This window comes from Pantoea endophytica (assembly GCF_002858935.1).
GTDB classification, from domain to species: domain Bacteria; phylum Pseudomonadota; class Gammaproteobacteria; order Enterobacterales; family Enterobacteriaceae; genus Pantoea; species Pantoea leporis.
The window spans coordinates 403,383-518,725 of sequence record NZ_PJRT01000033.1 but is presented as its reverse complement, the minus strand read 5'-3'; the positions used below and the strand labels follow the sequence as shown (position 1 = coordinate 518,725).

Below are 115,343 nucleotides of genomic sequence, written 5' to 3'. Positions count from 1 at the left end.
CGATGGTGAGCGCCTCGCTGCGGCTGTACCAGTGATAGCCGTCGAGCATCAGGGCGATGTCCGGGCCGACCGCTTCGCGCACCGCGGCGCAGGCTTTGATGTCCATTTGGGTGCTGGGCGCGAACGACACCGGCGGCATCCAGGTGTGCAGTTTGATGGCCTGATAACCGCGCGCGACCAGTTTTTCGGCAAACTGCGCGTATTCATCGGGCGTGGATAAACCGCCTTCCAGCTCATCGCCGCACATGGTGCTGCCGTAAGCGGGAATTTTCTCGCGATAACCACCAAGCAGTTTGTGGACCGGTTGTTTGAGCTTGCGACCAATCAAATCCCACAGCGCCTGTTCCACCGCCGATAACGCACGTTCGGTGAGCTGATGGGCGCTACCGCGCTGCCAGTGCACCAGATCCTGCCACAGACGCTCGCGATCAAAGGCATTTTGCCCAATCAGCACTTTGCGGAAGAAGGCGTTCACCACATGCGGCCGAATCACTTCGGCGGGGGCAAACGCGTAGCCGCAATCGCCATCTTCGCTGGCGATCGTTAGCAGCGCCATTTGGGCATCGGTCTCTGCGCCGGGATGCGAATGTCCGGCGCTGTCAGAGACGCGTCGCGTGGGGTAGCTAAACAGGGTGACATCAATGGCACTGATCTTCACGGTAACTCCTCCTTCAACTCAGTGGCTTGCCCAAATCAGGCATTAACATAAAAAATAAAACATCGTTTCATTTTGTAATTTAGCGTTCGCATTTTGTTTACGCATTAGCCAAAGCGCGGGATAGCGCGGCGATTAATTGGGCATTTGCCCGGTAAGCTGTGAGGTTTTTCACGAATGAAGGGCATTTTGTGAGCGATTGCACAGTGGGAAAAAGCGCGGGGAATGTAAAAAAATGTGTATCCAGGGCTTTTCATTTCCTGTCTGCCAGGTAATAGTGACGCCGCGAAATTTAAATAATAATCATTATCATTCTAGGTGTATTAAATGAAATCATGGCTGATAGCACTGGGATTACTGGCGGTGACGGGTCACGCTGCGGCGAAAACCATTACCGATGTGGCTGGACGACAGGTCGAGGTCAAGGAGGAGTCTAAACGCATCATTCTCGGCGAAGGGCGTCAGATGTATTTGCTGGCGGCGTTTGACACCGCTGCGCCGTTCCAGCGCGTGGTGGGCTGGCGTGACGATTTCCATAAAGCCGATTACGACGGCTATCTGGCGTATGAAAAGAAATATCCGCAGATCAAAAAGCTGCCGACCTTTGGTGGCGCGAAAGATGGCACCTTTAACGTCGAACAGGCGCTGACGCTGAAGCCCGATTTGGTGCTGATGAACCTCGAATCCAAAGCCGCGACAGACGAAGGCAAGCTGATCGAGAAGTTACAAGCGGTGGGCGTGCCGGTGGTGTTTATCGACTTCCGCGAGAAGCCGATGGAACATGCTGAGCAAAGCATCCGCATCATGGGCGAGCTGGTTAACAATCCACAGCGCGCCGAAGAGATCGTGGCGTTCCGCCGTGCGCAAATCGAAAAGGTGACCGATCGCCTGAAAAACTTTAACGGCACGCGCCCGAAAGTGATGATTGATCGTGCTGGCGGCTACAGCGACGAGTGCTGCATGTCGTTTGGTAACGAGAACTTTGGTCAGATGGTAGAACTGGCGGGCGGCAGCAATATCGCCAAAGCGTTGATTCCAGGCACGTTCGGCACACTCAATCCCGAGCAGATCATCGCCAGCCGTCCCGATGTGGTGGTGGTGACAGGCGCGAACTGGAAAAACTACAACACCGTGGGTAAATGGGTTGGCGTGGGGCCCGGTGCGGATGTGAAAGAAGCGACGGCGCGTTTACGCCTGCTAATGATGCGTGATGCCTTCAAAACACTGCCGGTGGCGCACAACGGTAACGCGCATGCCATCTGGCATCAGTTCTACGACAGCCCGTATCAGTTTGTCGCGATCCAGGCGCTGGCGAAGTGGCTGCATCCTGAACTGTTTGCCGATCTCGATCCGGACGCCACGTTCCGTGAGTTTCACGAAAAGTTCTTGCCCTTGCCGTATAAACCGGGTTATTGGGTAAGCCTGCCGGCAGATAAGTCTTAAGTTAGAGTGTGTTAGATAAGTGTTAAACGTTACTGTTTATCTTTACTAATATTTCACAGGTGGCTGCACGTTGTTTTATAAAAGCGAAACGCGTGCACCATCTGACAATAATACGGTAAGGGAGAGAGTAATGTTTCATACCTCAGGAAGATCGGTGTTCGGTGTGACGTTGTATACGCTGCTGGAACCGTTGCCGCTGGGCTTTTTTGTCGCCGCCTGGTTTTTCGATATCCTCTATTTGCAAACCTTCGTCATCATGTGGACCAAATCCGCCAGTTGGCTGATCACTATCGGTCTGGTGCTGGCCATCCTGCCACGTTTAATCAGTTTGGTTTATTTATTCCGCGGCGCGCGGCCGACCGAGAAAACCCATTTCTGGCTGTCGCTGCTGGCGATCGTGCTGGCGGTGGTGAATGCCTTTATTCACAGTCGCGATGCTTACGCGGTGGTGCCACTGGGCATCACGCTGTCGACGCTGGTGGTGGCGCTGCTGCTGATCGCTAACGTGCAGCTGGTGTTGCGCGAACGTCGCACGCAAGGAGGTCGCGTATGAAACACTTACTCAGTGCGGTAGCCATCGCGATGCTGCTCAGCGCCTGTGACGACGGGGCGCTGATCGATCCTCAAAAGCAAATCGGTGCGAATCCTGAACTGCCGCAGGCGCAGAACTTCTTTATGCCGCCGATGCAGGTGCCGGAAGGCACGCCGTGGAAAGCAGGTGAAATGCCGAAAGTGGCAGACGGGTTAAAGATCGAAAAGATCGCCGACAATCTGCAGCATCCGCGTCAGGTGCTGGTGCTGCCGAACAATGATGTGCTGGTGGCGGAATCCAATGGCACACCGAAACCGACCACCGCACCGAAGCAGCTGATTATGGGCATTGTGCAGAAAGCGTCTGGCAAGGGCGGCGAGGGCGGTAATCGCATTACCTTGCTGCGTAATGTTAACGGCAAATGGGAGCAACATCGCTTTATCGACAACCTGACGGCGCCGTTTGGTATGCAGCTGGTGGGCAACACGCTGTATGTGGCGAACGCCGATAGCCTGGTGAAATTCCCGTATGAAACCGGGCAAACCGAGATCCGCACCCCGCCGGTGGAAGTGACCGAGCTGCCGGGCGGGCCGATTAATCATCACTGGACCAAATCGCTGCTCGCCAGCCCCGACGGCAGCAAGCTGTACGTTGGCGTAGGTTCGAACAGTAACGTGACGGAAAACGGCATTGGCGAGGAGTATCGCCGTGCGGCGGTGCTGGAAGTGGATGCGGCCAGCGGTGCCAGCCGGATTTATGCCAGCGGCCTGCGCAATCCAACCGGATTGCAGTGGGAGCCGCAGAGCGGCAAGCTGTGGGCGATTGTGAATGAACGCGACGAGATCGGTTCTGATTTAGTGCCGGATTACATGACGTCGGTGCAGGACAAAGGCTTTTACGGCTGGCCGTACAGCTATTATGGCCAGCACGTGGATGAGCGCGCGCAGCCGCAGAGGCCGGATCTGGTGGAGAAGGCGATTAAACCGGATTACGCCCTGAGTTCGCACGTCGCACCACTCGGTCTGTTGTTCTACGGCGCGGATAATATGCCGCAGTATCGCGGCGGGGCGTTTATCAGCGAACACGGCAGCTGGAACCGTACGCCGCTCAACGGCTATCAGGTGGTGTGGGTGAAATTCGAGAATGGGAAACCGGTGGGACAACCACAGCCGGTGGTGACTGGTTTCCTCACCGACGATCAGAAGCAGGTGCGCGGCTTGCCGGTTGGTTTAGCCACCGATCGGCAGGGCGGCGTATTAATTGCCGATGATGCGGGAAATACCATTTGGCGTATCAGTTCCGCCAGATAATTAATCGCAGGTAATAAAAAAGGATTTGGCATTAAGCCAAATCCTTTTTTTTATGTTCGCTAAACGGCTGGTAACCGCGCCGCGAACGGGGTGCTCAGCACTCCTCACAACAGCGATAATAAAATGTGCGGCGAGATATTTCAAGTTTTGCCATAATACTGTATGGTTATACAGGTGTTGAGTGACGAGCGAAGCCTCATTGTTTTTCTGATGACTCCAGGGGCGCGGATAGTTAAATCCCGGCAGGTTTCAGGTGGTGCTGGCCTGTGGCTTTTACAATGAGAGCCGCTCAGCACTCCTCACAATTGTGCTTAGGCGGTCGGCGGGTGGAGTCAAAGCCCCGGCAGCTGAAAGGCGCGCTCCTCTCAGAGGAGAAGGAAAGTGATGGAAATTGTTCGATTGCTGCTGGACATCGTCCGCATCATTCTTCAAATCATCGTTGCCCTTTTGCAACTGACCGGTCAGGCACACTGACTGGAACTTGAGACAAGGCGGAGCTCACCCCTCCGCCTTTTTTCGCGTGGATCAAAATCCGTTGCGCTAAAAACGCGACTATCCTCATCTCATTCTGTAATGCGAGGAAGTGCATCATGGCAATCACGTTCGGGCCGATTACCGCGCCGATGACGTTCAGCGACGTTGAACCGGTTTTTCTCACCGATGATACGCTTGTGCAGCGCAAGAACGCGCTGCTGGCGGGCATGCAGCGCGAGGGTTTTGACTGGCTGGTGATCTATGCCGACAAGGAACACGGCGGCAATTTCGAATATTTGACCGGATTTATCCCGCGTTTCGAAGAGGGATTGCTGCTGCTGAATCACTCCGGAGCTTGCACGCTGGTGCTGGGCAACGAAAACCTGAAAATGGCGCGCTTTTCACGCACAGCGGCCGCGCTGCTGCACACGCCGTACTTCTCGCTTCCCAATCAGCCCATGGACAATGAAGTGCCGCTGGAAAGCCTCTTCAAAGATGCGGGCTTAGCGAACGGCCATAAAGTCGGACTGGTGGGCTGGAAGATGTTTACGCCCGCCGCCGGCAATGGGCGTGCGATGTTTGATCTGCCGTACTTTATTGTCGATGCCATTCAGCGCACGCTCAGCGATGACGGCATGTTAGAAAATGCCATCCACTTGTTTATTGGCGATAACGGCGCGCGCACCACCTGCAATGCCAATGAAATCGCCCATTACGAATATGGCGCAAACCTCGCGTCAAAGTGCATGCTGGAGGCGCTGAATGCCATCGAGGTGGGCGTGCGTGAAACAGAATTGGGCGCGTTACTGCACGCCGAAGGGCAATGCAACACGGTGGTGACTATCGCCGCCACCGGCAACCGTTTCGACAAAGCGAACCTCTATCCCACCGACAAAAAAGTGCAGCGCGGCGATCCGCTCTCGCTAACCACCGCCTTCAAAGGCGGACTCTCCAGCCGCAGCGGCTTCGTCATTGCCGATCAAAGTGAGCTGCCGCCAGGCCAGCAAGATTATCTGGAGCGCATCGCCAAACCCTATTTCTCAGCCGTGGTGGCCTGGCTGGAAAACATTCGCTGCGGCATGAGCGGTGGCGAGCTGTATCAGCTTATCGAGCAGGTTTTGCCGAAGGCCCGTTTTGGCTGGCACCTCAATCCGGGACATCTGGTGGCGGACGAAGAGTGGATGTCGTCGCCGATTTATCATCAGTCCACCGAATTGCTTAAGAGCGGCATGATGCTGCAAATTGACATCATCCCGTCGGTGCCGGGCTACAACGGTGCCAGCGCCGAAGAGTGCGTGGTGCTGGCCGATGCGGCGCTGCAAAGCGACATCCGTACTGATTATCCGGAGCTGTGGCAGCGCATCGAAACCCGCCGCCGTTATCTGCGGGAAACCATCGGCATTCAGCTCAGCGATGAAATTTTGCCGCTGTCGAATAGCGTGGCGTATTTAAGGCCGTTCTTTTTAGCAAAGGATCAGGCGTTAAGCGTGGTGAGTTGATGTCGTGAGGTCGCCCTGAATGGCGTAATGCCGATCAGTCAAGCGCCGTACCGAATCAGCGCACCTTCCGTAGCGGCGCGATTTAGCGCGCAATGATTTGCGCCGCTTCAATGTGTGCTCTGGGTAATTAGCCTTACAAGGTAAGTCGTTAACGCACACTAGTTTGGCGGATTATGGGTGGCGTACAGCGGCCATGACTCAAACAGATAACCATCGAAATCGATATCATCAACGTCTGAGAACTCCAGCAGCCGTTGTTTCACGTTTTCCAGATGTTGCCACATCGCCAGCTTGGCGGCGCGCGCGTCTTTTTTGATCAGCGTCGCGAGGATTTTTTTGTGATCGTCGAGCCACTGTTTGCGGTAATCGTTATTGACCAGATGGCGATGCAGTTGGCTCCACATCACGTTATCTTCGCGCCACTGCCAGGATTGCTTAAACAGCTCAACCAGCATGCTGTTATGGGTGGCTTCGGCAATCGCCAGATGGAAATTGCGATCGCCGTTTTCACTTTGGTTGACCGCACCCGACGCCAGCTCTTTCTCTTCCAGCTCCAGCGCCTGGCGCATCTTCATGATGTCTTCACGCGTCGCCTGCAGCGCGGCGAACTCGGCAATATTGCTCTCCAGCAGCTGACGCGCCTGCAACATCTCGAACGGTCCGGCATCGTTGCTGGCTTTGTGAAGCGAAACAGGTTGCTGCGGCGAATCGTGAATCACATAGATGCCCGCACCGCGACGTACCTCAATTAATCCTTCCAGCTCCAGCATAATCAGCGCTTCACGCACCAGCGTACGCGTCACATTCAATAGCGCGGCGAGTTCGCGCTCCGGCGGCAGCCGTTCGCCCACCGCATACTGCTTCTTCGTGATCATCTGGCGGAGCATTTCCCCGACTTCCTGATAAGGGCGCTGTGCTGAAGTTTGAGTTTTCATCGTGCTCTTTTCTGTGTGTTAAAGGATTCACAATCTCTGATACAGCCTCACTCAGAGACGCGCACTATAGCATAGCGAATAAGAATCGGCCTGGTCACGGCGCGCAGTGACCAGGCCACCATCACTGGGCTTTCAGCGCGAAATAGCGTTCGGCATTGTTAAAGCAGATGTCGCGCAGCATGTTGCCGAGCATCGGCTCATCGTGCGGCACAATGCCGTCTTTTACCCACTGCGCCAGCAGATTGCACAGAATACGGCGGAAGTATTCGTGGCGCGTGTAGGAGAGGAAGCTGCGTGAATCGGTCAGCATACCGACAAACTGGCTGAGCAAGCCGATTTGCGACAGTTGCTCCAGTTGACGCAGCATGCCGTCGCGCTGATCGTTGAACCACCAGCCAGAACCGAACTGCACCTTGCCGGCAACGCCCGCGCCCTGGAAGTTGCCCGCCATAGTAGCCAGCACTTCGTTATCGCGCGGATTGAGGCAATAGAGAATGGTTTTCGGCAGCTGATCGTTGAGGTCCATCGCATCCAGCAGGCGCGCCAGCGGCCAGGCAATATTGTTATCGCCAATCGAATCAAACCCGCTGTCTGGCCCGAGCTGGCGGAACATGCGCGTGCTGTTGTTACGGATCGCGCCGATGTGTAGTTGCATTACCCAGCCGCGCCGCGCATATTCGCTGCCGAGCCACACCAACACCGCGCTGCTGAACTGGGCGATTTCCAATTCATCCAGCACATCGCCACGGCGACGTTTGGCCAAAATCGTATCGAGCACGCGGTCGTCCGGCACCGGCGCAAAGCGCAGGGTTTCAATACCGTGGTCTGAGGCGCGACAACCGTGGGCGGAGAAGTGGTCAAGGCGTCGTAACAGCGCGCGGCGTAGCGCATCGAAGCTGTCGATGGCGACATCGGCGGCGGCTTCCAGGCGAGCAAGATAGTCGACAAAACCCTCCAGCTCGATTTTGAAGACCTTGTCCGGACGCCAGCTCGGCGCAACGTCAATATCAAAGCTGCGGTCATCGGCGATTTGGCGGTGATAGTGCAGTGAATCAACCGGATCGTCGGTGGTGCCGACCATGCGCACCTTCATCTGGCGCATGATGCCGCGCGCGGAAAATTCCGGCGTCGCCAGCTGTTCGGCGCAGCGCTGCCAGATCGCAGGCGCGGTGTCCGGGCCAAACAGCGTATCGGTGATGCCAAACGGGCGCCGCAGTTCAAGGTGCGTCCAGTGATAGAGCGGGTTACCGAGGGTTTTTGGCACCGTTTGCGCCCAGGCGAGATACTTATCGTAGTCGCTGGTGCTCTTGCCGGTAATCAACGACTCATCGACGCCCGCGGCGCGCAGCGCGCGCCATTTGTAGTGATCGCCTTCCAGCCAGATTTGGCCGAGGTTGGCGAAGCGACGATCTTCAGCAATCTCCTGCGGATTGAGGTGACAGTGATAATCGTAGATTGGCATATCCGCAGCGAAGTCGTGGTACAAGCGCCGCGCGATGTCGCTCTGCAGCAGAAAATCTTCATCCATAAAGCGCATTAGTGGGCTTCCTGAGCAAAATAGGCGCGGTGGATCGCCAGTTCGACGCCGCGAATTTCCGCCAATCCTTTCAGGCGACCAATCGCCGAGTAGCCGGGATTGGTTTTCTTCTTCAGGTCATCCAGCATCTGGTGGCCGTGGTCGGGACGCATTGGAATCAAATCTTCCTCCCCCGCGGCTTTACGTCGCTGCTCCTCTTCGGCAATCGCCTTGATCACCGCAAACATATCGACATCGCCACCCAAATGCGCGGCTTCGTGGAAGCTGTTGGGGTTCTCTTCCCGCTTGGTGGAGCGCAGATGCGCGAAGTAGATGCGTGGGCCGAAGCGCTTGACCATGCCGGCTAAATCATTCTGTGCCAGCACGCCGTACGAGCCGGTACACATGGTGAAACCGTTGGCGGGGCTGCTGACGGTATCGATCATCCATTGCAGATCGTCGGCGTTGGAAACGATGCGCGGTAAGCCGAGAATTGGGCGTGGCGGATCGTCCGGATGTACCGCCATGCGTACGCCCACCTCTTCCGCAACCGCGACAATGGCGCGCAGGAAGGTGGCAAAATTCTCACGCAGCTCGGCTTTACCGATACCTTCATAACGCGCCAGCTGGGCGCGGAATTGGTCCAGCGTGTAGCCTTCCTCCGCACCCGGCAAACCGGCGATGATGTTGCGCATCAGGCGGTTACGGTGCTCTTCACTCATCGTTGCAAAGCGTTTATCAGCCTCGGCGATCTCTTGCGCACTGTAATCCTGCTCCGCGCCGGGACGCTGCAGAATGTGCAGTTCAAACACCGCGAACTCAATTTGATCAAAACGCAGGGCTTTCGCGCCATCCGGCAGCAGATATTCGAGATCGGTGCGCGTCCAGTCGAGGATCGGCATGAAGTTGTAGCACACGGTTTTAATGCCGCACTGCGCCAGGTTGCGCAGCGACTGCTGATAATTGCTGATCCAGTGCTGGCAGCGGCCGCTGCCGGTTTTAATCTCTTCATGAATCGGCACGCTCTCCACCACCGACCACACCAAACCAGCGGCTTCCACCAGCGCCTTGCGCTGCATAATTTCGTCGACTGACCACACTTCGCCATTAGGGATGTGGTGCAGTGCGGTGACGATGCCGGTTGCGCCCGCCTGGCGCGCATCGGACAGAGAGACAGGATCGTTGGGGCCGTACCATCGCCAGGTCTGCTTCATGTTGTTACCTCACTCACTATTGGTTGACCAATATTCTTTATTAGCGCGCTACATCAGATAATAACTACGCGATTCCGGATTAAAACTCTGCTCTTTACGGGGTTAAGTCAACCTGGTAAGTGATTTTGGTTAACCAGATCACATTTGCGACATCAATCTGGCGACCACTTTTCGCAACTGTGGTTCACTCCTGGCGGATGGTTAGAAATGACTCACTAACGGAGAATCAGATGAACCGCAGTTTAAACCCAGGGATAACCGCCGTAGGCACCAAACGCACCTTGCGCAATCTGCGCTGGTGGGTATTGGTGCTGTTCTTAGCAGGCGTCACGGTCAACTACATCACCCGTAACTCGTTGGGCTTGCTGGCACCGGAGCTCAAAACCAGCCTCAACATCACCACCGAACAATATTCCTGGATCGTCGGCGCATTCCAGCTGGCGTATACCTTCTTTCAACCCATTTGCGGCTGGCTGATCGACGTTATTGGCCTGAAAGTCGGCTTCCTGATCTGCGCCACCATTTGGGCCGTCGCCTGTTTGTTCCACGCTGGCGCGGCAAGTTGGGTGCATCTGGCTATCCTGCGTTTTGTCATGGGCGGCGCTGAAGCAGCAGCCACGCCCGCTAACGCCAAAGTGATTGGCGAATGGTTCCCGAAAAAAGAGCGTCCTATCGCCGCCGGATGGGCGGGCGTGGGCTTCTCGCTTGGCGCGATGCTGGCACCGCCGATTATCTACTTTGCGCACGCTTCCTTTGGCTGGCAGGGCGCGTTCCTGTTCACCGGCTGCCTGGCGTTGGGTTGGGTGGTGCTGTGGTGGTTGTTCTATCGCGATCCGGAGCAGCATCCCAATCTGCAGGCCTCGGAACTGGAATTTATTCGTCAGGATAACGAACCGCCAGCAGTGAAACTGCCGTTCTTTACCGCGCTGAAAACCGTGTCGAAAAACAAACGTTTTTACGGCATCGCCATTCCCGCCTTTATGGCTGAACCTGCCTGGGGCGTGCTGAGCTTCTGGGTGCCGCTCTATCTGGCGAAAGAGCTGGGTATGGATCTGAAGCAGATTGCTATGTTCGCCTGGCTGCCGTTCCTCGCCGCCGATTTAGGCAGCGCGGCCAGCGGCTATCTGACGCGGCTCTACACCAAAATCTTTGGTTTTACTCAGGTTAATTCCGTGGTGGCGAGTTCGGTGACCGGCGCTTTCCTGATGCTGTCGCTGGCGCTGGTGGCGGTCACTAAAGATCCTTACGTAGCGATTGCGCTGATCTCGATTGGTGGTTTCGGCCATCAGATCATCTCCTGCATGCTGAGCGCGCTGGTGGTGGAGAAGTTTGATAAAGGCCAGATGGCCACCGTCAACGGCATGCGCGGCTCGTTCGCCTGGATCTCCAGCTTCCTGTTCTCACTGCTGATCGGCGTTACCGCCGACACCATTGGCTTTAATCCGCTGTTTGTCGCCATGGGCTTCTTCGACCTGATTGGCGCCGTATTCCTGATTGCTTTTATTGCTGAACGTCGCGCCCAGCGCGCATGAAAAAGTAGGTAACGATGAAAACGTTAAAAAATTGGTCATTAGCCGGTTCCGATGCACACCACGTGGCGTTAAACGTCGACGGCAAACACACGCTGTGTCTGTATGTGCTGGAAACGGGCATGTTCCGCGTGGCGATTAAACGTCATGGCGCATACAGCCTCGATCGCACCTGGAGCATCGCGCCACAAAGTGATGTGCCGTGGGAAGGGCGTCAGCGTGACAGCCTGGCCGGATTCACCTTGCCATCGTTCACGCTGGAAGAAGAGGGCGACACGCTGGTGGTGGCCACCGATAAGCTGCGGGTGATCGTCCATCAACCGCTGGCGCTGGAGTGGCAATATTGCGACAGCCACGGCGCATGGCAGCTGCTGACCTGCGACCGCCCAACCAGCGCTTATCAAATCAACGCGCACGGCGATGGCGTGGCGCACTATCAGTGCCGCATGAATGACGATCGCTATTATGGTCTGGGCGAGAAAACCGGCGATTTGCAGCGTAATGGCCAGCGCTATGAGATGCGTAACCTTGATGCGATGGGCTACAACGCGGCCTCCACCGATCCGCTGTACAAGCATGTGCCTTTTACCATCACCCGTCGTACCGATGTTAGCTTTGGTCTCTATTACGATAACCTCAGCAGCAGCTGGTTTGATCTGGGTAATGAACTCGATAACTATCACCAACCGTATCGCCGCTGGCAGGCGGAAAGCGGTGATATCGACTATTACCTGTTTGTCGGTGACAAGGTGCTGGATGTCACCAAAGCCTTCGTGCGTCTCACAGGTAAAACGCTGTTCGGCCCGAAATGGAGCCTCGGCTACAGCGGTTCAACCATGCATTACACCGATGCGCCGGATGCACAACATCAGCTGATGAACTTCATTCGTCTCTGCGAAGAGCACGATATTCCGTGCGATTCATTCCAGCTCTCGTCCGGCTACACCTCGATTAACAACAAGCGCTACGTGTTCAACTGGAACTACGACAAAGTGCCGCAGCCGGAGGTGATGAGCCAGGCGTTTCACGACGCCGGCTTGCGCCTCGCCGCCAATATCAAACCGTGTCTGTTGCAGGATCATCCGCGTTATAACGAAGTGGCGGAACAAGGGCTGTTTATTCGTGACTCCGAAGAAGATGCGCCTGAACGTTCGGTGTTTTGGGATGACGAAGGTTCACATCTCGATTTTACCCATCCGCAAGCCGTCGCCTGGTGGCAGGAAAACGTCACCAAACAGCTGCTGGAAAAGGGCATCGATTCCACCTGGAACGATAATAACGAATATGAAGTGTGGGACGGCGAAGCGCGTTGCCACGGTTTCGGCACGCCAATTGCCATCAAACACATTCGCCCGGTGATGCCGCTGCTGATGATGCGCGCCTCGATGGAAGCGCAACAGCGCTTCGCGCCGGAAAAACGTCCTTTCCTGATTTCCCGTTCGGGTTGCGCCGGGATGCAGCGCTATGTGCAAACCTGGAGCGGCGATAACCGCACCAACTGGACCACGTTGCGTTACAACATCCGCATGGGATTGGGTATGAGCCTGTCCGGTTTGTACAACGTGGGACACGACGTCGGTGGCTTCTCCGGCGATAAACCAGATGCAGAACTGTTTGTGCGCTGGGTACAAAACGGCGTGATGCATCCGCGTTTCACCATTCACTCGTGGAATGACGATCACACCGTCAATGAACCCTGGATGTATCCGGCGGCTACGCCTGCGATCCGCGCCGCGATTGAACTGCGTTATCGTCTGCTGCCTTACCTCTATACGTTACTGTGGCAGGCGCATGCTGACGATGAACCGATGCTGCGTCCGACTTTCCTCGATCATGAACAGGATGCGCAGACGTTCGCCGAGTGCGATGAGTTTATGCTGGGCCGCGATCTGCTGGTGGCCAGCGTGGTCGAACCCGGCCAGCGCGAGCGTCGTCTGTGGCTGCCCGACAACCAAACTGGCTGGTATGACTTCGCTACCCAGCAATGGTTCAGCGGCGGTCAATGGATCACGCTGGCGGCTCCGCTGGAAACCCAGCCGATGCTGGTGCGTGCCGGAGCGGGCTTACCGCTCAGCGAGCGCCTGCGTCATGTTGACACTAAAACTGACGATCGCCGCACCTTGCAGCTGTTCCCGCTGAAAGGCAAAGGGGTTAGCCACGGTATGCTGTTTGAGGATGATGGCGAAAGCTGGGGTTATCAGCAGGGCAATGCGCTGTGGCTCAACTGGAAAATGCGGAGCGATGCTGAGGCGATTCACCTCAACTTCCAGCGTAAAGGCAGCTTCCAGCCAGCCTGGCAGACGCTGAAGATTATGCTGCCGCCGGGTGAACAGCGTCAGCTGTTTATTGATGGCGTAGCGGTGGATAAGGCGCAGGCAGAAGCGGTGTTAGCGGATATTGCTGCGGAGTAATCGGTCGCCCTGAATGGCGGCACTACATCGATGTTGTATTCGTAGGGTGCGCATTCATGCGCACCTGGAATAAAGCAGAGAGATCAGTCGATTAACCCTTTCGCCCGCGCCAACAGAAACGCGGTAACCGTTGTCGCGTCGCTGATCTTTCCTGCCAGAATCAGTTCAAGAAATGCGTCGATTTTAATTTTCTTCGCGGTTAGTCCCACCTCTTCCGCATCCAGATTTTGCCCCTGATTCGCCATTCACATTTTCTGAATTAACGTGCCATCGCCTGTTTTAGGGCGTTTAGAAAAACCGTGACGCGCGTTGGCAGATGCCGTGCGGTGGGAAACAGCGCCCAGACGCCGAGCAGCTGCGGTTGAGCATCTCGCAAGGTAATCTCAGTCAGTTCACCTGCCGCCAACTCTTGCTGCACATCCCACGCAGAGAGCTGGGCGATGCCGCTGCCCGCTACGCATAAGGTACGCACGCCTTCCACATTGCTGCCGCTAAAACGGCCCTCAACGCTGACACTGGAAATATGGTCGTCGACTATAAAACTCCATTGCGGCACGCCGGATAAGCGCAGGCAGTTATGCTGATGCAAATCTGCCAGCAGTTTTGGCGTGCCGAAGCGCGCCAGATAGTCTGGAGAAGCACAGAGCACGCGCGGATTATCCGCCAGCCGCTGCGCGACTAAGCGCGAATCCCGCAGCGGGGCGATGCGAATGGCGACATCGTAGCCCAGCCCAACAATATCGGTGACGTTATCGCTGAGCTGGAAATCGATCTTCAGTTCGGGATTCTCCGCCATCAGCGCGGGCAGCAACGGAATAATGGTGCGGCGGCCAAAACCAGAAGGTGCGGTGATGCGCAGCTGGCCGGTGGCGCCCTGTTTATTCGGCGAGAACAGATTGCGCGCGCTCTGTTCGGTTTCCGTCAGGGTTTTGGCGTAGGGCAGAAACTCTTCACCTTCATCTGTTAACGCAATGGCGCGGGTGGTGCGATGCAGCAGGCGCACGCCGAGATCTTCTTCCAGCGAGGCGAGTCGGCGTGAGACCGTCATTGGCGTGGTGTTCAGTCGCCGCGCAGCCTGCGTCAGGCTGCGCGTCTGGGTGACCATCAGAAATACCTCAACATCTTTTGAGTTCATTGTAACGATTTCCGTTATACAGACGTATCATCATCGGCCATTTTTGTCCCTGTGGCGACCGAATATACTGCGCTCTGTAGATAATCCGCATCCAGAGAGCAATATGAGTGATAAAAATCTTTTTCAGAGCGGCACACTGAATCGGCTGGCGCTGAAGAATCGCATTATGGTGGCGCCCATGACGCGCATCTCCGCCAGCGTTGACGGCATACCAGGCGAACGTATGCAGCACTACTATCAGCGCTTCGTGCGCGGCGGCTTTAGCGCCATCATCACCGAAGGCATCTATATCGATGAAGCCTGGTCGCAAACCTATGCGTTTCAGGCGGGGCTGATTAACGCTAAACAGAGCGCCGGCTGGCGCGCGATCACCGATCGGGTGCATCAGCATGGCGGCAAAATCATTGCGCAGTTGATGCATGCCGGGGCGATATCGCAGGGCAACATCTATCGACCGGACACGCTCGCGCCCTCAGCGGTGCAGCCGCGCGGGGAACAACTCGGTTTCTATCACGGTCATGGCGCCTATCCGCTGCCACGCGAAATGAATGAAGAGCAGATCCAGCAGGTGATCGACAGCTTTGCGCACACTGCGGCGCGGGCAGTCGGCGAAGCGGGTTTTGATGGCATCGAAATTCATGGCGCTAACGGCTATCTGCTTGACCAGTTCTTTACCGATTACACCAATCAGCGCAGCGATCGCTGGGGCGGCGATATCGTGGCACGTTTGTCTCTGACGCTGGCGGTGATCGCCGCGGTGCGCCAGCGCGTAGGCAAGGATGTTACGCTGGGAATTCGCCTCTCACAGGGCAAAGTGAATGATTTTCATCACAAATGGCGGGAAGGCGAAGTGGGCGCGCGCCTGGTATTCGCCGCGATTGCTGAGGCCGGCGTGGATTATCTGCATCTGACTGAATATGACGCGCTGCAACCGGCGTTTGCCGATTCGCCGCTGTCACTGGTGCAAATTGCGCGTCAGGCGGCACCGAAATTGCCGATTATCGCCAATGGCGCGTTAAGTGATGCCAGCACGGCGGCGCAGGCGCTGGAGCAGGGCGCGGATTATGTGTCGATAGGCAAAAGCGCGCTAGCCAATCCCGACTGGCCGATGCGTATTCGTGATGGCGTGGCACTGCGCGAATTTGATAAAAATCTGCTGGCGCCATCGGCGGATGTGAAAAACTGCGAATTGGTTTAACGCTGAAAGGGCGCTGATGGGTGAATGGGTCGCCATGAATGGCGTAATGCCGATCAGTTAAGCGCCGTATCAAATCACCGCACCTTCCGTAGCGGCGCGATTTATCGCGCAATAAATTGCGCCGCTACAATGTGTGCTCTCGATAATTAAGGGTTTTCATGTCTCAACTGACGAGCATTACGCCATGAATGGCGACCACACGATTATTGCGCAAAAGCCCACGTCAGTTTGCCATTGTCAGAGACCAGCTTCTCCAGCTTCTTCTCGTTCACTTTCTTGCGTGCGCCTAACCGATCCGCCGTCAGCGGGCCGCTATCGCTGTGCGCAATCACCGTGTCTTTCGGCACGCTGGTCATCTTCTCAGCGATGGTTTCCAGCGCTTTGGCGTAACCGTTGCGGTTATTGAGGTCAAAGTTCTTCAGCGGCAGCTGCGTTTCCAGCCATTTGCCCCAGTAGAACTCGAGGAACGGCGGCGGATTCTGCTCCTTCTCAAAGCCAATATCGCGCACGAAATAGACCAGCGAGCGATATTCATCATTCTGCATATGCTGGCGGCCCAACTCTTTCGGCAGCGCGTCCGGTTTAATTTTGCCAGCTGGCGTATCCAGCCACACCAGATGTGCCGTTTCCATTTTTTGCCAGAAGGCGGACATGGTTTTCAGGCTGCGGAAGTCATCGGTGATGCGCACTTGCACCGGCGTGTTAAGACCGGCGATATCGGCGAAATTGCTGAAAGTATGATGACCATCGGTAAGGTACAGCACGTTATCCGGCGCAATCACCGCCGTTTTCATCGGCCCCGGTTCGCTGCCGACCGGCGCTTTACAGCTGAAGCTGCTGGGCTGCGAGAGACGTGATTTATTGTCAATTTTATCAACGCCTTTCTGCCCCATACTTTCGCAATAATCATCGAACAGCTTTTTCGGTTCGGCTTCATAACGATGCTGTTTGTAATCCAGCTGACGATAGCCAATCGCAGCCTGCGTTGGATGGAGTTGCGCTAACTGCACTTGCACAATATCACCGGCCTTGATGTCGGCGGGCAGCGCGGCGGATGCCTGTCCGGCTGACCATAACAGCGCCAGTATTGACCACGGTGTTCTCATTCCTTTTCCTCGAATCGCCTGAAACAGATACGCACAATAGCATTAGTGTCATTTTGCCGCTGTAGTGTTGTCGCTCGCGGTTGCCCAGTCGCAACCGGTCATCCAGACATCTGACCACACGGAGCTTTGATTATGGCACTTGCTGCTGTGCAACCGACAAAACTGCAACACACTGTTATCGATCCCAGCGTGCGCATGCGCGAAACCCAGATTGGCGCGCAATGTGAAGTGCTGGCCGAAACCTATATCGAATACAGCGAACTGGGCGACTTCTCCTATCTCGGAGAACATTGCTGCGTCGCCGATGCGCAAATCGGACGCTTTACCGCCATTGCCAATCATGTACGGATTGGCGCACCCAATCATCCGATGGATCGCGCCTCGCAGCACCGTTTCACCTACTGTCCGGAATACTACGATGCGCAGGCGGAACGCGATAATGGCTTCTTTGCTGACCGTCGCGCCGATCGCGTGATCATTGGCAATGATGTGTGGATTGGGCATGGCGTGATCGTACTGCCGGGCGTGGCGGTGGGTGACGGCGCGGTGCTGGCGGCCGGTGCGGTGGTGACGAAAGAGGTGCCGCCATACACCATTGTCGGTGGCGTGCCAGCCAAAGTGATCCGTGCACGTTTCGCGGTGGATATTGCCGCGCAGCTGCAGGCGATTGCCTGGTGGAACTGGCCGCTGGAGAAGCTGATGGCGAATCTGGCCGATTTCCAATCCTCCGATCTCCGTGCATTTTGCCAGCGGCACGGCAGCTAACCGCGCTGCAAGCGCCATTTGTCGTCGCAGCGAATCTCAAGTAAACTCAAAATACCCTGTTTTTGAGATTGCTTGAGATGAAGCTGCGCCGCCCACCCGCTCAACTTATTGATTCGCTGAGTATCAGTGAGATTAATTCGCTCCTCGCCAGTCATGCCGAGTGGGATGAGCGCTATCTGCATTTCGATGAGTTATATCGTCGTGTCAGTGATAGTCAGACGCGTGAGAAAGTGTGGAGCGCACTGAAATTCAAGCGCCGCAGCAGCGCGCAGCACTTTGTGATCGCCGATCAAACCGTGACCTGTAATCTCACGGCCAAAATCACGGCAGCGATGTCGACAGTCGATCGTATGACCTTTGCGCGCAATGGCGAACCAACGGATGAGGACGCGGCTTCTTACCTGATGTCACAGCTGATCATGGAAGAGGCGATTTCATCCAGCCAGCTGGAAGGCGCGGCGACCACCTCGCGCGTGGCGATGGAGTTGCTTGCGGTGGGGCGTGCACCGCGCAACGAAGATGAAAGCATGATCATGGGCAACTGGCGCTTGATGCAGCACATTGCCACGCTGGGTGACGCGCCGCTGACGCGCGCCGATATTCTGGAAATTCATCACATCGCCTGCGCCGGTATTAATGATGAAAAATATCGGCCCGGCGCCGTGCGCGACAATAACGATGTGTTTGTTGCCGGGCGCGAAGGCGAAATCATTCATCAGCCGCCGGATTATCAGCGGCTCAATAGCCTGCTGGACGCGTTATGCGCCGAAGTTGCGTGGCTGGAGCAGCAGGGCACGCATCCGTTGCTGGTGGCCTGCGTGATGCACTTTGCTATCGGCTACATTCACCCGTTCAATGATGGCAACGGGCGCACCGCGCGCGGGCTGTTCTACCATCATCTGATTCGTCACGGTTACAGCGCGTTCCGCTACATCTCCATCAGCAAGCTGTTGAAAGCCGCGGCGGTAAAGTACGGCATTTCCTATCTTTACAGCGAAACTGATGAGATGGATCTGACCTATTTCGTGCAGTTTCAATGCGAAGTGGTGATGCGCGCGGTGACTGCCTTCACCGAGCAAATCGCCACGCTGCATAAAGAGCGGGAACGTTTAGTGACGTGGGTGGAAGAGCACATGACCTTAGCCAAAGGTGAGCTGGATATCATGGCCATCGCGCTGAATGCACCGGGTTCGTTACTCAGCTCTGCCGGGATTAAATCGCGGCTCGGCATCGCGGATAACACCGCGCGTGCGCGCCTGAAAAACCTCACTGAACAGGGATTGTTGCGTCCACTAAAGGAGGGGAAAGGAACGGTGTATCAGGCGCCTGTTTCACTGCGCAAGCTGCAGGAGTGGCTGAAAAAGCGCGAAGGGTAACAGCGTTATCGCAAGCAATCTCAAAATGCCCTATTTTTGCGATTACTTGCGATGTGGATTAGATCGGCGGATGCATTACCATCGCCGATAGCACCGCTTCCTGCGGCAACCCGACATGCAGCAAAATCTGCTGGCGATAATGATCGTCGGCGTCGCGCGCATCGTCGCTGAGTAACACGCCCACTTCATTGACGTTCTTGCCAGCCACCTGCACCTTGTCACGCGCGGCACTGCGCATCCATTCGTACTCGATATCAATGTGGCCGGTATCAATGCAGCGAATGCCATGCTGGCTGAGATCGTAAGCCAGCACCGTGGCGGTGGGGCCGAGCGACATCAGCACCATATCGTAATCGCGTGCGTGCGCCAGCACCGAGCTGTAGAGCTCGTTGTAGACCGAGAAGGCGTTGCGATTGAGCGTGGTGATGCGTTTAATCTCCCGCGCGCCATCAAGCAGATCGTTACCGATGCCGAGACGCGTGCCGCTGCCTTCCACAATTAATATCTTTTTATCGCTGAACAGCTGCTTGAACTTATTAAACACGCGAACCGCCTGCTGCTTGTCCTTATAATCGTGATAGGGACGCGTAACGGAGGTGTTGCCGTAACGGTAATCTTTCTTTAATAAGCTTTCATAATGGCGAAAATAAAATGCTTTATGAAAAAACCAGAATAGGGCCGAACCAAAACGCATATTCGCGGTGCCGCGAAAGGCATCGGGCATACATAATAAACACGGATTCTTCGGCTGACTTCCGCGCCGTAATATCTCTTTAAGGCGAATAGAGAGTCGTTCATCAAAAGATTGAAAGCCGATATTCTTGAACAAAGTCATTTCCAGTTCGCCGTCGCCATAGCGGCTTACGGAGAGCTTGTGGTTGCTAAGCAGCAGGTCAATGGTCTGTTCAGGCGACATCACCTGATATTGCCGGGCTCGCGCATTGGCAACCGGAAACTTAAAAGCAGCGTGTGTGAGTTTAAAAGGAAAACGTAATTTACGATAAAAGAAATCTGCGCTGATCATCATAACCTTCTTTTTATTAGCGGCCTTGCCGCAGAGCAGTTACGTGATTTATATCACGCTTAATCCGGGATAACAGGCTGAGGAAACTCTCAAAAAGTCATTGCGGCGCAATGGCTAATCAATTTAAAAAGATTAAATGAAGAGGGAATAAATAAAACTGTAATAAAACCGCACTTATTCGCGCTGCTATGATAATTGTTGCCAGGAATAATCGCAGCAGCGCATTAATGATTAATTAAGTTATTTCAATTGATGACGAACGGTTAAAGCAATTTTCCGGCTTTACTAAGCCTAAACGATCGCGCAGCGTGCCCGGTTGATAGTCGCTGCGGAAGACGCCCGCAGCCTGCAGGCGCGGGACAACTTGTTCGAGGAAGCGATCTTCGTTCTCGTCAATGTAGGTGGGCAGAATGACAAAACCGTCGCAGGCCTGATGCTGATACCAGTCAATCATCTGCTGCGCAATGCTATCCGCTGTGCCGGTCGGTGCCGGGAACGACAAGCTCTCGGCGTAGCGTTTCGCCATCTCGCCCAGCGTCAGGTTCTGCTCAATGGCGCTGGCGATCACATATTGAAAACGGCCTTTGCTGCCGGTGATCTTTTCACGCAGGTCAGGCACCGGCCCGTCAATGGGGTACTGCGACAGATCGATATTCATGCTGGCCGAAACAAAGCTGAGGCCCGATTCCACGGTAATCAATGATTTCAGGTACGCCGCACGCTCCTCGGCATCGCGCTGCGAGTTGCCGACAATCGGCACCATGCCGGGCAGAATGCGCAGTTGATCGGGCTGACGCTGATACTGCAGCGCACGCTGTTTCAGGGTTTGATAAAACTGCTGCGCGCGTTCCCGATTGGGTTGCACCACAAACAGCACTTCCGCCTGTTGCGCGGCCAGATCGATAAAGGCTTCCGATACGCCAGCCTGGATCACCACCGGATGACCTTGCGGCGGACGCGGCAGATTAAGCGGTCCCTGCACGTTGAAAGATTCACCCTGATGATCAAGCCTATGGAAGCGTGCCGGGTCGGCAAAGTGCGCCTGCGCTTTATCCAGAATCAGCGCGTCCTCTTCAAAGCTGTCCCACAGCGCTTTCATGACATCAATAAATTCGGCCGCGCGGCGATAGCGAGCTTCATGGCTGAAGTGCTCGCTGCGACCAAAGTTGCGCGCTTCGGCGTGGCTCAACGAGGTAACCACGTTCCACGCTGCGCGCCCGCCGCTAATATGGTCGATGTTTGCCAGCTGACGCGCGGTGGTGTAAGGCACCGAATAGGAGGAGGAAACCGTGCCGCCGAGGCCGATGTGGTCAGTCACCGCCGCCAGCGCGGCTAATAATGTTAAGGGTTCAGACCAGCCAACCTGACGATGCTGCACGGTGTGCGCCAGATGCCCGCCGTAAACATCATCAATCGCCAGCTTGTCCGCGACAAAAATCATGTCCAGCTTCGCGTCTTCGGCGCGCTGGGCGATTTTGCGGTACAGCGGCCAGTTACTGCCGCCGGTCGCAGCTGAATTGGGATGGCGCCAGCCGCCCTGATGAATGCCGGAGTCGAGGTAGAGCGCCAGATTCATCATGGTTTGGCGGCTCCGTTGACGTTGAAGAAGGAGGCATCCACCAGTTTGTCGGCTTTTAAGCCGGGTTTGATCAGGCCGCCACGGGTGAAGGTATCAATCGCCAGTTGCTGGCGTTTCTCTACCAACGCGTAATCTTCTACCGGCGCGTTGTTTTCACGCTGTACTTTACTCAGCGCCACCGCATCTGGCAGACGCAGCAGTTTGGCGATCTCGCTGGCGTAGGCTTGTGGATGCGCCACGCCCCACGCACGTGCGCGAATCAGGCGCTCGCGGAAGTCCATGAGCTGTTCACGCTTGCTGGCGATGGCGCTATCGGTCGCCACCAGATAGTTTGAAACTGGCGAATTTTTGCCGTCGATGGCGATGCGATCGCCGGACTGCGCCACGGCAAAGGACACATAAGGTTCCCAGGTTGCCACCGCATCCACCGCGCCATTATCCAGCGCCAGCGTCGCTTCCGACGGCGTGGTGAAGACAAAATTGACGCTGTCGTCGGGCAAACCCGCTTCGTGCAGCGCATTCAGCACCATGTTTTGCCCGGCCGATCCTTTTACCGTCGCCACTTTCTTGCCTTTTAAGTCGGCGATGCTGTGCAGGGCGCTGTCCTTTTTCACCAGGATGGCATTGCCGAGATATTGCGATGCCTGAATGGCGCGGATCTGCGCGCCTGCGGCCACGGCAAACGACAGCGGACCATCGCCGACTAAGCCGGCATCCAGATGCTGGGAGTTGAGCGACTCCAGCAGCGGCGCAGCGTTGGGGAACTCATACCATTTGATTTCATACGGCACATTGTTGAGCTCGCCAGCGGCGGACATCACCGCGCGAGCATTGCCTTTTTGATCGCCGACGATCAGTGGGTTGGTGGCAGCGTGAGAAGTCACCGCGAGGAGCAACAATGAGCTGGCTAATAAAGTGATTTTCATAACGTTTCCCGGGTAAAAAGAAAACAGCGTAAGTTTTCTACTACAGCGGGCGTAGTAACAAATCTGCGCAAGGTTATGTCTCAGGCGCAAATTCCCCCAAATCGCGCATCCTCGCCATTTTTCGTTATCAAAAAATGCGAATTTTCCTCACCAATGATTAATTCTCTCAACGAAAATGAAACGTGATTTCAGTCACACATTGAACCAGGCGGTAGCTGGCAGCCATTAGCCAAACTACATTCATTAGCGGAGCTAACGACATACCTCGCAACGGGTTTTTACTAAACGGTAACGTACGTTAAAATTCTGTTGATTTTATGTGGGGTTATTTTTGAGGTTTTTCGATGAATATGGTTGAGGGATTAGCATGGTTAACAAATTAACCAGTATCGTGCTCGCGATTCTGGCGATTGCCTTGCTGTACATGGGCGGCAAGCTGTTGATGCTGGGCGGCAGCGCCTTCTATGCGCTGATGGCGGTGGGATTACTTATCACCGCAATATTACTGTTCCGCAACCAGCGCAGCGCGCTGGCGCTGTATGCGGTGCTGATGTGGATTACGCTCGCCTGGATTATCTGGGAAGTGGGCTTTGATAAATGGCAGTGGATCCCACGCGGTGACCTGTTCGGCGTGATCGGCCTGTGGCTGGCGATGCCGTGGGTGGTGAAACCGCTGTATCGCGGCGAACGCCGTTTCCACGGCTTCCTCGGCGGCACTGTGATTATCATGATCGTGGTGGTGATTGGTCTATGCTTCTACGATCCGGTTCCGCAGCAAGGCACCATCAGCAATGCCCGCGAGCAAAACAGCGAGCAGGGCGCCGCTAACGACTGGACCGCGTACGGTGGTTCGTCTGACGGCCTGCGTTTCTCGGCGCTGAATCAGATCAGCAAAGAGAACGTCAAAAACCTCGAAGTTGCATGGACCTACCACACCGGCGATCTGCGCCAGGATGCGGATGCCACCGAATACACCTTCGAAGCTACGCCGCTGAAAGCCAACGGTATGCTGTATTTCTGTACGCCGCATAACGAAGTGCATGCGCTTGATCCGGAAACCGGCGCGGTGAAGTGGAAATTTACGCCAAATAAAGACCGCTCTTACCTGCAGCAGCATCAGACCTGTCGCGGCGTAAGCTACTACGAAGAAACCCCGGTTGCCGCACAGGATAGCGCCGCAAATCCGGCCATCTGCCGTAAGCGTATCTTTAACGCCACCACCGATGCGCAGCTGATTGCGCTGGATGCCGATACCGGTAAACCGTGCGCAGATTTCGGTCAGAACGGTGTGGTTGATCTGCACGCCAACATGGGTGAAGTGCGTCCACATGCGCTGATGCAAACCGCAGCACCGCTGGTGGCGGGCAAGCTGGTGATCGTTGGCGGTTCCGTGATGGATAACGGCTTCAACAGCGGCAACCCGTCAGGCGTGATCCGTGCCTATGACGTGCAAAGCGGTCGTCTGGTGTGGAACTTTGATCCGGCCAACCCGGATAACACCGCGCCAATTGCTGCCGGTCAAAACTACCCGCAGGACACGCCAGTGGCGTGGGGCACGCTGAGTGCTGACCTGAAAAACGGCGTAGTCTATGTGCCATTTGGTAACGCTTCACCGGATGAAGTGGGCATTGAACGCGATCCGAACAGTAACACCGAGAAGTTCCGTGATGCGCTGGTGGCGCTGGATCTACAAACCGGTGCGTTCAAATGGCGCTATCAGAGCTCCAACCACGACCTGTGGGACCGCGATAATCCGTCACAGCCTTCGCTGGTGGACATCGATTATCAAGGCCAGAAGCAGCCTGTGGTAATCCTGCCGACCAAAACCGGCAACCTGTTTGTGCTGAACCGTCTTACCGGCCAGCCGGTGTATCCGGTGAACCAGGTGAAGGTTTCGACTGAAGGTGGCGTAGCGGGTGAGAAATTTGCGGCGACTCAGCCGGTTTCCAGCCTGAACTTCATCCCGCAGCCGTTGACCGAGAAGTCAATGTGGGGCATCACGCCGTTTGACCAGATGTCATGCCGCATGGATTTCCGTAGCCTGCGCTATGACGGTAATCCGTGGACGCCAGCAACAGAAGGCGGTTCACTGATCTTCCCTGGCAACATTGGTGTGTTCAACTGGGGTTCGGTTGCGGTTGATCCGCAGCGTCAAATGCTGATTGCCGCGCCAGTGCGTCTGGCCTACAAGTACAACCTGATCAAACGCACCGAGCAGACCGCCACCGAGCGCCTGTTCACCAAAGATGGCACGCCATACTGGAACGAAAACTTCCACGGTGACTACGCGATCCATATCCAGCAGATGGCGTCAGGCCTCGGCATTCCCTGTGTTGCGCCGCCTTGGGGCCGCATGGTGGGCGTGGATCTGAAGACCGGTAAAACCGAATGGCTGCGTCGCGTGGGCGTCACCAAAAACCTGAAGACCAGCTTCCTGCCGGGCCGCTTCCCCATCGGCTTCCCGATGGGCATGGTGGCGCACGGTGGTCCATTGCTGACCGCAGGGGATTTGGTGTTCCACGGTGCAACTGCGGATAACTTCTTCCGCGCCTACGACAGCACCACCGGCGAGCTGCTGTGGCAGACCGAGCTGAGTGCCGGTGCGCAAGCCACGCCGTCTACCTTTATGGGTAAAGACGGTAAGCAGTACGTGGTGATTGCCGCAGGCGGTCACGGTTCGCTTGGCACCCAGGCGGGTGACAGCGTTGTGGCATTCCGTTTGAAGTAATTGCAGTGAAATAGAATAAGGCGCCCGCTGTGGCGCCTTTTTTTGTTTTTGTCAGGTTATATTGAGCATCCCTAAGAGACGCCACTGATCAGGAATTCTATGACTATCGCCTGCCTGCATACCGCCGCCAGTAATATCGCTATTTTCGATGACGCCGCGCACTCATTGGGCATGAGCAACGGCGCACTGAGTCATATCGTGATGCCGCATTTGCTGGCGGAAGCGGAGCTGACCGGTGCCATGACCGCTTCGCAGCAGCAAAAGCTGGAACAGCTGTTACGCAGCCTGACGCCGTGGTTCGACGCGATTCTGATTACCTGCTCGACGCTGGGTCCGGTTGCCGATGGTTTTTGTGTTGAAGGGCATGATTGCCCGGTGTATCGCACCGATCGCATGCTGGCCGATGAAGTGCACCGTTTGCCGGGTAAATCTCTGGTGCTGTGTGCGGCGGAATCCACACTGGCGGCGACGCGAGCGCTGTTTTGCCCAGCGACGCTGCCGGTTGAACAGCATCCTGTTGTGCAGCTGATTCCTGGCGCATGGGCGGCGTTCAAAGCGGGTCATCAGGATGCGTATCTGCAAATGATTGCGCAAGCGGTGGCAGACGGGAAACAGCAGGGCGCAGATCATGTGGCGCTGGCCCAGGTTTCCATGGCGGCGGCGTCCAGGCTGTGTAGCGCCGATAGTCAGCCGTTAACCAGCCCGCAGCTGGCGTTAAAGGTGGTACATAAATTTTCGTAGGGTGCGCATGCAAGACCGCGCATCGGGTTAACGTTTACTCTCATGTAAATAATAATCATTTGCATTAATGGTTATAACTCATTATCGTTAGCAACACTTTGTAACCTATCGCGATTTAACCTTTAAAAATCCTCAATCAAAGAGGACGCTATTCTGCTGTCGCTTTTCAGGAGCGCTCTTTTCATTTTCCTGACATACGCCCACATCCGCGATTTGGTAGACTCTCGATTGAGAATGAACGTTCACTACAGGATTATTCATGAAGAATTTTCAGCGCACGGCCATCGCCGGGCTGGTGTTATTGCTCGCCGCCTGTGACCAAAATAGCGCCCCGCCAGCGGGCGACATGACCACCGAAGTCGGCGTGAAAACGCTGCAAACTGAGTCGGTGACGCTCGATAGTCAACTCACCGGACGCGTGGTGGGCAGCATGGTGTCGGAAGTGCGTCCGCAGGTGGACGGTATCATCCAGAAGCGCCTGTTTACCGAAGGCGACGAAGTCAAAGCCGGTCAGGTGCTGTATCAAATCGATGCAGCCAGCTATCAGGCCAGCTACGATCAGGCCGTTGCGCAGTTGAAAAATGCGCAGGCGTTAGTGAAAAGCAGCCAGTTAAAATCCGCGCGCTATAGCGCGCTGGTGAAAGAGAACGGCGTATCGCGTCAGGATGCCGACGATGCGCTGGCAACCTATCAACAGAACGTGGCGTCGGTTGATCAATATCGTGCCGCCGTCGAAAGCGCCCGCATCAACCTCAACTACACGCAAATCAAAGCACCGATTTCTGGCCGCATCGGCATCTCGTCAGTGACGCCGGGCGCGCTGGTGACCTCGGCGCAAACCACGGCGCTGGCGACCATTCGCGCGCTCGATCCGATCTATGTCGATCTCACGCAATCCAGCGTGCAACTGCTGAAACTGAAGCGTCAGCAGGCTTCCCTCCAGCAGAGCAGCGATGTGGTGCCAGTAACGGTAAAACTGGAAGACGGTAGCAATTACGATCATCCCGGCAGGCTGGAACTGACCGAAGTGGCGGTTGATGAAGCCACCGGAACCGTTACGCTGCGCGCCATCTTCCCCAATCCGCAGCATGAATTGTTGCCGGGCATGTATGTGCGCGCCAGCGTCACCAACGGTGTTAAAAACGATGCGATTCTGGCACCGCAGCAGGGCATCACGCGTGATGCTAAGGGCAACGCCACGGCGCTGGTGGTGGATAACGAGAACAAAGTGCAAAGCCGGGAAGTGGTGACCGATCGGGTTATCGGCAACACCTGGCTGGTGACCAGCGGGTTAAACAGCGGCGACAAGCTGATTGTCGAAGGCACCGCCAAAGTGCAGGCCGGGATGACGGTGAAAGCAGTTGAAGTGACGCCAAACAGCGCCCGCAGCGGAGGCCAGTAACTATGTTGGCTCAGTTCTTTATTCGCCGCCCGGTATTCGCCTGGGTGATCGCCATCTGCATCATGATGTTTGGCGTGCTCAGCATTAAAAGCCTGCCGATTGCGCAATATCCCGACGTCGCACCGCCGCAGATCAGTATTCAGGCCACTTACACCGGCGCGTCGGCGGAAACGCTGGAAAGCAGCGTCACGCAGGTGATCGAGCAGCAGCTCACCGGCCTCGACGGCTTGCTTTATTTCGATTCCACCAGCACCGCCTCAACCGGCCAGGTAAAAATCAGCGTCACTTTCCAGCAGGGCACCGATCCGGATATTGCGCAGGTGCAGGTGCAGAACAAAGTGCAGCAGGCCGAAAGCCGCTTGCCGACGTCCGTTACCACGCAAGGCGTGACGGTGGAGAAGGCGCAAAGCGACTTCCTGTTGATTCTGGCGCTGTACGATAAAACCAACCAAAGCACCTCGGCCGATGTGGCGGACTACATGGTCAGCAACATGGAAGATACGCTGGCGCGCGTGCCGGGCGTCGGTAGCGTGCAGGTGTTTGGTGCCGAATACGCCATGCGCATCTGGCTCGATCCCGCCAAACTCGCCTCCTTTTCGCTGATGCCGTCCGATGTGACCAGCGCGCTGGAGAGCCAGAATACCCAGGTTTCCTCCGGTCAGCTGGGCGCGCAACCGGCCAGCAAAGAGCAGCAGCTGGTGGCGACCGTGCGTTCGCGTTCACGTCTGCAAACGCCGGAACAGTTCCGCAATATCGTGTTGAAAAGCCAAAGCGACGGCTCGGTGGTGCATCTGAGTGATGTGGCTCGCGTAGAAATGGGTGATGAGGATTACAGCGCCAACGTGCTGGCGAACGGTCATCCGGCTTCAGGGATCGCGGTGCAGCTGGCGTCCGGCGCCAATGCGCTGTCAACCGCCGAACAGGTGAAAGCCACCATCGACGAGTTCCGCAGCAGCATGCCGCCGGGCTATGAAGTGGCGTATCCGCTCGACAGTACCGACTTTGTGAAAATCTCGATTGAAGAGGTGGTGAAAACCCTAATCGAGGCGGTGATTCTGGTGGTGATCGTGATGTTCGTGTTTCTGCAGAACATCCGCACCACGCTGATTCCGGCGATTGCCGTGCCGGTGGTGTTGCTGGGAACCTTTGGCGTGCTGTCACTGTTCGGGTACTCGATCAACACCTTAACCATGTTCGGCATGGTGCTCGCCATCGGGCTGTTAGTGGATGACGCGATCGTGGTGGTGGAGAACGTCGAGCGTGTGATGCGCGAAGAGGGCTTGCCGCCGCGTGAGGCCACTGAAAAATCGATGAAAGAGATCACCGGGGCGCTGATTGGTATCGCGCTGGTGCTGTCGGCGGTGTTTCTGCCGATGACCTTCTTTAGCGGCTCAACCGGTGTTATCTATCGTCAGTTCTCCATCACCATTGTGTCATCGATGGTGCTGTCGGTGATTGTGGCGTTAACGTTGACGCCGGCGTTGTGCGCCACGCTGCTCAAACCGCACAACGAAGAAGGCGGTCAAAAGGGCTTTTTCGGCTGGTTTAATCGCAGCTACGAGCGCGTGCAGACGCGTTATCACAACGGCGTGGGTCATGTGCTGCACAGTTCGGTGCGCTATCTGCTGCTCTACGCGGTGCTGCTGATCGGTTGCGCGGTGCTGTATATGCGTTTGCCGACCGGCTTCCTGCCGACTGAGGATCAGGGCTATATCATGGTGCAATACCAGCTGGCACCGGGCGCGACGGAAAACCGCACCAGCGCGGTTCGTCGTCAGGTGCAGGAATACTTCGCCACCAAAGAAAAAGACAACGTCAACGTCAGCATGCTGGTGAATGGCTTCAGTTTTGCCGGCAGCGGCCAGAACGCCGGGATTGGCTTTATCTCGCTGAAGAACTGGAGCGAGCGTAAAGGTGCTGAAAACAGTGCCGATGCCATTGCCGCGCGTGCAATGGCCAATCTTGCCAGCATTCGTGATGCGCAGATCTTCGTGCTGTCGCCGCCGTCGGTGTCCGGTTTGGGGCAGTCAGACGGATTCACCTTTGAGCTGCAGGCGCGTGGTGCCACCGGGCGCGATCAGCTACTGCAAATGCGCAATCAGCTGATTGCTGAAGCCAATCAGGATCCGCTGCTCAGCGCGGTGCGTGCCAACACCTTGCCGGATTTGCCGCAGCTGCAGGTCAATATCGACGATGAAAAAGCGCAGTCGCTGGGTCTCACCATCAGCGACATCAACGACACGCTCAGTGCGGCGATTGGCGGCAGCTACATCAACGACTTCACCGATCGTGGCCGCGTGAAGAAGGTTTACATGCAGGGCGATCAGCAGTTCCGCAGCAAGCCGGAAGATATTGATCGCTGGTACGTGCGCGGCAGCGATAGCAACAGCAATACCACCATGGTGCCGTTTGCGTCGTTTGCCTCCTCAGAGTGGGCGTACGGCCCGGATGTGCTGTCTCGTTATAACGGCCTCGCGTCCTACGAAATCGAAGGTTCGGCGGCGGCCGGCAAGAGTTCCGGGGATGCGATCAGCGCGATGGAAAAACTGGCTGCGAAGCTGCCGGCGGGCACCACTTTTGCGTGGAGCGGCTTGTCGTATCAGGAAAAACTCTCCGGCAACCAGGCGATGTCGCTGTATGGCATCTCGCTGATTGTGGTGTTTCTGTGCCTGGCGGCGTTGTATGAAAGCTGGTCGGTGCCGTTCTCGGTGATGATGGTCGTACCGCTGGGGGTGATCGGCTCGCTGCTGGCGATCAGCCTGCGCGGGCTGGAAAACGACGTCTACTTCCAGGTGGCGCTGTTAACCATCATTGGCTTGTCGGCGAAGAACGCGATTCTGATCGTTGAGTTCGCTGAAGACAATTACCGCAAAGGGGAAAGCCTGGTGAAGGCGGCGACGCACGCGGCATCGATGCGCCTACGGCCCATCATTATGACTTCGCTGGCATTTACCGCTGGCGTATTGCCGCTGGCGATTTCCACCGGCGCGGGCGCCAACAGCCGTATTGCGATCGGTACCGGTATTATTGGCGGCACGCTGACTGCTACCTTGCTGGCGATCTTCTTTGTACCGCTGTTCTTTGTTCTGGTGCGTCGCGTGTTCCCGGCGATACCGCATGACGATAATCATGCATCTGTGCCCAAGGCGGGGGAATAACATGTCGGCAAAACTCTTAATGGTATTGGTTCCCGCGCTGCTGTCGGGTTGTGTGTCGCTCGATCCGCACTATGAGCGCCCGCAAGGCGCGGTCAGCAGCCAGATGCCGAGCGGTGAAGCCTATCGTTCATTGCAAGGCACGCCAGCCAGCAACTACCGCGACCTGAGCTGGCAGGATTATGTGCTCGACGCCAAACTGCGGCAGGTGGTGGCGATGGCGCTGGATAGCAGCCGCGACTTGCGTGAAGCGGTGGCCAGCGTTAAATCCGCGCATGCGCAATACGGTGAAGAGCGCGCCAATCTGTTCCCGGCTATTAGCGCCGGCGTGAGCGGCACGCGTTCGCGCGCGTTAACAGGCGAAGGCAATCAAACCGCCATCAGCAACAGTTATTCAGCAGAAGGTAGCGTCAGTTCGTTTGAACTCGATCTGTTTGGCAAAAACCAGAGCCTGACGCGCGAGCAGTATGAAACCTATCTCGGCACGCTGCAGGGCGCACGCAGCACGCGCCTGACGGTGTTGTACAACACCGTGGATTACTGGCTGCAGCTCGCCGCCGATCGCAGCAATCTGGCGATTGCTAAAGAGACCGCCGAGAGCGCGCGACAATCATGGCAGGTGACGCGCAAGCAGATGGAAAATGGTATCGCCTCAATGGTGGATGTCTCGTCTGCGGAAACCACCTATCAATCCGCGCAGGCCGATGTCGCCAGCTACAGCACGCTGGTGGCGCAGGATAAAAACGCGCTGGATTTGGTGGTGGGCCGCAGCGTGCCGGATAACCTGCTGCCTGACAGCATTGAGTCGATCGGTAACGCACTGCGCGAGGTACCTGCGGGCGTCTCATCAGATGCGTTGCTGAATCGTCCTGATGTGTTGCAAGCCGAGCATAATCTCAAGTCTGCCAACGCCAGTATCGGCGCGGCGCGTGCCAACTTCTTCCCGAGCATTACGCTGACGGGCAGCGGCGGCGTCGGCAGTAGCGATCTGTCGACGCTGTTTAAAAACGGGGCGGGTATTTGGTCATTTGCGCCGAGCATTTCGCTGCCGATTTTCCAGGGCGGCTACAACGTCTCTTACCTGAAATACACCAAAGCACAGAAGGAATATTACGTAGCGGCGTATGAGAAAGCGGTGCAAACCGCCTTCCAGGAAGTGGCGGATGCGCTGGCGCGTCGTGGCACCATCAACGATCAGCTCAGCAGTCAGCAGCGTAATGTAGCGGCATCGCAAACCTATTATCATCTGGCGGATCTGCGCTACCGCAACGGTGTTGATAGCTACCTCAATGCGTTAACCGCGCAGCGCACGCTGTACAGTGCCCGAACCAATCTGGTGAGTATGCAGCAAGCCTATTACCTGAATTTGATCACCTTCTATAAAGTGATGGGTGGCGGCACGGCGTTGAAAGAATCTGAAATAATGAGCGCGCAATAATTGCACTTTTCGTAGCGGCGCGATTTATCGCGCAATAAATTGCGCCGCTACAATGCCTGCGTGCGGGGAAGCAAGAATTGGAAACATTGTCTGGGTTTCTCACCGGAAACGCATCACGTATGATGACGGGAATAAACGCTAAATTCTTTTTCGGAGCCAATGTGAGTCACTCTGAACATGACGATTTTCTCTTACAGCGTCAGCAGCAGGTGATTTCTGCGGCGAAAGTCTGTTTTAGTCGCTCCGGATTTCATGGCGCCAGCATGGCGGATATTAGCCGCGAATCAGCGTTAGGGGCAGGGCAAATATATCGTTACTTTAGCAGTAAAGAGCTTATTGTAATGGAAACCATAAAAAGCATCGCGCAGAACTGGCGCCTGTTTTTAATACAATATTTACCCGCACAACAATCGACTCAGGATATTATCAACGCTGATTCGCCATTCTGGCAGCATTGGCCGAGTCAGGACCGGAAATTATTACTGGAAATGTATTCTGAGGCGTCGCGTAATGAATCGGTGCGTACCATTCTGGCCCAGCAGGAGCAATTATTACTTGCTGAGTTAGCGGCTATTTTTCGCGCGCAACAACCTGATATCGATCCAACACAGCGCGCCAATCGCATTCAATTTTTATTGTTGCTGGTCGATGGCGTCGCCTGTCGCGCCTTCGGCGATAGCGACCTGAACCAACGTGAAATGCAGCGGGTGAACGGCGTTCTCAGCCAGCATCTGTTCGGCTGAATTTACATCGCACCGTGCGGATAGACATCATTCACCACCGCATTGAAAAACGGCATAAAGCCCGGCGCCATATCGCGCTGCTTCATGCAGCGGCGAATAATAATGCCGTCAATAATCAGCGACATCACATATAAGCGGGTGTGAATGGAATTGGCATCCTGCTCGGGGTGCAGCGCCTGCTCCTGAGCAATAAAATTATTTTTAAGCTCATGCCAGGCATCGAGCATAATTTGTCGGATGCGATTATTACGCGTGGCTTCAGATGACACTTCCATCAGCAGAATAATACTGTTTTCCACTGCCGCCGGCACAATATCTTCCGCTTCGTGATAATGTCCTTTCATATGCGCGATACGTTCAAAGTCGGCATTGAGTAGCGTGATCATCCGCTGCACTACATTGGTGACTAATGCCTCAATGATCGCCTCTTTGTTTTTATAGTATTTATAAATTAAACCAATGCTGACGTCGGCCTGGCTGGCAATATTCTGAATCGATGTCTGGTGAAAGCCTTTCAGCCGCATGCATTGCTCGGCGGCGGCCAGGATCTGTTCGCTTCGGTTCATGATTATTACACTCGCAGAATAAAGCGGCTATTTTACGCAATTAAAGCTGTACTGGCGATGAATAAAAACATTAACCCGACCTGATTATTTCGGCGCTTTAGCGTTGTTCAGTTTTTTTGATTTAAGCGAGCAGTTTTGCCTGCTGTTCATGATTTTTCAGACCTCTATGATGGTGGACAGAAAAAATCATCAAGGAATAACATCATGAACATCCTGCGCGCCCAACGCGATCAGCTGTTTGAATATGGTCCTTTTACCATTCGCCGTCAGCGTCCCGGTGAAGCGTTTGGACCGCTGGCGATTGTCGACCAAATGACGCTGCAACTGGATGCCACTATCCCGCTGCATTCTAATCAGGATAGCGAGATTTTCAGCTACGTTTGGCGCGGTTCGCTGCTGCACAGCACCGAGCAGGGTGAAACGCACTCCCTTAACGCCAAACGCGCGCTGCTGCTGAGTGCCGGTAGCGGCATGCGCTTTGCCGAGTCTGCGCCTTTTATCGAAACCGACATGTTGCAGGCCACCATCATTCCAGCGCAAACCGGCGGTGAGCCGCAGGTCAATACCTTTACCCGTGCGGACGGTGCGGCAGTAAACGCATGGACGTTACTGGCAGGGCCGCACGGCAGCGAGGCGCCGCTGGCGCTGAATCAGGCGGTATACATTTATGACCTGAAACTGGAGCGCGGCAAACAGGTGAATGTGCCACGGCGTGAAGGTTTTTCAAGCTGGGTCAACGTGCTGGACGGCATTGTGCGTATGGATAATGAACGGTTGCACAAAGGCGATTCCGTCAGCGATAACAAGGCTTTGCCGGCGTTGATGGGCGAGCGGGATGCAACGCTGATTGCGTTTCTGGTGCAGAAAAGCCTGTAAAGCCCCATTCATGGGCACCTAACCCATCCTCCTTATAACATCGTGTTATCATCTGCGGATAAAACACCGGAGGAGGGTAATTCAATGAAAAAGAAAGAGTTCGTTACCCAGGATTTGCTGAGCAAGATCTATCAGGAAGATACCTCCGCGCCACGCAAATTACCGCCTGAACGCCAGCTGGCCGAAGAATATGGCGTATCGCGTTTCACTATCCGCCAGGCACTGGAGAAACTGGTGAGTATCGGCGCGGTACGTATCGTGCAGGGATCAGGTATCTGGATTAATGAAACGGTACGTAATAACCCGCTGGTTTATAATTCGATCACCGAAAAGCGCTTTGATCAGATGCATTACCGCTCACTTAGCCTGCGTAAAAGACGCCCCGATAGTGATGAGCAACAGATATTTGCCATTAACGATAACGCCTTTATCTGGGAGTTTTCCCGCCTGCGCTATGTCGATAATGTGGCAGTACAAATTGAAATATCGCGTATGCCCGCAACCTTATTTACCGATCTCAACGGTGAGATTATTGAGCGCTCGATACAGCAATATGTGTTGTCCAAAGGCTACCAAATCTCACATTTACTCACCAGCTATCGTGCGATTAGCGTTAACCGCGAACAGGCGACGCTACTGGGTTGTAAAAAAGGCAGTCCGGCGATGCACATTATTAATCGTGGTATTTTGCAGGGCGGGCAGGTGTATGAAATCAGCGACATCGTAGATATTAATTACACCTGCACCTATCTGATTCCGCATAACCCGGATAATCTGCGTTTCCGCCAGCAACAGCGCTAACTTATGGCGTGTGCATGGTGCCGTCTGGCAGGCGACTCTGCGTCCATTCATGCGGACGATAAACTACCGGATATTTTTCCGCTAACGCCTGATCAAAGCCGACGCCAATACCTGATGCTTGCGGCGGATAGAGATAGCCATTTTTAATTTCCGGCGCGCCAGGGAAAATGGCATCCGTCAGCGTTGAGCGTGGAATAAATTCCTGAATCGCAGCATTGTGCAGATGAATATTCAGATGTGTATTAACCGCCACGCCAATCGGCGTCATATCGCCCGGTCCGTGCCATGCCAGTCGCACACCAAATGCCTGACACAGTGCAGCCAGTTTCAATGCCGGCGTAATACCACCAATCTGCGAGACGTGACAACGAATAAAGTCGATGCGACGATTGACAATTAATTCGTGCCATTCTGCGGGATTATTAAATAATTCGCCTAACGCTAACGGCACCGCGCTTTGCTGACGCAACTGCGCTAGCCAGCCAGTTTGCGCGGGTGGGAGCACATCCTCAAGGAAGTAGGGCATATACCGCTCAAGCTGTTTTACCAGCTGAATGGCCTGCTGCGGGAATAAGCGCTCATGCACGTCATGCAGTATTTCAAAACAGTGACCGTATTTCTCCCGCAACGCGCGGAACATCTCGACCGTATTCGTCATGTACTCTTGCTGCGAGTAATAAGCGCCGGAGGTGCTATTTTCCGGTGCGTGGAGTTCTTTCGGCGTTCCGCCGTAAAAGCCCAGCTGACAGCGGATATGGCGATAGCCTTTCTCTAAGGCGTTATCAACGGAGGTATAAAGTTCCTCCAGCGTTTCACCGCTGGCATGGGTGTAAGCTGCAATCGCATCGCGCGCTTTGCCGCCCCACAGCTGATATAAAGGCATATCGGCTAACTGCGATTTAATATCCCACAGCGCCATATCCACGCCCGAAATGGCATTGTTGGTCACCGGACCGTTACGCCAATAGGCATTAACGTTCATCATCTGCCACAGGTCTTCAATATTGTTGGCATCGCGTCCAACTAATAGCGGCACCAGATACTCATCCACCATGGTTTTTACCGCCAAAGGACGCTGTTGAAAGGTGGCGCAGCCGTGACCGGTAATCCCTTTATTGGTGGTAACACGTACGGTAATAAGGTTATGGCGATCGGGGCGGGTAATAAAACACTCAATACTTTCAATAAGGGTTGGGGTCACGTGAAATACTCCTGTGGCGCAGTCACTGCGCTCAATTTCAAGGCCTGTTGATAAGCTATTTTGGCGTATCATTACCGGGTTTTTATTGAGACGCAAACCCTTTTTCAGCCAAGAAACATTGGTCAGTAAAAAAGAGTGTTTATCGCGATAAAACAGACCAATTTGCTATTTTAAAACTTAATAGTCCTGTTGCAGCGGGTTATGTGATCGCAGTCAAGATTTATTGGTTTGTTTTGTTGAGCGTCATTTATTACCATCCAGTGCAGATTTCATCAGGCTGTTTTTCTTCCCTCAGGAGCACGTATGGGAACGCAGGAAGTAATAAAAAATATAATCCACTTAGTGGGTGGGAAGAATAATATCAATAAAGTCTGGCATTGCATGACGCGTCTGCGCTTTGACCTTATTGATGACAATAAAGTTAACCAGAGCGAAATTAAAACCTTGCCCGGCGTATTGGGCGCGCAAATGCAGAGTGAACAATTCCAGATTATTATCGGGCCCAAGGTCAATAGCTGGTATGAGCAAATCGTTCCGGTATTAAATAACGACGGCGTTCAGCCCGCGCAAAACGAGAAAGCGCGCAAAAGCCTGGTATCGCGGTTTATGGATACCGTTTCGGGCGTATTTGGCCCGATTGTTCCCGCCATTGCTGGTGCCGGGATGATCAAAGGTTTGCTGGCCGGATTAGTGGCGTTACAGCTGGTTTCGGCCAAAAGCGATACGGTAATGGTGATTGATTTAATCGCCAGCGGCGTATTCTATTTCCTGCCGTTCTTTTTAGCGGTCTCCGCCGCCAAAATCTTTAAAACCAACGAGTATTTAGCCGCAGCCGTGGCGGCGTGTTTAATGTATCCCTCTTTAATTGATGCGGCAAAATCGCTGGCGGCGCATCAGGAGGGCGCAGTAAGCGCATTTTGGCTGATGGGCGTGCTGCCGGTTTCGGTATTTAATTATGCTTCCAGCGTTATCCCGGTCATCTTCTCTATTCTGGCTCTCAGCTATATCCATCGCTGGGTGGATCGTATTATGCCGGAAGTATTGAAAACCGTATTTACCCCAACCTTAACGCTGTTCCTGGCGGCATTAACCGCGCTGGTGGTAATTGGCCCGATGGGTATTTGGCTTGGCAAAGGTTTGGCGCTGTTTATTGAAGGCTTATTCAGTATCTCAGCGAGCTTTGCTGGCTTAATTGTCGGTGCCATTCGCCCCGTTGCGGTGCTAACCGGCATGCATCACGCGATGACACCGATTGCGTTACAGAATTTCAGCGATCGCGGTTATGACATGTTGATGCCGATGATGTTTATGGCAAATATGTCGATTGCCGGAGCCACATTTGCTATCTGGAAATTGACTAAAAATCGTCAGGACAAAGTGGTCACACTTTCAGCCGCCATTTCAGCATTATTAGGCATTACAGAACCGGCGTTGTTTGGCGTGCTAACGCGCTACAAAAAAGCCTTTATTGCGGCAACGGTTTCCAGCGCGCTGGCTTCGGCCTTTATCGGTTTCTTTGGCGTGCGTTTATACGGCTATATTCTTTCCAGTATATTCAGTTTGCCGGCCTATATTGGCCCGTACTTTATCTGGGCCATTTCCGGCGTCGCCATTGCGCTTATTATGTCGTTTAGTCTGACATTGATGTTGGTAGGCAAAGAACCGGATTTAGTCGCACAGCCCGAGAATAAGTAATGTTTGGTCGCCATTCATGGCGACCGATTTACGCTTAGCTCACACTCGCCACCAGCCAGCTTTCCAGCTCGCTCAGCTCATTCATCTGCTGAGGATATTCTGCTTTCAACTGCGCTAATTGCGCCAGTATGGTTTCAGGTCGATACACCGCGCCCTGCAGACGCAACGCCAGCGCTTCTAATGGCGAAGGGTTCAGGCTGTCGGTGAAAATCTGGCAGCGAGAAATCACGCCGCGTTCGACATCAAAGTGGATCTCAACGCCGCCCCAGACAAAACGCTCATTCAGCAGATGCGAGAAATCCGGTGCGTTACCAAAATTCCATTCCCAACTGCTTAGACGCGCAAACTGCTCTTCAAAACCAGGCAAATCAGGCAGTGCGGCGGGGGAGATATGCTCCGGCTCGCACTCTTCCTGATAGTAATCGTAATAGGCGGCAATCACCTCACGGCAGATCGCCTCAAAGCTGATGCCTGGCACCAAATCAGCAATGTTGGCCACGCGCGATCGCACCGAGGTAATGCCTTTCGCCTGTAACTTTTTGCTGTCTGGATTGAGGTAATCGGCGAGACGCGACAAATCAGCATTCATCAAAAAGGTGCCGTGATGAAAACCGCGATCCGGCGTTTCACGGTAAGCAGATCCGGAAATCTTGCGCACCTCGCCATCCACGTTCACCACGATATCGTTGCGACCGGAGGCTGTTGCCGGAATGCCGAGCTGTTCCAGCGCGCGCAGGATAATCGCCGTGGAGACTGACTTATCGTATTCCGGTTTACCGGCCATAAAGGTGAAGCAGCAGTTGCCCAAATCGTGAAACACCGCGCCGCCGCCGCTGCTGCGTCGTGCCAGCTTGATGCCGTCTTCCGCCATGCGTCGCGTGTTGCACTCTTTCCACGGATTCTGGGCGCGTCCGATAACCACGGTTTCGGCGTTCTGCCAGAGAAACAGCACGCGCTGCGTTGTCGGCATCTGGCGGAAAATACACTCTTCTACTGCGAGGTTGAACCAGGGATCGTGTGAGTCAGAAATGAGTAATCGTAGTGTGGACATGATTTTTTCGGTTCCGTGAGAAAGGGCAAACCGGGACAGAGTACGCTGAAGCGGATCGAAAGGTAAGAAACAGCAGCGCATTCCATTTCAATAATAAAATGAATTAACCTCTAGACGACTGGTCTATTAGCTGTTACTTTGAATTCAAGCGCTAGACGACTGGTCTAGTTTAGACGTTTAATCCAGCAAGCAGGAGATTGATGATGAAGATTCTTATGGTTCTAACCTCACACGACCAATTGGGTAACACCGGCCGCAAAACCGGTTTCTGGCTGGAAGAGCTGGCCGCGCCTTACTACGCCTTCAAAGATGCTGGCGCAGAAATCACGCTGGCGTCACCGAAAGGCGGCAATCCGCCGTTAGATCCTAAAAGCAATGAACCCGATTTCCAGACGGAGCAAACGCATCGTTTTGAAGCGGATGCCGCAGCAACCGCGCAACTCGCCGCCACCGTGCGTCTGGACAGCGTATCACCAGCCGATTTCGACGCGGTGTTTTACCCAGGCGGTCACGGTCCGCTGTGGGATTTAGCAGAAGATCAGCACTCAATCGCGCTGATCGAAGGCTTCCTTGCCGCCAACAAGCACGTTGCACTGGTGTGTCATGCGCCAGGCGTGCTGCGCCACGTCAAAACACCGCAAGGAAAACCGCTGGTAGCAGGCCGTAAAGTCACCGGTTTTACCAACAGCGAAGAGGAAGCGGTCGGCCTGACACAGGTGGTGCCTTTCCTGGTGGAAGACGAGCTGGTTGCGAAGGGCGGTCTGTATTCGAAAGGCGCGGACTGGAGTTCCTATGTCGTCAGCGATGGTTTGCTGATTACCGGACAAAACCCAACGTCTTCAGCAGAGACGGCGCAACAGTTGATCAAGCAACTGGCGCAATAAACGCATCGGGAGGCGAACCGCTGTCCGCCTCCCTTATTGCAGCAGTAAACGCATGTTCAGCGCCTAGACGACTGGTCTAGTATTTGGTAATCTAACGCTATGACGACTACATCCCAATTGCATAGCAATGAAATCCGCAATCACATCCTTGCCACTGGCCAACGCATTATGGCCGGCAAGGGTTTTTCGGCTGTCGGATTAAATGAAATCCTCACCGATGCCGGTGTGCCAAAAGGTTCGTTCTATCACTACTTCAGCTCGAAAGAGGCTTTTGGGGTGGATATGCTGGCGCGCTATTTCGATGATTATCTGGCTGAGCTAGACGCGACATTGAGCCAGCCGGGCTTGACGATGGCGCAGCGGCTGATGAACTACTGGCAGCTGTGGCGTGAATCGCAATCGTTCTCCGATTGTCAGGGCAAGTGTCTGGCGGTGAAGCTGGGCGCGGAAGTTGCCGATCTGTCGGATAGCATGCGCGTCACGCTACAGACCGGTACGGCCGGCATTATCGCGCGACTGGCGGATGCGTTAGAAGCGGGTATTGAGGAAGGTTCGCTGTCTATCGATGACAAACCGAGCCGCGTGGCGGAAAGCCTGTATCAGCTGTGGGTGGGCGCCAGCGTGATGGTGAAAATCGTGCGCAATACCGGCCCATTTGATTCCGCCATGAGCATGACGCAAAAAATCATTCGTATTACCGCGTAGTAAAAAGGGCGACTCAACAGAGCCGCCTTTTATTTTGTCGGGGCACCATTTAGCGATCGCCTATCACAACACCGATCTCGCCGTGTTAACCACGTTCTCAACCGTAAAACCAAACTCTTTGAACAGCTGATCCGCAGGCGCCGACTCACCGAAGGTGGTCATGCCGACGATCGCGCCGTTCAGGCCGGTGTATTTGAACCAGTAATCCGCGATACCCGCTTCAATCGCCACGCGTGCGGCAACGGCTTTTGGCAGCACGGATTCACGGTACGCCGCGTCCTGCTTGTCGAAGGCGTCGGTGGATGGCATAGACACCACGCGCACCTTGCGGCCTTCCGCCGTCAGCTGCTCATAAGCGCTCACTGCCAGCTCCACTTCAGAACCGGTAGCGATCAGGATCAGCTCTGGCGTACCTTCGCTGTCCTTCAGCACGTAACCGCCGCGCGCCACGTTGGCCAGCTGCTCAGCGCTACGATCCTGCTGCGCCAGGTTCTGACGCGAGAAGATCAGCGCCGACGGGCCGTCCACGCGTTCAATCGCGTACTTCCACGCCACCGCTGACTCAACCTGGTCGCACGGGCGCCACAGGCTCATGTTTGGCGTCACGCGCAGGCTGGCCATCTGCTCAACCGGCTGGTGCGTCGGGCCATCTTCGCCCAGACCAATCGAGTCGTGGGTGTACACCATGATCTGACGGATTTTCATCAGCGCGGCCATGCGTGCGGCATTACGCGCGTACTCGACGAACATCAGGAAGGTGGCGGTGTACGGCAGGAAGCCGCCATGCAGCGCGATACCGTTGGCGATCGCGGTCATACCGAACTCGCGCACGCCGTAATGGATGTAGTTGCCCGCCGCATCTTCGTTGATTGGCTTCGAGCCGGACCACATGGTGAGGTTGCTCGGCGCGAGGTCAGCGGAGCCGCCCAGATATTCCGGCAGGATTTTACCGAAGGCTTCAATAGCGTTCTGCGAGGCTTTACGGCTGGCGATTTTCGCCGGACTGGCCTGCAGCTGCTCGATGAACTTCTGCGACTCGCTGGCCCAGTTCGCCGGCAGCTCATTGTTCACGCGACGTTTGAACTCGGCAGCCAGCTCCGGATGCGCGGCGGCGTAGGCGGCAAACTTCTGGTCCCATGCGGACTCTTTCGCCTGGCCGGCTTCTTTGGCATCCCACTGCGCGTAGATGTCTGAAGGGATTTCAAACGGACCGTGGTTCCAACCGAGCTGCTTGCGGGTCAGCGCGATTTCGTCGGCACCCAGCGGCGCGCCGTGCGAGTCGTGCGTACCGGCTTTGTTCGGCGAACCAAAACCGATAACGGTTTTGCACATCAGCAGCGAAGGCTTGTCGGAAACCGCTTTGGCTTCTTCCACCGCTTTCTTAATCGCGTCGGCATCGTGACCGTCCACGCCGCGCACCACGTGCCAGCCGTAGGCTTCAAAACGTTTGGCGGTGTCGTCGGTGAACCAGCCGTCAACGTGACCGTCGATGGAGATGCCGTTGTCATCGTAGAAGGCAACCAGTTTGCCCAGCTTCAGGGTGCCGGCGATGGAGCAGACTTCGTGTGAGATGCCTTCCATCATGCAGCCGTCGCCCATAAACACGTAGGTGTTATGGTCTACGATGTCATGACCCGGACGGTTGAACTGCGCTGCCAGCGTGCGCTCGGCAATGGCAAAACCCACTGCGTTAGCGATGCCCTGACCCAGCGGGCCGGTGGTGGTTTCAACGCCGGGCGTGTAGCCGTATTCAGGATGCCCCGGCGTTTTGGAGTGCAGCTGACGAAAATTTTTTAATTCACTGAGCGGCAAATCGTAACCGCTCAGGTGCAACAGGCTGTAAATCAGCATTGAGCCGTGACCGTTCGATAAAACGAAGCGGTCGCGGTTAGCCCAGTGAGGATTGCGTGGATTGTGCTGCAAAAAGTCGAGCCACAACACTTCAGCGATATCCGCCATGCCCAGCGGGGCGCCCGGATGTCCCGAATTGGCTTGTTGTACGCCATCCATACTCAAAGCGCGGATGGCGTTGGCTCTTTCCCGGCGTGTAGACATAAGGTTCTCCAGAGGTGCGACGTCGGCGCTTATTTAGCGTGGGATACTTGTTCGTAGTAACCGATCTTGTCTACTTTGGCGGTTGAGCCGCCACCTTCAAATTCCGATGCCAGCCAGGCATTAACAATGTTCTTCGCCAGCTCAGGCCCGATGACGCGCGCGCCCATGGTCATGATCTGCGCGTTGTTGCTCTTGCGAGCACGTTCGGCAGAGAAGGTGTCGTGGCATTGCGCCGCGCGCACGCCTTCTACCTTGTTGGCGACAATCGCCACACCGATGCCGGTGCCGCACAGCAGAATGCCGCGCTCAAATTCGTTCTTCTGGATGGCGGTGGCGAGCGCAAATGCCACATCCGGGTACATCGGACGGTCGTTTTGCGCGTCATTGGTATAATCCGTCACCACATACTCTTTCTCTTCCAGCAGCTTTTTAATCACATTTTTCAATTCGATAGCCGCATCATCGGCGCCAATTGCGATAGTTTTCATCGTCGTTCTCCAGCAGGGTGTGCAATGACGCCTGCACGTTTGTTCAGCAGGCGAGAAGATGTTCATAGTTAGCCTGCCACAAAATCAATCATATGTTCAATGGTTGTTCATATGAATTGCCTTCAGGATCGCGCCTGAATGCCTCAGAAAACCCTGTTAAACCGCCTGTGTCGAGCCGTATGGGCGCAGTAATCCGATAAATTGACCAAAATCAGATCTCATGAAGCCGCTCACACTTTCGCGTGTTGCAGTTGAGAGATGCACAATTATCCGTGTAGTGTTCATATGTTCGCATGACTATACCAATGTACAAGAAGACCCATCGAGGACTCGAACATGTGTCATTTACACCGTACCTCTCAGTACTCCTGCAGCCAGCGCCTGTTTGGCGATTGGTCAACACCACATAAAGAAATGATCACTCACGCACGTCGTGGAGGTGCGTTATGAACCAACCATCAATGACAGCGGTGGAACAATCCACCATCAGAAAAATCTCCTGGCGCTTAGTGCCGTTCGTGGCGCTGATGTTCTTTATCAACTTCCTCGATCGCACCGCGATTTCGTTTGCCGGCCCCAACGGCATGACGCAAGACCTCGGCCTCACCGCACTGCAGTTTGGCCTGGCATCGGGCATCTTCTTTATTGGCTACATTCTGCTGGAAGTGCCAAGCAACCTGGCGCTGCATAAGTTCGGCGCGCGTCGCTGGCTGGCGCGCATCATGATCAGCTGGGGCATTGTCTCGCTGCTGTTCACCTGGGTGAGCAGTGTGGAAGGTTTGTATACGCTGCGTCTGCTGCTGGGTATCGCTGAAGCCGGCTTCTTCCCAGGCGCGATTCTCTACCTCAGCATGTGGGTGCCGGGACGTCATCGCAGCAAAATCCTGTCGCTGTTCTATCTTGCCCAGCCGCTAACGGTGGTGTTCGGTGCGCCATTAGCCGCGTCCCTGATTCAGCAGCACGGCCTGTTCGGCATGGAAGGCTGGCGCGTGATGTTTATGGGCGTGTCGATTCCCGCGATTTTGATTGGTATCGTCGCGCTGTTCTGGTTGGTGGATTCGCCACGTCAGGCCAAGTGGCTGACCGCCGAAGAGAAAACCTGGCTGACCACCGAACTGGAAGCCGAGCATCAACAGAAGCAGGGCCATCAAAAACACAGCCTGCGCTCGGTGATGGGCAACGGCCGCGTCTGGATGCTGTGCCTGATTTACTTCGGCTTTATTTATGGCCTGTATGCGCTGGCGTTCTTCCTGCCAACCATTATCGCGGGCTTCCAGCAGCAGTTCGGTACCACTTTTAACGTGATGCAGAAAGGGCTGATTACCGGCGTGCCGTATCTGATTGCGGCGGTGGTGATGTTCTTCTGGTCGAAAGATGCCACGCGTCGCGGTTGTAAAACCTGGCATATCGCCATTCCAGCGCTGGCAGGCGGCATCAGCGTGCCGCTGGCGCTGTATATGGATTCGCCGTTCACCACCATTATGGTGATTGCGATCACCGCCAGCTCCATCTTCGCTGCACTGCCGAATTTCTGGACCTTACCAACGCAGTTCCTGACCGGCGCGTCTGCCGCCGCAGCCATTGCCTTGATCAATACCTTAGGAAACGTAGCGGGCTTCTCCGCGGGCTACATCACCGGCGCGCTGCATGACGCCACCAACAGCTACGCCTTGCCGATGTTTGTGGTGGGTGGATTCATGCTGCTGTCCGCGTTCCTCATGCTGTTACTTAATCGCCGTCGCTCGCCGTCTCAGCCGACCTCTTTAGCTCAGGAGCATTAATATGACGTACCTGTTTAACCAACCTTCAGCCTTTGCCGCTGAGCTTATCGAAGGCTTTGTCGCCGCCAACGCAGATAAAGTCCGTCAGGTCGCCGGAGGCGTGGTGCGCAGCACCCGCAGCCAGCCGAACACGGTGGCGGTGATTGTGGGCGGCGGGTCCGGTCACTATCCGGCATTCGCCGGGTTGGTTGGACAAGGTCTGGCACACGGCGCGGCGATGGGTAACTTATTCGCTTCGCCGTCGGCACAACAGATCTACAACGTAGCGCGTGCGGCCCATAACGGCGCGGGCGTGTTGCTGATGTTCGGTAACTACGCCGGGGATGTGCTGCACTTCGGCCAGGCGTACGAGCGTCTGCGGGCGGAAGGCATTGCCTGCGAAGTGCTGGCGGTGACCGACGATATCTCCAGCGCGGGTAAAGATGAGCTGGAGAAGCGTCGCGGTGTGGCTGGCGATCTGTGTGTGTTCAAAGCCGCCTGCGCCGCGGCTGAAGCGGGTCACGATTTATCACAGGTCCTGCAGCTGGCACAGCACGCGAATCAACGCACGCGTACCTTTGGCGTGGCGTTTTCCGGTTGCAGCCTGCCGGGCGCTTCGCATCCGCTGTTCGAAGTGGAAAAAGGGCGCATGGCCTTGGGACTTGGCATTCACGGCGAGCCGGGGATTAAAGAGACCGACATGCCAAGCGCGGATGAGCTGGCTGAGATCTTCGTGGAGCGCCTGCTTAATGAACTGCCAGCCGATATCCCGCAGGCTGAAGGTCAGCGCGTGGCGGTAATCCTTAACGGTCTGGGCTCGGTGAAATATGAAGAGCTGTTTGTCGTCTATCGTCGCGTCGCGCAACTGCTGGAGGCCGCCAAACTGCAGGTGGTTGAGCCGGACGTCGGCGAGTTTGTCACCAGCTTCAATATGGCCGGTGCGTCACTGACGCTGATGTGGCTGGACGATCAGCTGGAAACTTTATGGCGCGCGCCGACCAATACGCCAGCGTACCGCAAAGGCAGCGTATTGGTGGCGGAACCGCTGAGCGCCGCAGAGCGGGTTGAAAGCACGGAAGAAGCCTTGCCAGCAGCAACAGCGGAATCGCAAGAGAGCGCGAAGCGCGTACTTCAGTTACTCGAATCCGTGGCGGAAACATTACAGCGTAACGCTGAGCGCCTTGGCGATATCGATGCGGTGGCCGGTGACGGCGACCACGGTATCGGCATGGAGCGCGGCGTGCTGGGCGCGGTTGAGAAAGCGCGTGAAGTCGCTGCGCGCGGTGCCGGGGCGGGCAGCTTGCTGTGCCGCGCGGCGGATGCCTGGGCGGATAAAGCGGGTGGCACGTCCGGCGCGTTGTGGGGCGTGGCGCTCACTGCATTGGGTACCGCGCTTGGCGATCGTCAGACACCAGATGCACAGCGTGTGGCCACCGGCGTACGTGAAGCAAAAGAAGGCATTATGCACTTTGGTAAAGCGCGCGTTGGCGATAAAACCATGGTGGATGTGCTGGTGCCGTTCAGCGACAGCCTGAATGAGGCGGTTGCCGCCGGTGCGTCGTTAACGGACGCCTGGCTGAAGGCGGCGCAGGTGGCTGATAAAGCTGCGCAGGACACCGCGCAGCTGGTGCCAAAAATGGGGCGTGCGCGTCCGCTGGCAGAAAAAAGCGTAGGCACGCCGGATGCCGGAGCCATTTCGCTGGCATTGATCGTCAATACCGTCGGCGATCTGCTAAAAGAACACAGTGCCTCTGAACAAGGAGCTTGAAGCATGTCTCAGCCAAAAATCTGGCTCGGCGTCAGTTTAAAAATGTATTTCGGCTATCAGCAAACCTTGCAATGGTGTCGTGATGTAGCGGCATTAGCCGACCATGCTGCGGTGAAAAACGGCGACGTGGGCTTGTTTGTGTTACCGGCTTATCCGGCGATTCCGGCGGTTGCAGCCATCTTCGCTGACACGCCGGTGCGCTTCGGCGCTCAGGATGTTTGCCAGGCTGAGAACGGAGCCTGGACCGGCGAAGTCAGCGCCAGTATGTTGCAGGAGTTAGGCTGCTCGCTGGCCGAAATTGGTCACGCCGAGCGCCGTCGTCATTTCCACGAAGACAAAGTGCAAATTGCCGCCAAAGTGGCGATGTCGCTGCGTCACGGCATCACGCCGGTGCTGTGCATCGGTGAAGAAGTGCAGGCAGAACCGCAGCAGGCAATCGCGCTGTGTCAGCAGCAGCTGGCCGAAGCGCTGGCCGAGTCGGCGCAGCAGGGCTTAAAGGGCGAAGTGTTCTTTGCCTATGAACCGCAGTGGGCAATTGGTGCGCCGCAACCGGCACCGGACAGCTACATCCGCGCCGTGTGCGCCGGATTGCAGCAGCTCGCCACGCCGCCCGGCATCACCCTGAAAATCATTTACGGCGGCAGTGCCGGTCCGGGGCTGATTCAGCGCCTTGGCGCGGACGTAAATGGCCTGTTTCTGGGTCGCTTTGCCCACGATCCCAAAGCGTTGGCACAAATTATTGATGAAGCCAGTGAGCTGGCTCAGGAGCGCCGTTAATGAGCCGTATCGGACTCAGTACCTACGCCTTTTTCTGGCGCATGTCGTCGAAAGTCCCTCATCCGCTGACGCTGGAGCAGATGCTGCAACAGACCGCCGAACTGGATGTGTCGGTGTTTCAAATCTGCGATTACCCGGCGATTGAAAGCTGGACTGACGCACAGCTGCTGACGCTGCGTCAGCAGGCTGATGCGCTCGGCATCACGCTGGAACTCGGCACGCGCGGCCTCGGCACTGCGCATCTGCGTCGTTATCTGCATATGGCGGAAATCCTTGATGCGCGCGTCATTCGTTCGATGTTCTACACCGCCGATCACCGTCCCACGCTCGACGAAGCCGCCGAGCTGATTGGCGCGGTGTTGCCGGATTTTGCCCGCCAGCAGGTGCGTCTCTGTCTGGAGACATACGAGCAGGTGAACAGCGGCGCGATGATGTCAGTGATCAACAAGTTCCTGTCGCCGTGGCTCGGCGTGTGTCTCGACCCCGCCAACTGTGTCGCCGGACTCGAACTGCCAGAGCAGGTGATTGCCAACACCGCCGCGCGCGTCGGCAATCTGCATATCAAAGACTTTGCCTTCACGCGCCGTGATGGCTGGGTCGGCTTTACCTTTGCTGGCTGCCCGATGGGCGAAGGCTTGCTGGATTACGACCGGATGATCGCCAGCGTGCGCCCGGCGGATAAAGGCATTAACCAAATCGTCGAACATTGGTTGCCGTGGCAAGACGATGCCGCTGTAACCTGCGAGCGAGAAGCCGAATGGACTCGCCGCACCGTTGAATTCTTACGTAGTAAACAAGATCAGGAGTAACAACATGAGCGTGCAACTGAAAACCATCACCGTGATTGGCGCGGGCGGCAAAATGGGTATGCGTATTTCTGCCAACTTCCAGAAAAGCGATTACCAGGTGTTTTACTGTGAGAACTCACCCAAGGCGCAAGAGCAGGTGAGCGCGCAGGGGCGCGAACTCTCTGATGCGGCCTCCGTGGTGCCATTGAGCGACGTGGTGATTCTGGCGGTGCCGGATATCGTGCTGGGCAAAGTGTCTGAAGGCGTGGTGCCACAGATGAAACCGGGCGCGATTCTGCTGACGCTGGATCCGGCGGCGGCCTACGCCAATCTGATCGCCCATCGTGATGGCATTGAATACGCGGTGGCGCATCCTTGCCATCCGTCGGTATTCCTTGAGCGTTACACCAAAGAAGAACATGCCGATGCCTTCGGCGGTATCGCGGCGATTCAGCACGTGGCGGCTTCCTATGAAACCGGTTCTGATGAGCAGAAAGCCGAGCTGAGCAAGGTGATCAGCGTGATGTACGGCCCGGTGGAGCAGGTGCATTGGGTCACCGTGACGCAGCTGGCGTATCTGGAACCGACGCTGGTGGAAACCGTAGCCTGCATGGTGGGTGCGTTTATGAAAGAGGCGCTGGATGAAACCGTGAAGCACAGCGGCGTGCCGGAAGAAGCGGCTAAAGCGATGTTGTACGGCCATATTCAGATCGCGCTCGCCGTGGCGTTCCGCGCGACCAACCCGTTCTCGGATGCCTGCATGATCGCCATGGAGTACGGTCGTGAGAAGATTGTGAAACCTGACTGGAAACAGATCTTCGATCAGAAAGAGCTGGATATCGTGATTGCCCGTATGCTGAAAATCGACGCCATCAAGCGCTAAGCGTGACGCTCGATCGACTCGCGGCGCTGTGGTCTGGCGAAGCGAGTCGTATCAATGATATAACTCCCTGCCAAAGTCAGATCTCGCCCCATTTTGTAGGGTCGCCATTTATGTTGACCTGGTGCGCATCAATTCGCACCCTACATGGCGCGGTCGCAACATCTTCATATAACGCCCAAAAAGACAGGTTACGGATGGAAAAAAACACGCTTTCTCAGGACTCCGAGCTGCTGACGGAAATAGCTGTTGCCTATTATCAGGACGAAATCACCCAGGAGGAGATTGCGCGTAAGTTTGGTATTTCCCGCATTAAAGTTGGCCGGCTGCTCAAACGCGCACGCGAAGAGGGCATCGTCGAAATCAACGTGCGCTACCATCCCGTCTTCAGCACCCGCCTCGAACAACAGCTGCAAAATCGCTTCCCACAACTGCAACGTGCGCTGATAGCGCTCGATCAGCCCGATCAGGAAGAGCAGCGACGTCAGGTCGCCGCGCTGGTGTCGTCACATTTAGCGCAGTCGCTGAAAGACGACGCCATTGTTGCCGTTGGGCAAGGACGCAACGTGGCCGCTGTCGCCGATTATCCCGGCCAGGTGCCGACGCGTAATTGTCTGTTTATCAGCGGTATTGGCGGCACGCATCGTCCCGGTGATGCCATTAACGCTGACCATATCAGCCGTCGTCTGGCGAAGAAGTTCGGCGGCATCAGCGAAACGCTTTACGCGCCCGCTTATGTTGAGAACCGGGCGTTGCGCGATGCGTTTATGCAAAACGGCACCATCAAAGAGACGCTGGACCGCGCGCGTAAAGCCGACGTGGCGCTGGTGGGCATCGGCGACATGAACGAAAACAGCTATATGGTGAAACTCGGCTGGTTCACACCGCACGAAATCATCGACGCCAGCGTGAATCAGGGCGTGACGGGCGATGTCGCTGGCTACGACTTCTTTAATTCGCAGGGCCAGCACGTGGATACCGTGATGAACGATCGCGTCATTGGGCTGAGCATTGATGAACTCCGCAAGATTCCCTGCGTGATCGCCATTGCCGCGGAAAATACCAAAGCGATGGCGATCCTCGGCGCACTGCGCACTGGCGCGATTGATATTATCGCCACCACCGCGCAGAACATCCGCACCATTCTGAGTTTGTCGCAGGAGAAAGTTTAGTTAAACGGCCAACCATTGCTTCGCGTCGTGTTTGATCTTCTGCTCCAGTTCACTGCCGCGCGTGGCAAATACCCGCTGTAACGGAAAGCCGCTCTTTTCCAGCAAATACGCCAGCGTGGCGTATTCACGCGGATATTTCGCCACCACCGCCGGATCTATCTCCACCAGACCCAGCGGGAAGGTAAAGGTCCCCATATCGTAAATACTTTGGCGACGTACCAGTCGCCAGACGCCAGACGCCGTCGCGTTTTTCAGCCATGTCATAAAAGCGGTTGTGGCATTCACAGCCGATATTCAGTTTTACATTCTCGGCGATGATCATCGCATTGGTTTCAAGAATCGGTTTGCTGCCACTTGCACTGAAGGTAATCGCCGGAGCGGCAATCAAATGTTTGGTGCGCAGATCGGATTTACCCATGCGCATTGAAACTGCGACAAAGTCACTCGCCAGCCCTTCAAATCTGGTAATTTCTATCGTGCCATCGGGGTGGAACAGATCGCGTAATTGCTCCCATTCACCCAGATCGAGGTGCATCCTCCTTTGGCACTGTAATGTTCCACTTATTATCAAGTCGGCCAGCTTTGGCAAGTTCACGTTTTCCGCTGCCAAAATCATATGCCTCCGGATGCAGGTGTTTAAGCCAGGCATGATTATGTCTTTCCGCCAGCCACATAAATAATCGCTTTGCTTTAATACTGGAGCAGGCTCGCAAAAGTGCGTCTATTTTACGCGGTGACAGCGTTGAGAGTCCTTGCATAAGTTGATCGGCATGTTCAAAGCTGATCGTTTTGGGTACGTCGTTTAACACTTCCAGCATGGCTTTTTCGGATCCGGAATAGTGCAAGGCTGGCAAAGAGTCATGCCACACCTCTTCGCGGAGGAATTTCTTCTCATGCATGAGTGATTCTGGCCAGATTTTACGCGTACTGTGGTAATCAAAATGCGTATTGATGCCGAGTTTGTTTAACCAGGTCGGCATCGGCGCCGCCGAGTAGAGCTGAACACTAACTAACTTGCCACGCGACTGATAGTGCGCCAAACCGTCTAACTCCAGAGCGGTTAATCCGCCGACATGAACCGGATGTTCCTGCATTCTTTGCAACGAAGTGACCACGCCTTTCCACAGTAGAGGTGCAGGTTCACGCATATAAACACCGGGTTTAAGCGATATCAACGTGCCGCTCTTCACTGCATTATCAATGAAGTGCGGGTTTAAATCGTTCTCCTGCAGCCATGTTTTCGTCGCGATTAAGCCAGCAGGAATCAAGCTTCTCAGCCGCTTTCTACTTTCAGCATTCAGCATAAGCCACCCGTTTGCGAATCATGTAATTGGCGGCGATTATTGCCGTCGATATGAAATAATATAAACCAATGATACAAAAAAGTTTATCATTTTACGATTCAACGGCAATCATCGCCGTTAATACGGCGTATTTTAAACCCGGCGTACAGCCTTATTCCGCCACGCGCAGTGCCATAACTTAACGGTCTTGTTCGTGCTATGTTCAGGATATATCCTGTATTTTTCCTTGTTGAGAATCCCTGCCTGATGACTAACGCGCGCTTGCTCTCGGTTGAAAATCTCTCGCTGCACACTCACGATCAGCGCTTGCTGGTGGATAACATCTCTTTTCATCTCGATCGCAAGGAAATCCTGGCGTTAGTTGGCGAATCGGGATCTGGCAAAACCTTGACCTCGCTGGCGCTGATGAGTTTGTTGCCGGCGGGCGTGCAGCAGAGTGGCGGCCGCGTGGTGTTCAATGGCGAGCCGCTGGATGCGCGCACAACCCAGCAATTGCGTGGTTGCCGCATCGCCACGGTGTTTCAGGAGCCGATGACCAGCATGAATCCCACGCTGCGTATTGGTGAACAGATTGCCGAAGTGCTGGTGCGTCATCGTCAGTTTGGCTGGAAACAGGCGCAGCAGGAAGCGATAGCGCTGCTGGATCGCGTCGGCATCGTCAATCCAGCGCAGCGCGCGCGGCAGTATATTCATCAGCTGTCGGGTGGCATGCGGCAACGGGTGATGATCGCCAGCGCCATCAGCGGTCAGCCGGAGTTATTGATTGCCGACGAGCCGACCACCGCGCTGGACGTTACTATTCAGGCGCAGATTCTGGCACTGTTGCAGGAGTTGCAGCAGGAGATGGGCATGGGGATCTTGTTGATCACCCACGATCTCTCGGTGGTAGCGCGCTACGCCGACCGCGTCTGCGTGATGCAGCAAGGGCAGCTGGTTGAGCAGGGCGCGGTGCTGAGTACGCTCGGCGCGCCAACGCATCCTTACACGTGCAAATTGATTGCTGCTTCGGCAGCGCAAATCCCCGAGGCGACTGCGCCGGTTGCACAGCCGCCGCTGCTGGTGCTGCGCGACATCAGTAAAAGCTATCCGCTGCCGCGCCGCATGCCGCTGTGGCCGGCCAAACGGCAAACCGTGTTGCATCCGGCGAATCTGTCGATTGCGCAGGGCGAAATTGTCGGACTGATTGGCGAATCCGGCTCCGGTAAAACCACATTGGGCAGTGCGGCGATTGGCCTGATTACGGCGGATGGCGGCGAAGTGCATTTTCAGGGGCAGCATTTGCAAGGACGTCAGCTGCATAGCTTACGTCGCCACACGCAGATTATTTTCCAGGATCCTTATGCCAGCCTGAATCCGAAAATCCCGGTCGGTGAGCAGATCGCCGAACCGCTGCGCGTCTGGCAACTGCGCAAAGGCGCGGCGGTGGATGCGCGAGTCAAAGAGCTGCTGGCGTTGGTGGGATTGAAAGCCGAACATGCCACCCGTCTGCCGGGCGCGTTCTCGGGCGGCCAGCGTCAGCGTATTGCCATTGCGCGCGCGCTGGCGATGGAGCCGAAGCTGCTGGTGGCGGATGAAGCGGTAGCGGCGCTGGATTTATCGGTGCGCGGGCAGATTCTGGCGCTGTTTAATACGCTGCGCCACAAGCTGGGATTATCGGTGCTGTTTATCAGCCACGATCTCGGCGCGGTGCGTCAGTTGTGCGATCGCGTGGTGGTGATGTATCACGGCAGGATTGTGGAATCGGGCGCGACCGCCAGCGTGATTAACCATCCACAGGACAATTACACCCGCCAACTGCTCGCCGCTGCGCCGGACGTGCAGCAGGCGCTGGCGCTGCGATCAGCTGCCGTGTAACAGCGGCAGTTCGTGATGTTCAGCCCATTCGTGCCAGGAACCGACATACACCGAAACATGGGGATAGCCCGCCAGTTTTAACGCCGCCAACACCGTGGCGGCGCGGGCACCACGATGGCAATAAACCTGCAACTTCGCGTTTTTACTCAGTCCTGCCGCCTCGGCGCGTGCGGCAATCTGCGGCGCTGATAAGAAATGGCCGTTGGCGATGACATCTTCCCATAACAGTAGCTGAGAATGTGGAATCCGTCCCGCGCGCTGACAGCAGGCATGCGCAAAGCTGCCGTCAAACTCGCTGGGGCGACGGGCATCCACGTTGATCACCGCCACGCCATCCGCTGCTAACACCTGTTCCCGGCTGCACACCAGCTCGCGATTCCACGCGGGTGCGTTGGCTGCCGGTGGATGCGCCACGGTGCGGCTTAATCCCAATCCCGGCGCGAGTTCATAGCCTGCCGCAATCCACGCATCCACGCCGCCATCCAGAATCAGCGCATCATCACGCTTGAGCAGCCATGCGAACCAGGCGCCGCGCGGTGAACGCATGCCAACCTGCTGCTCGAAAAACACCGGCGTGGCGTTGGGATACGCGGTAAACATCGGCTGCAGCGCGGTGGCGGCTTCGGCTGCCATCACCGCTAAACCTGTCTCGCTGCAATCCTCAATAAAATAGTCGTAGACGTTACAGTGCTGCGCGCCAGGCAAGGTGGCGCGTTGCCAGTCGGCAAATTCGCGGACATCGATCAGCAGAAACGCTTCGCCGTGCGCCTGGCGCTGATGCAGTGAAAGCACATCAATGATCATGCAGGACTCCTGAAAACAGCGACTGCAACGAACCGAGCTCGTCGTGCTCGGCGGCATGCAACACGCGGGCGGCGAGGGCGATATCAAACACGTTGAGGCCAAACGAGGAGAAATAGACGCTGTTATCGGGCTGTGGACGCCAGTGATCCAGCAGCAGCGCGGCGAGATCGGCCGCCACATCCTGCTCAGCAAACTCCCCGGCGCGGAACATCTGGAACAGGCTTTTGGCGCTGCGCTGGGCAAAATCGCCCCACGCATCCACCACCACCTTGCTGCTGGCTTTGATGGCGGCAAAACTCACTTCGTGATAACCGACCTGCACAATGATCCTACCGGGACGTACCGCTGCGGCGTCGACAATCGGCTGGTCGGCGCTGGTACAGGTCAGCACGGCGTCATAAGGCTGCGCCAGAGCGAGCGGCAGATCGGTTTCGATTTGCACTTCGCGCAACGCACTGAGTTTAAAAGGAGAGCGATTCCACACGCCAATCTGTTCCAGCTGCGGAAACAACTGCTGCAGCATGCGCAGATGTGCCTGAGCATGTAAACCGGCGCCGAGCAGCAGCACGCGCTTTACCGGACGCGGTGCGGCCAGCTGTAACGCCAGTGCGCTCACCGCCGCGGTGCGCGCCGCAGTGAGTGCTCCGCTGGCCAGCAAGCCGCGCGGAATGCCGCTCTGCGCATCGTTAATCAGGGTCAAGGCTAGGGCGGCGGGCAACGCATCCGGTCGCTGTGGACGATGTGCCGTCCACTTCACGCCTGCGGCATTGTAGCTGCCGCCAACGCGCGCCGGTAAGGCATACGCTTTACCGAGCGGCGTACCGAGGTCGATGTGATTTTCGGCGGGCATCTGCGCCTCGCCGAGACGCATCAGCTGAATCACCGCTTTGACGTCTTCCAGCGCCAAAGCGACATCCCCGCCGCCTAATTGCGCGACGGTGGCTTCATCCAGTACACGCAATAAGGCTTCCATTACGCCTCCAGCAGGCGATCGGCGAAGGGATAAAGCGCCGGAGAACCGCCACAATGCACGAAGGTCACGCGCGATCCCTGCGGAATGCGCCCCTGTTCGACCAGCGAGAACAGGCCGTGCATCGCTTTACCGGTGTAGACCGGATCCAGCAGCACGCCTTCCAGTTGGGCGAGTTGATAGATGGCAGCGATGCCGCCGTCCGATGGCACGCCGTACGCCTGACCGACATAACCATCCTCAATCCAGATATCCTCCGGCTGCCACTGCTGCGGCCATTGCAGCAGATCGGCACAATCCTGCGCCATGCCGGCAATGCGTGGCTGGAACCAGTCGGCTTTGGCGCTGACGCTCACGCCAATCACCCGGGTATTGGGCCAATAGCGACGCGTACCCACATGCAATCCCGCCAGTGTGCCGCCGGAACCGGTGGGCGCGACGATGAAATCGGGTGCGGGCGTCTGGCTGGGTGCCAGCTGCGCCGCTATCTCTTCCACTGCGCGTACATAACCCAATGCGCCGAGTGGCGTTGCGCCACCCAGCGGAATAATCATGGGGGTTTCACCTTGCGCGAGAGCCGCATCCGCGTGCGCCTGCATCGCACCTTCAATCTGGCTGAAATAGCCGTCGGGATCGAGGAACTGCACCTCGGCCCCGAACAGCTTATCCAGCAGCAGATTCCCCTGCCAGCTTGCGGGCGGATTGCCCCGCAGCACCAGCACCGGACGCATACCAAACTTGCGTGCGGCGGCAGCCACCATGCGGGCGTGGTTCGACTGATGCCCGCCGGTGGTGATCACCACATTCACGCCTGTTTTGCAGGCCTCCGCCATCAGATACTCCAGCTTGCGGACTTTGTTGCCGCCGCCGCCGAAGCCACTGTAGTCATCACGTTTGATCGTCAGCGTAATCCCAAGTGCCTCACTGAGCCGCGGCAGCGGCTCGTGAGGAGTGGGGAAGAAGCCGAGCGGAACGCGTTCAAACTCTTCTACTGATTTCATTATTTACTACCTTTATTTTTGTGTACTGCGGTGTTTCCCTGGTGTGACGCGACCCGGCCAATGGCCGAATCATTGAATGCGTTGAGCCATAAGCTCATGGATTGCTGGAAGCGTTCGAGCCCCGCCAGCGTGACAAACTCATTGACGGCGTGCGCGTTGCCGCCGTGGCCTAATCCGCCAATCAGAAAGGCGGGCGCAACGGCCGCGAAAGCGTAGGCGGGCGCACAGCCCGGCGCCCACGGCCAGATTTGCGGTGCCGCGCCCAGCGTTTGATAGCTGGCGATTAGGGCATCGACGCCGCTGGCGCTGCGACTAAAGCGCACGCCGGGATAGCGATCAAACAGGTGCAGCTCGCTGCCGGCTAAATCGGCTTGTGCCAGCCGCTGCTGCACGTCGGCAATCATCGCGTCCTGATCGAAACCCGGCGGGATGCGAAACGCCAGTTCCGCGCTGGCACGGAACGGGATGACGCCGCGTCCGCCCGGCGGATCGCTGTGCAGTTCTGCCAGCGTTAACACCGCGCTGCCGAGCAGCGTTTGCAGGCAGCTCAGCGTATCGCCGGCGATCATCAGGCGCTGACTGCGACGGAACTTCAGTTCGTCATCGATGCTGAATTCGGCGGCTAAGGTCGCCAATAATTGATTCGCCTCATCGTCCGTGGCGTGACACGCCAATACGCCGCTGTGTTCTGCTGGCGCGATGGCATCTAATGCCTGTACTAAACGCCACGCCGGATTGGCGATCCAACCGGCATTGCTGGCATGAATCGCGGAGGACGGTCCGCCCCATGCGCCGCCGGTGACGCTGAGGCGTCCGCTGGCCAGTCCGGTAAAGCCGAGATAGACGCGCGGTGCGCCGCCACCGTATTCACACAGTGACGGAAACAGCACGGCTTCAGCGGGAGCAATCGGGCAAGGCTGTTGCGCCAGATAACGCCGCAGCGCGCCGCTGCCCACTTCCTCTTCACCTTCAAGCAGGATTTCGATATTAAAATCGAGCTGCTGGCTCTGCTGCAGTTCACGTAGCAGAATCAGCAGGGCGGCGACCGGGCCTTTATTGTTCTCTGCACCGCGTCCGACAAATACCGCGCCGAGATCGTCCCAGTGACACACGCCACCGACAAACGGCGGCACATCCCAGCCGGCCTCATCCGCAGGCATTACGTCATACATGTTGTACAGCACCACGGTTTTGCTGCTGCCGTTATCGATGCGTACATGGACCAGCGGCGGGACATCATCGGTTTGAGACGCCACCGGATAGACGATCGCGGCATTCAGCTGCGCCACCATCCACTGTTCCAGCCAGGCGGCCAACCCGCGCTGCGAGGTTAACTGACCGGCCACGCTTGGCCAGCGCGTCAGTTCACTCAGCAGTTCAAGCGTGGCGTCAAGGCGACTCATAAACGAATCCTCGGGTTCAGCACCAGATAGAGCAGGTCGATCAGCAAATTTATCGCCACAAACACCACGGCGGCGAGCAACACAATCGCCTGCACCAGCGGGAAATCGCGGTTTTGAATCGCCTGAATCGCCAGACGACCAATGCCGGGCCAGGCAAAAATAATCTCAGTCACCAGTGCGCCGCCAAGCAACGAGGCGAAATACATGCCCTGTACGGTGATCACCGGAATCAGTGCGTTACGCAAACCGTGGCGTACCACGATGCGCCAGGCGCTGAGCCCTTTGGCGCGCGCGGTGCGGATATAATCCTGTTGCAGCACATCCAGCAGGCTGGCGCGCGTCAGGCGTGCCACGGCGCTCATGTAAAACGCACCCAGACTGAGCGCCGGCATTACCAGCGCGGCGAAAGTGCCGTAACCGCTGGAGGGCAGCCACTGTAACTTCAGGCTGAACAGCAGAATCAGCAGCAGCCCGAGCCAGAACACCGGAATCGCCTGGCCGGAGAAGGCCAGCAGGCGACATAACAAATCCCACAGGCTGTGCGGCCGCAGGGCGCTGATAATGCCGAGCAGCAGACCGAGCAGCGAACTCCATGCCAGCGCACTCACCGCCAGCAGCGCCGTCGCCGGCAGACGTTCGGCAATCAACGCCAATACCGGCTGGCTGTAGCGCAGCGATTCACCAAAATCCCCGTGCAGCACGCCGCCAAGATAGTGGCTGTATTGCCACAGCAGCGGACGATCAAAGCCCATGCTATGACGAAAAGTAGCGATCTCCTGCTGGCTGGAGCCGGGCGGCATCATCAGCGCCGCCGGATCGCCCGTCATGTGCAGGCTAAAGAAAATCAGCAGCGACACGCCGAGCAGCACTAATACCGATTGGCCAAGGCGATTGAGCAGAATGTTCAGCATCTTAATCCAGCCTCGTATGCGTGCGACGTAGCAGCGCATCGCCGAGCAGGTTGCAGCCAATCACCAGCGCTGCAATCACCAAACCGGGATAGAGCACCAACCATTGCGACAGCAGCATGTAAGAGCGACCTTCGCCAATCAGATTGCCCAGCGTTGGCGTGGGTGGCTGAATTCCCATACCGAGAAAACCCACTGAGGCTTCGAGCACGATCAGGCGTGGGATATCCAGCGTTAGCAACACCACCAGCGGCGTCAGCAGATTGGGCAGGATATGCCGTAGCAGTATGCGCAGCGGCGAAAAGCCCATGGCGCGCACCGCCTGAATATATTCCAGTTCCCGAATCTCTAAGGTTTTGGCGCGCGCCACGCGGGCATAAATCGCCCAGCTGGTGCAGCCCATAATCACAATGATGTTGGTCAGTGATGCGCCCATCAGCGCAATCACTAGCAGAATCAACAGAATAAACGGCACCGCCAGCTGGATGTCGATCAGTCGCATGATCAGCGCATCAACCCAACCGCCGGCGTAACCGGCGATCATACCGAGCGCGACGCCAATCACCGCGCCAATCGCCGCCGCGACCAACACCACCAGCAGCGACAAGCGCGTGCCGGAGAGAATGCGCGCCAGCAGATCGCGGCCCAGTTGATCGGTGCCGAGCCAATGCGTGGCTTGCGCACCGGGCGAACCCGGCGGCAGGAACATCTCATTGAGATTGTTACTTAAGGCATCGGGCAACGGCAGCCACGGAGAGAGCAGCGCCGCGGCAATCACCACGATCAGCAAAAGGCTGCCGATCACCGCATCGCCGTAAATCAGGCGGCGCGGACGGCGCTGCAGCACGGTGCCCGGTGAAATCATTTCAGCCTCAGATCAAACAGCGGGATGCGGGCATCGACGCGGCCTTTGAAGTTGAGCGACGTGCTGTGCGCATACAAGGTATCTTCACGGTACAGCGGCAGCAGCGGCTGTTGTTCCGCGACGCGTTGCTGAATCTGCTCTAACACTTTTTTGCGCGCAACGGGATCGACAATCTGACGGCTTTGATCGAGCAGCTTATCCAGCTCTGCATCATGCACGGTGGAATAGGGCTCGCCGCTGCGCAGGATGGGGAACAGCGCGGCATCAGCATCCAGCGTCTGCGTGGATCCCCACGCCAGCATATACATCGGAGCCTGTTTCTGGGACGCGACCTGCTGGGTGTAAACCGACCATTCCGGTACCTCCAGCTCGGCTTTCACGCCAATGGCGGCTAAATCCTGCACGATGGCTTGGGCTACATCGGCGCTGGCAATATAGCGGCGCGGCGCCTGGAAGCGCAGGCTAAAGCCGTTTGCGTAACCGGCTGCAGCCAGCAGCGACTTGGCTTTCGCCACATCCTGCGCGGTGGCCGGAACCGCCAGATAACCAAAGTCATTAGCACCGGCCATGGTGCCGGTTGGCGTACCGAAACCGTGCAGCAGCTGTTGGGTATAAGCCTGACGGTTTAACGCCAGCGAAAGCGCCTGACGGACGCGCACATCACTCAGCGGTTTCTCATCATCTTTAAGGCCGAGGTAAATCGTCAGCCCGCCGCCTTTTACCTGTTCCAGTTCGACGTTGGGGCGATTTTTCAGCGCTGGCACTAAATCGGCTGGCACGCTTTCAATCAGCTGCACTTCGCCGGTCAGCAGCGCGGTGAGGCGTGCGGTGGCTTCGGGAATCGGACGCCAGGTAACGCGATCAATCGCCGGTTTGCCGCGCCAGTAGGTTTCATTGGCGACCATCACCACTTTTTCATCCGGGATAAAGCTATCCAGCTTGTAAGCGCCGCTGCCTACCGGTTTGCGTGCGAACTCGCTGGCGCCGACTTTCTTCACGTACGCTGGCGGCACAATGTAAGCCGGGTAGCGGCTCATGCGCGTGGGCAGCAGAGGATCCGGGCCGTTGGTGTGGATCTGCACCTGATAGTCGTTGATCACGTCCACCGATTTGATGGTGCGGATATAGGAAATCGTCGGTGCGTGATTGGCGGGGTCTAAAATACGATCGATGGAGAACTTCACCGCTTCGGCGTTCACCGGCTCGCCATCGGTAAATTTCACGCCCTGGCGCAGGGTAAATTGCCAGGTGGTGTCGTTAATCGCTTTCCACTCAGTGGCTAAGCCCGGCTGTAATGACATGTCATCGGCGCGGCGCACTAAGGTATCGAAGAGGTTGTCGACTAAGGTGGCAGATTCTTTGAGAAAGCCGGGATCCATCGCCGTGGCAGACGTGGGTTGGCCAATGGTCAGTTCCGCTGCCTGTACGGCTGGCATCAGAGCAAATAGCAACGCGGTGGTGGCAAACTTCACTGCAGGTAATCTCATAACGTTTCCCAAAATTGCCAACGGCAAGGTAGTGAAAAGAGTGGATACTGCCAGAATCAAGACTGTGCTTATTTGTAATACATGATATATCCTATAATCTGGCAAGTTGGCAATAAAACATTAAAAATAACTTACCATTTGCGAAATTCAGTAGAAGGCCCTCAACGTATGATCGAAATGGATAAAGCGCAGCGCATGAGTTTGACCGCGCAGGTGGAATCGTCACTGCGCAGCGCGCTGATTGTTGGCAAGTTAAAACCTGGCGCACGGCTGGTGACGCGCGATTTGGCGGCTCAATTGGGTACCAGCATCACGCCGGTGCGTGAAGCCTTGTTGCGACTGGTTTCTGCCGGAGCATTAGACGCCACGCCAGCTGCGGCGTTTCTGGTCCCGGAAATGACGCGCCAGCGCTTTGATGAGATTACGCTGATTCGTAAGCAGCTTGAAGGTTTAGCGGTGAGGGCGGCGACGCCATTTTTGGGAAAAAAACAGATTTCCGAGCTGAAAAAACTCTGCGCGCGCTTTATGCAAGCCAAACAAAGCGGTGATGCCGAGGCGGCGTTAGAAGCTAATCGCGCGTTCCGTTTTACGCTCTATGGCTATGCGCAAATGCCAACGCTGGAGGCGCTGATCGAACAGCTTTGGGTGCAGATCGGTCCGTGCTTTAACTATCTCTATCCGCAGCCGGCCGAGGTGGTGAATGGGCATCATAACTATGATCACCTGCTGGAAGCGTTACAGGCCGGCGATGCGGTCACCAGTGAAAAGATATTGATGAAAGCGATTGATGATGGGGCTGCGATTTTGCATCAGCACTATTTCAATCAGTAAAAAGCAAAAGAGCGCGTGAACCTTGCCGCTACTAAGCGTGCAATTATTTGTAGCGGCGTAATGCATTGCGCATCTGATTAACCGCGCGGTCACCGCAATGACATAAAACCTTCATTTCCTTCCGCTAGCTTACCGCCATTCTGATTTCTGGATTGCGGATGCATGAGCCACCTTTCGCTTCACCACATCACTAAAGCCTGGGGCGAGAAAATCGCCCTGGACGACATCAGCTTCGACGCGGCAGAAGGCGCGTTTGTCGCGCTGCTCGGTCCTTCGGGCTGCGGTAAATCGACGCTGCTGCGCACCATCGCCGGACTGGAAACTGCCGATCGCGGGGCGATCCACTTTAATCATGCCGATATCACCCATCTGCCGCCGTCGCAACGCAAGCTATCGATGGTGTTTCAGTCCTATGCGCTGTTTCCCCACCTTAACGTGCGCGAAAACCTGCTGTTTGGTTTGAAAGCGCGCGGCGAGGAGAAACAGTCGTTTGCTGCCCGCCTGGATAATGTCAGCAAGCTAATGGAGCTGGATAAGCTGCTGGATCGTTTGCCATCACAGCTCTCCGGCGGACAACAGCAGCGCGTGGCGCTGGGCCGTGCGGTGATCGCCAATAACACGCTGTGTTTAATGGATGAGCCGCTGTCGAACCTCGACGCCAGGCTACGGCAAAGCATGCGCCGTGAAATCCGCGCGCTGCAGAAGAAACTCGGCTTGACCATGCTGTACGTCACACACGATCAGACCGAAGCGATGAGCATGGCCGACAGCATTATCCTGCTCAACGATGGCCACATCGAACAGCACGGCACGCCAGACGATCTCTACAACAATCCCGCCAGCGTGTTCGCCGCGCAGTTCATTGGCGCACCGCCGATGAACATCCTGCCGCTGCAGCGCAATGGCGCGCATCACTATCTGCTGCATCTCACCGCGCCGGTGGTGGAATACCGCGACGCGCCGCTGAGCCTTGGATTGCGTGCCGAAGATATCCAGCCGATCGCTGCAGAACAGGCGGCGCTGACCGCGCGGGTGATCAGTTCTGAATATATGGGCGCTGATACCTTGCTGGTGTGCCTGCTTGCTGGCATCAGCGAACCGCTGACCATCAAAGTGCCGGGCATGCAGCGCTTCACCGATGGCAGTGAAGTGGGATTGCAGTGGTCCGCCGCGCGGCAATATCTGTTTCATCGCGAGAGCGGTAAGCGCTGCGTGCCAGCCGAACAACAGATGTTTGCTTCACAGAAAAAATACGCTGTTTAACCGTTGTCATTTGCCCAAGGGAAAATCATGTCTGCGATTCGTTATTCACGTCTTTCTGCATTAGTCCTCGCCATCACCACCTCAGCTTTTGCGGCTGAACCGGTCAAGCTGCAAATGTATTATCCGATCGCGGTGGGCGGCAAAGTGAGCCACACCGTGGATTCGCTGGTGGCGGATTTCCAGAAAGTGCATCCGGACGTGAGCATTCAGCCGGTGTATACCGGTGATTACGCCACCACCGTGACCAAAGCGCTGACCGCATTTCGTGGTGGTAACGCGCCGCAGCTGGCGGTGATAGGCGATATCGAAGCGTATTCGCTGATTGATGCCGGTGCGATTGTGGCGGCCAGCGATTTAGCGCAGGGCGAGGAAGGCAAAAAATGGATCGACGGTTTCTATCCGGCGTTTCTGCGTCACATTGACGGTAAAGTGTGGGGCGTACCGTTCCAGCGTTCAACCGTAGTGATGTACTGGAACAAACAGGCGTTTGAAAAAGCCGGTTTGAATGCCGATACGCCACCGGCCAACTGGCAGCAAGTGGTCGAGTTCAGTAAGAAACTCACGATCAAAGATGCCAACGGCGTCAGCCAATGGGGCATCGAGATTCCTTCCACGCCAAACGGCTACTGGAACTTCCAGGGCTTGTCCGCCACCAACGGCGGTCGCCTGGATAACGGCAAAGGCACCGCGGTGCACTTCAATACGCCGGGCAACGTGGAAACGCTGCAGTGGCTGACCGATCTCGGCCAGAAAGAGGACGTGTCGCCAAAGGGTGCCATTGCGTGGGGCACCACGCCGCAGGACTTCATCAGCGGCAAAACTGCCATGATGGTGACCACCACCGGCAACCTGACCAACGTGCGTGATAACGCGAAATTCCCGTTCGGTGTGGCGATGCTGCCGGAGAAAACCCAGCGCGGCAGCCCAACCGGCGGCGGTAACCTGTATGTCTTTAAAAATGCCTCACCAGAACAGCAGAAAGCGGCGATGGAGTTTATCCGTTGGGTAACCTCACCCGAGCAGGCGGCGCGCTGGAGTATCGCCACCGGTTATGTAGCGACCTCTCCGGCGGCATGGGATACCACGGTGATGAAGGATTACGTTAAAGAGGTTCCTCAGGCATTGGTGGCGCGTGAACAGCTGAAGTATGCGCAGCCAGAACTCTCGACTTACAACAGCGTGCAGATTCAGGATGCGCTCAATCACGCGGTAGAAGCGGCGGTGACGCAGGCGAAAACGCCAGCCGAAGCGCTGGAAGGCGCGCAGAAGCAAGCCGATCGTCTGCTGAAGTCTTATCAATAATGACGAGCACGATTCTCACCGTCGCGCCGGTTCGTCGTCCCCGGTTATGGTCGATGCAGCTGTATGGCTACCTGCTGATTTTACCGGCACTGAGTTTTTTACTGCTGTTTACGCACTATCCGGCGGTTGCGACCGTATGGGAAAGCCTGTTCAGCGCAGCACGTAACGGTCGTCCAGCCCATTTTGTTGGGCTGGATAACTATCTCGCGCTGCTGGATGACGACATCTTCATCCAGTCGCTGTGGAATAATCTGCTGTATGCGTTGATCACCATTCCGCTGGCGGTCACGCTGGCGCTGCTGATGGCGCTGGCGGTCAATCGTCATATGCGTGCCAATGCGCTGGTGCGCACCGCGTTCTTTATTCCTTCGCTGCTGCCGATGATCGCCATCGCCAATCTGTGGCTGTTCTTCTACACGCCGCAGCTGGGTTTGCTGAATAAGCTGCTGGCGCTGTTTTCGCTGCCAGCGATGAACTGGCTCGGCGAACCGGGTAGCGCCTTGTACTGTTTGATGGCGGTATCGGTATGGCGCGAAGCGGGCTTCTTTATGATCTTTTATCTCGCCGCTTTGCAGCAGATCGATCCGCGCCTGAGCGAAGCCGCGAAGATAGAAGGGGCGTCACGCCGCTATTTCTTCCGGCGCGTGCAGTGGCCGCTGCTGATGCCTACCACGCTGTTTGTGCTGATCAATGCCTCGATGAATGCCTTTCGCATTGTCGATCAGGTGATCGCGATGACCAACGGCGGGCCGAATAACAGCAGTAGCTTGCTGCTGTTCTACATCTACCGCACTGCCTTCAGCTTCTGGGATATGCCCGCCGCAGCGGCAATGACGGTGGTGCTGCTGGTGATCCTCGCCGCGATTGCGCTGCTTAAATTCAACCTGCTGGACAAGCGAGCCCATTACCAATGAAGCCGACAATCACGTTTGGTCGCCTGTGCCTGAATACGGGCATTGGGCTTGCCGCGTTGCTGTGGTTTTTACCGATTCTGGTGGCGATCTGGGTGGCGATTCATCCGGCATCCGATCAGGCGAGCTTTTCGCTTTTTTCGCCGCTGACCTTGCAGAACTTCGTTAATGCCTGGCACGCCGCGCCCTTTGGTCGCTACTTCCTCAATACCAGCTTGCTGGTGCTGATGATTGTGGTGGTGCAGCTGATTCTGGCGACCATGGCCGCTTACGCATTAGTGCGCTTCCGCCTGAAATTTTCCGGCGCGATCTTCGCGCTGATCCTGCTGCAGCTGATGATCAGCCCCGACGTGCTGATTCTGAATAACTACAAAACCATCGGCGCGCTGGGTTTCCGCGATACGCTGACCGGCATCGCGCTGCCGTATTTCTCCTCGGCCTTCGCCATCTTTCTGCTACGCCAGACCTTTAAAAGTATTCCGCTGGTATTGGAAGAGGCGGCGATTGTGGAAGGTGCCAGCCGCTTTTACATTCTGCGCAAGATTTACATCCCGCTGGCGAAGCCGATCTATGTGGCGTTTGCGCTGGTGTCGATCAGTTTCCACTGGAATGATTTCCTCTGGCCGCTGGTGATCACCGATTCGGTCAACGTGCGGCCGCTCACCGTGGGCCTGCAACTGTTCTCGGCGCCGGAGCAGGGCGTGCAATGGGCATTGATTGGCGCTGCTACGTTAATGACCACCTTGCCGCTGTTGGTGCTGTTCCTGATTTTCCAGCGTCAGTTTATTCAATCTTTTATGCGTGCTGGTATTCGCTAAGGAGTGCTTTTCGTGTCTTATCCGCATCCGCTGACTGAACTGCAGCGTGAACTGCTGGGCGATGTCGCCGAGCTCTATGCCTTGCCCGATGTGCGTTCCGCGCCGCTGAGCAGCACGCTGCGTTTTGGTTTGATTGCCGATCCGCAATATGCCGACATCGACGCCGATATGGCGAAAAATCTCTACTATCGTCACGCGCTGCATAAGCTGCCGCAGGCGATTGCGGTGTTGAATCAGCAGCCGCTGGATTTTGTCGTTACGCTGGGGGATTTAGTCGATCGCGACTGGAACAGCTACGCGGCGATATTGCCGATTTACGATCGCCTCGAACATCCACATGCGGTGGTGCTGGGTAATCACGATGCGCAGACCATCGCGCAGCATCTCAACGAAGCCGCTGCGCTACCCAAAAGCTATTACGCCTTTGGGCTGCAGGGCTGGCGTTTTATTGTTTATGACGGCAACGACATCAGCCTCTATTGCAACATGCAGAACGGTGACGATCGCAAGCAGGCGGAGGCAATGCTGGTGGACCTGACCGCGCGCCAGCAGCCGCAGGCGAAACCCTGGAACGGTGCGGTAGGAACGCAGCAACTGGCGTGGATTGAGCAGCAGCTGCAGCAAGCCCAGCAGCAAGGGGAGAAAGTGGTGGTGTTTGGCCACTATCCGCTGGCGCCGCACAACAGCCACAACTTACTCAACGGCAGCGTGCTGGCAGAGCTGCTTTCTAGTTACAACATACTATGCTGTTTCTCTGGACACGATCATCGCGGCGGCTTTGCGCGCATCGGTCAAACAGGCTTCTATACACTCAAAGGGATGCTGGATGGGGCAGAAGAGGTGCCGTTTGCGGTGGTTGAAATTGAGGGCGATGAAGTCATTGTGAAAGAATACGGTGTAGCGTCGCCATTTATGGCGTAATGCCGATCAGTTAAGCATCACATCACGGCACATTTCGTAGCGGCGCGATTTATCGCGCAATGAATTGCGCCGCTACGATTTGTGCGCGCAATAATATGTGTTTTTATCTCTCAACTGACAAACATTACGCCATTTATGGCGACCACTCATGATGATGCCGGCATCTGCCCGCGCTGACGATGTGTCGCAATCTCTTCGGCGCGTTGCAGCAACTGCTGCAAATCATCCTCATCGATATCCAGCACTTCACCGCTCTCCAGCGCCTGATGCAGGTCTTCACGCGTAATCGCTACGTCGATCACCACAGGCGGCGCTTTGGTTTCCGTTGCCGCCAGCGGATGCGGATAACGACGTCCGGCGAGATTGTTAAACAGCAACGCCAGCAGCGCGAGGCAAACCGAGTTCAACAGCACCGGCGTCAGAATAAAGTGGTAACCCAGCTGCTGGACGCCGTTACCGCCCAAAATTGCGGTCAGCGCCACCGCGCCGCTCGGTGGATGCAAACAGCGCAGTTGAAACATCAACGCGATCGTCACACAGGCCGCGATACCACACGCCAGCGCGGGATGGGGAACCCACAGCGCGGTGGTGACGCCAACAACGCCCGCCACCAAATTGCCGCCGACAATTGACCACGGCTGCGCCAGCGGACTGTTCGGCAGACCAAACAGTAATACCGCTGAAGCGCCCATCGGCGCGACAAACCACAGATTCACTCCACCCAGCAGCCAGTGGCTGGTCAGGCTGGTCATCATTAAACCCAATCCCGCGCCAATGCTGGCGATGACCATCTGCTTTCTGCCTCCCGGTAACGGATGGGGCCAAAGGCGGGCCAGAAAGGTGCGCACGGAGGTTATCCACGTCACCGATGGCTGATTTGTCATTACGGAATCACTCTGTCATAAGAAAAAACGATGGGTGCGAATTGTCGCTGATCGATCCGTTGACAACAACCACATTGTTAGTGTGCTGTTATATCGTGGTAAGAGAAATGCTGATGATTGTCGCGAGGCTTAACCAACGCCTAAGGTTGCTGTATAGTCCGTTTTTTTTCGGAGGAACCATGCTGCCTAACTCATCCACACGCCTGAACAAATACATCAGCGAGAGCGGAATCTGCTCACGCCGTGATGCCGATCGTTACATCGAGCAAGGCAACGTTTTCATAAACGGTAAACGCGCTGCCGTCGGTGCGCAGGTGTTTGCAGGGGATGAAGTCAAAGTGAACGGGCAGCTGATTGAGCCGCGTGACGAAGAAGACTTAGTGCTGATTGCGCTGAACAAACCGGTTGGCATCATCACCACCATGGAAGAGGGTGAGCGTGACAACATTGGTGATTTCGTTAATCACAGCAAGCGCGTGTTCCCGATTGGTCGCCTGGATAAAGATTCGCAGGGACTGATTTTCCTCACCAACCACGGCGATCTGGTGAATAAAATCCTGCGTGCCGGAAATAACCACGAAAAAGAGTATGTGGTCACCGTTGATAAACCGATCACCGATGAATTTATTGCCGGAATGGGCGCGGGCGTACCGATGCTCGGCACCGTCACCAAAAAGTGCAAAGTTAAAAAAGAGTCGACCTTTGTCTTCCGCATCATTCTGGTTCAGGGGCTGAATCGTCAGATTCGTCGAATGACCAAGCACTTCGGCTTTGAAGTGACCAAGCTTGAACGTACGCGCATCATGAACGTCAGCCTGAAAGGCATTCCGCTCGGCGAGTGGCGCGATTTGACCGATGACGAGCTGATTGATCTGTTCAAACTGATTGAAGACTCATCATCCGAAGATCAAAAAACGCAGAAGACGCAGGCGAAAAAGAAACCCGCCAGCGCGGCGAAAAAGCCCGCGACGGTTGGCGCTAAACCGGGTGAGAAAGCGGGAGCAAAACCGGCTAATCGCCAGCGTTTCGCCCAGCCAGGTCGTAAGAAGAAAGGGCGTTAATTTTCTTTCCCCGCGCACAGCGCGCGGGGAAAAGCCGTCACTTGTCGTTGCCAAACCCTTGCTTCTTCAGCGCGTCCAGCACGTGCGGGAAGTAAATCTTGTGATAATAACCGCTAACGCTTTCACTCCAGCTCTCGCCATCCTCACGTCCGGTATTTTTCCAGTGCTGCACCATCTCCTGATTATAGGCAGCGATGTGTTGCTCCAGTCCATCACGTTGATAGCGCTCTTCATGACGGAAGGTAGCCAGCGGCAGACGCGGCTTCTGATGCGCAGGCTGATCGACATGGCCAATCACCACGCCCGCTACCGGGAATGTATATTCCGGCAAATCCAGCAAGCGGATTAACGCCTGCGCATCGCGACGAATACCGCCAATCGGCACAATGCCCAAACCTTCTGCACGCGCTGCCGCCATGATAGAACCCAACGCAATACCCACATCGGTTGAGCCCGACACAATGCTTTCGATGCTCTGCTGCGCGATCTGCTCGCGGTCGATAGCGTTCATCGCCAGACGCGATTTATGCATATCCAGCACCAGGGTAATAAACACCGGCGCTTTGGCAATCCACGGCTGACCGCCAGCAATCTGGGAGATTTGTGCGCGTCTTTCAGCATCGCGCGTCACCACCAAAGAGACCTGCTGCGAGTTCACCGAGGTTGGCGCGCGATACGCGGCCGAAATGATGCGATCCAGCACCGCATCCGCAACGGGAAGGTCGGTAAAACTGCGATCGCTTTTATGACTGGTGAAAATATCGATTAATGAACTCATGGATCCTCCTGATTGGGAGGCGAGAGCGTAGCAGAAGAGAGAGTGATGTGACTTAACCGTTGTTGCCGTGGCTAACTACTTCTTTTGAATAAGCAAAGTGCGGAATGGGATAAGCGATGAGACCGGTGCATAAAGCACCGGCTAAGCGACTCTGGCTTCAGCGACAGCCGGATGAACGCTGCGATCGGGTCCGCTCAGCATCACCGGTTTACCGGAGCGTAATCCGCGCTGGAACTGGGTCATGCGTTCATGGCTGATCCCGGCACCGCACCACAACAGGTGATGATCGTGGCGGCTTTCTGAACTGTACAGCATCGGTTGTGAGGTTTGATCCACCTCGACGCAGAACCCTTGTCCGGTAAGGCGAATGGCTTCCAGCCACACTTCCGTTTCATCGCCGGTGCTGACCACTTCCAGTAACAGTGGCATCTGCTGCTGACGGGCTGAAGCGCGTTTTACACAGTCGCTGTGATGAACGATCGCTTCATGAAAGCGCGTTAACCGACGCGATGCGCCGCGACGCGTATCATCACGCAGCCAGCGGTTGAGCGGTTTCATCAGCACATTGACGAAATCGTCGCTGCTGTAATCGCCCGCCAGATTGCGCACAGTACGCGCCAGTTCTCGATCAGAGCCTAACTCCAGTTGCCGTAACAGATCGCCGCGGCGTGCCACCCAACCAGACCAAGAGTAATCGAGCCCGCAGTGTCGGCCTTGATAGATTTGCCACAGCGTGGCGCCACCCGAGGTCAATGCCATCATGGCGAGCACTTCATCAACCTGATGTCGGCTCCAATCCTTATTGACGTGATTCTCAGAAATTAATCCACCGCGCAACCAGCGACGTAAATTGGCGCGGTTGGCACCGGTAATGGCGCAAACGGTTTCAGTTGAATAAAAGTTCATTACGAGCCCTCAGATAGAGGGTGAATGGCCGTGGGTGCTAATCCAGGATGAGTGACCATCCTGAACCTTATCTGTATGGATTACCAGTATCTTTACGTAACTGTGCATAAAAAACCGACAAAGCGCAGCGGGAAAAAACGCACCGAACTAGTGCGTATTGGCTATTACCAATCGCCAGCTAGCCTAAGGAGAAAATAGCATTATGGATAAAAAATGGCTGTGATAATTTTTATTTCACACGCCAGATAACAGGCGTCACACAACATTATTTTATTGTTTCCAGGGATATTAAGAATGAAAAAGCACCGCCTGGCAGGTCTGTTATTGGCTTCTCTATCACTATTATCAGGAATGGCGCACGCCGAGGATCAACCGATTCCGTCGCTGGCGGGTAAACGCATTGGCATTACCGTCGCGGGTACCGATCACTACTGGGATTTGAAAGCTTATCAGGGACAAATCGATGAGGTGAAGCGCCTTGGCGGAACGCCGATTGCGCTGGATGGCGGGCGTAAAGAGTCGCAGCAAATTGCGCAGATTCAGACGCTTATTGCGCAAAAACCGGATGCCATTATTGAAACCCTTGGCACAGCGTCGGTGCTGGAACCCTGGCTGAAAAAAATCCGCGAAGCGGGCATTCCTTTATTTACCGTTGATACCGCCAGCCCATCCAGTATTAACGTCACCACATCGGATAATTTTTATATTGGCGAACAGTTAGCATTAAAACTGGTAAACGACCTGCGCGGCGAAGGCAATATTTTGGTATTTAACGGTTTCTATGGCGTGCCGGTAGTCGCAATGCGCTACGACCAGTTAAAAGCCGTGCTGAAGTGGTATCCGAAAATTAAAATTATCCAACCTGAATTGCGCGATGTCATCCCGAATACCGTGCAGGATGCGTATGCGCAAATCAGTCAATTACTAAATAAATATCCGAAAGGTTCGGTGCAGGCGATTTGGGCGGCGTGGGATGTGCCGCAAATCGGCGCCACGCAGGCGGTAGACGCTGCCGGACGCAACGAAATCAAAACGTACGCGGTGGATGGCAGCCCGGATGTGGTGTCGCTGGTTAAAGATCCCAAATCCAGCGCGGCAGCGGTGGTGGCGCAGCAGCCGTATGTGATTGGCCAAACGGCGGTGCAGAACGTAGCGAAATACCTCGCTGGCGATCGTTCGTTGCCGCCCGCAACCTATGTGCCGTCGATTCTGGTGACTAAAGAGAACGCTGCCGAAGCGCAGAAAACCCTGGGTCAAACGGATGGTAAATAACGCGCCGCTGTTGCAACTGCACGCCATCAGCAAAGCTTTTGATGGCGTGCCTGCGCTGCAATCGGTGTCGCTCAGCGTGCATGCCGGTGAAGTACACGGCTTGATTGGCCATAACGGTGCGGGTAAACGACGCTGATCAAAGTGTTAGGCGGCATTCACGCCGCCGATCGCGGCAGCATCGAGCTGGATGGCCAGCCGCTTACGCTCGCTACGCCCGCGCAGGCGCAACGCCAGGGCATCGCCATCGTGCATCAGGAGCGATTGTTGCCCGGCTCGCTAACGGTGGCGGAAGCGCTGTGGCTTGGCAACGAACCGCGCTTAGCCGGTACGCCGTTTATCCTGCGACGTCGTATGCGCCAGCAAACAGAGCAGCAGCTGCAGCAGCACTTTGGTTTGCAACTCGATCCTGATGCGTTGATCGCCACGCTGAGCGTGGCGGAGCAGCAACTGGTGCAAATCTGTCGCGTGCTGCAAAACGCGCCGCGCGTGGTGGTGCTGGATGAACCGACCGCCGCGCTGGCGCGCCATGAAGTGCATGCGCTGTTCCGGGTAATTGAACGCATGCGCCAGCAGGGCATCGCGCTGCTTTATGTTTCGCACTATCTCGATGAAATTCAGGAGCTGTGCCAACGCGTCACGGTGCTACGTGACGGCAAAGACGTGGCGCAGTTCAACGCAGATCAACTATCACCGGCGGCACTGATCGCGGCGATGGTAGGCGACGCGCGTCATGAACTGGCACCGCGTCAGTCGCGCCGCGCCGGTGCGCAAGTACTGCAGGTTACTGCGCTCAGCGCGCCCGGCAGTTTTCACAGTGTGTCGTTCACCGGCCGACAAGGCGAAATCATCGGCATCACCGGCTTGTTAGGTTCCGGCGGTAAAGCGCTGATTCGCGCGCTGTTCGGGCTGGAAAACGGCGTCAGCGGCAAGGTTACGCTGGGCGAAGTGAGCGGCGTGCCGGCTTCTCCACATGCCGCAGTGAAGCGCGGTATCGCCTTTGTACCGGAGGATCGCCGCGCCAACGGCGTCGCGTTAAATTTGTCATTGCGTGACAATGTCACCTTAACCACGGTGCAACGCTTGCTGCGCTGGGGCGGCGTTTCGCGTCAGGCGGAGAGCGAACTGGTGGCGAAGAACATTCAGCAACTGGATATCCGCACGCCGGGGCAGCTGGCGGCGCTGCGTCAGCTTTCGGGCGGCAACCAACAGAAAGCGGTGCTGGCCAAATGGTTAAACACCGGTGCGCGTCTGTATTTGCTGGATGAGCCCACGGTGGGCGTTGATATTGCGGCTAAGGCGGCGATTTATCACACATTGCAGCAGTTGGCTGATGACGGCGCCCTGATTCTGGTGTTCTCCACCGATTTACTCGAACTGCAAACGCTGGCCGATCGCATTATGGTGCTGGCGCGCGGCGAACATGTCGCCACGCTGGAGGCACAGCACACCAGCCATCAGGAAATTCTCTCCTGGGCTTCGGGCACCGGCGCGTTAACGGAGCGTGCTTCATGAGTGATGTTACCCAATCTGCACCGCTTGTAGCACCGCGCAGCGTGCGTGGTCAGCAGTGGCTGCAACACGTTTCGCTGCTGATTATTGTGCTGGTTTTAGCCGTCTTTGCCTGGCTGTCGCCGTTTTTTCTTACGGTGATGAATCTTGGCAACGTGCTACAGCAGACCGCGGTGGTTGGCACGCTGGCGCTTGGCTTAACGCTGGTTTTAAGCGGCGGCGGCTTGCAGGGTATTACCGGCGGCATTGATCTGTCGATTGCCGCCAACCTTGGCCTAAGTGCGGCGGTGTTTGCCAGCCAGCTCAACGCCGGTCAGCCCATCGCGATTGCCTTGCTGCTGACGCTGTTTACCGGTGCGGCTGTGGGTTTGTTTAACGCGCTGGCGATTGTCTGGCTGGGGATTTTGCCGCTGCTGGCAACGCTCACCAGCATGAATATCGCTATCGGCCTGGAAATGGTGCTGACCAGCAACGCCTCGGTGTCGGCCAGCAGCGATCTGCAAAATCTGTTGTTAAGCAACGGCCCTTTAGCGGTGTCGTGGCTGGGCTGGTCGTTTCTGCTGCTGGCGTTTGGCATGATCGCCTTGAGCCGCCTGACGTCCTTTGGCCTGCGCTTGCAGGCGGTGGGCAGCCATCCGCAGGCGGCGAATGCGGCGGGCATCGGCGTTAAACGCTATCAGGGTTTGAGCTACGTGTTGTGTGGCGTCAGCGCGGCTATCGCGGCAATTGCGTCGGTGTCGCTACTAAGCGGCAGTTCGCCTGGCGCCAACGACAATCTGTTGATGGTGATCGCGGCGGCGCTATTGGGCGTGGTGTTTTCCCGTCGTCTGGTGCCGACACTTGGCGGCGCACTGATTAGCGCGCTATTTCTCAGCCTGATTGCCAACGGCTTTCAGCTGATCAATGTCTCAAGTTACTGGATAAACGGCGTCGAAGGCGTGTTGATCCTATTAGTGGTGGCGTTAACCGCGCTGTTACGTCGTCGCCAGTCAAGGAGAACGCAAGGTGTCTGATTCTTTGTTATCACCTGTCGCGCCACGCCCGCGCCAGACCGGCTGGCTGCGCGCCATCATCGTGCTGACCTTTGTAGCGCTGCTCGTGTTCTTTATTGTCGCGGTGCCCGCTTTTGCCACTGTCTCAAATATTCGCAGTGTGTTGCTCAATAACGTCGCGCCGCTGGCGATCGTCGCCCTGGCGATGACGTTGGTGACACGCATTGGCGCGATTGATCTCTCGGTGGGCACGGCGATCGATATTGCCTGTCTGGTTTTGGTGACACTGGTGCTGCATCAGGTCAGTTTGCCAGTGGCGCTGTTCGCGGCATTAATTGCCGCGCTGCTGGTTGGCGTGTTTAACGCCTTTTTGGTGACACAGTTGGGCGTGGAGCCGTTTCTCGCCACGCTTGGCACGCTGTTTATCGGACAAAGCGTGCAGCAGCTGTCGTCAAATGGCGGACAACCGGTTTATCTGCTGAGCCAGAAACTGCCCGATGGGTTTTCGGCGATAGGTCACGGCGCGCTGCTCGGCATTCCGCTGCCGTTGTGGCTATTGTTGCTGGTAGCGCTGGCGCTCTATCAGTTGCTGCATCGCAGCGCCACCGGCCGTTCATTGCGGGTGATGGGCGAGCAGTACAGCGTTGCGCAGCATTCGGGCGTGCCAGTGAAACGACTCACTGCGCTGGCGTTTATTCTCGCAGCGTTGATTGCCGGTATCGTCGGTTTGATTCTGGCGGCCAACGTCAAAGCCTGGGTGCCGCTGTCGGGCAATGCCTATCTGCTGAATGCGATTGGTGCCAGTTTTATTGGCGCCACCTTCGCGCCATCACGTCGGCCCAATGTGTTAGGCACGCTGCTTGGCGTGGTGCTGCTGAGCTTTATCGCCAACGGCTTGCTGCTGGTCGGCTGGAATTTTTACTGGCAACAGGTCGCCACTGGCGGATTAATTTTCATTGTGCTGGCCGTCGGGGCTCTGCGCGCGCGTCGTCACAGCTGAGAGAGGTCAAAGATGAGCCGGGCACCGTTTTTACTGTTTGGTTTTATGATGAATGTGCCGGGCCACATCTCCGCAGGATTGTGGCGGCATCCGCAGGATCAGGCTCATCGCTATACCGAACTACATTACTGGACCGATATTGCCCAACAGCTGGATCGCGCCGGGTTTGATGCGCTGTTCATCGCCGATGCGTTGGGCCAGCTAGACGTGTGGCAAAACAAGCCGGACGCGGCGCTGCGTCTGGCGACACAAATGCCGGTTAACGATCCACTGTTGCTGGTTTCTGCAATGGCAGCGGTGACGCAACATTTGGGCTTTGGTATTACCGTTTCCACCACCTACGAACAGCCGTATCTGCTGGCACGCAAATTCACCACGCTTGATCACCTGAGCAACGGGCGTATCGCCTGGAATGTGGTGACGTCAATGCTGGATTCAGCGGCACGTAATCTGGGGCTGACGCAGCAAATTCCGCACGATGAACGCTACGATCGCGCGCAGGAGTTTCTCGATATCACCGGCAAGTTGTGGGAAGGATCGTGGGAAGAGGACGCGGTGCGGCGCGATAAGCAAAACAGCGTGTATAGCGATCCGGCCAAAGTGCACGCTATCAAACATGCCGGGCGCTGGTATCAGGTACCGGATGCGCACCTAAGCGAGCCCAGTCCGCAGCGCACGCCGGTGCTGTTTCAGGCGGGAACCTCCAGTCGCGGGGCGCAATTCGCTGCACGCAACGCGGAAGTAATTTTTCTCGGCGGCGTTACGCCGCAGGCCATTGCTGCGGATATCCAACGTATTCGCCAGTTAGCCGCAGCAGAAGGGCGCAATGCGGCTTCGCTGCGTTTCGTCACGGCTATCACGGTGATCACCGCAGAGAGTGATGAAGCCGCGCAGGCTAAATATCGCGATTATCAGCAGTACATCAGCGAAGAGGCCGCGCTGGCGCTGTTCTCTGCGTGGACCGGTATCGACTGTTCACAGGAGGATTTGGATACGCCGCTAGCGTTTCGTGAAACCGATGCCTGTCGCTCAGCCTTAGCCAGCCTGACGCGCATTGACGATCAAAAACGCTGGACGCTGCGTGATGCGGCGCGCTACATCGGCATTGGCGGATTGCATCCGCTGCTGATCGGCGGCCCAGAGAGCATTGCCGATCAGCTGGAACAGTTTGCCGCGGAGTCGGGTGTTGATGGTTTCAATCTGGCGTGGGCGATTAGTCCCGGCAGCTTTGAGGATTTTATCCAGCATGTGATGCCGGTGCTGCGTAGCCGAGGGCTTATCCGTGAAACGCCCGCGCAAGCCGTGACGTTGCGCGAACGGTTGTTTGGTCAGCCGCGACTCACGGCTGACCATCCAGCGGCACGTTTTCGCCACCGTTAATTCCAGGCATGGCGCGGCGGCGGGGTGCCATTGAGGTAATAATTGCCAACGTGGTAATACTTCCAGCGCACCGGATCGTGCAAGGTGTGGGTGCGCGCATTGCGCCAATGGCGATCGAGGTTGAACTCCTGCAGCGTTGAGCGCGTACCCGCCAGTTCAAACAGCTTGTTGCCTGCCAGAATAGCGATTTCGGTGGTTAACACTTTGGCTTCAGCGGTAGCAACCGTTGCTGCTGCAACCGTGCTTTCATCGGGTTGCTGCAGCGCCAGATCAATCGCTTCGCCAGCGCGCCACAGTAAGGCTTCAGCGGCGTGCAGGCGAATTTTCAAATCCCCGACTGCCGCCAGCGTAAAGTGATCATCGGATGCGCGCTCCTGGCCGCTATCAATCCACGGACGTGACCGCTCGCGCACAAAATGCAGCGTGTCTTCAACAGTGCCGCGAGCAATGCCCACATCCACCGCCGCCTGAATAATCTGCGAAATCGGACCGGCGGCAGTCGGGCGTTCAAACGCCTGATAAGCCGGGATCACGCGGGATAGCGGGGCGCGCACGTTCTCCAGCAGCACGGTGCCCGATGCCGTGGTGCGCTGACCAAAGCTCGACCAATTGTTAATGATGGTCACGCCCGGCGTGTTGCGATCCAGCACAATCAGATGCGCGCGATCCTGATCGTCGAGCGCCACTGCGTGAATTCGATGCGCCAGCAGTGCGCCGGTGGCGTAGAATTTCTCGCCGTTGATCACCACGTCATCACCTTCACGCTGAAAACGCGTCTGGAAATCGGCGACGGTGCGCGAATTCTTCTCGGAGAAAGCGTTGCCCCAGCGCAAGCCAGCCAGCACTTCGCCCAGTAGTTCTTGTTTCTGCGCCTCGCTGCCATCCGCCACCAGATGCGCCACGCCGGCTAAATGGTTCTGCGGTAGCTGACCGAGCGCGGAATCTGCCGCCGAAATGATGGCGATGACTTTCGCCACCGTCACCCAGGATACGCCCGCGCCGCCATAGATTTTAGGGATCGCCATCGCCCACAAGCCACTTTGTGAGAACGCATCCAATTCGTTAAGCGGCAAGATGCCTTCGCGGTCGCGCAGTGCGGCGTCACGCGCAAACTCTGAGGCCAGAGGTTGAGCAATCTCAATGGCTTCGGCATCATCACGAATGATATGCGCCGGTTCAGCAGGTAAGGGAACGGGTGCTTCAGGCTGTTGGGAATTGACCTTCAGGATGTGGGTTTGGCTGAGCGACATGAGAACTCCCGATAATGACGATGTAGGGAAAATATCTTCTCATGCGCTCAGCGCGCGCCATATCTCAATTGCGGCTATGCAAAGTGAAAAATAGCGTTAACACAACGGCTTACTGCGCGACTTTCACCACGGTTTTACCGAAGTTTTTGCCTTTCAGCATATCGAAAAACGCCTGCGGGGCATTTTCCAGCCCGTCGATCATGTGCTCGCGGTAGTGGATTTTTTGCTGCTCCACCAGCGGCGTCATCGCTTTGAGGAATTCAGGATAACGATCGCCGTAATCCTGGAAGATGATAAAGCCCTGCATGCGAATACGACGTTTAAGAATGCCGCCCATGATTTGCGGGGTGCGATCCGGTCCCGGCGGTAATTCGCGGCTGCTGTAACCAGAAACCAGGCCACACACCGGCACGCGCGCCGCGGTGTTCAGCAACGGGAATACGGCATCAAACACTTTGCCGCCAACGTTTTCGAAGTAGATATCAATGCCGTCTGGGCAGGCAGCCGCCAGTTGTTCCGCAAAGTCGTCACGATGGTGATCGATACAGGCGGAGAAACCGAGCTTCTCAATCGCATAACGACACTTCTCTTCACCCCCCGCAACGCCGACGACATGGCAGCCTTGGAGTTTCCCAAGCTGACCCACCGTTGCACCGACCGGGCCGGTAGCCGCCGCGACCACCAGGGTTTCACCCTGTTTTGGCTGGCCGATATCCATCAAGCCCATATAGGCCGTAAAGCCCGGCATACCGAGAATGCCCAGCGCCCAGGAAGGATGGGGCAGATCGCCCAATTTCGCCACGCCGTTTCCGTCCGAAACCGCATAGCTTTGCCAGCCGCTTTGCGCGAGGACCACATCGCCTTGCTGGAAATCCGCGTGTTTAGATTCCACCACTTCGCTCACCGTGCCGCCAACCATCGGTTGGTCGAGTTCAGCAGGTGCAGCATAAGATTTGCTGTCATCCATGCGCCCGCGCATATAGGGGTCGAGCGACAAATAGAGCGTGCGCAGCAGGATTTGGCCGTCCTTCACGTCAGGAATGGGCTGCTCCACCAGGCGGAAATTCTCTTTTACCGGTTCGCCATGCGGGCGTGAGGCTAATAGCCAAGCTTGATTACGTTGAGTAGATTGCGACATTTTTACCTCTATTAGCGTTTCCACGTGAGGCAAGTGTAGACGAGGAAAAGGCATTAAGGCCGCCTGTGCAGAACTTAAGTGTTGCTATATGATAACATTTTGGTAAAAATATAGACATTGTTATCATATACCAACAATAGAGGTTTTATGTTGCCTGGTTTGCAAGCAATAGGCGCTAAATGTCAGGAAAGGCGCAAGGCTAACCGTTGGACTCAAGCCGACGCTGCGACGCGTGCAGGCATTCATCGCACGGTTATTTCACAGATTGAAAATGGCCATTACGCGGGATCGTTGAAAGCATTTACTCTTTATTTGACGTCACTGGGATTGAAACTTTCAGCCATTGATTTCTCATTTCCACAACTAGAAGACCTGGACACTTTATTTGATGAGGGTTGACCTCATCCTTGCATGAATTTTCAATATGTAACTTTTGAAGTTACTTGCTTTATCGGGAGGATTTGTCCTTCAGGTAAATTAATTATCTACATTATCTTAGTTTTCATAGCTGTAACTACCCGAATGTCTTCAAACAACAACTTATGAGAAAGCACTTTATGGAACCTGGGCCATTTGTGTACCAGGTCACCATAAATGGTGACCCTACGGGATTTATAGCGATGGTGAGTCAAATTAATGCATTGATGCAGCAGCGCGGGTGTTGAGGCGACATCCCAAACCGCTGAACGAATGAGGGATTCCAGGGCGAGCCGCATGGATGCGGCGAGAGGCGGCGCTGAGCAGGAGCGAATCGGCGCCGGTCCGTCAGGAATCGTGAATGAGTGAAGGTACCGCGCAGCGGCGGATTGGGCTGGCGCAAGGCCCGGGAGTGCAGAGGGCGCGGCCAGGCGCCCTTTGCTCGGTCGCCGCACGGCAAAACTGAAACAATCTGAGCCTATGGCGAACGAAAGTCGCTCAGTTTAATGTGAGGTATGCTCAGGCACGGGGCCCGTCGTGAGCCAGCGCACAAACCAAGCGTAAACTTTTCGACGCGAATTAATATAACACCATGAATTTTAACAATCATAGGGCATTTGCCTAAGCGGTCTCGGGCAATGCCACATACACCTGGCCACACTCTGCTGCGTATACCTATAGCGATGCTTTTCTCCCTACAGGTGACGCATGACACAACAACAATACGTATTATCGCCCGATCATGACGCGCATATCGCCTCGGCTATCGGCAAGTTCTTCCGCCGCATCATTCCGATGCTGGCGCTGATGTTAATTGTGAACCAAATTGACCGGGCAAACATCGGCTTCGTAAAAGCCGAACTGCAAACGGATGCGGGCATTAGTGCGGCCGCCTTCGGCTTAGGCGCGGGGCTGTTCTTTATCGGCTATGCGCTGTTTGAAGTGCCGAGCAACATGATGCTGAAGAAACTCGGCGCACGCGTGTGGCTGACGCGCATCATGATTACGTGGGGCATGGTGGTGGTGCTTACCGGTTTTGTGAGTACGCCGCTGCATTTCTATCTGCTGCGTTTCCTGCTCGGCGTGGCGGAAGCCGGCTTCTTCCCTGGCGTGCTGTTCTATTTTCGTCAATGGGTGCCGAATGCGTGGCGCGGACGCGCCACCGCGATGGTGTTAAGCGCTACCGCCAGCGCTTTTCTGTTCTCCGGTCCGCTCACCGGTGCCATTCTGATGATGCATGATGTTGGCGGCATCGCGGGCTGGAAATGGGTGATGTTTATGGAAGGCGGCGGATCAATGGTGATCGGCTTGCTGGCCGCCTTTGTGCTGGTATCCAAACCGCAAGGCGCGAAATGGTTGAGCGATGCCGAGAAACAGGCGCTGGCGCAGCAGCTAGCGCTGGAAGATGATGCGCGCGAAGAGCACGCGGTGAAACACGGCCGCTGGGGCTTGATCAGCGATCGCAGCCTTTTGTCTTACTGCCTGATCTTCTTCACCATGACCATGACCGGCTACACGTTAGTGTTCTGGCTGCCGCAAATCATTCAGCGTATTCAGGGGTTCAACAGCTTTGAAACCGGATTGCTGACCGCCGTGCCGTGGCTGTTTGCTATCGTCGCGCTGTTTCTGCTCGGCAAAGCCACCGACCGCTATCGCGATAAACTGGATAAAGGGCTCGGCATCGCCATGCTGATCGCCGCATGCGGCACCTTTATGGCCACGCTGGGAACGCCGTGGTTTGGCTTTGTGGCGATGATTGTGGCCTGCATCGGCTCCAAAGTGAGCGCGGCGTTCTTCTGGCCGATGCCGCAAAGTGAATTACCCGCCTCGATTGCCGCGCCCGGCATTGCGCTAATCAACTCGATTGGCAATCTCGGCGGCTTCTTTGCGCCCACGGTATTCGGCTACCTCGAAATGCACACCGGCAGCACCACCGGCGGACTTTACGCGCTAACCAGCGTGTCCGTGGTTACCGGACTCTATTTGCTGCTGCGTCGCAAACCTGTACCACCCGCTTTCGGTCACACGGAGAGAAACCATGTCAGACAGTCCAGTCATTAAATCGATGCGCATCGTGCCGGTTGCCGGTTACGACAGCATGTTATTGAACATTGGCGGCGCCCATAACTGCTACTTCACGCGCATCATCGTGATACTGACCGATTCCGCCGGACATACCGGCGTAGGCGAAACGCCGTGTCATGCATCCACCTTGCAGCTGCTGGAACAGTTTCGCCCGCTGATAGAAGGCAGTTCGCTGCTGCGTCTCAACGCGACACTCAGCCAGCTGTTCAGCAGCGAGGCACGTCAGCAACAAACCTCTCACACCAACGACATTCATATCCCGCAGATGAATCCGGAGAAGTTTTATAACGCCGCCGCCGCCATTGAAGCGGCGCTGCTGGACCTGCAAGGCAAGCTGTTTAACCTGCCGGTAGCGGACCTGCTTGCCAGCGGTAAACAGCGCGATCGCATTCCGGTGCTGGGCTATTTGTTCTACATCGCCGATCGCAAGCGCACCAATATGCACTATCGATCAGGGGAGCATGAGCAAGAAGGCTGGTTCCGTCTGCGTCATGAAGCGGCGATGGACAGCGATGCCGTGGTGCGACTGGCCGAAGCGGCAGTTGAGCAATATGGCTTCCGCGACTTCAAGCTCAAAGGCGGCGTGCAGGCAGGCGAAGTGGAAGTGGCAACGGTGGAAGCGCTACTGTCGCGCTTCCCTGAAGCACGCGTCACCGTCGATCCTAACGCCAGCTGGTCGCTGGATGAGGCGATTCGCTTTGGCAAGCAGCTGGCGGGAAAGGTGCCGTATCTGGAAGATCCTTGTGGCGCTGAACAAGGCTATTCCGGCCGGGAAACGCTGGCCGAGTTTCGCCGCGCCACCGGCGTGCCGGTCGCGACTAATATGATCGGCAACGACTGGCGCCAGCTGCACCATGCGCTGCAACTGAATGCCATTGATATTCCGCTCGCCGATCCGCACTTCTGGACGATGCGTAACGCCAACGTGGTGGCGCAGCTGTGCAACGAATGGGGGCTGACAACCGGCTGCCACTCCAATAACCATTTTGATATTTCGCTGGCGATGGTGGCGCACCTGGGGGCCGCCGCGCCTGGCGATCGTCAAACCGCCTTTGATACGCACTGGATTTGGCAGGATGGTCAGCAGCTTACATGTCAACCGCCGCAAATCCGCGATGGTTATCTGGAGTTACCGCCGGGGCCGGGATTGGGCATCGAGCTGGATATGGATCGCATCGAACAGGCGCATGCGCTATATAACGCGCTGCCGGATAAAAATCGCAACGATGCGCTGGGGATGCAGTTTTTGATCGATAACTGGCGCTATGACGCCAAACGTCCGTCATTGGTACGCTAAGGAAGCAGCATGAAGAACCTATTACGCGCGGCAACGCTATTAGCGTCGTTGGCCGCCAGCGCGCCGTTGCTGGCACAGACTTTTGTCTACGTTTCAGAAGCCGATGATGGCACCATCGCGCGCTACGCGCTGAATGAGCAAACCGGTGCATTGCAACTATTAGGACGCACTCAGGTCGGCGGCAAAGTGATGCCGATGGCGTTGAGCGCCGATCATAAACATCTGTACGCCGCGATTCGCAGTAAACCGCTGCAACTGGTGAGCTGGAACATCGACAGCAAAACGGGCGATCTCAGCCCGTTGAATAGCGTATCCGCTGCGGCCAGCTATCCCTACATCAGCACGGATCCGCAGGGTCGTTTTCTGCTAGGCGCTTCCTATGATGGCGATGTGGTGCACGTTTATCGACTCAATAGCGACGGCAAGCTGATTGCGCCGCCGGTCGGGAGTTACAAAACCGGACATGCCGCGCACTCGGTGATTGTTGATGCGAGCGGCGAGCAGGCTTATGTCGGCAATCTCGGCACCGATCGCGTGCTGCAATTGAAACTGAGCGCCGAGGGCGAGCTTTCGGGGTTAGGCAACGGCTATGTTAAAACGGCGACAGAAAACGGACCGCGCCATTCGGTGTTGTCGCCGGATAATCGCTATCTCTACAACATCGGTGAAATGGGCGGCATCATTACGCAGTTTCGTCGTGAAGCCAGCGGTGAGCTGGTGAAAGTGGCGGAGACGCCAAATGCGGTAGCGGAAAAATATCAACTGCAACACGGCAAAGAGCGACCGCCGGGCTACAGCGACACCACGCCGCGCATCTGGGCGGCCGATATTCGTCTGACGCCGGATGGCCGTTTTCTCTATGTCAGCGAGCGGACCAGCAGCACCATCAGCGGATATCGGATTAACAAAGCAAACGGCAAACTGACGCTGATTGATAGCTGGCAAGTCGAGAAACAGCCGCGCGGCATCGCGATCACCGCTGACGGACGTTGGTTGATTGCCAGCGGCGAAAAGAGTGCGGTGACCGGCAGCTATGCCATTGATCAAGAAAGCGGGGCGCTAAAGCGCGTTGGCGAAGCACCGGCCGGCGGTGACGCCAATTGGGTGACGGTGGTGAGTTACAAATAATCCCTAAGGATTGCCATTAATGGCGACCAGGTGCGCCTTACAGTTGCTTATATTTCTCGTTAGTTAAAGTGTAGCGGTGGGCTGGCTGAATGATAATGCGCTCAAAGTTGCAAGCACTTGTGAGCGCGATTCATTAATATGACATGCGTGACAATGTCACTGATTGGGGTAAACAGAGTGCGACAAGGTCCCTCGACGATCGACCTTTCTTGCGGCTAACCACAACAGTGCGGTGACAATCCAGCCAATAATCCACGACACATCATTACCGGCAAAAATCCAGGTTAACGAACCGTGATGCAGTGGATTATCAATGAACGGCAACTGTACCAGCACGCCGCAGAAGTAGACAATTATGCCCGCCCAGTTCCAGCGACCGTAACGTCCGTTGGGCTGGGAGAGTGCCGGTACATCGACTTTACCTTTGGTGATCAGGTAGAAATCGGTCAGGCTGATTGCGCTCCACGGCACAAAAAAGGCCAGTAAAAACAGCAGGAAATGGGTGAATGATTTCAGGAAAGCGGGTTCGCTAATCAGCGCAATCACACAAGAAATCGTCACCATCAACACCACAAACAGAATGCGGCCGCCACGACTTAATGCGGTTTTCTGACGGAAGCCAGAAACGATGGTGGTGAGTGACATAAAGCTGCCGTAAGCATTCAGCGTGGTGAAAGTGATTTTGCCGAAGCAGATCGCAAAATAGATCACCATCGCCATCGTGGCGCTGCTGCCTAAACTGACAATATAGCCAACCTCGTTGCCAGAGAAAGCCTTACCGGCAATCGCCGCGACAATTACACCCAACGTCATTGAAGCCTGCGTTCCTAAAACCGTGCCAAAGAAAACGCAGCTGAAAAGTTTTTTGGCTGAGACGTTAGCCGGTAAATAGCGCGAATAGTCAGAAACATACGGGCAAAATGCAATCTGCCATGACGACGACAACGAAACCGCAAGCAGGAAGTTAGCGACCGTGAAATGCTGGTTCTGCCACACCGCGGACAGATCATGGGTTGAGAGCAGCGTGATAAACAGGTAAACAAAGGCAAGCACGCCAATCACGCTGGCTACTTTACCGAGCTTGTGAATCACGCGATATCCCAGCACCGCAATGACGACGATAATCGCACTGAACAGGATCATGCCTGACGCATTGCTGGTATTAATCAGTTTGGCGAGCGCCTGTCCGGCCAACACCGTGCCGCTGGCAGAGAATCCGACATACATGATGCACACCAACACCAACGGAATCACCGCACCGTATACGCCAAACTGCATGCGGCTGGTAATCATTTGCGGCAATCCGAGACGCGGTCCCTGAATGGCATGCAGTGACATGATCGCCGCGCCCACAACTTGCCCAACCAGCAAGCCGATGATCGACCACACCACATCGCCGCCCAACACCACGGCCAGCGCGCCGGTTACGATGGCGGTGATCTGCAAATTGCCACCAAACCACAAGGTGAACTGGCTGAATGGATGTCCGTGGCGTTCGCTCGGAGGAATGTAATCAATGGATCGCGTTTCTGACAGGCGCTGTTTCTCTGCGCCGGCGTAATCTGCTGCAGGTGATTCGGCTGACATAGTTTCCTCGCTAAAACGGCTAAAGATGGGAAATTATTGTTAGTATGATGTGGTTTCTCTTGGTGGTACATGTATATACATGTAGCGATATTGTCATGCAGCATGGAAACTTACAATACGATCGGTCATTGGAAAATGTGATGACGCGGGCAAGGTTGGGAAGCTATGAAATGGAGAGAAAGGAGGAGTTGATATGACGTCGCTACGTGAATTCTGCAAAAAGAGCAGGGTGGAAGTTGCCGAGAATTCACGTAGCGCTGCCGGTTTTGTCGCCAGAAATTACTGATCTTTGCCTATAGTCCAGGGATTTGGCGCGGAATCATCTGCCTTATCCGCAGCAAAATCATCCAGTGAATCCAGATACAGTGCTTCAACCTCAGCGCGTGCCCAGGGTGTGCGGCGTAAAAACTTCAGGCTCGATTTAACGCTTGGATCGCTTTTGAAGCAGTTGATATTAATGAGCTTACCCAGTTCGGCCCAGCCATAATGGGCGACCAGCGCATTAATTTGCATCTCAAGCGTGACGCCGTGCAAGGGATCTTTGGAGCGATGATCGTTCATAGGAAATCCTTAAAATGTTGACGGCAAAGGTTACAAGAAAGCCACGCGAGCGGCAATGGTGCGATCGTCATTGCCGGTAAATGCTGTACACTTGTTGCCAGAAAATCACTATTGGACGGTACGCTATGAACGACAAGAAAATGATTTCCATCGATCAGTTCAATCTCAGTGAACGCGTTGCAGTAGAAGAAGCGTTTAAGGGATTGATGGAGAAGTATCGCCAGCGCACTGGCAAAGAGCCGGATGCAAAGAAAGAGAAAGAGTTCACTGCGGAAGCCCGGCAGCAGATTATGACGACGAAACTGGCCAAAGAGAAAGCGCTGGCTGAAAAGTCAAAGAAAACGCCAACGCGCAGGAAGAAACCTGAATCGTTGAAAGAGAGCGAAGTCAGTGATTTCAACTGGAAGGCGTCGGTGATTAAAGGGCGCAGATAACGGCAACGTGCGTTCAACAATCCGTCGCCGGGATGATCGCGGGTTACGGATTGTTGGTGACGGAGGTGAAAGAAGGCAGGTGATGAGCGGATAATGGTTGAAGTGCGCAATGAGTTACTTCATTTAACATAATATACATTATGCGCCCTTTGGTTTGTAACGGCTAAATTCGGATATTCGCCTCAACATCATCATTACGGATAAAATTCATGAGCCATTTCACCTGCGGATGCCTTTGCGGAAACGTTCGATTCGAAGCAACCTCAGGACGTTTTGAAAACTAAATAAAAGAGGAACCAATCAGTGGTTCCTCTCGAATCATCAATACGTTTACGGACGTGCCGCCGTGCCATCTGGCAGACGCGCGTTAGTCCAGTCTGGAATACCGCCCGATACCGGATATTTTGCCGCCTCTTTCAGATCGATATCCACGCCCAGCCCCGGCCGATCGCTGAGGTAGGCATAACCGCGATCAATCTCCGGACAACCTGGGAACACTTCCTGCAGCGCCTCATTCACCGGCGTGTACTCCTGAATGCCAAGATTGGTGATGCTCAGATCAATATGCAGGTTTGCCGCCACACCAATCGGTGATATATCGCCCGGACCGTGCCACGCAGTGCGCACGCCAAACAGTTCCGCAAAAGTCGCCAGCTTCTTCGCCGGTGTAATGCCGCCAATGGTACTGACATGGCAGCGAATATAATCGATCAGCTGGTTTTGAATTAATGGCTTCCACTCGTTGATTTGCGTAAACAGCTCGCCCATGGCAATTGGTGTGCTGCTTTGGCTGCGTAATTTTCTCAGCCAGTCGATATTTTCTGGCGCAACCGGATCCTCAAGGAAAAACAGCTGATACGGTTCGAGAGATTTTGCCAGCTGAATCGAAGCGATTGGCGTGATGCGCTCGTGCACATCGTGAATAAACTCAACGCCAAAACCGAGCTTGTTGCGCAGATGATCAAACAGGCGCGGTACGGCACGCGCATAAGCATCCGGATCGAAATAGATGCCGTGAGTAGGATTACGCGGTGACACCTTCGGCTGGATATTGCGCGCCTTGGCCAGCTTGCCGGCGATCAAACGCAAATCATCGGTACCCGCGCCGCCATACATGCCCATCTGACAGCGCACATATTGATAGCCCTCCTCCATGCGCGCGCGGATGTTGTCTTCAACTTCTATCTCATCGGCACCGTCGCAGTGGCGATAAAGCGGCACGCCATCACGACATTTGCCGCCAAGCAGCTCATACACCGGCAGGTCGGCAACTTTGCCCTTCAGGTCCCACAGCGCCATATCCACACCGGAGAGCGCATTATTCATCACCGGACCGTTACGCCAGTAACCGCTGACCGCCGCCGATTGCCAGATGTCTTCGATACGCGCCGGGTCTTTGCCGATCAAAAACGGCTTCATGTAGTTTTCAATCGCGGCGGCGACCGCGTAGATACGCTGAGTAAAGGTGGCGCAGCCCAAACCGTATAAACCGGGTTCGCTGGTTTCGATTTTTACCACCACCAAATCAATGCCGCCTGGCGCGGTAAGGATGGTTTTTACATCGGTAATTTTCAGGTTACTCATCATGATCCTCACAGTATCTGGATAACATGCTGTATGATGTCCTACATGTTATGTGTATTAAAAAGCCCTGTGCAGGGCTTTTGGTTATTCAGTTATGGCGTACATCCTCGATGGCGTGCACGTTATGTGTCATCGCGCTATTAAGCGTCTCGGCTGCCAGCGAGGCATCGCGGTTTTTCAACGCCATAAAGACTTTAATGTGGGCTTCAACGCTTTCCAGCGTAATGCCCAATACGCGGTTCAACTCTTCGAGGTAATGCACATAAATCCCCTTGAGGGATTCCATGACGTGGATGAACACTTTGTTGTGCGAGGCTTTCACAATCGCCAGATGGAAATCGTAGTCCGCCAGCGAGTACTTCTTGTAGTCATCTTTACTCACCAGCATGCGATTTAGGGCGCTTTCCAGCACTTTGACATCCTCATCTGTGGCGTTCTGCACTGCCAGCTCCATACATTTGAACTCGACGGTCTGACGGAAAACCCGCATATCATCAAACTCTTCCTGCGAAAGGTGCAGAATGGGCTGGTTATCGCTGAACGATCCGTAGCGCGCCACTTCGCGGGTAACATAGGTACCCTTCCCTTGATGCGTCACCACCACGCCAAGGTCTCGCAGCTTCTGCACGGCACTCCGCACGCTGACGCGGCTCACCTGAAAGGTTGCGGTCAATTCCGCTTCTGACGGCAACTTACAGCCCGGCTCCCACAGACCATCCTGAATGTTCTTCTTCATCTGCTCGTAGATGACATCAACCACATTATGTTTTTGGATACTTTCCAGCGCCACGGCTTTACTCACTTGTCCTACATGTCTACCGCTTTTTAACGCGTCACTGCTTGCAACACAAGCAGCAATTTTTCGCGCAGCAAAAGCGATACTGCAAAACCCCGAAATTTAACTATTACTTTCATTAAGTTAATCATCAAAGGTAGATAATTACCTTCTGATGATGACATTAATAATTTGTGAGATATCTTACAAATCTCTCGCCTGCCAATTGCTGCCTTTCTGCGCATAACGTAAAAGTAACTCATCCAACTTGTTAGTCATGTTACATGAAGGACGTTTTGTTATGCAGACCTTATTTAACCTCTCCGGGAAAACCGCCCTGATTACCGGCTCAACGCGCGGTTTGGGATTTGCTTATGCACAAGGCCTGGCACAGGCCGGCGCAAAAGTGCTCCTGAATGGCACGCGTCAGGAGCACATGGATAAGGCGCTGGAGCAATTACAGCAACAAGGATTTGATGCCCGAGGCTTTCTGTTCAATGTGGCAGATGAAGCCGCGATTGAAGCGGTATTCCAGCAGCTTGATGAAGAGAACATTCACGTCGACATTGTGATCAACAACGCAGGCATTCAGTTCCGCAAACCGATGCTGGAACTGGCATTGAGCGACTGGCAGCGGGTGCTGGATATCAATCTCACCAGCGCGTTCCTCGTCTCACGTGCTGCAGCCAAACGCATGGTGGAACGCCAGCGCGGTGGGAAAATTATCAATATCGGATCGCTGACCAGCGAAGCCGCGCGCCCTACCGTCGCGCCCTACACTGCGGCAAAAGGCGGCATCAAGCTGTTAACCAAATCGATGGCGGCTGAATGGGCGCCCTTCAATATCCAGACCAACGGCATTGGGCCGGGCTATATCCTCACCGATATGAACGAAGCGCTGATCGAAAACGAAGAGTTCAATAAATGGGTCTGCAGCAGTAATCCTTCTGGTCGCTGGGGAAAACCCGACGAACTGGTTGGTACCGCCATCTATCTGGCGTCCTCTGCTTCCGATTACGTCAATGGCCAGATGATTTACGTGGATGGCGGCTGGCTCGCCACCTTATAACGGGCTGATTTAAACGACCTAAGCTGGGCATCAAGACTCAGCTGTATCCTACTCAAGCGACCTGAGGTCATAGCATGAACCAGAATATTGCAGGGATTTTACCGGCCAGTCGGTGGGGAAAACTCATCCCGATTGCCTTTATTACCTATAGCCTCGCCTACCTCGATCGTGCCAACTACGGTTTTGGTGCCGCCGCAGGTCTGGCTGAAGATCTCAATATCACGCCCGCCATTTCGGCATTACTCGGCGCACTGTTTTTCCTCGGTTATTTCTGTTTCCAGGTGCCGGGCGGCATTTACGCTGAAAAGCACTCGGCGAAGAAGCTGATTTTCTGGAGCCTGATCCTGTGGGGCGCATTGGCCACCGCCACCGGCATGGTGCACAGCGTGGCGTTGCTGGCGGTGATCCGCTTCCTGCTCGGCGTCGCAGAAAGTGTGGTGATGCCGGCGATGCTGATCTTCCTCAGCCACTGGTTCACGCGCGCGGAGCGTTCCAAAGCCAACACCTTTCTGTTCCTCGGCAATCCGATTACCGTGTTGTGGATGTCGATTCTCTCCGGCTATCTGGTGAACGCCTTTGGCTGGCGCGGCATGTTCATTATTGAAGGCGTGCCTGCCATCTTATGGGCATTCATCTGGTGGAAAATTTATGCCGACCGACCGCGTGATGCCAAATGGCTGAGCGAGGCCGAAAAGCGCGCGGTGGAAAACGCGCTGGCGGCAGAGCAGCAGTCGATCAAACCGGTTAAGAATTACCGTGAAGCTTTCCGCTCGCCTAAAGTGCTGGCGCTGGCGTTTATCCACTTCTTCTGGAATATCGGCATGTACGGTTTCATCATGTGGCTGCCTTCCATGCTGAAGAGCGCGTCCGGCATGGGTATTGTCGCGACCGGCTGGCTCTCAGCCGCGCCCTATCTGCTCGCCGTGCCGCTGATGCTGACCGCATCCTGGTTCTCCGATAAATACCAGCAGCGTAAAAACATCGTGCTGCTTTTCCTTGGGCTGGGCGCGGTGTGCTTCATTGCTTCCTTTACGCTCGGTGCGACGCACTTCTGGTTCTCATGGGTGCTGCTGGTGATCGCGGGCGGTGCGATGTACACGCCGTACGGGCCCTTCTTCGCTGCGATCCCTGAGATGCTGCCACGCAACGTTGTGGCGGGCGCGATGTCCTTCGTGGTCTGCTTCGGTGCGTTGGGATCCTTCGTCGGCGCATGGATTGTGGGCTATCTCAATGGCCTGACCGGCAGCCCAGCGGCCTCTTATGTATTTATGGGCGGATCGCTGGTTGTGGCGGTATTACTCACCGCACTGACCACCTTTAGTAGCCTGAGCACGCCAACGGCACAAACCCGCTCTGCACACTCATAGAGAATGAAGTCATGACCATGAAACCCACGCGCACGCGTTTAAGCGTTTTATTCATGCTGTTTATTGTCACCGCTATCAACTATATGGATCGCGCTAACCTGGCGGTAGCCGGTTCCCATATTCAGGGCGAGTTTTTCTTATCCGCCACGCAGTTAGGTTTACTGTTTTCGATGTTTACCTGGTTTTATGCTCTGAGCCAGATTCCGGTCGGCTATCTGCTTGACCGTATTGGTTCGCGCTGGCTGTACGGCAGCGCGATTGTGCTGTGGAGCCTGTTTACCCTGCTAATGGGATTGGCGTCGCATCACTTTTTCACCACCGCCACCGCGTCATTTTTGATGCTGTTGGTGTGCCGCGCGCTAATTGGCGTAGCGGAAGCGCCCTCTTTTCCCTCCAACACCAAAATCATCGCCACCTGGTTTCCCGACCATGAACGTGCGCGTGCAACGGCAACCTATTCCAGCGCGCAATACATTGGTCTGGCGCTGCTGACGCCGGTGCTGTCGTTTATCGTCTCTCAATGGGGTTGGGAGATGTCATTTTATCTCTCTGGCCTGGTGGGCATTGTGTTCGGCATTTACTGGCTGATTGTCTATCGCGACCCGCAGCACAGCAGCAAAGTGAATGATGCGGAACTCGATATCATCCGCAAAGGCGGCGGCCACGGTTCAGTGAATCAGCAAACCGGAAACGGCAAGGTTAACTGGCTGTCGGTAAAATACATTCTGCGCCAGCGCACCACCTGGGGTTTATTTATCGCGCAGTTCGCGGCCTCATCGACGCTCTACTTCTTCCTGACCTGGTTTATTGTCTATCTGGAAAAAGGGCTGCATCTGTCGATCGATAAAGCGGGGATTGGCGCAATGTTCCCTTATCTGATGGCGATGGCTGGCGTGCTGTGCGGCGGAACGCTGAGTGATTTCCTGCTCAAGCGTGGCCGCAGCCGCACCTTTGCACGCAAGCTGCCGGTAATGCTGGGGATGTTGCTCACCTGTTCGATTGCGCTAGTGAATTTCTTCCAGGACAGCCCGATAATTGCCATCGCTATTCTCTCTATCGCCTTCTTCGCCAACGCCTTCTCTAATCTCGGCTGGGTGGTGTGCAGCGATGTGATTCCGCGCCACTTAATCGGCACTATTGGCGGCTTTCTGAATATTTTTGGCAATCTCTCCGGCATTGTCAGTCCGATCATCATCGGCGTTATTTTGCAGCGCACCCACAACTTCCAATACGCGATGTGGTACATCGCTGCCGTCGCACTGATGGGCTTTTTGGCCTACCTGCTGCTGGTTGGCAAAATTGAAGTGATGACGCCGCCCGGCGAACAACCGGCTGAAAATAAGAAGAAATTTGAAACCCCTTCAAACGCATAGAGAGAAGCATAATGCAGCAGAAAAGAGTGAACGCGGTGATCGTCAATGCCGCACATGATGTGCGCTGTGAGTCGCGGGAAATTGAGTGGAACGCGCAGCAAGTGTTAGTCAAAGTTGAACGTGGCGGGATTTGTGGCTCGGATATTCACTATTTCCAGCATGGCCGCGCGGGCATGTCAGTACTGAAAGCGCCGATGATTTTAGGCCATGAATTTGTTGGCATCATCGAGCAAGTGCCAGAAAACAGCGACCTGAAGGTTGGCCAGCGCGTGGCGATAAACCCTTCCCAACCGTGCCAGCTGTGCGCGCTGTGTCAGGAAGGAAAACAGAATCTTTGTCGCTCAATGCGCTTTATGGGCAGCGCGCAGTTTTTCCCGCATGTTAACGGCGGATTTGCCCAATATGTGGCGGTTAATCCCGTGCAGTGCGTACCGTACAGCGATGGCGCGGATGCCAAAGTGATGGCCTTTGCCGAACCGCTGGCGGTCTGTATTCATGCGGTACGCCAGGCTGGCGATCTGACCGGCAAGCGCGTGCTGGTCACCGGCGCCGGACCGATCGGTTGTCTGGTCATCGCGGCGGCACTGGCTTCGGGTGCCACCGAAGTGGTGGCTACCGACATCAGCGAACGTTGTCGTCAGTTGGCGATCAATATGGGTGCCAGCGCGGCGCTGGATCCGCGTGACGAACAGCAAATTGCGCGCTGGACAGAAAATGGCGGCAGTTTTGATGTCTGTTTTGAAGCTTCCGGCGCAGGCGCGGCGGTGGCTTCGCTGGTCGCCTTTACCCGTCCGGGCGGCATTATCGTGCAGCTTGGCATGGGCGCGGCAGAGGTAAACTATCCCATCGGGCCGTTGCTGGTCAAAGAGATACAGTTACGCGGATCTTTCCGCTTCACCAGCGAATTCACTACCGCAGTACGCTGGCTTGAGCAAGGCAAAATCAATCCGCTGCCGCTGCTTTCAGCCGAAATGCCCATGCAGGATGCCGCACTCGCGCTGGAGCTGGCAGCGGATAAAGAGCGTGCGGCTAAAGTCCAGCTGGTTTTCTGAAGGATAACCGGAGAGAAAGCCTCTCCGGTTATTTCCTGAAACGGACTAAATCCTTCAGGGTGGCGTGCTCGAATTCGGGTAATGCAGCAAAAATGCCATCACCTTGCATGTCATAAATTTGCTGAAAATAAAATTTTGCGCCATCAACTGCGCCCAGAGCATAGAGCGCACGCGCAAGCGTCATTCGGGAAAGTATTTGGTTTTGTTGCGCTTCCCAATCTAGGGCTTCTTTCGCCGCTTCAATTGCTTCTTGATAGCGCTGACACTGGATTAATATTGCGCCATAGCCGCTCATAATCCAGAAATAGATATCGTCATCTCGCAGATGCGCTTTGGCTAATTCAGCGGCTGCACCCCATGAACAGGCTGCAGCCTGATGCTCACCCAGCGAATCAAGTGAAATACCTCGATTCGCTAAATCGAAGGCTTTCTCATGCCAGTTTTTACGGTGGAACTCCATGTCATCACCTCATTTTGCGGTAGGAACAGTATTGATATCCTATGCAGCATAAATGAGAGTGAAATAAAGTTCATAGTTACGCGAGAATATTTCCTTACCTGCTAACTTCGTGTCCGATTAAACCACCGATCGCCGCGCCACCCAATGTACCGAAGGTGCTACCACCGGTAAGTACCGCACCGCCTACCGCACCAACACCGGCACCAATCGCGGTATTTCTGCCACGATGCGACATGCCACACGCGGTAACAGAAAACATGACCAGTACGACAATAGCAATATTACAGCTGCGTTTTAAAAGCATACAAAGCCTCACTGCCATGAATAGATGGCATGCAAAAGTGTTTATTTGATTGTTGTTAAAATACCCAATCTGTTGTGACTGGCACTGCTCGTCGGCGTGAATTTAAGGTGTTTTATGATGAGACGGAAGGTAAAAATTCTTATTTGCGGGTGGCACTAGCGAGGCGGCGAAAAAGTCGCCGCCTTGCACACGCTCCATCATGTCAGGAAGCAGCTCGCTTTACCCGTGCCACCGTTCTCACCATCGCCAATGTGGCAACAATCAGCAGTATGCCGCCGACCATCGACATGGCTTTAAAACCTAGATGTTTAAACATCATCAGGCCGACAATCCCGCCGATCAGGAAGGAAAATATCGTAGTCAGATGCGTGAACAGCTGACGTTTCTGGCCTGAGAACTGTTTTGACGGATCGCGGCGGAACAGCGCGGCTAATACCGATGCCAGCGAAATTCCGGCATCGGTTAACGTGCCGGTAATATGGGTGGAGCGCACGCGGCCATTGGATAACTGCGTAGAGGTTGAATTATGCACGCCCATCAGGAAGCCCAGAATGACAATAACTTCCCGGTTGTTGGCCGACGAATAAAAGAACATTTCAAACAGCGATAACGCTATTAAGGCCAGCCCTTCAACCCACAATATTTGGCAGAATATAATGCGATTGCCATTGGCTAATCCGCTGATCACCACCATTCTCGCCGTGACCGCACCACAAACAAAGGCAAACAGGATGGTGGCTAAAAAGGTGATATCACGGAAATTAACGTTCGATACTTCACTGGATAATTGAGAGGTATTACCTGACATATGCGAGGGGAAAAAGCCAAACGCCCCCAGGGCGATTGCATTGAGCACACCGGCGGCCGTGGCGAGCCACATTGCCAGATTTCTGTCCTCATCATGCGTTCGTGTGCGTTTAAGTTTAATCAGCATCAGATACCTCATTATTCTGAACCAGGGCCGAATAATAACCATAGAGCACTACGCAGCGTACATAACCAGGAAATCCCCGAATAAGACGCTAAGCAGATTAAAGAAAGTAAAAAAAATCAACGAGGCGGGATATATTTAAATTAATGTAAAGATTGGCACGTCATATAAAGGTCGCCATTTAGGATGCCCGCCTTTTCAAGAATTAACCGAATGATTTATTTTCATCGGGGCGACCACCACATTCACGCCTAAATCCTGCATACGCCGCAAAATAGGCACTGGCGTGCCCTGATTAACAATTACCACATCGAATTCACTCAGATGCGCAAAACGGTGCAGCGCCCGGCGTTCAAACTTGGTGTTATCCATCATCAGAATGCGCTTCTGCGCGGCATCAAACATCGCGCGTTTGGTCTCTACCGTTTCTGCGGATTGGTGGAACACTGCATCATCGATAATCGCTGACATGCTGACGAAAAACACGTCGGCGCGCAGGCTGGCAATTTCATCCCGCGTCATGCGGCCCATAAAAGCATTGCACCAGTGATAGAACTGTCCGCCGAGGCCCATCAAAGTGATATCGCGGCCATTGCGCAGCTCGTTCATGAGGGTCAGGGAGTTGGTGATCACCGTCAGCGGCGCGCGCGCCGAGAGCAGCCGCGCCATCTGCTGCACGGTGGTGGAATCATCGAGGAAAATCGCCTGTCCCGGTTCGAGGTAGGTCGCGGCGACATCGGCAATCGCCTGTTTCTCTTCCAGCTGACGCGTGGCGCGATAGATATCGCTGGATTCAACCAGACTAGTTGGCGTCGCGGACACCACGCCGCGCGATTTATGCAGCAGGCCGCGCTCAACCATTTCGTCGATATCACGATGGGCGGTCATCAAACTAATGCCGAAGCGATCGGTGATGTCTTCGATGCGAATCGCCCCTTCTGCCATCACCGCTTCGGCGATTAACTGGCGACGGGCCAGTTGCCGCGCCTGGCGGCTATCGCTGGGTAAGGTTTCGGCCATAAATACGCCAAGTGAAGAGTCCTGCGGGTTATGCGCCATATTTCATCCGGGAAAGTGAAGCGAGAAGCGTTTTCGGCACTCATTACAGCGTTTAATACGGATTTTGGCAAATTGCGACTAACGTTACACTGCGTGATAAATCGCGCCGCTACGAATACGTGCGTTTCAAAGGTGGTTGTTATAAAAAACGCACATAGCGTAGTGGCGCAATTTATTGCGCAACTTTTACTGCTTCAGAACAAACGGTGAAGCAAAGTTACCGGCGTTCTCTTTAGTGATCAGGATGCAGTCAAACAGCTGCTTCTCCGAGGCCGCACCGGTCTTACCGGTTTTCAGGAAGCTATCCGCCTGCTCTACCGCTTTCTGCGCGAACTGCGCCACCGGCTGCATCACAGTGTAGGCCAGCGTACCGGCTTTCACAGCGTCAACCGCATCCGGTGAACCGTCAAAACCGCCGACTTTGATCTGATTCAGCTTGCCAGCTTCTTTCAACGCAGCGATCGCGCCCAGCGCCATTTCGTCGTTGCCGCTGATCACGCCTTTAATGTTGGGATTGGCTTGCAGCAGTGACTGCATTTTGTTGAAGCCTTGTGTGCGATCCCAGTTAGCCACTTCCTGACCGACTTTCTTCAGCGTGGGATATTGCGACAGCACCGTATCAAAACCGTTGGCGCGGGTAGCAGCGTTATTATCTGACGGCGGGCCGACCAGCTCGACATAGTTCGCACTATCACCCACCTGCTTCACCCACTCCATTGCGCCAACCGCCGCTCCCTGCGCGTTGTTAGAAACCAACTGCGCTTTGGCGAGCCCGCTCTGGTTCAGTTCGGCATTGATGATAAATACCGGAATATTGGCGGCGATGGCCTTTTTCACCGAGCCGACCGAACCATCGGCGTTCGCCGGATCGAGAATAATCGCCTTCGATTTATTGGTGATCGCCGTATCAATCAGTTGACTTTCGGTATTGGTATCGCCTTTGTGCGCACTGACTTTGGCGCTGTAGCCCAGCTTTTCCGCCGCTTTCTGCGCTACCTGGCCTTCCGTTAGCCAGTAAGGGTTGGAAGGATCGTTAACGATGATGGTCATTAACCCGTTATCTGCCCAGGTGGGTGCAGCAAAAGTGGTGATGGCCATAGCCGCAGCCGCGATGAAGAGACGTTTAGTGAACATAGTTGGTGCTCCGTTATTATTTGGGGTACAGGTTTTACGGATATCCGCGCGCTGCTGAAACAGCGCGCGTGAGTTAGCGAGCGCGTCGTCCGTATTGCAAGGTGTTGAGCAATACCGCCAGCACGATCACGGCACCAGTGAACACCGTCTGCCAGTAAGCAGAGACGCCGATAATCACCAGGCCATCAGAGAGAAAACCAATCACGAACGCGCCAAGCAGCGTGCCGCGCACGTTGCCGCGTCCACCGGTCAGGGCCGCGCCACCAATCACCACTGCCGCAATCGCAGTCAGTTCATAAGTGGTACCAGCGGTTGGGCCGGCCGAGGTGAGCTGTGAGGAGAGCACCAGCCCGGCGAGTGCCGCGCAGACGCCAGACAACACATAGACGCTGATTTTGATGCGCTTCACCGGCACACCCGACAGATCGGCCGCACGTTCGTTACCACCCGACGCGTACAGCCAGCGACCAAACGCTGAGCGGCTAAGCAGGAAACCACACGCCAGCGCCACCACGCCCAGCACCAGCACGCCAACCGGGATATTGAAGAGGCGATTAAAACCGAGCCAGTCGAAGCCGGTATTCCCCAGCGCTTCGCTGCCGGAGAGTTTGTTGTAGGTCAGACCATTAGTGATCAGCAGCGCAATGCCGCGCGCCACATACATGGTGCCGAGCGTGGCGACGAAGGCCGGAACGCGGAACCAGGCGATAAGCACGCCGTTGACTAATCCCACCAGCGCGCCCACCACCAGCGTCAAAATCGCCACCGCCCACACCGGTAGATAGAGCACCACGCCGAGCGCTTCGAGGTTGATGCCCTGCATCATAAATCCGGCCATCACTCCAGCGAGACCCAGCGTGGAGCCCACCGATAAATCAATGCCACCGTTGAGGATCACCAGCAGCATGCCGATCGCCGGCAAACCGAAGATCGCCACGTGCGACGCCATGGTGAGAAAGTTAGCGCCGGTAAAGTAGTTGGGCGACAACATGGAGAAGGTAGCGATAATCACCAGCAGCGCGATGAATGCGCGCCCTTCCAGCAGCAGGCGCGCCACATTCAGCTGCTTGTCGCTTTTTTTCTTGTTTACCACCGGCGGCGTGTCCAGCGTTTGGGTTCTGTCAGTCATACCTTTTGCTCCACTTTTCATGTCATGCCACCAAAGACTCGCCTGAAGCGGCCATAATGCGTTCTTTACTGACGCTGGCGTCGAAGATGGCGGAGATGCGCCCTTTGCTCATCACCACAATGCGATGGGCAATACTCAGGCATTCGCCCACTTCCGAAGTGGTATACACCACCGCCAGCCCCTTTTTGGCGTTCTCTGCCAGCAGGCGAAACACTTCCGCTTTAGCACCGATGTCGATGCCGCGGCTCGGCTCATCCAGCAGAATCACTTTGGGACGGGTGGCGAGCATTTTGCCGATCACCACTTTTTGTTGATTGCCGCCGGAGAGCGATCCAATCGCCGCATCGCCGCCAGAGGTTTTCACCGTCACGTTACGAATGCTGTCGTTGACCAGCTGTTTTTCCCGGCTTCTGGAGAGCACCAGTCCGCGTACAAAGTCGCCGATGCTGGCCAGCGACAGGTTTTCCCCCACCGACATGGTTTGTACCAGGCCATCGCGCTGCCGATCTTCCGGCACCAGCGCCAGCCCAATTTGAATGCGTTGTGAGATGGTAAGCGCGGAGATATCGGTGTCCTGCAGCAGAATGTGACCGCTGCTTTGCTGCAGACGTCCGGCGATGCACTCCAGCAGCTCGGTGCGCCCCGCGCCCATCAGCCCGTAAATGCAGACAATCTCCCCGGCTTGCACCGCCAGCGATAAGTTGTCCACCAGCCGAATGCCGGTTTTACTTTTCAGCGTCAGATCTTTCACCGTCAGCGCCGGCAGCCCGAAGTCGTAGCCCTGCGGCGGCGATCCCAGATCAAAGTGATCGCCCACCATGTTGCGCACGATCCATTCGAGATCGATCTCATCGCGTTTGGCATAGGCGGTCATCACGCCATCGCGCAGCACCACCGCCCGATCGGTAATCTCCAGCGCCTCTTCCAGGTGATGCGAGATATAGACAATCGCGACGCCCTGGCTGGTTAAATCACGGATCACCTGAAACAGCACCGCCACTTCCGCCGCGCTCAGTGCCGAGGTCGGTTCATCCATGATCAGAATCTGCGAATTCACCGACAGCGCGCGGGCAATCTCCACAATCTGCTGCTGTCCGAGGCGCAGGTTTTCCACCGGCGTCAGCGGATCGATCTCCTCCTCCAGCGCCGCCATCAGGTGCGCCGTCACGCGCGCCTCTTCGGCATAATCGACGCCGCCCGGCTTCATGATTTCGCGGCCCATAAAGATGTTGTCGCGCACGTTCATATTCGGCGCGAGATTCAGCTCCTGATGGATAATCGAGATGCCACAGTCACGCGCTTCGGTGGCGGATCGAAAGGTCTTCTCCTCGCCGTGTAGCAAGATTTCCCCGGTTGTTGGCGTAATCACACCAGACAAAATTTTCATCAGCGTCGATTTACCCGCGCCGTTTTCACCAAACAGCGTGGTCACTTCGCCACGACGAATTTCGAAATTGACGCCCTTCAGCGCGTGCGTGGAGCCGTACACTTTGCTGACGTTGCGCGCTTGCAGGATCACTTCGCCTTTCAGCAAGGCGGGATTGAGGTTGAACGGTTTCATTTCACCTCCATGCTGACCGGCGTCACCATCCAGTTTTTCGCGTTGAGTAAGCGGAACACGCCAACCACCTGCACGGTTTTTCCCGGCAACGCATCACGATCCAGCTTGTCGAGCACCGCGCTTTTCATCGCACGATTGATGGCGGAACCGGCATTTTGATATTCGATTTGGTTCGTGAAATCACCGAACTGGATCTTGCCGTTAGCGTCACGCAGATCGGTGCCGGTAATCGCCGGACCGGTTTGCAGCCGCACCTGCATATCTCCCGGCAATCCATCGATTTTCATCGGGAAGATGCCCATCTGCCCGGCTTGCACCACGCCGGAGAACTTGACGGCAAAGACCGGCAGCGGTGCGCCAACGCCATATTTCTGCACCGCTTCCTGCTGATTAGTTTGCAGCGCATCGGCTAACGTTTTGGCATCTACTGCGCGTGATGCCACATCCTGCTGGATGGTCGGGAAGGTTTTCTGGCCGTAACTGTCGGGGGAGAAGCCTTGCTCCTGCGCATCTTCGGCGGAGCCCATTTTTACCACTTTGGTGTCGAGCGCCATCGCCGCGATCAGCGCAATCACCACCACGCCGAGGGTGGCGTAACGCTGGACGCGCTTGCGGGAAATTTGCTGGGCCTGGATTGAGACATCGGACATAACGTGACCTCTCACTGACATCAGCTGCGATAATCGCGCCGATAATGTTATAAATGTGATAACTTGTGTGATGAGAATTGTGCTGATGTGACTAAATTGTCAACAGGTGACGCGCAATTTTTTCAGGAGAGCGATCTGGATCGCTTAATTGATGTCGGCCCCATCACAAAGCGCAATAAACCCCGCTCTATCAGCCTGTTCGCCGTGTTATCTCATTTCAATCTTTAAGGTTTTGACGCCTGATTCGTGATCACAATCGCTATTTCAGGTGAAATTTATTGGTTTTATCGAAAAATAATACAGTTGATATGTTATCTCAGTGAGAAGTGGTGTAAGACATTATTTAGCAAATTCATCACAGCCCGTTAACACCTTTCGGTGTTGGCGGCGATGAATTGAACTCTTCTTCTTTCGGAGGTGTATGTGGACAGTGGCGATATCATTCTGGGTCTGGATTCCGGCACCTCAGTGGTTAAAGCGGTGGCGTTTGATCTGGAAGGCACGCAACTGGCATGCGCATCGGTGCGTAACCGTTATTACCGCAGCGAAGGCGGCGCGGCGCAGCAGTCAATGAGCCAAACCTGGCAGGATGCAGTCACGGCGATACGCAAACTGGGCGAGCGTGTCGACAACCTGGCCGCGCGGGTGGTTGCCGTGGCCGTCACCGCGCAAGGCGACGGCAGCTGGCTGGTGGGTGCCAATAATCAGCCGGTCGGCGATGCCTGGATCTGGCTGGATGCGCGTGCGGCACCAACGGTTGAAAAACTCAATCATCACCCGTTAGCCGCTGCACGCTTTCGCGCTACCGGCACCGGACTCAACACCTGTCAGCAGGGATCGCAGTTGGCGCACATGGCTCACTTCTATCCCGAGCTGTTAGCTAACAGCGAAGTGGCGCTGCACTGCAAAGATTGGCTTTACCTCAATCTCACCGGCATCCGCGCCACTGATCCTTCTGAGGCCAGCTTTACCTTTGGCAACTTCCGCCACCAGCGCTATGACGATCAGGTGATTGCCGCGCTAGGCCTGGGACAGCATCGTCATCTGCTGCCGGAGATCATTGAAGGCACAGAAACCACGCATCCGTTAACCGCGGAAGCCGCGCAGGCCACCGGTTTACGGGCTGGCACGCCAATCTGCCTCGGCTATGTCGATATGGCGATGACCGCGCTTGGCGCTGGCGTGCATACCGGCGAAGCCAATACCGCCTGCTCGATTGTTGGCTCGACCGGCGTGCATCTGCGCAGCGTCGCCATTGATGAGGTGTGGCTGAATCCGGCACAAACCGGCTACGTGATCCCGCTGCCGTGGCCGGGCTATGTCACGCAGGTGCAAACCAATATGGCATCAACGCTCAATCTTGACTGGCTACTGAATCTCGCCAGCGATCTGCTTAACAGCTTTGGCTGTGAAATCGATCATGCCCGTTTGGTGGGCCATATCGATCGCTGGCTCAATGCGGCGAAGCCCGGCAGCCTGCTCTATCACCCGTATATCTCGATTGCCGGTGAGCGCGGGCCGTTTGTTAATGCCGAGGCGCGCGCCAGCTTTACCGGCCTGAGTTACACCCACAATTTTGGCGATCTGGTGCGGGCGATCATTGAAGGCATCGGTTTTGCAGCGCGCGATTGCTATCAGGCGATGGGCAGTTTGCCGGGAGAAATCCGTTTAACCGGCGGCGCGGTGCGTTCGCAGCCGTTACGCCAGATTTTATCTGCCTGCATTGGTGCGCCGGTGCGCATCAGCCAGCGCGACGAAGCCGGAGCGGCCGGTGCCGCGATGATGGCGGCGGTGGCGATTGGCGCGTATCCGTCGATGGAGAGCTGCGTCAAAACCTGGGTAATGCCGCTGCTGGATGCGCCCGAAGCGCCAGCGAGCGAACTGATGCAGCGCTACAACCAGCTGTTCCCCACCTATCAGCAGCTGCGTAACGATCTTCCTGCCGCCTGGCACGCGCTAAAACAGTTTTAAGGAGTAAATCATGAGTGAACACATGCTGGATCTGTTTGTGATTGGCGGCGGTATCAACGGTGCTGGTATCGCGCGTGACGCTGCCGGTCGCGGATTGTCGGTAATGATGTGTGAGAAAGATGACCTCGCGCAGGGCACGTCATCGCGCTCCGGCAAGCTGGTGCACGGCGGGCTGCGTTATCTGGAGTATTACGAGTTTCGGCTGGTGCGTGAGGCGCTGATCGAGCGCGAAGTGCTGCTCAACGCCGCACCGCATATCATCTGGCCGATGCGGTTTGTCTTGCCACACAGCCCAACCGATCGCCCGGCGTGGCTGGTACGCCTTGGCCTGTTTCTTTATGACCACCTTGGCGGCCGTCAGAAACTGCCGGGCACGCGTTCGCTGGATTTACGCCGCGATCCTGAAGGTGCGCCGCTGCTGGACAGTTACAGTAAAGGATTCGAGTACTCCGATTGCTGGGTGGATGATGCGCGGCTGGTGACGCTGAATGCGCTGGATGCCGCCGAGCGCGGCGCCACCATTCTGCCGCGTACCCGCTGCGTATCGGCGACACGTCATAACGGCAAGTGGGAAATCACCCTGCAGGATGCCAGCGGTACCTCACGCACCGTGTTTGCCAAAGTGCTGGTTAACGCCGCCGGACCGTGGGTGCTGGATATCGTCAATCAGGTCACGCACACCACAAGCAGTCGCAACGTGCGGCTGGTCAAAGGCTCGCACATCATTGTGCCGAAATTCTGGGAAGGTCAGCAGGCGTATCTGGTGCAGAACACCGACAAGCGGGTGATCTTTATCAACCCGTATGAAGGCGATAAAGCGCTGATCGGCACCACCGATATTCCGTGGCAAGGCAAAGCGGAAGCGGTTACCGCCGACGACAGCGAGCAGCAATACCTGATCGACGTGGTGAATCGCTACTTCAAGGTGAAACTGCGCGCCAGTGATGTGATCACGCGCTTCTCCGGCGTGCGTCCGCTGTTTGATGACGGCAAAGGCAATCCATCGGCGGTGACGCGTGATTACGTGTTTGACCTCGACGATCAACAAAATGCCCCGCTGCTGCATGTGTTTGGCGGCAAGATCACCACCTTCCGCAAGCTGGCTGAACATGCGATACAGAAACTGGCGCCGTTCTTCCCCAACATGGGCGCGGACTGGACGCGGGGCGCCACCTTACCGGGCGGCGATATGCCACATGCCGATTTCGACAGTTTCTTAGAGCAGGTCAAAGCGCGCTGGCCGTGGCTACCGCAGGCGCTGCGCAAACACTATGCGCGGCTGTATGGCACGCGTATCGATAAGCTGATCGGTCATGCCAATGCGCTGGGCGATCTTGGCCGCCACTTTGGTGGACAGCTGTACGAAGCCGAGGTGCGTTATCTGGTGGAAAACGAGTGGGCGCAGCAGGCCGAGGATGTGTTGTGGCGCCGCACCAAGCATAAGTTGCACCTCGATGACGCGCAGCAACAGGCTTTCACCCTGTGGTTCAACGCCACCTTTGCTTCTCCCGCGCCGCTGCGTACGCATGCCGGATAAGAGGTGAATCATGCCGTTAACGCTGTCACTGAATACTAATCCGTTGGTGAACCGCTTTGCCGACCCGCAGGATTTGATTAACACCGTGGCGCAGCAGATCCGCATCCGTGATGTGCAGCTCACCCATGAATTTATCAATCCCGGCTGGCCTGCTGCGACCCTCACGCGCATGACGCGCAAGATGCAGCAGGCGCTGCGCGCCACCGGCGTGCGCGTGACCTCCGGCATGACCGGCCCCTATGGTCGCCTCAACCATTTTGGTCATCCTGATGTCGAAGTACGCCGCTATTATGTTGGCTGGTTTAAAACCTTCGCTGATATCACCGCCGAGCTGGGCGGCGACGCGGTGGGTTCGCAGTTCGCCATCTTTACCCAGCAGGATTTCAACGATGTTGCGCGCCGCGACGCACTGATCGACATCGCCATTGATTGCTGGGCCGACGTTGCCGAACACGCCAAAGCCGCCGGATTGAAATACCTGTTTTGGGAACCCATGAGCGTGGGCCGCGAGTTTGGCGAAACCATTCCGGCCTGTCTGGCGCTACAGCAGCGTTTGAGTACTGCCTCAATGGCGCTGCCGATGTGGATGATGGCGGATATCGATCACGGAGATGTCACTTCCGCCGATCCGCGCGATTACGATCCTTATGCGTGGGCCGAAGCGGTGCCGCGTTACTCGCCGATTATCCATATTAAACAGAGCATGCTGGATAAAGGCGGACACAGACCTTTTACATTGCAGTACAATGCCGGCGGCCGCATTCAGCCGCAGCCGCTGCTGGACGCGCTGGCGCGCGGCGGTGCGCAGGATAATGAGATCTGCCTTGAGCTGAGTTTTAAAGAGCGCGAGCCAACCGATAGCAACGTGGTGGCGGAGATCGCCGAAAGCGTCGCCTTCTGGGCCGGGCATATTGATACCGGCGTGCAGGATCTGCATTTGGCGGAGTGAGGGGCGCGGTTTCCCCCTCACCCTAACCCTCTCCCGCAAGCGGGCGAGGGAACTGTCCGCGCACGCTGCTCGAACGGCCCCTTCTCCCACTTGTGGGAGAAGGTTGGGATGAGGGCTTAAGCGCACCATATAAACCAAAGGACAACCCATGAAACCGGCACCAACCTCGACTGAACGCGACGAATCTCTGGCGCTGCGCGCCGCCTGGCTGCACTACGTCGGCGGTTTAACGCAGGCGGAAGTGGCGAAACGACTCGGGCTGCCGTCGGTGAAAACGCACCGCATGATTGCGCGCATGGTGGCGGAAGGCGCGGTGAAGGTGTCGATTGATGGTGATATCGTCGCCTGCGTCCAATTAGAAGATCGTCTGCGCGCGAAATTCGCGCTTAACTTCTGTCATGTCGCCCCCGATCTTGGCGAAGAAGGCTTGCCGGTGCGCGCGCTGGGCATGGCGGGCGCGGATTACCTGCGTAACCTGCTCACCGCGTCGCCTTCTACCACCTTAGGTCTGGGGCATGGCCGCACCCTTTCCGCCGCCATCCATCAATTGCCACGTATTGATGCGCCGCATATGCGCTTTGTCTCGCTGCTCGGCTGTTTAACCCGCAACTACGCGCTCAATCCTCACGACGTTATGCACCGCATCGCCGAGAAAACCGGTGCGCAGGCCTACATGATGCCCGTGCCTTTCTTTGCCAATACCCAAGAAGATCGCGAAGTGTTACTGGCGCAGCGCGGCGTGAGCGAGGTGTTTGCCATGGCGGCGCAGAGTGAAGTCAAACTGGTGGGAATTGGCACCGTGGAACCCGCGGCTCAGCTGGTTGAAGCCGGCATGATTGATGAAGCGGAGATCAATGATATCTCCTCATCCGGCGCGGTCGGCGAGCTGCTGGGCCACTTCTTCGATGCCAACGGACAGATGATTCACACCAACCTAACAGCCCGCACGTTGTCGGTGGATCTCGATCTCTCGCATCGCGCAGAGATTGTCGCCCTGGCGGGCGGCGCCAGTAAGGTCGCCGCGATTCGCGCAGTGCTGGCCAGCGGTCTGGTGACCGGTTTGATCACTGATGAGGTCACCGCGCAGGCATTAGTGGGCTGAATTGCAATGATGAAATGTTCACTGTGTAGTACCAATAAGCGTAATTGGTACTACACAGTGAACATCTCTGACATTATGCGCCGTTGAAAAAACCCTTCATATCAGGCTAAGATGTTCCATATATAGTACAAATTACGTTTATTGGTACCCTGTATGGAACAAGTCATGGCTTCTATCACTTCACCCACCTCACGCTATGCTCAGGAAGCGATTGCCCTATTAGCTTCCTTGATTCGTGCTGAACGTATCGAGAAGCAAATTCCAGTATCTGAGTTAGCAGAAAGAGCCGGTATTTCGCGTGGGACTTTACATCGCATTGAGCAAGGCGACGTGAAATGTCAGATTGGCAGTTATTTCGAGATTGCGGCCATATTGGGCATTCCCCTGTTTGATGCAGAGGTGTGTTTGCCATCATTGGTCAGCCATCGAAATCGTGTTGAGGAAAAGCTCAAGCTGTTACCCAAACACACCAGTAAAAAAAAGAGTAGCAGGAAGGTGAAGGATGACTTCTGAAGCGCGTTTTAGAGACGCTTACGTATGGATATGGCTGCCTGGTGAAACATCACCAGTGGTGGCGGGCAGGCTTGAGGCTGAAGGCGATACGCTGCTTTTCAACTATGGTCGTAGTTATCTGCAGCGAGAAAACCGCATTCCGCTCAATCCCAATGAACTTCCTCTGCGGACTGGCGTTATTCCGCCGCTGAATGGGTTAAACATTGCGGGATGTATCCGTGACAGCGCACCTGATGCCTGGGGGCGCCGTGTCATTATCAACCGTCGAATGGGACGGAAAGGCGCCAACGTCGATACCGGAATACTCGATGAGCTGACGTATCTCATTGAGTCCGGTTCAGATCGCATTGGTGCCCTGGATTTCCAGCACTCAGCAACGGAATACATTCCGCGCTCAACTGCGAATGTCACCCTTCCTGAATTACTGGAGTCGGCTGATCGGGTTGAAAAAGGCGTGCCGCTAACACCCGAACTGGATCAGGCGCTTTTTCATGGGACGTCGATCGGTGGCGCGCGGCCAAAAGCGCTGATCGAGGCCGAGGGAAAAAAATACATCGCGAAATTTTCTGCCAGTGCGGATATCTGGAACGTGGTGAAAGGCGAATTCCTGGCGATGCGGTTGGCGCAGTTGGCAGGATTGCATGTCGCTCCGGTGAAGTTAGTCAAAGTAGCCGGACGCGATGTGATCATGATTGAGCGCTTTGACCGCGAACATAAAGCCGATGGATGGACGCGAAAAGTGATGCTTTCGGCGCTGACCCTATTTGAACTCGACGATATGCTGGCGCGCTATGCCAGCTACGAAACACTCGCTGAAATTATTCGTCAACGTTTTGCCGCGCCCAAAGAGACTTTGCTGGAGTTGTATAAACGGCTTTGCTTCAATATTCTCAGCGGCAACACCGATGACCATGCCCGCAATCATGCCGCCTTTTGGGATGGTAACAACTTCAGTCTTACGCCTGCTTATGACATTTGCCCGCAAGGTCGTGCTGGCAACGAAGTCTCGCAGGCGATGTTGATTAGTGGCAACAATAATCTGAGTCGTATGAGCAGCTGCCTGGATGCCGCTCATCACTTTGCTTTGAGTCGTGCTGACGCGCATGCGCATTTCATGCTGATAAAAACGTCGATTGAAACCTATTGGCATCATGTTTGTGATGAAGCCGATTTGAGCAAGGTGGATCGGGAAAGCTTGTGGCACAGGCAGTTCATCAATCCTTTTTCACTTGAATAGCTGATTGCGTGAGCTAGACCAAACTCACTTCCACGCCCTTCTCACACAGCGCTTTTTGATAGCTCGCCTCCAGTTCGGCATCGGTAATCAGTTGTTTAAACGGCTGAAGCGGTGCCAGCGCAAACGGATGAATCTGGCCAAACTTTGAGGAATCCGTCAGCGCGATGGTGTGTGTAGGTTTTTCCATGATGGCGTTGACCACGTCACAGCGCAGCATATCGCGGCCGGTAAAGCCGGTGACCGCATCCCAGCCATCAATACCGATAAACGCCTTGTGGAAATTGAGGTGCTGAATACACAGACGCGTTAGCGGCCCCACCACCGATTCACTGCTTTTCTGGAACAGGCCGCCAAGGATGATCACATCGCCGCCCTTTTCGCGCAGCAATCCGGCGATGTAATGGCTCACGGTAATGATGGTGATATCGTTGCGTTCACTCAGTTCACGCGCCAGCAAAGCGTTAGTACTGCCGCCTTCGATAAACACCGTTTCACCGCTGTTCACCAGCGACGCCGCGTACTCGGCGAGACGCTTTTTCACCGCGAAGCGGGTTTGCATACGCGCGCCAACATCATCACTTTCTGGCGCCACGGCGGAACCGTGCACGCGGCGCAGAAAGCCGCCTTTCTCCAGAAGATTGAGATCCTGACGCACCGTCACTTCTGAGACGCCGGTGGTGTGCGCCAGCTCATTTACGCTGACGCTGCCGCGCTCGCTAACCAATTGGATAATCTGTTGATGACGTGCGTTCATAACACCCGCTGCTGTGAAATTTTTGTCAAGCTTACCAGAAATTTAGCCCAATCCCAGACTGCGGCGACCATTGGCATTCAGCGCGTCGAGGGTGAAGCGATCGCGCCACTGCGTTTCATAATCCTCCTGCGGGAAATCGCCAGGCGACGCACCGCTGGCCAGCGCCTGCGCCACTTTGGTAGCGTAGGCGGCATTTTTCTCACACAGCGGTGCGGCGGGAATGTACATTACATTGCCCCAGCCTTGCTGATCCTCTACCGGCGCGACCGAGTGGATCACATCACAATGCCACCAAACCGAATCGCCCGCCTGCAACGCGGGAATCGAACACAAGCCCTCAATCAGTTCCGGATGCCACTGCGCTGAAACCGGCAGCACTTTGCCCGGCGCAACGCCGCAAAGCTCATCTTCTGGTACATCTTTCAACAACGGACGCAGCAACAAATAGGCCATCGCTTCCGGCACCGGCACCACATGCAGCAAGCCCTGACCAGTCCGCATATCCGACAGCGCGGTCCAGCCCTGGAAGGTACGGAATACCGAGCACTTGGTGGTAGTCCCTGATTGATACTCATTCACTTCAGTGCGATGCGCCGCATCCCAGGGATCGTATTGATCAAACTGGTTGGTGAAAATTTTGCTGAACACCTGTTGATACGCCGGCAGTAACCAACGCTCCAATGCGCCTGAATCAGTGTGCGCGCCAAGACCTTTGGAGGTGGTGCCCGGCAAGCGGCGACGAATACGATCGGGATAAATGATACTGACGTCAGGTTCAAACCAGCGCGTGCCGCGCGACTCAAACGTCCACAAGCGATTGAGGAAAGATTGCGTCTGGGCCATGGCATCGCTTTGGCGCGCTGACATCTGCGCATCGCTCCAGTAAATCGGATAGATTTCCGGACGTGACGCATCAAGATTGCCGAAGAAGTTATCGCCCGGCCCTTGGTAGACGTTGTCGAAATCATTGTCATCGAGGTATTTGAGCATTGATTCATCCCAGGCCAGCGCCTGATCGCGCGGGAATGTCTGCTTCACCACTACACAACCGCGTCGACGAATATGATCCTTCACCTCATCGGTGATACGTCCCGCCGCAATATCCTGCTGACTCACCTGCGGCCACGCGCTGCCGTTTTGCGCCTCTTCCGCGCGAGCAGCGGCAATTTCGCTGACGATTTTGCTTCTGACTTGTTCAAACAGACCTTCGACATCGCCGATCTGCTCTCTTAGCACCCTTTTCATCAGGCATACGTTTTGTTTGAAATCATCAGGTTGTTGCAGTGAAGTGAAAGTATTATTCATGACATGCTCCGATTCGTTAACTTACGAGTTTCATTCGAAACTAAAATACGCTTCATTCATAACAAACGCGCAGCAATAAACAATAATGCAACCGCCGAATCCGGAGGTTGATCACATTAAGATCGAAGAATGGGTTTCAGGTGAAAGTGGCGGCGCGTTTTACGCCACCACTGAAAGATCAGGATTGTGACATTTTAGGCAGCGCTTGTAGAATGGCATCCACGCACTGCTGCGCCGAGAGTAAGGCGCTATCAAGCTGCAAATGATCGCGCTCCCAGGCTTGATATTCGCGCTGTTCAACTGCCTGCCAATCCGGCAGCTTCAAACCTTTAATATCGGAAGCGCGATTTTCGACGCGAAAGCGATGTTTGTTACGATCGGAACAGATTACTTCGACTTCCAGCAGCGGCGCACCGCTCAACAAGGCGATATCGCGATAAGCGTTGCGGATCAGTTGCAGGTCGTTAACCGAGTCGGTAATAACGGTGGAACCGAGCAGCAAATTGTCGCGTGCCAATCCGTAGATAACGAAATATCCTTCCGGCCCGATCGCTTTCTCGCTCTCTTCACCCGATCGCAACGCCTGTTCGATAGTATCGACGCGTAAATACACCGCGCCGATCTGCTGCGCTAATAAGCGCGCAATGGTGCTTTTGCCGGTGCCGGGTAATCCACTAAACGTGATGAGCATTAATTAATTCCTATTTTGCATTGATGTTCAATCGTGATTAGCCTGACGGTGAATGCGATTTTTATTATCACTGCAGGCCAGGTTTCCTCTTTCCTGGCTGAACGTCCCAGTTGGCACGTTTGCAGCGCTGGATGCGTAAATAGCTTTCGTCACTAAATGTGTAAAGCGGTAAGAGCCCCTTGCGCAATTAGTGAACGCACTCACAAGTCAGAAACAATTCATTAACCAACGTTTGATCTTTTCCCCGCCAGCTTTTATACCTTTTGAAAATTATTTCATGCATAAGAAATAATTTTCAAGGTTAACCCCGGCTCGTTTTTCCGCGTTTTGTCGTCACGGCTGAGCCATACACATTCAGCGTCAGTTCCGGGGAATAAACATGAAAAAAATCACTGTTCTACTCGCCAGTTTATTCATGGCGGGCAGTTTCACCAGCATCACGCAAGCAGCGGATGCGCCTCAATTTCGCTGTAAACCCGGCGAAACTTACTACATGAACGTGATGGTGACAGGCGTAGAGTATTGGTTCCCGGTTTACGAAATGTTCAAGCAGGCTGCGCATCAGCTGGGCTGTAAGACCGTATACGGTGGCACACCCGCTTATGACGTTAACCAGCAACTCTCGAGCTTTGAACAAATCCTGGCACAAAAACCCGCCGGTATTTTTCTTCATCCGATGAATCCTGACCCCTTTATTGAGCCCATTAATCGTGCTGCTGAAATGGGCATTCCAGTGGTAACGTTTGCCGCCGATTCACCTAACAGTAAACGCGTTGCTTATATCACCTCAGACAATTTCCGTGAGGGTAAAGCCGCAGCCGACGAACTAGGGAAAGCAATGGGTAAAGGTGCCGAATTTGCGGTGCTGGAAAACCCCGGTCAGGATAATCACGATAGGCGTGTCACTGCGTTTATTAATGAGATGAAAACCGCCTTTCCTGACAGCAAATTAGTCGCACGCGCTGCGACGAATCAGGACCCTTCGAAAGCCTATAACGCCGTACTCTCAATGTTGCAGGCGAACCCCAATCTGAAAGGCATCTTTATGCCGGAAGCCAGCTCTGCGATTGGTGCTGCGCAGGCAGTGGCTGAAAACGGCGGCAAAGTGAAAGTGATGACCGTGGATGTCAACGCTAAGGTGCTGGATATGATTAAAAGCGGTCAGGTATTTGGCGCAATCAATCCAAATCAGGGCATCCAGGGCTATATGGGTTTTATGACCTTGTTCCTTGCTGCCCATCCTGAACTGATCGATCCGATGAATGACGCCAAACGCAACGGGACCAATCCTTTTGCCTTCCCAATCCTTGATAACGGTTATGCGGTGGTGACTAAAGACAACGCCGATGATTTCCGCTGGGATGCTTATCTGAAACGCCGCGGCACTAAAGGCATCAATGAGTAAGGCGACGATTATGACAGCACTATTGGAATTACGTGGCATCACTAAAAGTTTTGGCGCGGTACGGGCTTTACAGGGGGTAGATCTCACCCTCCGCGCGGGAGAAATTCATGCGCTGGCCGGAGAGAATGGCGCTGGAAAATCAACGTTGATGAACATTATTGATGGCATTTTGCGTCCAGATGGTGGCGAGATATTGCTGTGTGGCAAGGCCGTGACCATTCGCTCACCACGTGAAGCACAGAGTCTTGGCATTGGTCTGGTACATCAGGAAATTGCTCTTTGTCCTGATATCAGCATTTATGAAAACATTTGGATGGCGCATGCCGCTGGCCAGCGCGGCGTGCTCATGCCGCATAAAGTACTACGTGAAAAAGCGCAGCAGGTGATGAATCGACTCGCGCCGATAGCGGTGACTAAAAAAGTGGGTGAACTTTCTCTCTCTCAGCAGCAACTGGTGGAGATCGCCAAAGCGCTGACGCTGGATTGTCGCCTGCTCATTCTGGATGAACCCACCGCCGCGCTAACCGAACCAGAGGCTCAAACGCTGTTTACGATTGTGCGCCAGTTGCAGGCGCAAGGTATTTCAGTGGTCTATATCAGCCATCGCATGGCAGAGATTTTTGCGCTATGCCAGCACATCACCATTCTACGCGATGGCCTTACGGTACACAGTTCAACGCTGCAAAACATGACGCCCGATGAAGTGATTACACGTTTGGTCGGACGAGAACTGTCGCAACTCTATCCTGATAAACGCCCAGTTAGCGCCGCTTCACCATTGCTTGAAGTGCGTGAGCTTGGCGATGGCAAACACTTCCACGATATCAATTTTGATTTGCGTCCCGGCGAAATCCTTGGCATTGGCGGTTTGATGGGGGCAGGACGCAGCGAAATTGCGCAGGGTATCTGCGGTTTACTGCCCATCAAACGTGGCGCAATCCGTATCAAGAGCAAAGCTGTGACATTGAGGGATTACGCCGCGAGTATTGCGCTGCGCATGGTCTATTTGTCGGAGGATCGCAAAGATGCCGGACTTTTTTTAACGATGCCGATCGAATGGAACATTTCGGCTCTGGATGTCAACGCAGTCAGTCATCATCGTTTGTTGCTCAGTCCACAGCTTGAGCGTCAGCAGGCAGAGGCGCTGGCAAAGCAAGTGAAACTCAAGCTTGCCAAATTAAGCGATCCGGTGTCGTCGCTATCGGGTGGGAATCAGCAGAAAGTCGCGCTAGCACGCGTGTTATCGGTACAGCCGGAAATTGTGTTTCTTGACGAACCAACACGTGGCGTGGATGTCAGCGCCAAGGCTGAGATCTACAGTATTCTCGCCAAACTGGCGGCCAGCGGTGTGGGTTTAATCGTGATTTCATCAGAGTTACCGGAACTCATTGGCCTGTGTGATCGCATCATCGTGATTCATGAAGGGCGCATGAGCGGAGAAGTGACCGGTGAGGCAATGAATGAAGAGAACCTGATGCGGCTAGCGGCTGGCATCATTCCAGAAGCGGAGGCTGTATGACAATGAATACCACCTTGCCTACACTGCAAAAATCGCGTTGGTCTCTGTTTGGCGGCATTCATAAACAGCGCGAAGTGGGACTGATTGCGATCATTGCACTGATCTTCGTGGTGATGAGTTTCACTTCCCCCTACTTTCTCACCTGGGCCAACATGAAGGCGATGCTACTGTCGTTTTCAATTGAAGGCATTGTGGTGATTGGCATGACTATTCTGCTAATAGTTGGCGGTATCGACCTTTCGGTTGGCGCAGTGGTTTGTCTTTCAATGGTGGTCGCTGGGCAGCTATTTCTTAGCGGCGTGGATCCCTGGCTGGCTGGCGTAGGCGGCATTGCGGCGGCGGCGCTGATTGGCTTTTTAATGGGGCTGACGGTAACAAAAATCGGCCTCAGTCACTTTATCGCTTCGCTGGCGGCGATGGTTATCGTGCGCGGCCTGTGTATGATCGTCACTCAGGGAACGCCGCTATCATTATTTACCCTGCCCGTGAGTTTCAAATTTATCGGCCAGGGCGCTCTGTGGGGCGTTCCGTTCGTTATCCTGCTGTTCTTCGTGCTGGTCGCACTGTTCGACTTCTTGCTGCGTAAAGCCACGTTATTTCGCAAAGTGTTCTACACCGGCAGTAATGAACGTGCCGCCGCCTATTCCGGCATCAACATTAATCGCATCAAATTGTGGGTCACAGTACTGACCTCTACGCTGGCAGGACTCGCCGGCATTATTTATATGGCACGTCTTGGCTCTGCAACGCCAACCTTTGGTGTCGGTATGGAACTGAATGTCATTGCAGCGGCGGTCATTGGCGGCGCGAGTCTGAAAGGTGGCACTGGCTCAATTCTTGGCGCGGTGCTTGGTGTTGCATTGCTGTCGATCGTCACCAGCTCGCTAATATTAATCAACGTCTCCGTTTACTGGCAGGAGTTGATTAAAGGTTTGATTTTACTGGCCGCCGTCTCAATCGATCACTTACTGAATAAATACCGTGCTGCATAAGGAATTATCGCCCATGGAATTCGCTAATGAGCACCCTGCGTTTCATAGCGCGCGTCAGATTTACCAGGTTCTGGTGATGTATTACCTCGATGGCAAGAAACAGTCGGAGATTGCGGTTGAAACCGGCTTATCGGTTGCCAGTGTTAATCGTCTGATACGTCAGGGCAAGGAGAGCGGCATGGTGGAAATCACCATCAAATCCCCCTGGCTTTCAGCACATCAACTGGAGAGCGATCTGGCTGCCCTCGGTCAGTTGCAACAGGTGGTGGTGGCGCCGAACGTTGCACGCAGTGAGGAT

The 115,343-nt window shown here is 55.5% G+C and carries 102 protein-coding genes and 1 pseudogene (2 of these 103 cut by a window edge); 59 read left to right on the top strand and 44 right to left on the bottom strand.

Annotated features, from left to right (window positions below; genetic code table 11):
- Positions 1-658, bottom strand: the 5' portion of a protein-coding gene (locus PZBJ_RS23065; protein WP_101764464.1) for a mandelate racemase family protein. 497 nt of this gene lie to the left of the window's left edge; 658 of the gene's 1,155 nt are visible here — the first part of the coding sequence; it begins with the start codon at positions 656-658; its stop codon lies beyond the left edge, outside the window.
- Positions 659-982: 324 nt separating this feature from the next.
- Between PZBJ_RS23065 and PZBJ_RS23060 the strand changes: the two genes are divergently transcribed.
- The 4 genes from PZBJ_RS23060 to PZBJ_RS23040 all read left to right on the top strand — a co-directional run bounded on the left by PZBJ_RS23060 (position 983) and on the right by PZBJ_RS23040 (position 5,913).
- Positions 983-2,098 carry an ABC transporter substrate-binding protein gene (locus PZBJ_RS23060; RefSeq protein ID WP_101764463.1) on the top strand — a complete coding sequence of 372 codons (1,116 nt, stop codon included), beginning with the start codon at positions 983-985 and terminating at the stop codon, positions 2,096-2,098.
- 130 nt (positions 2,099-2,228) lie between these two features.
- On the top strand, positions 2,229-2,651 hold the full coding sequence (locus PZBJ_RS23055) for a DUF2231 domain-containing protein (protein ID WP_101764462.1): 423 nt from the start codon (positions 2,229-2,231) through the stop codon (positions 2,649-2,651).
- Positions 2,648-3,940 carry a PQQ-dependent sugar dehydrogenase gene (locus PZBJ_RS23050; protein ID WP_101764461.1) on the top strand — a complete coding sequence of 431 codons (1,293 nt, stop codon included), beginning with the start codon at positions 2,648-2,650 and terminating at the stop codon, positions 3,938-3,940. The genes PZBJ_RS23055 and PZBJ_RS23050 overlap by 4 nt, the downstream gene beginning before the upstream one ends.
- A gap of 590 nt (positions 3,941-4,530) precedes the next feature.
- Positions 4,531-5,913, top strand: coding sequence for a M24 family metallopeptidase (locus tag PZBJ_RS23040; protein WP_101764460.1), 1,383 nt, complete (start codon positions 4,531-4,533; stop codon positions 5,911-5,913).
- A 158-nt stretch (positions 5,914-6,071) separates the two neighbouring features.
- Here the strand turns inward: PZBJ_RS23040 and uxuR are convergent, their stop codons facing one another.
- The 3 genes from uxuR to uxuA all read right to left on the bottom strand — a co-directional run bounded on the left by uxuR (position 6,072) and on the right by uxuA (position 9,578).
- The gene (uxuR, locus tag PZBJ_RS23035; protein ID WP_101764459.1) at positions 6,072-6,848 is read right to left on the bottom strand and encodes a Uxu operon transcriptional regulator; all 777 of its coding nucleotides are present in this window, start codon (positions 6,846-6,848) and stop codon (positions 6,072-6,074) included.
- A 121-nt stretch (positions 6,849-6,969) separates the two neighbouring features.
- The gene (gene uxaC / locus PZBJ_RS23030) at positions 6,970-8,385 is read right to left on the bottom strand and encodes a glucuronate isomerase (protein WP_101764458.1); all 1,416 of its coding nucleotides are present in this window, start codon (positions 8,383-8,385) and stop codon (positions 6,970-6,972) included.
- Positions 8,385-9,578 carry a mannonate dehydratase gene (gene uxuA / locus PZBJ_RS23025; protein WP_101764457.1) on the bottom strand — a complete coding sequence of 398 codons (1,194 nt, stop codon included), beginning with the start codon at positions 9,576-9,578 and terminating at the stop codon, positions 8,385-8,387. The genes uxaC and uxuA overlap by 1 nt, the downstream gene beginning before the upstream one ends.
- Before the next feature lie 230 nt (positions 9,579-9,808).
- Between uxuA and PZBJ_RS23020 the strand changes: the two genes are divergently transcribed.
- Positions 9,809-11,110: an MFS transporter gene (locus PZBJ_RS23020; protein ID WP_101764456.1), complete on the top strand. Its 1,302-nt coding sequence runs from the start codon at positions 9,809-9,811 to the stop codon at positions 11,108-11,110.
- A 14-nt stretch (positions 11,111-11,124) separates the two neighbouring features.
- A complete protein-coding gene (locus tag PZBJ_RS23015) occupies positions 11,125-13,518 on the top strand; it encodes a glycoside hydrolase family 31 protein (protein ID WP_101764455.1) in 2,394 nt (797 codons plus the stop codon).
- An 83-nt stretch (positions 13,519-13,601) separates the two neighbouring features.
- On the opposite strand, the gene PZBJ_RS23010 is transcribed toward PZBJ_RS23015, so the two are convergent.
- Positions 13,602-13,763, bottom strand: a complete 162-nt coding sequence (locus PZBJ_RS23010; RefSeq protein ID WP_225608150.1) for an NUDIX hydrolase — start codon at positions 13,761-13,763, stop codon at positions 13,602-13,604.
- A gap of 14 nt (positions 13,764-13,777) precedes the next feature.
- Positions 13,778-14,653, bottom strand: a complete 876-nt coding sequence (locus PZBJ_RS23005) for a LysR family transcriptional regulator (RefSeq protein ID WP_101764454.1) — start codon at positions 14,651-14,653, stop codon at positions 13,778-13,780.
- Positions 14,654-14,756: 103 nt separating this feature from the next.
- Between PZBJ_RS23005 and PZBJ_RS23000 the strand changes: the two genes are divergently transcribed.
- Positions 14,757-15,851: an oxidoreductase gene (locus PZBJ_RS23000; protein WP_101764453.1), complete on the top strand. Its 1,095-nt coding sequence runs from the start codon at positions 14,757-14,759 to the stop codon at positions 15,849-15,851.
- A gap of 203 nt (positions 15,852-16,054) precedes the next feature.
- On the opposite strand, the gene PZBJ_RS22995 is transcribed toward PZBJ_RS23000, so the two are convergent.
- Positions 16,055-16,957: a ParB/Srx family N-terminal domain-containing protein gene (locus tag PZBJ_RS22995; protein WP_101764452.1), complete on the bottom strand. Its 903-nt coding sequence runs from the start codon at positions 16,955-16,957 to the stop codon at positions 16,055-16,057.
- A gap of 132 nt (positions 16,958-17,089) precedes the next feature.
- Between PZBJ_RS22995 and PZBJ_RS22990 the strand changes: the two genes are divergently transcribed.
- Together PZBJ_RS22990 and PZBJ_RS22985 are read left to right on the top strand one after the other, a co-directional pair.
- Positions 17,090-17,722, top strand: a complete 633-nt coding sequence (locus PZBJ_RS22990; protein ID WP_101764451.1) for a DapH/DapD/GlmU-related protein — start codon at positions 17,090-17,092, stop codon at positions 17,720-17,722.
- A gap of 77 nt (positions 17,723-17,799) precedes the next feature.
- Positions 17,800-19,098 carry a Fic family protein gene (locus PZBJ_RS22985; RefSeq protein WP_101764450.1) on the top strand — a complete coding sequence of 433 codons (1,299 nt, stop codon included), beginning with the start codon at positions 17,800-17,802 and terminating at the stop codon, positions 19,096-19,098.
- 58 nt (positions 19,099-19,156) lie between these two features.
- Here PZBJ_RS22985 and PZBJ_RS22980 read toward each other — a convergent pair whose 3' ends face one another.
- From PZBJ_RS22980 to PZBJ_RS22970, 3 genes are all read right to left on the bottom strand, one after another.
- On the bottom strand, positions 19,157-20,122 hold the full coding sequence (locus PZBJ_RS22980; protein WP_101764449.1) for a GT-D fold domain-containing glycosyltransferase: 966 nt from the start codon (positions 20,120-20,122) through the stop codon (positions 19,157-19,159).
- A 235-nt stretch (positions 20,123-20,357) separates the two neighbouring features.
- Positions 20,358-21,701: an NtaA/DmoA family FMN-dependent monooxygenase gene (locus tag PZBJ_RS22975; RefSeq protein WP_101764448.1), complete on the bottom strand. Its 1,344-nt coding sequence runs from the start codon at positions 21,699-21,701 to the stop codon at positions 20,358-20,360.
- A complete protein-coding gene (locus PZBJ_RS22970; protein ID WP_101764447.1) occupies positions 21,698-22,627 on the bottom strand; it encodes an ABC transporter substrate-binding protein in 930 nt (309 codons plus the stop codon). Before PZBJ_RS22970 ends, PZBJ_RS22975 begins: the two co-directional genes overlap by 4 nt.
- Positions 22,628-22,994: 367 nt before the next feature.
- Between PZBJ_RS22970 and PZBJ_RS22965 the strand changes: the two genes are divergently transcribed.
- From PZBJ_RS22965 to PZBJ_RS22940, 6 genes are all read left to right on the top strand, one after another.
- Positions 22,995-25,355, top strand: coding sequence for a membrane-bound PQQ-dependent dehydrogenase, glucose/quinate/shikimate family (locus PZBJ_RS22965; protein ID WP_101764446.1), 2,361 nt, complete (start codon positions 22,995-22,997; stop codon positions 25,353-25,355).
- A 99-nt stretch (positions 25,356-25,454) separates the two neighbouring features.
- Positions 25,455-26,096 (top strand): glutamate racemase, encoded by a 642-nt coding sequence (locus PZBJ_RS22960; RefSeq protein ID WP_101764445.1) that lies wholly within the window; start codon positions 25,455-25,457, stop codon positions 26,094-26,096.
- 259 nt (positions 26,097-26,355) lie between these two features.
- Positions 26,356-27,498, top strand: a complete 1,143-nt coding sequence (locus PZBJ_RS22955) for an efflux RND transporter periplasmic adaptor subunit (RefSeq protein WP_101764444.1) — start codon at positions 26,356-26,358, stop codon at positions 27,496-27,498.
- Positions 27,499-27,500: 2 nt separating this feature from the next.
- Complete coding sequence (locus PZBJ_RS22950) at positions 27,501-30,656, top strand: efflux RND transporter permease subunit (protein ID WP_101764443.1); 3,156 nt, start codon at positions 27,501-27,503, stop codon at positions 30,654-30,656.
- 1 nt (position 30,657) lies between these two features.
- Positions 30,658-32,091 carry an efflux transporter outer membrane subunit gene (locus tag PZBJ_RS22945; protein WP_101764442.1) on the top strand — a complete coding sequence of 478 codons (1,434 nt, stop codon included), beginning with the start codon at positions 30,658-30,660 and terminating at the stop codon, positions 32,089-32,091.
- Between the two features lie 119 nt (positions 32,092-32,210).
- Entirely contained in the window at positions 32,211-32,834 is a 624-nt protein-coding gene (locus tag PZBJ_RS22940) for a TetR/AcrR family transcriptional regulator (RefSeq protein ID WP_240632932.1), read from the top strand.
- Positions 32,835-32,836: 2 nt separating this feature from the next.
- On the opposite strand, the gene PZBJ_RS22935 is transcribed toward PZBJ_RS22940, so the two are convergent.
- The gene (locus tag PZBJ_RS22935) at positions 32,837-33,400 is read right to left on the bottom strand and encodes a TetR/AcrR family transcriptional regulator (protein ID WP_101764441.1); all 564 of its coding nucleotides are present in this window, start codon (positions 33,398-33,400) and stop codon (positions 32,837-32,839) included.
- 204 nt (positions 33,401-33,604) lie between these two features.
- Here PZBJ_RS22935 and PZBJ_RS22930 point away from each other — a divergent pair, with 204 nt between their 5' ends.
- Both PZBJ_RS22930 and PZBJ_RS22925 read left to right on the top strand, forming a co-directional pair.
- On the top strand, positions 33,605-34,276 hold the full coding sequence (locus PZBJ_RS22930; protein ID WP_101764440.1) for a pirin family protein: 672 nt from the start codon (positions 33,605-33,607) through the stop codon (positions 34,274-34,276).
- An 84-nt stretch (positions 34,277-34,360) separates the two neighbouring features.
- Complete coding sequence (locus PZBJ_RS22925; protein ID WP_101764439.1) at positions 34,361-35,077, top strand: GntR family transcriptional regulator; 717 nt, start codon at positions 34,361-34,363, stop codon at positions 35,075-35,077.
- 1 nt (position 35,078) lies between these two features.
- Here PZBJ_RS22925 and PZBJ_RS22920 read toward each other — a convergent pair whose 3' ends face one another.
- Positions 35,079-36,278 (bottom strand): enolase C-terminal domain-like protein, encoded by a 1,200-nt coding sequence (locus PZBJ_RS22920; protein WP_101764438.1) that lies wholly within the window; start codon positions 36,276-36,278, stop codon positions 35,079-35,081.
- Positions 36,279-36,581: 303 nt separating this feature from the next.
- Here PZBJ_RS22920 and PZBJ_RS22915 point away from each other — a divergent pair, with 303 nt between their 5' ends.
- Positions 36,582-37,973: a PTS transporter subunit EIIC gene (locus PZBJ_RS22915; RefSeq protein WP_101764437.1), complete on the top strand. Its 1,392-nt coding sequence runs from the start codon at positions 36,582-36,584 to the stop codon at positions 37,971-37,973.
- Between the two features lie 34 nt (positions 37,974-38,007).
- Here PZBJ_RS22915 and PZBJ_RS22910 read toward each other — a convergent pair whose 3' ends face one another.
- Positions 38,008-39,024: a lipoate--protein ligase gene (locus PZBJ_RS22910; RefSeq protein ID WP_101764436.1), complete on the bottom strand. Its 1,017-nt coding sequence runs from the start codon at positions 39,022-39,024 to the stop codon at positions 38,008-38,010.
- Between the two features lie 203 nt (positions 39,025-39,227).
- On the opposite strand from PZBJ_RS22910, the gene PZBJ_RS22905 reads away from it, so the two are divergent.
- Positions 39,228-39,908 (top strand): type 1 glutamine amidotransferase domain-containing protein, encoded by a 681-nt coding sequence (locus PZBJ_RS22905; protein ID WP_101764435.1) that lies wholly within the window; start codon positions 39,228-39,230, stop codon positions 39,906-39,908.
- A gap of 99 nt (positions 39,909-40,007) precedes the next feature.
- Positions 40,008-40,613, top strand: a complete 606-nt coding sequence (locus tag PZBJ_RS22900) for a TetR/AcrR family transcriptional regulator (RefSeq protein ID WP_101764434.1) — start codon at positions 40,008-40,010, stop codon at positions 40,611-40,613.
- Positions 40,614-40,676: 63 nt separating this feature from the next.
- On the opposite strand, the gene tkt is transcribed toward PZBJ_RS22900, so the two are convergent.
- Both tkt and PZBJ_RS22890 read right to left on the bottom strand, forming a co-directional pair.
- The gene (gene tkt, locus PZBJ_RS22895; RefSeq protein WP_101764433.1) at positions 40,677-42,668 is read right to left on the bottom strand and encodes a transketolase; all 1,992 of its coding nucleotides are present in this window, start codon (positions 42,666-42,668) and stop codon (positions 40,677-40,679) included.
- A 29-nt stretch (positions 42,669-42,697) separates the two neighbouring features.
- The gene (locus PZBJ_RS22890) at positions 42,698-43,156 is read right to left on the bottom strand and encodes an RpiB/LacA/LacB family sugar-phosphate isomerase (protein ID WP_101764432.1); all 459 of its coding nucleotides are present in this window, start codon (positions 43,154-43,156) and stop codon (positions 42,698-42,700) included.
- Between the two features lie 446 nt (positions 43,157-43,602).
- Here PZBJ_RS22890 and PZBJ_RS22885 point away from each other — a divergent pair, with 446 nt between their 5' ends.
- The 6 genes from PZBJ_RS22885 (at position 43,603) to PZBJ_RS22860 (ending at position 50,301) form a co-directional block, all read left to right on the top strand.
- Positions 43,603-44,937 carry an MFS transporter gene (locus PZBJ_RS22885; protein ID WP_101764431.1) on the top strand — a complete coding sequence of 445 codons (1,335 nt, stop codon included), beginning with the start codon at positions 43,603-43,605 and terminating at the stop codon, positions 44,935-44,937.
- Position 44,938: 1 nt separating this feature from the next.
- Positions 44,939-46,684 (top strand): dihydroxyacetone kinase family protein, encoded by a 1,746-nt coding sequence (locus PZBJ_RS22880; protein WP_101764430.1) that lies wholly within the window; start codon positions 44,939-44,941, stop codon positions 46,682-46,684.
- A 3-nt stretch (positions 46,685-46,687) separates the two neighbouring features.
- Positions 46,688-47,461 carry a triose-phosphate isomerase family protein gene (locus tag PZBJ_RS22875; RefSeq protein ID WP_101764429.1) on the top strand — a complete coding sequence of 258 codons (774 nt, stop codon included), beginning with the start codon at positions 46,688-46,690 and terminating at the stop codon, positions 47,459-47,461.
- The gene (locus tag PZBJ_RS22870) at positions 47,461-48,270 is read left to right on the top strand and encodes a sugar phosphate isomerase/epimerase family protein (protein ID WP_101764428.1); all 810 of its coding nucleotides are present in this window, start codon (positions 47,461-47,463) and stop codon (positions 48,268-48,270) included. Before PZBJ_RS22875 ends, PZBJ_RS22870 begins: the two co-directional genes overlap by 1 nt.
- A gap of 4 nt (positions 48,271-48,274) precedes the next feature.
- A complete protein-coding gene (locus PZBJ_RS22865) occupies positions 48,275-49,132 on the top strand; it encodes a phosphogluconate dehydrogenase C-terminal domain-containing protein (RefSeq protein WP_101764427.1) in 858 nt (285 codons plus the stop codon).
- Positions 49,133-49,326: 194 nt separating this feature from the next.
- Complete coding sequence (locus tag PZBJ_RS22860) at positions 49,327-50,301, top strand: sugar-binding transcriptional regulator (protein WP_008104043.1); 975 nt, start codon at positions 49,327-49,329, stop codon at positions 50,299-50,301.
- On the opposite strand, the pseudogene PZBJ_RS22855 reads toward PZBJ_RS22860, so the two are convergent.
- Together PZBJ_RS22855 and PZBJ_RS22850 are read right to left on the bottom strand one after the other, a co-directional pair.
- Positions 50,302-50,836, bottom strand: a pseudogene (locus PZBJ_RS22855) (nuclear transport factor 2 family protein).
- Complete coding sequence (locus PZBJ_RS22850; RefSeq protein ID WP_101764426.1) at positions 50,817-51,605, bottom strand: type IV toxin-antitoxin system AbiEi family antitoxin domain-containing protein; 789 nt, start codon at positions 51,603-51,605, stop codon at positions 50,817-50,819. The pseudogene PZBJ_RS22855 and the gene PZBJ_RS22850 overlap by 20 nt, the downstream one beginning before the upstream one ends.
- A gap of 246 nt (positions 51,606-51,851) precedes the next feature.
- Between PZBJ_RS22850 and PZBJ_RS22845 the strand changes: the two genes are divergently transcribed.
- The gene (locus PZBJ_RS22845) at positions 51,852-53,459 is read left to right on the top strand and encodes a dipeptide ABC transporter ATP-binding protein (RefSeq protein WP_101764425.1); all 1,608 of its coding nucleotides are present in this window, start codon (positions 51,852-51,854) and stop codon (positions 53,457-53,459) included.
- Here PZBJ_RS22845 and PZBJ_RS22840 read toward each other — a convergent pair.
- The 7 genes from PZBJ_RS22840 to PZBJ_RS22810 are packed head-to-tail and all read right to left on the bottom strand — an operon-like array spanning position 53,445 to position 60,897.
- Positions 53,445-54,263: a sulfurtransferase gene (locus PZBJ_RS22840; protein WP_101764424.1), complete on the bottom strand. Its 819-nt coding sequence runs from the start codon at positions 54,261-54,263 to the stop codon at positions 53,445-53,447. The genes PZBJ_RS22845 and PZBJ_RS22840 overlap by 15 nt on opposite strands.
- On the bottom strand, positions 54,253-55,236 hold the full coding sequence (locus tag PZBJ_RS22835; RefSeq protein WP_101764423.1) for an ornithine cyclodeaminase: 984 nt from the start codon (positions 55,234-55,236) through the stop codon (positions 54,253-54,255). Before PZBJ_RS22835 ends, PZBJ_RS22840 begins: the two co-directional genes overlap by 11 nt.
- On the bottom strand, positions 55,236-56,234 hold the full coding sequence (locus PZBJ_RS22830) for a 1-aminocyclopropane-1-carboxylate deaminase/D-cysteine desulfhydrase (protein ID WP_101764422.1): 999 nt from the start codon (positions 56,232-56,234) through the stop codon (positions 55,236-55,238). Before PZBJ_RS22830 ends, PZBJ_RS22835 begins: the two co-directional genes overlap by 1 nt.
- Positions 56,234-57,637 (bottom strand): M20 family metallopeptidase, encoded by a 1,404-nt coding sequence (locus tag PZBJ_RS22825; RefSeq protein ID WP_101764421.1) that lies wholly within the window; start codon positions 57,635-57,637, stop codon positions 56,234-56,236. Before PZBJ_RS22825 ends, PZBJ_RS22830 begins: the two co-directional genes overlap by 1 nt.
- The gene (locus PZBJ_RS22820; RefSeq protein WP_064738660.1) at positions 57,634-58,548 is read right to left on the bottom strand and encodes an ABC transporter permease; all 915 of its coding nucleotides are present in this window, start codon (positions 58,546-58,548) and stop codon (positions 57,634-57,636) included. Before PZBJ_RS22820 ends, PZBJ_RS22825 begins: the two co-directional genes overlap by 4 nt.
- A 1-nt stretch (position 58,549) precedes the next feature.
- Positions 58,550-59,410 carry an ABC transporter permease gene (locus PZBJ_RS22815; protein ID WP_101764420.1) on the bottom strand — a complete coding sequence of 287 codons (861 nt, stop codon included), beginning with the start codon at positions 59,408-59,410 and terminating at the stop codon, positions 58,550-58,552.
- The gene (locus PZBJ_RS22810) at positions 59,407-60,897 is read right to left on the bottom strand and encodes an ABC transporter substrate-binding protein (RefSeq protein WP_101764419.1); all 1,491 of its coding nucleotides are present in this window, start codon (positions 60,895-60,897) and stop codon (positions 59,407-59,409) included. The genes PZBJ_RS22815 and PZBJ_RS22810 overlap by 4 nt, the downstream gene beginning before the upstream one ends.
- 168 nt (positions 60,898-61,065) lie before the next feature.
- Here PZBJ_RS22810 and PZBJ_RS22805 point away from each other — a divergent pair, with 168 nt between their 5' ends.
- From PZBJ_RS22805 to PZBJ_RS22780, 6 genes are all read left to right on the top strand, one after another.
- Positions 61,066-61,728: a GntR family transcriptional regulator gene (locus PZBJ_RS22805; protein ID WP_101764418.1), complete on the top strand. Its 663-nt coding sequence runs from the start codon at positions 61,066-61,068 to the stop codon at positions 61,726-61,728.
- 162 nt (positions 61,729-61,890) lie between these two features.
- The gene (locus PZBJ_RS22800) at positions 61,891-62,991 is read left to right on the top strand and encodes an ABC transporter ATP-binding protein (RefSeq protein WP_101764417.1); all 1,101 of its coding nucleotides are present in this window, start codon (positions 61,891-61,893) and stop codon (positions 62,989-62,991) included.
- Positions 62,992-63,018: 27 nt separating this feature from the next.
- Positions 63,019-64,293: an ABC transporter substrate-binding protein gene (locus PZBJ_RS22795; RefSeq protein ID WP_101764416.1), complete on the top strand. Its 1,275-nt coding sequence runs from the start codon at positions 63,019-63,021 to the stop codon at positions 64,291-64,293.
- The gene (locus PZBJ_RS22790) at positions 64,293-65,207 is read left to right on the top strand and encodes a carbohydrate ABC transporter permease (RefSeq protein ID WP_101764415.1); all 915 of its coding nucleotides are present in this window, start codon (positions 64,293-64,295) and stop codon (positions 65,205-65,207) included. The genes PZBJ_RS22795 and PZBJ_RS22790 overlap by 1 nt, the downstream gene beginning before the upstream one ends.
- Complete coding sequence (locus PZBJ_RS22785; RefSeq protein WP_101764414.1) at positions 65,204-66,022, top strand: carbohydrate ABC transporter permease; 819 nt, start codon at positions 65,204-65,206, stop codon at positions 66,020-66,022. Before PZBJ_RS22790 ends, PZBJ_RS22785 begins: the two co-directional genes overlap by 4 nt.
- A 12-nt stretch (positions 66,023-66,034) precedes the next feature.
- Positions 66,035-66,943, top strand: a complete 909-nt coding sequence (locus PZBJ_RS22780) for a metallophosphoesterase (RefSeq protein ID WP_101764413.1) — start codon at positions 66,035-66,037, stop codon at positions 66,941-66,943.
- A 146-nt stretch (positions 66,944-67,089) separates the two neighbouring features.
- On the opposite strand, the gene PZBJ_RS22775 is transcribed toward PZBJ_RS22780, so the two are convergent.
- Positions 67,090-67,827 carry an HPP family protein gene (locus tag PZBJ_RS22775; RefSeq protein WP_101764412.1) on the bottom strand — a complete coding sequence of 246 codons (738 nt, stop codon included), beginning with the start codon at positions 67,825-67,827 and terminating at the stop codon, positions 67,090-67,092.
- Between the two features lie 179 nt (positions 67,828-68,006).
- Here PZBJ_RS22775 and rluF point away from each other — a divergent pair, with 179 nt between their 5' ends.
- Entirely contained in the window at positions 68,007-68,888 is an 882-nt protein-coding gene (gene rluF / locus PZBJ_RS22770; protein ID WP_101764411.1) for a 23S rRNA pseudouridine(2604) synthase RluF, read from the top strand.
- Positions 68,889-68,925: 37 nt separating this feature from the next.
- On the opposite strand, the gene PZBJ_RS22765 is transcribed toward rluF, so the two are convergent.
- Together PZBJ_RS22765 and PZBJ_RS22760 are read right to left on the bottom strand one after the other, a co-directional pair.
- Positions 68,926-69,666, bottom strand: coding sequence for a nitroreductase family protein (locus tag PZBJ_RS22765; protein WP_101764410.1), 741 nt, complete (start codon positions 69,664-69,666; stop codon positions 68,926-68,928).
- A gap of 141 nt (positions 69,667-69,807) precedes the next feature.
- A complete protein-coding gene (locus PZBJ_RS22760; RefSeq protein ID WP_101764409.1) occupies positions 69,808-70,572 on the bottom strand; it encodes a hypothetical protein in 765 nt (254 codons plus the stop codon).
- A gap of 294 nt (positions 70,573-70,866) precedes the next feature.
- On the opposite strand from PZBJ_RS22760, the gene PZBJ_RS22755 reads away from it, so the two are divergent.
- Genes PZBJ_RS22755 through PZBJ_RS22735 form a run of 6 tightly spaced genes read left to right on the top strand, consistent with a single transcriptional unit; the run spans position 70,867 to position 76,725 of the window.
- On the top strand, positions 70,867-71,844 hold the full coding sequence (locus PZBJ_RS22755) for a sugar ABC transporter substrate-binding protein (RefSeq protein WP_101764408.1): 978 nt from the start codon (positions 70,867-70,869) through the stop codon (positions 71,842-71,844).
- Entirely contained in the window at positions 71,834-71,980 is a 147-nt protein-coding gene (locus tag PZBJ_RS24445) for an ATP-binding cassette domain-containing protein (protein ID WP_240632931.1), read from the top strand. Before PZBJ_RS22755 ends, PZBJ_RS24445 begins: the two co-directional genes overlap by 11 nt.
- Positions 71,981-71,985: 5 nt before the next feature.
- Positions 71,986-73,356: a sugar ABC transporter ATP-binding protein gene (locus PZBJ_RS22750; RefSeq protein ID WP_240632930.1), complete on the top strand. Its 1,371-nt coding sequence runs from the start codon at positions 71,986-71,988 to the stop codon at positions 73,354-73,356.
- A complete protein-coding gene (locus PZBJ_RS22745; RefSeq protein ID WP_101764407.1) occupies positions 73,353-74,366 on the top strand; it encodes an ABC transporter permease in 1,014 nt (337 codons plus the stop codon). Before PZBJ_RS22750 ends, PZBJ_RS22745 begins: the two co-directional genes overlap by 4 nt.
- A complete protein-coding gene (locus PZBJ_RS22740) occupies positions 74,359-75,345 on the top strand; it encodes an ABC transporter permease (RefSeq protein WP_101764406.1) in 987 nt (328 codons plus the stop codon). The genes PZBJ_RS22745 and PZBJ_RS22740 overlap by 8 nt, the downstream gene beginning before the upstream one ends.
- A 12-nt stretch (positions 75,346-75,357) precedes the next feature.
- Positions 75,358-76,725, top strand: a complete 1,368-nt coding sequence (locus PZBJ_RS22735) for an LLM class flavin-dependent oxidoreductase (protein ID WP_101764405.1) — start codon at positions 75,358-75,360, stop codon at positions 76,723-76,725.
- Here PZBJ_RS22735 and PZBJ_RS22730 read toward each other — a convergent pair.
- Together PZBJ_RS22730 and PZBJ_RS22725 are read right to left on the bottom strand one after the other, a co-directional pair.
- Complete coding sequence (locus PZBJ_RS22730) at positions 76,722-77,975, bottom strand: SfnB family sulfur acquisition oxidoreductase (RefSeq protein ID WP_101764404.1); 1,254 nt, start codon at positions 77,973-77,975, stop codon at positions 76,722-76,724. The genes PZBJ_RS22735 and PZBJ_RS22730 overlap by 4 nt on opposite strands.
- A 109-nt stretch (positions 77,976-78,084) precedes the next feature.
- A complete protein-coding gene (locus PZBJ_RS22725) occupies positions 78,085-79,113 on the bottom strand; it encodes an NADPH-dependent curcumin/dihydrocurcumin reductase (protein WP_101764403.1) in 1,029 nt (342 codons plus the stop codon).
- A gap of 147 nt (positions 79,114-79,260) precedes the next feature.
- Between PZBJ_RS22725 and PZBJ_RS22720 the strand changes: the two genes are divergently transcribed.
- The 4 genes from PZBJ_RS22720 to PZBJ_RS22705 all read left to right on the top strand — a co-directional run bounded on the left by PZBJ_RS22720 (position 79,261) and on the right by PZBJ_RS22705 (position 84,040).
- Positions 79,261-79,512 carry a helix-turn-helix domain-containing protein gene (locus tag PZBJ_RS22720; RefSeq protein ID WP_101764402.1) on the top strand — a complete coding sequence of 84 codons (252 nt, stop codon included), beginning with the start codon at positions 79,261-79,263 and terminating at the stop codon, positions 79,510-79,512.
- Positions 79,513-80,238: 726 nt separating this feature from the next.
- Positions 80,239-81,591 (top strand): MFS transporter, encoded by a 1,353-nt coding sequence (locus PZBJ_RS22715; protein WP_101764401.1) that lies wholly within the window; start codon positions 80,239-80,241, stop codon positions 81,589-81,591.
- A complete protein-coding gene (locus PZBJ_RS22710; RefSeq protein ID WP_101764400.1) occupies positions 81,569-82,912 on the top strand; it encodes an enolase C-terminal domain-like protein in 1,344 nt (447 codons plus the stop codon). The genes PZBJ_RS22715 and PZBJ_RS22710 overlap by 23 nt, the downstream gene beginning before the upstream one ends.
- Before the next feature lie 9 nt (positions 82,913-82,921).
- A complete protein-coding gene (locus tag PZBJ_RS22705) occupies positions 82,922-84,040 on the top strand; it encodes a lactonase family protein (protein ID WP_101764399.1) in 1,119 nt (372 codons plus the stop codon).
- Between the two features lie 156 nt (positions 84,041-84,196).
- Here PZBJ_RS22705 and PZBJ_RS22700 read toward each other — a convergent pair whose 3' ends face one another.
- Together PZBJ_RS22700 and PZBJ_RS22695 are read right to left on the bottom strand one after the other, a co-directional pair.
- The gene (locus tag PZBJ_RS22700) at positions 84,197-85,627 is read right to left on the bottom strand and encodes a purine-cytosine permease family protein (protein ID WP_101764398.1); all 1,431 of its coding nucleotides are present in this window, start codon (positions 85,625-85,627) and stop codon (positions 84,197-84,199) included.
- A gap of 279 nt (positions 85,628-85,906) precedes the next feature.
- Complete coding sequence (locus tag PZBJ_RS22695) at positions 85,907-86,188, bottom strand: VF530 family protein (protein ID WP_101764397.1); 282 nt, start codon at positions 86,186-86,188, stop codon at positions 85,907-85,909.
- A 125-nt stretch (positions 86,189-86,313) separates the two neighbouring features.
- On the opposite strand from PZBJ_RS22695, the gene PZBJ_RS22690 reads away from it, so the two are divergent.
- A complete protein-coding gene (locus tag PZBJ_RS22690) occupies positions 86,314-86,622 on the top strand; it encodes a hypothetical protein (protein WP_101764396.1) in 309 nt (102 codons plus the stop codon).
- Positions 86,623-86,952: 330 nt separating this feature from the next.
- Here the strand turns inward: PZBJ_RS22690 and PZBJ_RS22685 are convergent, their stop codons facing one another.
- Together PZBJ_RS22685 and PZBJ_RS22680 are read right to left on the bottom strand one after the other, a co-directional pair.
- The gene (locus PZBJ_RS22685) at positions 86,953-88,206 is read right to left on the bottom strand and encodes an enolase C-terminal domain-like protein (protein ID WP_101764395.1); all 1,254 of its coding nucleotides are present in this window, start codon (positions 88,204-88,206) and stop codon (positions 86,953-86,955) included.
- Between the two features lie 88 nt (positions 88,207-88,294).
- Entirely contained in the window at positions 88,295-88,996 is a 702-nt protein-coding gene (locus tag PZBJ_RS22680; RefSeq protein WP_101764618.1) for a FadR/GntR family transcriptional regulator, read from the bottom strand.
- 286 nt (positions 88,997-89,282) lie between these two features.
- Between PZBJ_RS22680 and PZBJ_RS22675 the strand changes: the two genes are divergently transcribed.
- The 4 genes from PZBJ_RS22675 (at position 89,283) to idnD (ending at position 93,842) form a co-directional block, all read left to right on the top strand.
- Positions 89,283-90,050, top strand: coding sequence for an SDR family oxidoreductase (locus PZBJ_RS22675; RefSeq protein WP_101764394.1), 768 nt, complete (start codon positions 89,283-89,285; stop codon positions 90,048-90,050).
- 74 nt (positions 90,051-90,124) lie between these two features.
- Positions 90,125-91,417, top strand: a complete 1,293-nt coding sequence (locus PZBJ_RS22670) for an MFS transporter (protein WP_101764393.1) — start codon at positions 90,125-90,127, stop codon at positions 91,415-91,417.
- Between the two features lie 17 nt (positions 91,418-91,434).
- Positions 91,435-92,790: an MFS transporter gene (locus PZBJ_RS22665; RefSeq protein WP_101764617.1), complete on the top strand. Its 1,356-nt coding sequence runs from the start codon at positions 91,435-91,437 to the stop codon at positions 92,788-92,790.
- Positions 92,791-92,801: 11 nt separating this feature from the next.
- On the top strand, positions 92,802-93,842 hold the full coding sequence (gene idnD / locus PZBJ_RS22660) for an L-idonate 5-dehydrogenase (RefSeq protein ID WP_101764392.1): 1,041 nt from the start codon (positions 92,802-92,804) through the stop codon (positions 93,840-93,842).
- Positions 93,843-93,870: 28 nt separating this feature from the next.
- Here idnD and PZBJ_RS22655 read toward each other — a convergent pair whose 3' ends face one another.
- From PZBJ_RS22655 to PZBJ_RS22620, 8 genes are all read right to left on the bottom strand, one after another.
- Positions 93,871-94,302, bottom strand: coding sequence for a hypothetical protein (locus tag PZBJ_RS22655; RefSeq protein ID WP_101764391.1), 432 nt, complete (start codon positions 94,300-94,302; stop codon positions 93,871-93,873).
- A 94-nt stretch (positions 94,303-94,396) separates the two neighbouring features.
- The gene (locus tag PZBJ_RS22650; protein WP_061718879.1) at positions 94,397-94,606 is read right to left on the bottom strand and encodes a YMGG-like glycine zipper-containing protein; all 210 of its coding nucleotides are present in this window, start codon (positions 94,604-94,606) and stop codon (positions 94,397-94,399) included.
- A gap of 202 nt (positions 94,607-94,808) precedes the next feature.
- A complete protein-coding gene (locus tag PZBJ_RS22645; protein ID WP_101764390.1) occupies positions 94,809-95,540 on the bottom strand; it encodes a YoaK family protein in 732 nt (243 codons plus the stop codon).
- A gap of 195 nt (positions 95,541-95,735) precedes the next feature.
- Entirely contained in the window at positions 95,736-96,596 is an 861-nt protein-coding gene (locus tag PZBJ_RS22640; protein WP_101764389.1) for a DeoR/GlpR family DNA-binding transcription regulator, read from the bottom strand.
- Positions 96,597-96,782: 186 nt separating this feature from the next.
- Positions 96,783-97,730, bottom strand: a complete 948-nt coding sequence (locus PZBJ_RS22635; RefSeq protein ID WP_101764388.1) for a D-ribose ABC transporter substrate-binding protein — start codon at positions 97,728-97,730, stop codon at positions 96,783-96,785.
- A 73-nt stretch (positions 97,731-97,803) separates the two neighbouring features.
- A complete protein-coding gene (locus PZBJ_RS22630; protein WP_101764387.1) occupies positions 97,804-98,859 on the bottom strand; it encodes an ABC transporter permease in 1,056 nt (351 codons plus the stop codon).
- A 22-nt stretch (positions 98,860-98,881) separates the two neighbouring features.
- Positions 98,882-100,420, bottom strand: a complete 1,539-nt coding sequence (locus PZBJ_RS22625; protein WP_101764386.1) for a sugar ABC transporter ATP-binding protein — start codon at positions 100,418-100,420, stop codon at positions 98,882-98,884.
- On the bottom strand, positions 100,417-101,070 hold the full coding sequence (locus PZBJ_RS22620; protein ID WP_101764385.1) for a DUF2291 domain-containing protein: 654 nt from the start codon (positions 101,068-101,070) through the stop codon (positions 100,417-100,419). Before PZBJ_RS22620 ends, PZBJ_RS22625 begins: the two co-directional genes overlap by 4 nt.
- Before the next feature lie 423 nt (positions 101,071-101,493).
- On the opposite strand from PZBJ_RS22620, the gene PZBJ_RS22615 reads away from it, so the two are divergent.
- The 6 genes from PZBJ_RS22615 (at position 101,494) to PZBJ_RS22590 (ending at position 108,379) form a co-directional block, all read left to right on the top strand.
- On the top strand, positions 101,494-103,041 hold the full coding sequence (locus tag PZBJ_RS22615) for an FGGY-family carbohydrate kinase (protein ID WP_101764384.1): 1,548 nt from the start codon (positions 101,494-101,496) through the stop codon (positions 103,039-103,041).
- 10 nt (positions 103,042-103,051) lie between these two features.
- Positions 103,052-104,578: a glycerol-3-phosphate dehydrogenase gene (locus PZBJ_RS22610; protein WP_101764383.1), complete on the top strand. Its 1,527-nt coding sequence runs from the start codon at positions 103,052-103,054 to the stop codon at positions 104,576-104,578.
- Positions 104,579-104,588: 10 nt separating this feature from the next.
- Positions 104,589-105,527, top strand: coding sequence for a sugar phosphate isomerase/epimerase family protein (locus PZBJ_RS22605; RefSeq protein WP_101764382.1), 939 nt, complete (start codon positions 104,589-104,591; stop codon positions 105,525-105,527).
- Between the two features lie 148 nt (positions 105,528-105,675).
- On the top strand, positions 105,676-106,629 hold the full coding sequence (locus PZBJ_RS22600) for a sugar-binding transcriptional regulator (RefSeq protein WP_101764381.1): 954 nt from the start codon (positions 105,676-105,678) through the stop codon (positions 106,627-106,629).
- A gap of 165 nt (positions 106,630-106,794) precedes the next feature.
- Complete coding sequence (locus tag PZBJ_RS22595) at positions 106,795-107,142, top strand: helix-turn-helix domain-containing protein (RefSeq protein WP_101764380.1); 348 nt, start codon at positions 106,795-106,797, stop codon at positions 107,140-107,142.
- The gene (locus PZBJ_RS22590; RefSeq protein ID WP_101764379.1) at positions 107,132-108,379 is read left to right on the top strand and encodes a type II toxin-antitoxin system HipA family toxin; all 1,248 of its coding nucleotides are present in this window, start codon (positions 107,132-107,134) and stop codon (positions 108,377-108,379) included. Before PZBJ_RS22595 ends, PZBJ_RS22590 begins: the two co-directional genes overlap by 11 nt.
- 13 nt (positions 108,380-108,392) lie before the next feature.
- Here PZBJ_RS22590 and PZBJ_RS22585 read toward each other — a convergent pair whose 3' ends face one another.
- The 3 genes from PZBJ_RS22585 to PZBJ_RS22575 all read right to left on the bottom strand — a co-directional run bounded on the left by PZBJ_RS22585 (position 108,393) and on the right by PZBJ_RS22575 (position 111,129).
- Positions 108,393-109,133: a DeoR/GlpR family DNA-binding transcription regulator gene (locus tag PZBJ_RS22585; protein WP_101764378.1), complete on the bottom strand. Its 741-nt coding sequence runs from the start codon at positions 109,131-109,133 to the stop codon at positions 108,393-108,395.
- 42 nt (positions 109,134-109,175) lie between these two features.
- Positions 109,176-110,438, bottom strand: a complete 1,263-nt coding sequence (locus tag PZBJ_RS22580; RefSeq protein ID WP_101764377.1) for a DUF1479 domain-containing protein — start codon at positions 110,436-110,438, stop codon at positions 109,176-109,178.
- 178 nt (positions 110,439-110,616) lie between these two features.
- Positions 110,617-111,129, bottom strand: a complete 513-nt coding sequence (locus PZBJ_RS22575) for a P-loop nucleotide/nucleoside kinase family protein (RefSeq protein ID WP_101764376.1) — start codon at positions 111,127-111,129, stop codon at positions 110,617-110,619.
- A gap of 379 nt (positions 111,130-111,508) precedes the next feature.
- Here PZBJ_RS22575 and PZBJ_RS22570 point away from each other — a divergent pair, with 379 nt between their 5' ends.
- The 4 genes in view from PZBJ_RS22570 to PZBJ_RS22555 are tightly spaced (at most 13 nt apart) and all read left to right on the top strand, a layout consistent with a single transcriptional unit that may run on beyond the window.
- On the top strand, positions 111,509-112,534 hold the full coding sequence (locus PZBJ_RS22570) for a substrate-binding domain-containing protein (protein WP_101764375.1): 1,026 nt from the start codon (positions 111,509-111,511) through the stop codon (positions 112,532-112,534).
- A 10-nt stretch (positions 112,535-112,544) separates the two neighbouring features.
- Positions 112,545-114,053, top strand: a complete 1,509-nt coding sequence (locus PZBJ_RS22565; RefSeq protein ID WP_101764374.1) for a sugar ABC transporter ATP-binding protein — start codon at positions 112,545-112,547, stop codon at positions 114,051-114,053.
- Positions 114,050-115,045 (top strand): ABC transporter permease, encoded by a 996-nt coding sequence (locus PZBJ_RS22560; protein ID WP_101764373.1) that lies wholly within the window; start codon positions 114,050-114,052, stop codon positions 115,043-115,045. The genes PZBJ_RS22565 and PZBJ_RS22560 overlap by 4 nt, the downstream gene beginning before the upstream one ends.
- Before the next feature lie 13 nt (positions 115,046-115,058).
- Positions 115,059-115,343: the start of a sugar-binding transcriptional regulator gene (locus PZBJ_RS22555; protein WP_101764372.1), read on the top strand. Its footprint extends 705 nt past the window's final position; the window shows 285 of its 990 coding nt (coding positions 1-285); it begins with the start codon at positions 115,059-115,061; its stop codon lies beyond the right edge, outside the window.

Bases quoted from the DNA above. Each gene is read 5' to 3' on its own strand.
- PZBJ_RS22595 (WP_101764380.1), top strand. From the start codon at position 106,795: ATGGCTTCTATCACTTCACCCACCTCACGCTATGCTCAGGAAGCGATT.
- PZBJ_RS22790 (WP_101764415.1), top strand. From the start codon at position 64,293: ATGACGAGCACGATTCTCACCGTCGCGCCGGTTCGTCGTCCCCGGTTA.
- PZBJ_RS22635 (WP_101764388.1), bottom strand. From the start codon at position 97,730: ATGTTCACTAAACGTCTCTTCATCGCGGCTGCGGCTATGGCCATCACC.
- PZBJ_RS22875 (WP_101764429.1), top strand. From the start codon at position 46,688: ATGTCTCAGCCAAAAATCTGGCTCGGCGTCAGTTTAAAAATGTATTTC.
- rluF (WP_101764411.1), top strand. From the start codon at position 68,007: ATGCTGCCTAACTCATCCACACGCCTGAACAAATACATCAGCGAGAGC.
- PZBJ_RS22690 (WP_101764396.1), top strand. From the start codon at position 86,314: ATGAACGACAAGAAAATGATTTCCATCGATCAGTTCAATCTCAGTGAA.
- PZBJ_RS22840 (WP_101764424.1), bottom strand. From the start codon at position 54,263: ATGATCATTGATGTGCTTTCACTGCATCAGCGCCAGGCGCACGGCGAA.
- PZBJ_RS22965 (WP_101764446.1), top strand. From the start codon at position 22,995: ATGGTTAACAAATTAACCAGTATCGTGCTCGCGATTCTGGCGATTGCC.
- PZBJ_RS22575 (WP_101764376.1), bottom strand. From the start codon at position 111,129: ATGCTCATCACGTTTAGTGGATTACCCGGCACCGGCAAAAGCACCATT.
- PZBJ_RS22745 (WP_101764407.1), top strand. From the start codon at position 73,353: ATGAGTGATGTTACCCAATCTGCACCGCTTGTAGCACCGCGCAGCGTG.
- PZBJ_RS22845 (WP_101764425.1), top strand. From the start codon at position 51,852: ATGACTAACGCGCGCTTGCTCTCGGTTGAAAATCTCTCGCTGCACACT.
- PZBJ_RS22830 (WP_101764422.1), bottom strand. From the start codon at position 56,234: ATGAAATCAGTAGAAGAGTTTGAACGCGTTCCGCTCGGCTTCTTCCCC.
- PZBJ_RS22580 (WP_101764377.1), bottom strand. From the start codon at position 110,438: ATGAATAATACTTTCACTTCACTGCAACAACCTGATGATTTCAAACAA.
- PZBJ_RS22870 (WP_101764428.1), top strand. From the start codon at position 47,461: ATGAGCCGTATCGGACTCAGTACCTACGCCTTTTTCTGGCGCATGTCG.
- PZBJ_RS22715 (WP_101764401.1), top strand. From the start codon at position 80,239: ATGACACAACAACAATACGTATTATCGCCCGATCATGACGCGCATATC.
- PZBJ_RS22725 (WP_101764403.1), bottom strand. From the start codon at position 79,113: ATGTCGCAATCTACTCAACGTAATCAAGCTTGGCTATTAGCCTCACGC.
- PZBJ_RS22600 (WP_101764381.1), top strand. From the start codon at position 105,676: ATGAAACCGGCACCAACCTCGACTGAACGCGACGAATCTCTGGCGCTG.
- PZBJ_RS23040 (WP_101764460.1), top strand. From the start codon at position 4,531: ATGGCAATCACGTTCGGGCCGATTACCGCGCCGATGACGTTCAGCGAC.
- PZBJ_RS22775 (WP_101764412.1), bottom strand. From the start codon at position 67,827: ATGACAAATCAGCCATCGGTGACGTGGATAACCTCCGTGCGCACCTTT.
- PZBJ_RS22960 (WP_101764445.1), top strand. From the start codon at position 25,455: ATGACTATCGCCTGCCTGCATACCGCCGCCAGTAATATCGCTATTTTC.
- PZBJ_RS23000 (WP_101764453.1), top strand. From the start codon at position 14,757: ATGAGTGATAAAAATCTTTTTCAGAGCGGCACACTGAATCGGCTGGCG.
- PZBJ_RS22990 (WP_101764451.1), top strand. From the start codon at position 17,090: ATGGCACTTGCTGCTGTGCAACCGACAAAACTGCAACACACTGTTATC.
- PZBJ_RS22590 (WP_101764379.1), top strand. From the start codon at position 107,132: ATGACTTCTGAAGCGCGTTTTAGAGACGCTTACGTATGGATATGGCTG.
- PZBJ_RS22905 (WP_101764435.1), top strand. From the start codon at position 39,228: ATGAAGATTCTTATGGTTCTAACCTCACACGACCAATTGGGTAACACC.
- PZBJ_RS22900 (WP_101764434.1), top strand. From the start codon at position 40,008: ATGACGACTACATCCCAATTGCATAGCAATGAAATCCGCAATCACATC.
- PZBJ_RS23060 (WP_101764463.1), top strand. From the start codon at position 983: ATGAAATCATGGCTGATAGCACTGGGATTACTGGCGGTGACGGGTCAC.
- PZBJ_RS22805 (WP_101764418.1), top strand. From the start codon at position 61,066: ATGATCGAAATGGATAAAGCGCAGCGCATGAGTTTGACCGCGCAGGTG.
- PZBJ_RS22700 (WP_101764398.1), bottom strand. From the start codon at position 85,627: ATGTCAGCCGAATCACCTGCAGCAGATTACGCCGGCGCAGAGAAACAG.
- PZBJ_RS22735 (WP_101764405.1), top strand. From the start codon at position 75,358: ATGAGCCGGGCACCGTTTTTACTGTTTGGTTTTATGATGAATGTGCCG.
- PZBJ_RS22800 (WP_101764417.1), top strand. From the start codon at position 61,891: ATGAGCCACCTTTCGCTTCACCACATCACTAAAGCCTGGGGCGAGAAA.
- PZBJ_RS22560 (WP_101764373.1), top strand. From the start codon at position 114,050: ATGACAATGAATACCACCTTGCCTACACTGCAAAAATCGCGTTGGTCT.
- uxuR (WP_101764459.1), bottom strand. From the start codon at position 6,848: ATGAAAACTCAAACTTCAGCACAGCGCCCTTATCAGGAAGTCGGGGAA.
- PZBJ_RS23005 (WP_101764454.1), bottom strand. From the start codon at position 14,653: ATGAACTCAAAAGATGTTGAGGTATTTCTGATGGTCACCCAGACGCGC.
- PZBJ_RS22685 (WP_101764395.1), bottom strand. From the start codon at position 88,206: ATGAGTAACCTGAAAATTACCGATGTAAAAACCATCCTTACCGCGCCA.
- PZBJ_RS22620 (WP_101764385.1), bottom strand. From the start codon at position 101,070: ATGTCCGATGTCTCAATCCAGGCCCAGCAAATTTCCCGCAAGCGCGTC.
- PZBJ_RS22925 (WP_101764439.1), top strand. From the start codon at position 34,361: ATGAAAAAGAAAGAGTTCGTTACCCAGGATTTGCTGAGCAAGATCTAT.
- PZBJ_RS22585 (WP_101764378.1), bottom strand. From the start codon at position 109,133: ATGAACGCACGTCATCAACAGATTATCCAATTGGTTAGCGAGCGCGGC.
- PZBJ_RS22755 (WP_101764408.1), top strand. From the start codon at position 70,867: ATGAAAAAGCACCGCCTGGCAGGTCTGTTATTGGCTTCTCTATCACTA.
- PZBJ_RS22765 (WP_101764410.1), bottom strand. From the start codon at position 69,666: ATGAGTTCATTAATCGATATTTTCACCAGTCATAAAAGCGATCGCAGT.
- PZBJ_RS22890 (WP_101764432.1), bottom strand. From the start codon at position 43,156: ATGAAAACTATCGCAATTGGCGCCGATGATGCGGCTATCGAATTGAAA.
- PZBJ_RS22705 (WP_101764399.1), top strand. From the start codon at position 82,922: ATGAAGAACCTATTACGCGCGGCAACGCTATTAGCGTCGTTGGCCGCC.
- PZBJ_RS22825 (WP_101764421.1), bottom strand. From the start codon at position 57,637: ATGAGTCGCCTTGACGCCACGCTTGAACTGCTGAGTGAACTGACGCGC.
- PZBJ_RS22940 (WP_240632932.1), top strand. From the start codon at position 32,211: ATGATGACGGGAATAAACGCTAAATTCTTTTTCGGAGCCAATGTGAGT.
- PZBJ_RS22945 (WP_101764442.1), top strand. From the start codon at position 30,658: ATGTCGGCAAAACTCTTAATGGTATTGGTTCCCGCGCTGCTGTCGGGT.
- idnD (WP_101764392.1), top strand. From the start codon at position 92,802: ATGCAGCAGAAAAGAGTGAACGCGGTGATCGTCAATGCCGCACATGAT.
- PZBJ_RS24445 (WP_240632931.1), top strand. From the start codon at position 71,834: ATGGTAAATAACGCGCCGCTGTTGCAACTGCACGCCATCAGCAAAGCT.
- PZBJ_RS22915 (WP_101764437.1), top strand. From the start codon at position 36,582: ATGGGAACGCAGGAAGTAATAAAAAATATAATCCACTTAGTGGGTGGG.
- PZBJ_RS22710 (WP_101764400.1), top strand. From the start codon at position 81,569: ATGTCAGACAGTCCAGTCATTAAATCGATGCGCATCGTGCCGGTTGCC.
- PZBJ_RS22950 (WP_101764443.1), top strand. From the start codon at position 27,501: ATGTTGGCTCAGTTCTTTATTCGCCGCCCGGTATTCGCCTGGGTGATC.
- PZBJ_RS22605 (WP_101764382.1), top strand. From the start codon at position 104,589: ATGCCGTTAACGCTGTCACTGAATACTAATCCGTTGGTGAACCGCTTT.
- tkt (WP_101764433.1), bottom strand. From the start codon at position 42,668: ATGTCTACACGCCGGGAAAGAGCCAACGCCATCCGCGCTTTGAGTATG.
- PZBJ_RS22865 (WP_101764427.1), top strand. From the start codon at position 48,275: ATGAGCGTGCAACTGAAAACCATCACCGTGATTGGCGCGGGCGGCAAA.
- uxaC (WP_101764458.1), bottom strand. From the start codon at position 8,385: ATGCGCTTTATGGATGAAGATTTTCTGCTGCAGAGCGACATCGCGCGG.
- PZBJ_RS22970 (WP_101764447.1), bottom strand. From the start codon at position 22,627: ATGAAAATCACTTTATTAGCCAGCTCATTGTTGCTCCTCGCGGTGACT.
- PZBJ_RS22955 (WP_101764444.1), top strand. From the start codon at position 26,356: ATGAAGAATTTTCAGCGCACGGCCATCGCCGGGCTGGTGTTATTGCTC.
- PZBJ_RS22995 (WP_101764452.1), bottom strand. From the start codon at position 16,957: ATGAGAACACCGTGGTCAATACTGGCGCTGTTATGGTCAGCCGGACAG.
- PZBJ_RS22785 (WP_101764414.1), top strand. From the start codon at position 65,204: ATGAAGCCGACAATCACGTTTGGTCGCCTGTGCCTGAATACGGGCATT.
- PZBJ_RS22625 (WP_101764386.1), bottom strand. From the start codon at position 100,420: ATGAAACCGTTCAACCTCAATCCCGCCTTGCTGAAAGGCGAAGTGATC.
- PZBJ_RS22655 (WP_101764391.1), bottom strand. From the start codon at position 94,302: ATGGAGTTCCACCGTAAAAACTGGCATGAGAAAGCCTTCGATTTAGCG.
- PZBJ_RS22935 (WP_101764441.1), bottom strand. From the start codon at position 33,400: ATGAACCGAAGCGAACAGATCCTGGCCGCCGCCGAGCAATGCATGCGG.
- PZBJ_RS23010 (WP_225608150.1), bottom strand. From the start codon at position 13,763: ATGGCGAATCAGGGGCAAAATCTGGATGCGGAAGAGGTGGGACTAACC.
- PZBJ_RS23015 (WP_101764455.1), top strand. From the start codon at position 11,125: ATGAAAACGTTAAAAAATTGGTCATTAGCCGGTTCCGATGCACACCAC.
- PZBJ_RS22670 (WP_101764393.1), top strand. From the start codon at position 90,125: ATGAACCAGAATATTGCAGGGATTTTACCGGCCAGTCGGTGGGGAAAA.
- PZBJ_RS22630 (WP_101764387.1), bottom strand. From the start codon at position 98,859: ATGACTGACAGAACCCAAACGCTGGACACGCCGCCGGTGGTAAACAAG.
- PZBJ_RS22810 (WP_101764419.1), bottom strand. From the start codon at position 60,897: ATGAGATTACCTGCAGTGAAGTTTGCCACCACCGCGTTGCTATTTGCT.
- PZBJ_RS23050 (WP_101764461.1), top strand. From the start codon at position 2,648: ATGAAACACTTACTCAGTGCGGTAGCCATCGCGATGCTGCTCAGCGCC.
- PZBJ_RS22815 (WP_101764420.1), bottom strand. From the start codon at position 59,410: ATGATTTCACCGGGCACCGTGCTGCAGCGCCGTCCGCGCCGCCTGATT.
- PZBJ_RS22880 (WP_101764430.1), top strand. From the start codon at position 44,939: ATGACGTACCTGTTTAACCAACCTTCAGCCTTTGCCGCTGAGCTTATC.
- PZBJ_RS22850 (WP_101764426.1), bottom strand. From the start codon at position 51,605: ATGCTGAATGCTGAAAGTAGAAAGCGGCTGAGAAGCTTGATTCCTGCT.
- PZBJ_RS22835 (WP_101764423.1), bottom strand. From the start codon at position 55,236: ATGGAAGCCTTATTGCGTGTACTGGATGAAGCCACCGTCGCGCAATTA.
- PZBJ_RS22860 (WP_008104043.1), top strand. From the start codon at position 49,327: ATGGAAAAAAACACGCTTTCTCAGGACTCCGAGCTGCTGACGGAAATA.
- PZBJ_RS22565 (WP_101764374.1), top strand. From the start codon at position 112,545: ATGACAGCACTATTGGAATTACGTGGCATCACTAAAAGTTTTGGCGCG.
- PZBJ_RS22695 (WP_101764397.1), bottom strand. From the start codon at position 86,188: ATGAACGATCATCGCTCCAAAGATCCCTTGCACGGCGTCACGCTTGAG.
- PZBJ_RS22720 (WP_101764402.1), top strand. From the start codon at position 79,261: ATGTTGCCTGGTTTGCAAGCAATAGGCGCTAAATGTCAGGAAAGGCGC.
- PZBJ_RS22930 (WP_101764440.1), top strand. From the start codon at position 33,605: ATGAACATCCTGCGCGCCCAACGCGATCAGCTGTTTGAATATGGTCCT.
- PZBJ_RS22665 (WP_101764617.1), top strand. From the start codon at position 91,435: ATGAAACCCACGCGCACGCGTTTAAGCGTTTTATTCATGCTGTTTATT.
- PZBJ_RS22985 (WP_101764450.1), top strand. From the start codon at position 17,800: ATGAAGCTGCGCCGCCCACCCGCTCAACTTATTGATTCGCTGAGTATC.
- PZBJ_RS22640 (WP_101764389.1), bottom strand. From the start codon at position 96,596: ATGGCGCATAACCCGCAGGACTCTTCACTTGGCGTATTTATGGCCGAA.
- PZBJ_RS22760 (WP_101764409.1), bottom strand. From the start codon at position 70,572: ATGAACTTTTATTCAACTGAAACCGTTTGCGCCATTACCGGTGCCAAC.
- PZBJ_RS22650 (WP_061718879.1), bottom strand. From the start codon at position 94,606: ATGCTTTTAAAACGCAGCTGTAATATTGCTATTGTCGTACTGGTCATG.
- PZBJ_RS22610 (WP_101764383.1), top strand. From the start codon at position 103,052: ATGAGTGAACACATGCTGGATCTGTTTGTGATTGGCGGCGGTATCAAC.
- PZBJ_RS22730 (WP_101764404.1), bottom strand. From the start codon at position 77,975: ATGTCGCTCAGCCAAACCCACATCCTGAAGGTCAATTCCCAACAGCCT.
- PZBJ_RS22980 (WP_101764449.1), bottom strand. From the start codon at position 20,122: ATGATCAGCGCAGATTTCTTTTATCGTAAATTACGTTTTCCTTTTAAA.
- PZBJ_RS22645 (WP_101764390.1), bottom strand. From the start codon at position 95,540: ATGCTGATTAAACTTAAACGCACACGAACGCATGATGAGGACAGAAAT.
- PZBJ_RS23020 (WP_101764456.1), top strand. From the start codon at position 9,809: ATGAACCGCAGTTTAAACCCAGGGATAACCGCCGTAGGCACCAAACGC.
- PZBJ_RS22910 (WP_101764436.1), bottom strand. From the start codon at position 39,024: ATGTCCACACTACGATTACTCATTTCTGACTCACACGATCCCTGGTTC.
- PZBJ_RS23055 (WP_101764462.1), top strand. From the start codon at position 2,229: ATGTTTCATACCTCAGGAAGATCGGTGTTCGGTGTGACGTTGTATACG.
- PZBJ_RS22570 (WP_101764375.1), top strand. From the start codon at position 111,509: ATGAAAAAAATCACTGTTCTACTCGCCAGTTTATTCATGGCGGGCAGT.
- PZBJ_RS22885 (WP_101764431.1), top strand. From the start codon at position 43,603: ATGAACCAACCATCAATGACAGCGGTGGAACAATCCACCATCAGAAAA.
- uxuA (WP_101764457.1), bottom strand. From the start codon at position 9,578: ATGAAGCAGACCTGGCGATGGTACGGCCCCAACGATCCTGTCTCTCTG.
- PZBJ_RS22795 (WP_101764416.1), top strand. From the start codon at position 63,019: ATGTCTGCGATTCGTTATTCACGTCTTTCTGCATTAGTCCTCGCCATC.
- PZBJ_RS22820 (WP_064738660.1), bottom strand. From the start codon at position 58,548: ATGCTGAACATTCTGCTCAATCGCCTTGGCCAATCGGTATTAGTGCTG.
- PZBJ_RS22675 (WP_101764394.1), top strand. From the start codon at position 89,283: ATGCAGACCTTATTTAACCTCTCCGGGAAAACCGCCCTGATTACCGGC.
- PZBJ_RS22975 (WP_101764448.1), bottom strand. From the start codon at position 21,701: ATGATGAATCTGGCGCTCTACCTCGACTCCGGCATTCATCAGGGCGGC.